This window comes from Streptomyces sp. NPDC003247 (genome assembly GCF_042888135.1).
Lineage (GTDB): Bacteria > Actinomycetota > Actinomycetes > Streptomycetales > Streptomycetaceae > Streptomyces.
The window spans coordinates 72,789-188,131 of the sequence record NZ_JBIAPF010000001.1 but is presented as its reverse complement, the minus strand read 5'-3'; the positions used below and the strand labels follow the sequence as shown (position 1 = coordinate 188,131).

Here is a 115,343-nt window from a genome sequence, read left to right as displayed (position 1 = left end):
TCGTCCGCCGGTTCGTCGCGGGAGCCGCGGGTGGCGACCGTGACGGCTCCCTCGGGAGCCTCACCGCAGACCGCGACCACCGTCGTGCCGGCCTCGGTGAGGGACGCGAACAGCGCGTGGACGTCGGCCCGTTCGGCCTCGGACAGCTTCAGGTCGGCGTCGTCGACACCGAGCAGCCGCGGCCGGCCGACGAGCGCCAGCGCCACGGAGAGCCGCAGGGCCTCCAGCCGCTCCAGATCGCGTACGGCGGTCCGGGAACCCTTGGGCAGCGCCTCCGGGTCGAGCCCGGCCGCGGCCAGCGCGGCGTCCACGCACCGCCTCGTCCCGGCCGCCTTCTCCGCGCGCGGCCGCAACAGCTCCCGTACGGACCCGGCGAACCGCCGTTCCAGCAGCGCCCGTTCGCGCAGGTGCTCGCCGACGGTCAGGGCCGGGTCGAGGTCGGTGACTCCGGCGACGTGGGCCAGGGCGCTGATCCGGCGCACCGCCGCCAGGTTCTTCGGCAGCCGTGCCGTGCCCACGGTCGCGGTGCCGTCCGTCGCCCTCATCCGGCCGGTGAGCGCCAGCAGCAGGCTGGTCCGGCCGGAGCCGGACGCGCCCTCGATCACGATCAGCGAGCCGGGCGCCGCGTCGAGACCGACGTCCCGGAACGCCCACCCGCGCGGGCCGCGCAGTCCGAAGCCCTCGGCCGTGACACCGACCCCGTCTCCGTCCCCGGTCACGCTTCCCCCTGCCCGACTCTTTTGAACTGACTGGTCAGTGCAAAAACTAGCCCGAACCTTCGGGTGAAGCAAAAGCCCAGGTCAGAACGGATTGTCAGTGGCATACCGCACGATGGGCACATACGGCACCCGTAGTAGGTGTGCCGTCACCCAGACGACAGGAGGTTCGTCATGGCCAGCCACCACGCAGCAGCCGCCCGTCGGCACCGCGGTACCGGCCCTGCCCCCTCACTGACCGGCCCGGCGAGCGATGTGCACCCCGTGCTGCGCCGGACCACGGCCCCGCCCGCCGCCCTCGACCTGCTCGCCCAGGCCCGCGCCGGACTGGACGAGGCGACCGTCCTCGAGACTCCCAACGAGCGGTACGCCACGGCCCACCTCGCGGCCCTGCGCACCGCCGCCGCCGTGCTCGCCGCGCGCGGACGGCCCGAGACCACACCCAAGCGCCGCGCCCGCATCCGGAGCGCCTGGGAAGTGCTCCCCGAGATCGCGCCCGAACTCACCGAGTGGAGCGCCCTGTTCGCCTCCGGCGCCGGGCGCCGCGCCCGGGCCGAGGCCGGCATCCGCGGCGCGGCCAGCCGCCGCGACGCCGACGACCTGATACGCGACGTGGCGATGTTCGTCCGCCTGGTGGAGCGCCTGCTGGTCCTCCAGCCGGTCCTGCCCCCGCCCCGCCAGGAGGGCGGGGAACCGGACACGCCGGGCGCCGGGGGCGGGCCGGGCGGACCGGAGCCGGGCCGGGGCATGCCGGACGCGGGGTGAGGAGGTCGTCACCAGTGCCGTGCGTACGGCCCGCTCCCCGCGCCGGTGAACCGGGCGCCGGACCACCGCCCGCCGGGGGCGCGCCCGCTCCCCGCGACCCGTGCGCACCGCAGTGACCAGGCGCGGTACGGAAGGCAATAGGGTGGAAGACGCCTGAGACCTTCCCTCCTCCCGCAGCCCGGGGCCGGGGAGGTACCCCGTTCGCTCCGCCGCGCAAGAGGCGGTGCCGCGCCGAGGAGTCAACTGCCGTGCCGGACCCGATGCGCCCCCGCGCCTCTCTCCGTACCGCCGTGGTCTGGGAGGTCCTCCGCGACGCCCTCGACCGCCGGGTCAAGGCCACGGGGCGTGAGTCGCTGGACGTCCTCGACACGGGAGGCGGCAGCGGCAACTTCGCCGTGCCCGCCGCCCGCCTCGGGCACCGGGTCACCGTCGTCGACCCCAGCCCCAACGCGCTGTTCGCCCTGGAGCGCCGCGCCGCCGAGGCCGGCGTCGCCGACCGGGTGCGCGGTGTGCAGGGCGACGCCCACGGCCTCTTCGACGTCGCCGAGCGCGGCGGCTACGACGCCGTCCTGTGCCACGGCGTCCTGGAGTACGTCGACGACCCGGCCGAGGGCGTCCGCAACGCGGTGGCCGCGCTGCGCTCCGAGGGCGTCCTCAGCCTGCTCGCCGCCGGCCTCGGCGGAGCCGTCCTCGCCCGGGCCCTCGCCGGCCACTTCAAGGAGGCCCGCCAGGCCCTCGCCGACCCGGACGGCCGCTGGGGCGAGGGCGACCCCGTGCCCCACCGCTTCACCGCCGAGCAGCTCACCGGACTGGTCGAGGGCGCCGGACTCAGGGTCGCCGCCGTGCACGGCGTGCGCGTCTTCGCCGACCTCGTCCCCGGCGTCCTCGTGGACACCGAGCCCGGCGCCCTGGAAGCCCTGCTGAAGCTGGAGGAGGCGGCGGCCGAGCTGCCCGCCTTCCACTCCGTGGCCACGCAGCTCCATGTGCTCGGTGAGACGCGGGCGGCGGACGGTACCTGAGCGCACTCCCGGGACGCGCCGCTGATCAGCGGCGCGGCCGCACATGGAGTACGCCACAGGCCCCCCGTTCGAGCGCTGTGCGCCGTATGATCGAGGGAGACCGCCCGGCATGACGGGTCGGCCGCTGGGGAATGGAGTTGTCAGCGGACCGGGACGTCCATGGCGGGCTCCGGTTGGCCAATTGGCGCAGAGGGGCGGGTTTCACGGGGGCGATTCCCTGCCTATCCTGAAGGGACCCCCCGGGTCGCCCCGGCGACTGCACGATGAGGAGGACTCCGTGCCGCTCTCGGAGCACGAGCAGCGCATGCTCGAGCAGATGGAGCGAGCGCTGTACGCCGAAGATCCCAAGTTCGCGTCGGCGCTCGAGGGAAGCGGGCTGCGTACGTACACCCGGCGGCGGGTCTACCAGGCAGTCGCGGGCTTCCTGGTGGGTATCGCGCTCCTCATGGCCGGTATGGTCGCCAAGCAGGTCTGGCTCAGCGTGGTGGGATTCCTCGTCATGCTGGGGTGCGCGGTTCTCGCCGTGACCGGCTGGCGCAAGGCGCCCAAACCCGGTGAACAGCCGACGGGAGCCGCCCCGCACGCTCGCGGTCAGGGACGGGCGAAACGCTCCATGATGGACCGGATCGAGCAGCGCTGGCAGCGCCGCCGTGACGAGCAGGGTGGCCACGGCCACTGAGTTCCGCCCCGGCGACCGGCAGGGCCGTACGGTCCGTGCCACGACTTCGGTGAGGGGGTGACCACCCGGTCGGGTGGTCACCCCCTCACGCATGCGCCCACCCCGCCGCCACGGCCCGGCCCAGTTGCTCGTCCAGCCTTGTGCGGCCCTCGTCGCCCGCCTGGCGGCCCCGACAGGGCACCCCGCCCCGCAGCGAACGGCCTCCGGGAGCATCGCATCCCCTGCATTCGGCCCCCGCCCGCGGATCACTCCCGGGACGGGGGCCGAACGCAGCGCTTCCCGGTGGCCCCGCACCGCGAGGCCACCACCGCTCCCACCGGCCGACCGCTCGGGCCGGCCCGTGGGGCTCTAACTCACCGCCTCCGATCGGCCGACCGCTCGGACCGGCCCGTGGGGCTCGAACTCACCGACTCCGATCGGCCGACCGCTCGGGCCGGCCCGTGGGGCTCAGGAAGCTCACGGCCTCCCACCGGCTTGCCGGGCTCGGAGCACGCGCCGCCCGCCGTTCCTTCTGGCCCGCTGGGCCAGAGCGCGCCCGCCGCCCACCGGGCCTCCGGGCTCAGAGCGCGCCCGCCGCCCGCCGCCCACCGGGCCTCCGGGCCCTCCTGGCCTCCGGGCCCACCGGGCCTCCGGGCCCTCCGGGCTCAGAGCCCGCCCGCCGCCCGCCGTCCCCCCGGCCCGCGCCCGGCCCGGTCAGCCGCCCTCGTGGCCGGACGGTGACGTGCGGCGGGTCAGGGACGCCCACCGGGCCGACCCGGCCGCCCGCAGGGCCGTCCACCGGTCCATGAGGTCCCAGACCGCACGGACGGCCGAACGCGGTGCCAGCACCGCACGCAGCCGCGCGCGCCGGCCGGCCCGCGCGCGCAGGGCCGCCCACACCCCGCGCACCTCGTCGGCCAGACCCGCCTCGGCCCGTGGCTCCGGCGCGTACAGCACCTGCTCCACGGCGCCCGCGACCCGGTGCACCGAGCGGGCCGCCGCCTCGTCCAGCTCACCGAGCCGGACGATCCGCTCGGCCGCCCGGCGGGGCGTCAGCGCCTCGTCGGGGGCGATGCCGTAGTCCCAGGCCGTGTCGGTGAGCTCCCGCCACACCGCCAGCACATGCCCGGCGGCCGCCTCCGCGGCCTCGTGCGACGGCACCTCCGGCAGCACCGCCGGACCGGCGCCGACGCCCGGACCGTGCCCGCCGCCGGTCCTGCGGGCACCCGGTCCCGGGCCGGTTCCGGCGGACCCGGTGTGCCGGGCCGACGCCAGCCGCACCGCGCGGCGTCTGCGCCGCCACAGCATCGGCAGCAGCGGAACCATCAGGGCCGCCGCCCCCAGCAGGGTCCAGCCGGCGGTCCGGTACCAGGGGGTGCCCCCGCCGCCCTGCTCCGCCGGGTCCTGCGGCAGCGCGCCGGCGCAGTCGTCGACCTGCCGGTCGACCGCCGAACAGCTCGTGCTCTCCGACGGCTCCGCCGACGGGGACGCGTCCGCCGGGGCCGACGTCCGCGGCAGCTCCGGGACGGCGTCGCCCGACACCTCCGGGACGGTGTACGAGGGCGTCGTGCCCCGCGTCGGCGTCGGCTCGAAGCGGGTCCAGCCCACCCCCTCGAAGTACAGTTCCGGCCAGGCGTGCGCGTCCTTCAGACCCACCACCACCGAACCGTCCGCCTGCGGCGAGCCGGGCGCGAAGCCCACCGCGACCCGGGCCGGGATGCCCAGCGTGCGCGCCATCGCCGCCATCGCGAACGAGAAGTGCACGCAGAAGCCCTGCTTGTCGCGGAGGAACCGGGCGATCGCGTTCGTGCCGCCGCCGACCTCCACCTCGGTGTCGTACTCGAACCCGCCCGTCACCGCGAACCAGTCCTGCAACGCCACCGCGCGCTCGTAGTCGTTCGCCGCCCCCTCGGTCACCGCGCGGGCCGTGCGCTCCACCACCGCCGGAAGCGAGTCCGGCACCTCGGTGTACTCGCCGCGGATCGCCCCGGGGGCCTCCGGCGCCGAGGCCAGCTGCTGTGCCGTCGGCCGCACGTCGAGGCTGTCGACCTGGTACGTCTTGCCGCGCGTGGTCTCGCCGTGGTCGCCGACGAGGGCCATGCCGACCGGTTCGTACCGCCAGTTGCCGTCGATCCGGACACCGCTCGGCGGGTACGGCATCGGCAGCCAGTCCTGGGCGTACCAGCCGGCGGCCGAGACCCGGGTGGTGATCTGCGAGCGCCGGACGTCCGGGCCCAGGCCGGTGGGCGTGGGCAGCTCGTCCGGCACGGCGACGATGGTCCGCTTCGACGGCTTCCACGTGGTGCCGTCGAAGTCGTCCAGGGAGACGATCCGCAGGTACAGCTCCGAGACGTCGGCGGAGTCGGTGCGCAGGGTCAGGACCGTGCGGTCCTCGTCCACGTTCAGGCTGTCGCGCAGGGACACCAGCGGGTTGACCGCGGAGATCGTGCCCCCGCCGCCGCTGCCCGCCCCCACTCCGGCGCCGGCGCCGTCCAGCAGGCCGCCGTCGATCGCGGGCAGCGGCAGCAGCGGCACCACCAGGGCCACGCCCAGGGCGGCCGCACCGATCCGCCGCCCGGTGCGCACCGGGGCCACGGGGGCGGACGGTCCCCCCGCGGCGCGCGCGCCGCCGCCGAAGACCCGGCCCCACTGCGAGAGCCGCTCCCGGCCCTCGGCCAGCAGCAGCATCAGATATCCCGCGGCGGCGACCAGGAACCACACCCAGTCGGCCGCTCCGTCGGACAGGCCCGCGGCGATCGAGTACAGCGCGAGCAGCGGCAGGCCGGCCGGCGCCGCGTTGCGGTAGGTCACCGCGAGGGTGTCCACCGCCAGACCGATCACCAGCACCCCGCCGACCAGCATCAGCCGGATGCCGTCGGACAGCGGGGCCGGGATCGCGTACCGCCCCACGTCGTCCGCGCCGGCCCGCAGCAGGTCGGCGAAGTGCTGGAACGCCTCCGGGCCGGGGACCAGCCCGGCGAGGGCGTACTCCCGGGCGAAGACCACGGTGAGCAGTACCAGCGTGACCAGCGCCTGGGCCAGGACGGTCAGCGGCCGGGCCGACGGGACCCGCCGCGCCGCCGCGCCCACCAGGGACTGGACGGCCAGCAGGAACGCGGCCTGCACGACCCAGACCAGCCGGTCGACCAGGGGCAGCAGGGCGCTCGACGCCGCCAGCGTGGCCGCCGCCGAACACAGGGTGAGCCGCGCCCGCCCGCTCATGATCCCGCCCCCCTTCCGCTCGTCCCGCCGCCCGCCGTCACCGCACCGGAGCGCTCGCCGTCCGCCCGGCGCCACAGCTCGTCCAGCGCGGCGCCCCGCGGCACGCCCAGGGCCGTCCACCCCGCCTCGCGCAGCAGGCGCAGCCGCTCCTGTGTCCTGTTCATCGGATCGGGCCCGGCATTCGGTTCACGCCCCCAGCCGTCGCCGTCCAGCAGGAAGGCGACGGCACCCCCGCTGCGCCGGCGCATCCTCGCGGCCACCGCGGCCTGCTCCTCGTCGAGCTCCCCGAGGAACGCCACCAGCAGCCCCTCGTCGCCGCCGCGCAGCACGTCGTAGGCCGGCGACAGACCGGTGCCGTCGGAGTGGTCGATCACGGCGAGGGTGTCCATCATCAGCCCGGCCGAGTCCGCCGACCCTTGGCTCGCCCCGGCGAACCCGTCGGCGCCCTCGCCGGGCACCGAGCTGCCCGTGTCGGTCAGCAGCCGCACGGAGAAGCCCCGCTCCAGCATGTGCACCAGCACGGACGCGGCGGCCGAGACCGCCCACTCGAAGGCCGAGTCGGGGCCCGCGCCCCGGAAGGCGAGCGCGCGGGTGTCGAGGAGCACGGTGCAGCGCGCGCGCCGGGGCTGCTCCTCCCGGCGCACCATCAGCTCGCCGTAGCGGGCCGTGGAACGCCAGTGCACACGCCGCAGGTCGTCGCCGTAGCGGTAGCCGCGCGGGATCACGTCGTCCTCGCCGGCCAGCGCCAGGGAGCGCTGCCGCCCGTCGCCGTACCCCTTGGCCTCGCCGCCGAGCCGGACCGGCGGCAGCGGCTCCACGCGCGGGATCACCGTCAGGGTGTCGTACGTCGAGAAGGAGCGGGTCAGCTCGCACATGCCGAACGGGTCGTTCAGCCGCAGCTGGAGGGGGCCCAGCGGGTAGCGGCCGCGCAGGTCGGAGCGGACCCGGTAGGACACCTCGCGGCGGCCGCCCGGCTCCACCCGGTCCAGCACGAAGCGGGGGCGCGGCCCGAGCACGTAGGGCACCCGGTCCTGGAGCATCAGCAGGCCCGTGGGCAGGCGGGAGACGTTGTCCATGCGCAGGTGGACCCGCGCCTCGCCGCCGGCGGGCACCCGCGCGGGCGACAGCCGGCGGCTGCCGGAGACCCGGTAGCGGGTGCGGTAGACCACGGCCGTGCAGACCAGGGGCAGTGCGGCCAGCAGCAGTCCCACCCGCAGCAGGTCCGGCTGCCCGAGCACGTACGCGCAGACGGCGGCCGCGACGCCGGCGGCCAGGAAGGAGCGGCCGCGGGTGGTGAGGCCGGCCAGCGCGGTGCGGGCACCGCCCCGCTCGTCGCGCCCGTCCTCGTCCCGCCCGGTCCCGCCGGAGGCCATCACAGCCTCCGCGGCGGCTGCTGGTCGAAGGCCTGCGCGCCGGCCCCGAAGCCGTGCCCGCGCTGCTGCCCGGGGGCCGCGGGCACCGGGGTGCGCTGGAGGATCTCCTCGACGACCTGCTCGGCCGTACGGCGGTTGAGCTGGGCCTGCGCGGTGGGCAGCAGACGGTGGGCCAGGACGGCCACGGCGAGCTGCTGCACGTCGTCCGGCAGCGCGTAGTCCCGGCCGCCGAGCGCGGCGGACGCCTTCGCCGCGCGCAGCAGGTGCAGCGTCGCGCGCGGCGAGGCGCCGAGTCTGAGGTCGGGGTGGGTGCGGGTGGCGGCGACCAGGTCGACGGCGTACCTGCGCACCGCCTCGGCGACGTGCACCCCGCGGACGGCGTCGATCAGCTTGACGATCTCGTGCGCGTGCGCCACCGGCTGGAGGTCGTCCAGCGGGTTCACCCCGCCGTGCACGTCGAGCATCTGCAACTCGGCCTCGGGGCTCGGGTAGCCGATGGAGACGCGCGCCATGAAACGGTCGCGCTGGGCCTCGGGCAGCGGGTAGGTGCCCTCCATCTCGATCGGGTTCTGCGTGGCCACCACCATGAACGGGCTGGGCAGTTCGTAGGACTGCCCGTCGATGGTGACCTGGCGCTCCTCCAGCGACTCCAGCAGCGCGGACTGGGTCTTGGGCGAGGCGCGGTTGATCTCGTCGCCGATCACGATCTGCGCGAAGATCGCGCCCGGCTTGAACTCGAAGTCGCGGCGCTGCTGGTCCCAGATCGACACGCCGGTGATGTCCGACGGCAGCAGGTCGGGCGTGAACTGGATGCGCCGCACCGAACAGTCGATGGAACGGGCCAGCGCCTTCGCGAGCATCGTCTTGCCCACGCCGGGGACGTCCTCGATCAGAAGATGGCCCTCGGCGAGCAGCACGGTCAGCGAAAGCCGTACGACCTCGGGCTTGCCCTCGATCACTCCCTCCACCGAACTGCGGACACGCTCCACAGTCGCGGTCAGATCAGTGAGGCTCGCTCGATCGTCATAGGTCGTCACCCGGCCCTCCTCGGCCCGTTCCTCCGGGCCGACGCTGTGCGGACCGGCCCACCCCGAAACACGGGCACCACGCGGGGAGACCCCCGCGTGACACCACTCCCGCATTCTTGCCGCCGTTACCGATTCGTGTCACTCGCCTGTGGACAACTGACAGCGATATGTCAGGTCTCAGGACGGTTGTCCCGGGTCGATCTCGCGCAGCAGGCCGGTCTTCACGTCGAAGACAAAACCGCGCACGTCGTCGGTGTGCTGCAGGAACGGTGAGGTGCGCACCCGCTGCATCGACTGCCGTACGTCCTGGTCGACGTCCCGGAACGCCTCCACGGCCCAGGCGGGACGCTGACCGACCTCCATCTCCAGTTCGTTACGGAAATCCTCGGTGATCGACTCAAGGCCGCAGCCGGTGTGGTGGATGAGCACGACGCTGCGCGTGCCCAGCTTGCGCTGGCTGATGGTGAGGGAGCGGATCACGTCGTCGGTGACGACGCCGCCCGCGTTGCGGATGGTGTGACAGTCGCCGAGTTCCAGGCCGAGGGCGGCGTGCAGGTCGAGACGGGCGTCCATGCAGGCCACGACGGCCACCCGCAGCACGGGGCGGGCGTCCATGCCGGGGTCGGAGAACTGGGCGGCGTACCGCTCGTTCGCCTCGACCAGGCGGTCGGTGACGGTGCCGCCGCCTATGGCGCCTTCGGACTCGACGGGTACGGATGCAGAAGTCGTCATAGCCATGACGTTACTGGTCACCGGCGTTCCGGGCCTGTCGTGAGAAGGGAAAAAGCCGTCATCACCCGTCGCCTGTGAGGTAAGCCACAGGAGGGAGCGTGCCGCGGCCGACCGGGTGAAATCCGCCCGCACACCGCTTGGCGCCCGGGCGGGCCCGCGACGCGCAGGCCGGTTGATTGACCGCGAGACAGGGTGGACTAAAGTGGCGCGAAGCGGGAGGCGACGATCTTCCCGCTGGTGAATTCCCTGTGAGACCCCGGCGCGGCAGCCGGAGATCTCCCCGCGTGCGCGGCGCGTACGTACGGCTCGGCCTCCTCCCGCTCCCGGCCGGCTGACGCCTGAGGCGCCGGCGGGCCTCCCGTCACCGGGGGTACCCCCGCGTCCGCCGGGGAGCGAGGGGACCCGGCGGTGCGGACGGGCCCGCCGGATCTGAGAGGGCCCAAGAGGTGGAGGGGCGCGAAGCGCATGCGAACGACGGCGAGGGCGCACGACCGGAGGGACGGACCCGGCACGTCCCGGTGATGCTCCGGCGGTGCCTGGACCTGCTGGCCCCCGCCCTGGAGCGGCCCGGAGCCGTCGTCGTCGACTGCACCCTCGGGCTCGGCGGGCACAGCGAGGCCCTGCTCACCCGGTTCCCCGACGTCCGGCTCGTCGCCCTCGACCGCGACACCGAGGCGCTGCGCCTGTCCGGCGAGCGGCTGGCGCCCTACGGCGACCGCGCCACCCTCGTGCACGCCGTGTACGACGAACTGCCCGAGGTGCTGGAGCGCCTCGGCAGCCCGCGCGTGCAGGGCGTGCTGTTCGACCTCGGGGTGTCCTCCATGCAACTCGACGAGGCCGAGCGGGGGTTCGCCTACGCCCAGGACGCCCCGCTCGACATGCGCATGGACCAGACGACCGGCATCAGCGCCGCCGAGGTCCTCAACACCTACCCGCCCGGTGAACTGGTGCGCATCCTGCGGGCGTACGGCGAGGAGAAGCAGGCCAAGCGGATCGTCTCCGCGATCGTGCGGGAACGGGAGAAGGAGCCGTTCACGTACAGCGCCCGGCTCGTCGAGCTGATCCGGGGCGCGCTGCCGCAGGCCGCCAAGCGGACCGGCGGCAACCCCGCCAAGCGCACCTTCCAGGCCCTGCGCATCGAGGTCAACGGTGAGCTCGCCGTGCTGGAGCGCGCGATCCCGGCCGCGGTCGACGCCCTCGCCGTCGGCGGGCGGATCGCCGTACTGTCGTACCACTCGCTGGAGGACCGGCTGGTCAAGCAGGTGTTCGCGGCCGGAGCCGCCTCCACCGCGCCGCCCGGACTGCCGGTCGTGCCCGAGCGCTACCAGCCGCGGCTCAAGCTGCTCACGCGCGGTGCCGAACTTCCCACCGAGGAAGAGATCGCCGAGAACCGGCGGGCGGCTCCGGCCCGGCTGCGCGGGGCCGAGCGCATCAGGGAGGCCGTTGAGTGACGGGTGTGAGGCGGGCACGCCGGGGGACACCCCGGCCCGAGTGGGTTCGTGACTCCGACCCAGGGGAGGGCGAGTGAGCGGGAAACCCGAACTGAGGGGGAGGGCCGCCCGGCTCGCGCGTCTCTTCCCGGCGGGCCCGCGCCAGGCCGCCCGCACCCCCTTCGTGCTGCTCGTCGTGCTGCTCCTCGGCGGCGGCCTCATCGGTCTGCTGGTGCTGAACTCCGCGCTCAGCGAGGGGTCGTTCCGGAAGGACGACCTGGAGAAGGAGACCAAGGCCCTCACCGACGAGGAACAGGCGCTCCAGCGGGACATCGACTCCTACTCGGCCCCGGACGCGCTCCAGCGCCGCGCCCGTGAACTCGGCATGGTGCCCGGCGGCGACCCCGCCTTCCTCGACCCGGACGGCACCGTGAAGGGCGTGCCCTCCGCCGCCCCGCGGTCCTCGGCCGACACCGCCAGGGCCGTACGGCCCCCCGAGGTGATCGCCTCCGGCCTGGCCGCGGTGACCTCCGCCTCCGACGCCCCGTCCCCGGCGGCCGCGGCCGACCCCTACCCCGCGGCCCCCGCCCCGACGGCGGTGCCCACCCCAGTCCTTCCCCCGACCCCCGGCAGGTGACGGAAGTGTCCGACAGGCAACCGCCGCGCCGGCGCGTTCCCGGCCCCGCCCGGCCCGCCCGGCCCTCGCGGCCCGCCGCGGCCCGGCGCCGCCCCGGGCCCGGTGCCCGCCCGGCCCGCCGGCCGGCCGCGCCGCGGCCCGGGGCTCCCCGTGTCATCCGGCTCGGCAGCCCGCGGCCGCGCCTGCGGATGGTGGGCCTCGCGCTGACGCTGGTGCTGGTCGCCTTCGTCGTGCGGCTGCTCCAGGTGCAGGCCGTCGACGCGAGCACGTACGCCGCCGCGGCCGAGCAGAACCGGTACGTCGGACAGGTGCTGGCCGCCGAGCGCGGTGAGATCACCGACCGCTCCGGCGTGGCCCTGGCGACCAGCGAGGACGCCTACGACATCACCGCCGACCCGACGATGTTCGCGCGCGAGCAGCTGAAGATCGACGACGGTCCCGAGCAGGCGGCCGCGCTCCTCGCGCCGATCCTCGGCCAGGAGCAGTCCGACCTCGTCGCGAAGCTGCGGCCGGAGAACGAGGACGCCCGCTACGCCAAGCTGGCCAGCCGGCAGACCCCGCAGGTCTGGAAGCAGATCAAGGACCTGAAGTCCGCGCTCGCCACCAAGGCGGAGACGGACGGCTCCACGGTCAACGTCCTCGCCGGCGTCTTCTCCGTCCCCAGCAGCAAGCGCGTGTACCCCAACGGCGACATCGCCGCCGGGATACTGGGCTGGGTCAACGCCGACGGCAAGGGCGGCGGAGGCGTCGAGCAGCAGCTGAACACGGTCCTGACCGGCAAGGACGGCAAGATCCGCTACGCCCAGTCCGGCGGCCGCCAGGTACCCACCGCGGGCTCCACCGAGACGCCCGCCGTGCCCGGTTCCGACGTCGAGCTGACGATCGACCGGGACATCCAGTGGGCCGCGCAGAACGCCATCACCGAGCAGGTGGAGGAGTCGAAGGCGGACCGCGGCTACGTCGTCGTCCAGGACACCCGCACCGGCGAGATCCTCGCCATGGCCAACTCGCCCGGCTTCGACCCCAACGACCTGTCCGACGCCGACCCCGCGGCGCTCGGCAACGCGGCCCTCCAGGACGCCTACGAGCCCGGCTCCACCGCCAAGGTCATGTCGATGGCCGCGGTGCTGGAGGAGAACGCCGCCACCCCCCTGACGCACGTCACCGTGCCCAACCGGCTGCACCGCGGCGACCGGCTCTTCCAGGACGACATCGACCACCCGACCTGGTACCTCACGCTCAACGGCGTGCTCGCGAAGTCCAGCAACATCGGCACCATCCTGGCGACCGGCCAGCTGGGCGAGACGCAGTCCGAGGCGAACGAGGTCCTCTACTCCTACCTGCGCAAGTTCGGCATCGGCAGCTACACCGGGCTCGGCTTCCCCGGCGAGACCAAGGGCATCCTCGCGGCGCCCGACGACTGGTCCACCTCGCAGCAGTACACGATTCCTTTCGGCCAGGGCGTGTCCATCAACGCCGTCCAGGCGGCCTCCGTCTACTCGACGATCGCCAACGGCGGGGTCCGCGTCGAGCCCACCCTGGTGCGCGGCACCAAGGGGCCCGACGGACGCTTCACCGCGGCCGAGGCCCCGCAGAAGACCCGGGTGGTCAGCGAGAAGACGGCCAAGACCCTCGCCCAGATGCTGGAGTCGGTCGTGGACGACGAGGAGGGAACCGGCGCCAAGGCCCGCATCCCCGGCTACCGCGTGGCGGGCAAGACCGGCACCGCCAACCGTGTGGATCCGGCCACCGGCAAGTACAACGGCTACACCTCGTCCTTCGCCGGGTTCGCGCCCGCCGACAACCCCCGCGTCACCGTCTACTGCGCGATCCAGAACGCCACCGAGGGCAGCTACTTCGGCGGCCAGATCTGCGGTCCCGTCTTCAAGCAGGTCATGGAGTTCACCCTGAAGTCCCTCCAGGTGCCCCCGACCGGGGCGAAGGCCGCGAACCTCCCGGTCTCCTTCACCCCCTGAGCCCTCCCGGGCGTCCCCGCCCCGCCCCCGACCCGTGAGCCCCTCAGCCCGTCCGCCCGCCCGTGTTCAGCGCCGAACCAGCCAGGAAAACAGCCCGTGACCATGATCACCCCCGATCCCGGGAACCACGCCCCGACCGGGACCCCGCCGCGGCCCTCACTTCGCCCGCAGGCGGGTACGCCCGGTACGCTCACCGCCGTGCCACACGCTGATCAGTCCCAAACCACCCAGAAGGGCGCTTCCGTGACGTATCCGGGGCCGCCGCGACCGGTTCAGGTCTCCGCCACACCCCTCGCGGAGCTCGCCGATCAGCTGGGTGCCGCCACGCCGCAGGGCGCCGCCGAGGTCACGGGCATCACCCACGACTCCCGCGCCGTCCGTCCCGGCGACCTGTACGCCGCCCTCCCGGGCGCCCGCCTGCACGGCGCCGACTTCGTCACCCAGGCCGCGGGCCTTGGCGCGGTCGCCGTCCTGACCGACCCGACCGGCGCCGAGCGCGCCGCCGCGACCGGTCTGCCGGTGCTGGTCGTCGACGACCCGCGCGGACGCATGGGCGAACTGGCGGCCACGATCTACGGCCACCCCGGCCGCGACCTGCTCCAGATCGGCATCACCGGCACCTCCGGCAAGACCACGACGGCGTACCTCGTCGAGGGCGGCCTGAAGGCCACCCGCACCACGGAGCAGGCAGACCGGCGCGGAGCGCCGCCGGCCGAGGGCGGTGACGGGCGACGGGTGGGACTCATCGGCACCGTCGAGATGCGCGTCGGCGACGAGCGGATCAAGTCCGAGCGCACCACCCCCGAGGCCACCGACCTCCAGGCCCTCTTCGCGGTCATGCGCGAACGCGGCGTCGACGCCGTGGCGATGGAGGTCTCCAGTCACGCCCTGGTCCTCGGCCGGGTCGACGGCTGCGTCTTCGACATCGCCGTGTTCAACAACCTCAGCCCGGAGCACATGGAGTTCCACTCCGACATGGAGGACTACTTCCGGGCCAAGGCACAGCTGTTCACACGTGAACGCAGCAAACTCGGCGTGGTCAACCTCGACGACGAGTACGGCCGCAGGCTCGCCGCCGGGGAGGCCGAGGTCCCGGTCGTCACCTTCTCCGCCGAGGGGCACCCCGACGCCGACTGGCGCGCCGAGGACGTCCGGATCGGCCCCATGGACTCGACGTTCACCGCCGTCGGCCCCCGCGGCGAGCGCGTCGCCGCCAGGTCGCCGCTGCCCGGCCCCTTCAACGTGGCCAACACCCTCGCCGCGATCGTCGCCCTCTCCGTGGCCGGCCTCGACCCGCAGGCCGCCGCCGACGGCGTCGCCGCCGTACCGGGCGTGCCGGGCCGGCTGGAGCGGGTGGACGCCGGGCAGCCCTACCTCGCGGTCGTCGACTACGCGCACAAGACGGACGCGGTCGAATCCGTCCTCCGGGCGCTGCGCAAGGTCACCAAGGGCCGGCTGCACATCGTGCTCGGCTGCGGCGGCGACCGCGACACCACCAAGCGCGCGCCGATGGGCGCCGCCGCGGCCCGGCTCGCCGACACCGCCGTACTCACCTCCGACAACCCCCGCTCCGAGGACCCCCTCGCGATCCTCGCGGCCATGCTCCAGGGCGCCGCCTCCGTGCCGGCCCACGAGCGCGGCGAGGTCCAGCTCTTCGAGGACCGGGCCGCCGCGATCGCCGCCGCCGTCGGCCGCGCACGGCCCGGCGACACCGTGCTGGTCGCGGGCAAGGGCCATGAGCAGGGCCAGGACATCGCCGGTGTGGTCCGTCCCTTCGACGACCGCCAGGTGCTTCGCGAAGCTATCCAGAAGACCCAGGGATGAACTTGTGATCGCCCTCTCCCTCGCCGAGATCGCAGCAGTCGTCGGCGGGCAGACGCACGACATACCGGATCCGACCGCGCGCGTCACCGGGCCGGTCGTCCGGGACTCCCGCGAGGTGGAGCCCGGCAGCCTCTTCGTCGCCTTCGTCGGCGAACGCGTGGACGGCCACGACTTCGCCCGCGCGGTCGTGGAGGCGGGCGCGGCGGCCGTCCTGGCGTCGCGCCCCGTCGGCGTGCCCGCGATCGTGGTGGACGACGTCCAGGCGGCGCTCGGCGCCCTCGCCCGGCACGTCGTGCGCACGCTCGGCACGACGCTCGTCGCCCTCACCGGCTCGGCCGGCAAGACCAGCACCAAGGACCTCATCGCGCAGGTGCTCCAGCACAAGGCGCCGACGGTGTGGACGCCCGGCTCGCTCAACAACGAGATCGGGCTGCCGCTGACCGCCCTGTCCGCCACCGAGGAGACGAAGTTCCTCGTGCTGGAGATGGGCGCCCGCGGCATCGGCCACATCCGCTACCTCACCGGCCTGACGCCCCCGCGGATCGGGCTCGTGCTCAACGTCGGCAGCGCCCACATCGGCGAGTTCGGCGGCCGCGAGCAGATCGCGCAGGCGAAGGGCGAACTGGTCGAGTCCCTGCCCGCGGCGGACGACGGCGGCATCGCCGTCCTCAACGCGGACGACCCCTTGGTCCGGGCCATGTCCTCCCGGACGGCCGCACGGGTGGTCCTGTTCGGGGAGTCGGGCGAAGCGGACGTACGCGCCGAGAACGTACGACTCACGGACAACGGACAGCCCTGCTTCAGGCTTCACACACCCTCCGGTGCAAGCGATGTGACCATGCGCCTGTACGGTGAGCACCACGTGTCGAACGCGCTCGCCGCGGCCGCCGTCGCCCATGAGCTGGGCATGTCCGCGGAAGAGATCGCCACCGCGCTCTCCGAGGCGGGCTCCCTCTCCCGCTGGCGGATGGAGGTCACCGAGCGCCCGGACGGCGTGACGATCGTCAACGACGCCTACAACGCGAACCCCGAGTCCATGAAGGCCGCCCTGCGTGCGCTGGCCGCCATGGGCACCGGGCGCCGTACGTGGGCGGTGCTCGGCAAGATGGCCGAGCTGGGGGACGAGGCGCTCGCCGAGCACGACGCGGTCGGACGGCTCGCCGTCCGGCTCAACGTCAGCAAGCTCGTCGCGGTCGGGGGCAGGGAAGCCGCCTGGCTGCAACTGGGCGCATATAACGAGGGTTCGTGGGGTGAGGAGTCGGTGCACGTGTCCGACGCACAGGCGGCGGTCGACCTGTTGCGCAGCGAGTTGCGCCCGGGAGACGTCGTACTCGTGAAGGCGTCCCGTTCGGTCGGCCTCGAGAGCGTCGCGCAGGCGCTGCTCGCGACCGGTGCCGAGGGTGAGGTCGCTGCCCGATGATGAAGCAGATCCTGTTCTCGGGTGTCATCGGTCTCTTCCTGACCTTGGTCGGCACGCCACTGCTGATCAAGCTGCTCGCGCGCAAGGGATACGGCCAGTACATCCGTGACGACGGCCCGCGCGAGCACGCCAGCAAGCGCGGTACGCCGACCATGGGCGGTATCGCCTTCATCCTGGCGACCGTGGCCGCGTACTTCCTGTCCAAGGTCATCACCGGCCAGACGCCGACCTACTCGGGTCTGCTGGTGCTCGGCCTGATGGTCGGCATGGGCCTGGTCGGCTTCCTCGACGACTACATCAAGATCGTCAAGCGGCGGTCGCTGGGTCTGCGGGCCAAGGCGAAGATGGCCGGCCAGCTGATCGTCGGCATCGCCTTCGCGGTGCTCTCGCTCCAGTTCGCCGACGCCCGCGACATCACCCCCGCCTCCACCAAGCTGTCGTTCATCACGGACTTCGGCTGGACGATCGGCCCGGTGCTGTTCGTCGTCTGGGCGCTGTTCATGATCCTCGCCATGTCGAACGGCGTGAACCTCACCGACGGTCTGGACGGCCTCGCCACCGGCGCCTCCGTGCTCGTCTTCGGCGCCTACACGTTCATCGGCGTCTGGCAGTTCCAGGAGTCCTGCGCCAACGGCGAGACCCTGACCAACCCCAACGCGTGCTTCGAGGTGCGCGACCCGCTGGACCTCGCGGTCGTCTCCTCCGCGCTGATGGGCGCCTGCCTGGGCTTCCTGTGGTGGAACACCTCGCCGGCCAAGATCTTCATGGGCGACACCGGTTCGCTGGCGCTCGGCGGTGTCCTCGCGGGTCTGGCGATCTGCTCCCGCACCGAGCTGCTGCTCGCCATCCTGGGCGGTCTGTTCGTCCTCATCACCATGTCGGTGGTCATCCAGGTCGGCTCCTTCCGCCTGACCGGCAAGCGCGTCTTCCGCATGGCACCGCTCCAGCACCACTTCGAACTCAAGGGCTGGTCCGAAGTCCTTGTCGTGGTCCGCTTCTGGATCATCCAGGGCATCTGCGTCATCGTCGGACTGGGTCTCTTCTACGCGGGATGGGCAGCAGAAAAGTGACCGACTGGCAGGGCAAGCACGTCACCGTCGCCGGACTGGGCGTCTCCGGCGTCCCGGCGGCCAAGGTGCTGCACGGGCTCGGCGCGCGGGTCACCGTCGTCAACGACGGCGACGACGCACGCGCGCGTGCCCAGGCGGCCGAACTGGAGTCGCTCGGCATCACCGTGCGCCTCGGTGACGGGGCCACCCTGCCCGAGGGCACCGAGCTGATCGTCACCGCCCCCGGCTGGCAGCCGGACAAGCCGCTCTTCGCGGCGGCGCACGAGGCCGGGGTGCCGGTCTGGGGCGACGTCGAGCTCGCCTGGCGCCTGCGCGGCCCGGACGCGGCCCCCTGGCTCGCCGTCACCGGCACCAACGGCAAGACCACCACCGTCCAGATGCTCGCCTCCATCCTCCGGGCGGCGGGCCTGCGCACGGCGGCCGTCGGCAACATCGGCGTCTCGCTGCTGGAGGCGGTCCTCGGCGAGGAGGAGTACGACGTCCTCGCCGTGGAGCTCTCCAGCTACCAGCTGCACTGGGCGCCCTCGCTGCGCGCCCACTCGGCGGCCGTCCTCAACCTGGCCCCCGACCACCTCGACTGGCACGGCTCCATGGAGGCGTACGCCAGGGACAAGGGCCGGATCTACGAGGGCAACCGGATCGCCTGCGTCTACAACGTCGCCGACAAGGCCACCGAGGACCTGGTGCGCGAGGCGGACGTCGAGGAGGGCTGCCGCGCCGTCGGGTTCACGCTCGGCACGCCCGGCCCCTCCCAACTCGGCGTCGTGGAGGGCATCCTGGTCGACCGCGCCTTCGTCGAGAACCGGCAGCAGAACGCCCAGGAGCTCGCCGAGGTCTCCGACGTGAACCCGCCGGCCCCGCACAACATCGCCAACGCCCTTGCGGCGGCGGCCCTCGCGCGCGCCTTCGGGGTGCCCGCCAGGGCCGTACGGGACGGCCTGCGGGCCTTCACCCCCGACGCCCACCGCATCGCCCACGTGGCGGACGTGGACGGCGTCGCCTACGTCGACGACTCCAAGGCCACCAACACCCACGCGGCGGAAGCCTCGTTGGCGGCGTACGGGTCGATCGTGTGGATCGCGGGCGGACTCGCCAAGGGCGCCGCCTTCGACGAGCTGGTCGCCCGGTCCGCCGGGCGGCTGCGCGGGGTCGTCCTCATCGGTGCCGATCGTGCGCTGATCCGCGACGCCCTCGCGCGACACGCCCCGGAAGTACCCGTCGTCGACCTCGACCGGACCGACACTGGGGCGATGCTCGCGGCTGTCCAGGAGGCCCGGCGCCTCGCCGCCGAAGGCGACACGGTGCTGCTCGCCCCGGCCTGCGCCTCCATGGACATGTTCGCCAACTACAACCAGCGCGGTGACGCGTTCGCGGAAGCGGTCCGCGGACTCGGCGCGGGCGCCTGACGGCGGGTTCCGGCCGCGGCGGTTGCTCCGGGACCCTTGGAGGGACGCGTGACTCGGATGTGGCTGGGCTCTCGTCGGCGGTTCACCGCCGGTCACGGCGCCGTGCCGGACGGCGGGGCGGTGAGCGCCGATGCCCGGTAGCCGAACCGGCGGCCGGCCGCCCGTGCAGCGGGCCGCGCGGCGGCCCGCCGCCCGGTCGCCGCGCGACAACCCCGTGCTGCGGTTCACCACCCGGGCGCGCAAGGCCTGGGACCGGCCGCTGACCGCGTACTACCTGATCCTCGGCGGCAGTCTGCTGATCACCGTGCTGGGCCTGGTGATGGTCTACTCCGCCTCCCAGATCACCGCCTTGCAGATGTCGCTGCCGGGCTCGTTCTTCTTCCGCAAGCAGTTCCTGGCGGCCGCCATCGGCGGGGCGCTGCTGCTGGTCGCCTCCCGGATGCCGGCGAAACTGCTCCGGGCGCTGGCCTACCCGATCCTCGCCGGGGCCGTCTGCCTGATGGCCCTGGTGCAGGTGCCGGGGATAGGGATGGCGGTCAACGGCAACCAGAACTGGATCTCGCTCGGCGGCTCCTTCCAGATCCAGCCCAGCGAGTTCGGCAAGCTCGCGCTGGTCCTGTGGGGCGCCGACCTGCTCGCCCGCAAGCACGACAAGAGGCTGCTGGCGCAGTGGAAGCACATGCTGGTGCCGCTCGTGCCGGTCGCGTTCATGCTGCTGGGACTGATCATGCTCGGCGGCGACATGGGCACGGCGATCATCCTGACGGCGATCCTGTTCGGCCTGCTGTGGCTGGCGGGCGCCCCCACCCGGCTCTTCGTGGGCGTGCTGTCGATCGCCGCCACGATCGGTGTGATCCTCATCAAGACCAGCCCGAACCGCATGGCCCGGCTCCAGTGCATCGGCGCGACCGACCCCGGCCCGGGCGACGCCTGCTGGCAGGCCGTGCACGGCATCTACGCCCTCGCCTCCGGCGGGATCTTCGGTTCCGGGCTCGGTGCGAGCGTGGAGAAATGGGGCCAACTCCCCGAAGCCCACACCGACTTCATCTTCGCCGTCACCGGTGAGGAACTGGGCCTCGCGGGGACGCTGTCGGTACTCGCCCTGTTCGCGGCTCTAGGCTATGCGGGTATCCGCGTGGCCGGACGCACGGAGGACCCCTTCGTGAGGTATGCCGCGGGAGGTGTGACCACCTGGATCACGGCCCAGGCCGTGATCAACATCGGTGCGGTGCTCGGTCTGCTGCCGATCGCCGGTGTCCCCCTCCCGCTGTTCTCCTACGGGGGCTCCGCCCTGCTGCCGACCATGTTCGCCATCGGGCTGCTGATCGCCTTCGCACGCGACGAGCCCGCTGCGCGGGCGGCGCTTGCGATGCGGCATCCCCGCTTTGGTAGAAAGCGGGGGGCCGGGGGTCTCACGGGGCCCCGGAGATGGAACACGATGCGACGGCGCGCCTCGGCGGCGCGCTCGTCCGGAGAGCGGTGAATTTCGGTGCATGTCGTACTCGCTGGTGGGGGGACCGCCGGCCACATCGAGCCCGCGCTCGCCCTCGCGGACGCCCTGCGCAGGCAGGACCCGACCGTGGGCATCACGGCCCTGGGCACCGAGCGCGGCCTGGAGACCACGCTCGTTCCCCAGCGGGGCTACGAGCTCGCGCTGATCCCCGCGGTGCCGCTGCCGCGCAAGCCCACACCGGAGCTGATCACCGTCCCGGGCCGGCTGCGCGGCACGATCAAGGCGACCGAGCAGATCCTGGAGCGCACCAAGGCGGACGCCGTCGTCGGCTTCGGCGGCTACGTGGCCCTGCCCGGCTACCTCGCCGCCAAGCGCCTGGGGGTGCCGATCGTCATCCACGAGGCCAACGCCCGCCCCGGCCTGGCCAACAAGATCGGCTCCCGGTACGCCGCCCAGGTCGCCGTCTCCACCCCGGACAGCAAGCTCCGCAACGCGCGCTACATCGGCATCCCGCTGCGCCGCTCCATCGCCACCCTGGACCGCGCCGCCGTGCGCCCCGAGGCCCGCGCGGCGTTCGGCCTCGACCCGAACCTGCCGACGCTGCTCGTCTCCGGCGGCTCCCAGGGCGCCCGCCGCCTCAACGAGGTCGTGCAGCAGGTCGCCCCGTGGCTCCAGCAGGCCGGGATCCAGATCCTGCACGCGGTCGGCCCGAAGAACGAACTGCCGCAGGTCCAGCAGATGCCGGGAATGCCTCCCTACATCCCGGTAAGTTATGTGGACCGGATGGATCTCGCGTACGCCGCGGCCGACATGATGCTCTGCCGCGCGGGCGCGATGACCGTCGCCGAACTCTCCGCCGTCGGACTCCCGGCCGTCTACGTCCCGCTGCCCATCGGCAACGGCGAACAGCGGCTGAACGCCCAGCCGGTGGTCAAGGCCGGCGGCGGTCTGCTGGTCGACGACGCGGAACTGACCCCGGAGTGGGTGCGGGAGAACGTCCTGCCGGTGCTCGCCGACCCGCACCGGCTGTACGAAATGTCCCGCGCCGCAGGCGAGTTCGGCCGCCGGGACGCGGACGACCTGCTCGTCCGCATGGTCTACGAGGCGATCGCCGCGCGCCGTTAGGCGCGGCGGGCAAGGCTCTGGGAGCGAAGGGCAGGGAGCGTGGCCGGACCCACCACCGCCGAGCGCGGTGCACGCCAGCAGGAGACGTCCGGCCCGCCCCTGGCCCGCAGGCTGGGCCCGCGCCGGCTTCGTACGATCATCATCCTCGCGGTGGCCTTCGTGCTCGTCGGGGCGGGCGTCGTCTGGGTGTTGTACGGCTCGCGGTGGCTGCGGGTGGACCACGTCTCCGTCTCGGGGACGAGCGTGCTGACCCCGCAGCAGGTGCGCGAGGCCGCCGACGTCCCCGTCGGGGACCCCCTGGTCTCCGTCGACACCGGCGCGATCGAGGCGCGGCTGCGCGCGGCGCTGCCCCGGATCGACTCGGTCGAGGCGGAGCGTGACTGGCCGCATGGAATCGACCTGAAAGTGACCGAACGCAAGCCGGTCCTGCTGGTTCGAAAAGGGCAGAAGTTCGTGGAAGTGGACAAGGAAGGCGTCCGCTTCGCCACCGTTTCCCAAGCCCCTCGGGGGGTGCCGCTGCTCGACGTGGAAACCTCGACGTCGGGTTCGGCCGCCGCGAGTCTGCGCCGCTTCGGGGCGGACCGGCTGGTGCGTGAGGCGGTGAAGGTCGCCGGCGCCCTTCCGGCCGCCGTCGCGCGGGACACCCGGGTCGTCAAGGTGCGTTCCTACGACGACATCTCGCTGGAGCTGAGCGGTGACCGCACGGTGGTGTGGGGCAGTGCCGAGAAGGGTGCCGCGAAGGCCCGTACCCTCACCGCCCTGATGAAAGCCTCCCCGGACGCCGGGCAGTTCGACGTCAGCGTGCCCACGGCCCCCGCGTCAGCGGGGAGTTGACGCACATCAGAGCAGGCCAGCACCCTGGTTGGGCAGCGACTTGGCTGATCACATAGGGTGAAAAGAAAAACGGGAGGTTCGGCGTGTTCGTTGAACGGGCGCCACTTGTCGACTTAGTGTCCTGTTCAGAAGACTCCAAGGAACAGACACACTGGTAACCCTAAACTTCAGGGTTAGGGTTCGGGTCGGCGAAACGGACCGTCCCATTCGGCATCAGTCACCGGAGCGCGGAGCACCGCGAGACGGCGACCCGTAACTCGAGGCGAGAGGCCTTCGACGTGGCAGCACCGCAGAACTACCTCGCAGTCATCAAAGTCATCGGTGTCGGCGGCGGTGGTGTCAATGCCATCAACCGGATGATCGAGGTCGGTCTCAAGGGCGTCGAGTTCATCGCCATCAACACCGACGCGCAGGCGCTGTTGATGAGCGACGCCGACGTCAAGCTCGACGTCGGCCGCGAACTCACCCGCGGACTCGGCGCCGGAGCCAACCCGGCCGTCGGCCGCAAGGCCGCCGAGGACCACCGCGAGGAGATCGAGGAGGTCCTCAAGGGGGCCGACATGGTCTTCGTGACGGCCGGTGAAGGCGGCGGCACCGGCACCGGCGGCGCGCCCGTCGTGGCCAACATCGCACGCTCCCTGGGCGCCCTCACCATCGGCGTGGTCACCCGCCCGTTCACCTTCGAGGGACGGCGCCGCGCGAACCAGGCCGAGGACGGCATCGCCGAGCTCCGCGAAGAGGTCGACACCCTCATCGTCATCCCGAACGACCGGCTGCTGTCCATCTCGGACCGCCAGGTCTCGGTCCTCGACGCCTTCAAGTCGGCCGACCAGGTCCTGCTCTCCGGTGTCCAGGGCATCACCGACCTGATCACCACCCCGGGTCTCATCAACCTCGACTTCGCCGACGTCAAGTCGGTCATGTCCGAGGCCGGCTCGGCCCTCATGGGCATCGGCTCGGCCCGTGGCGACGACCGCGCGGTGGCCGCCGCCGAGATGGCGATCTCCTCGCCGCTCCTGGAGGCCTCCATCGACGGCGCCCGCGGCGTGCTGCTCTCCATCTCCGGCGGTTCCGACCTCGGCCTGTTCGAGATCAACGAGGCCGCCCAGCTGGTCAGCGAGGCCGCCCACCCCGAGGCCAACATCATCTTCGGCGCGGTCATCGACGACGCCCTCGGCGACGAGGTCCGGGTCACCGTGATCGCGGCCGGCTTCGACGGCGGCCAGCCCCCGGCCCGCCGGGACAACGTCCTCGGCGCGGCCTCCTCCCCGGCCCGCCGCGAGGAGCCGGCCCCGGTACGGCAGCCGGAGAGCCGCCCGACCTTCGGCTCGCTCGGCAGCGTCACGCCGAAGGAGGAGCCGGAGCCGGCGCCCGAGCCGGTGGCCGAGCTCCCGGTCTCCCCGCCGGTCCCGCCGTCGCGGACCTACTCGGACAGCGCGGCCGAGGAACTGGACGTGCCGGACTTCCTGAAGTGATAGGACGGCGCGGACACGTGAGCGGCGCGCACTTCGCCTTCACCGACCGGTGGGGCGGGGTGAGCGCCGCTCCGTATGAGCAGCTCAACCTGGGCGGGGCGGTCGGCGACGACCCCGGCGCCGTCCGGACCAACCGCGAACTGGCCGCGAAGACCCTCGGCCTGGACCCCGCCTCGGTCGTCTGGATGAACCAGGTGCACGGCACGGACGTGGCCGAGGCCGACGGGCCGTGGGGCGAGCGCCCCGTGCCCGACGCCGACGCGCTCGTCACGGCCCGGCGGGGTCTCGCCCTCGCCGTCCTGACCGCCGACTGCACCCCCGTCCTGCTCGCCGACCCGGTCGCGGGCGTCGCCGCCGCGGCCCACGCGGGCCGGCCCGGCATGGTCGCCGGGGTCGTCCCCGCCGCCGTACGGGCCATGGTGGAGCTCGGCGCCGAACCGGCGCGGATCGTCGCCCGCACCGGGCCCGCCGTCTGCGGCCGGTGCTACGAGGTGCCGGAGGCGATGCGCGCCGAGGTGGCCGCCGTCGAACCGGCGGCGTACGCCGAGACGAGCTGGGGTACGCCGGCGGTCGACGTGACCGCCGGGGTGCACGCGCAGCTCGAGCGGCTCGGTGTGCGCGACCGGGAGCGGTCGCCGGTGTGCACGCGGGAGTCGCAGGACCACTTCTCGTACCGCCGCGATCGCGCCACAGGGCGACTCGCGGGATATGTCTGGTTGGACTGATGAGGGATGACGGACCGTAAGACCGAACTCGCCGCCAACCTGGCGAAGGTGGAGGAGCGCATCGCCGCCGCGTGCGCGGCCGCCGGCCGTGAGCGGGAGGAGGTGACCCTGATCGTGGTCACCAAGACCTACCCGGCGCAGGACGTGCGGCTGCTGTCGGAACTCGGCGTGCGCCACGTCGCCGAGAACCGTGACCAGGACGCGGCGCCGAAGGCCGCGGCCTGCTCGGATCTGCCTCTTTCCTGGCACTTCGTGGGCCAGTTGCAGACCAACAAGGTCCGCTCGGTGGTCGATTACGCCGCTGTCGTGCAGTCCGTCGACCGGCCCCGGCTGGTGACCGCCCTGTCGAAGGAGGCCGTACGGGCCGGGCGCGAGCTCGGCTGCCTCATCCAGGTCGCGCTCGACGCCGGCGAGAGCGCGCGCGGCGAGCGGGGCGGCGTCGCCCCGGCGGGCATCGAGGAGTTGGCCGGACTCGTCGCCGCCTCCCCGGGGCTTCGGCTCGACGGACTGATGACCGTCGCACCCCTGACCGGGGAGTACGCCGGACGGCAACGGGCGGCGTTCGGGCGGTTGATGGATTTGTCGACCGACCTGCGCAGAGCCCATCCGGCTGCGAACATGGTCTCGGCAGGGATGAGTGCGGACCTCGAGGAGGCCGTGGCGGCCGGGGCGACACATGTGCGCGTCGGCACCGCGGTACTCGGAGTCCGCCCCAGGCTCGGGTAACGTCGCCAAGAAGTCGGACCACAGCAGAAAATATGGTCATTACCGCCGAAAGGCGGTCACAAGGGCCACGTGGATCGCGGGACTTGGCAGTCGGAAGCCGATCCACCACAGAGCGGAGGACTCAGAGCATGGCCGGCGCGATGCGCAAGATGGCGGTCTACCTCGGCCTCGTGGAGGACGATGGGTACGACGGCCGGGGTTTCGACCCCGATGACGACTTCGAACCCGAGCTCGACCCGGAGCCCGAGCGTGACCACCGGCGGCACGAGCCGTCGCATCCGTCACACGGCGCACATCAGTCCCAAAGGGATGAAGAGGTGCGTATCGTGCAACCGCCCGCGCCGCGCGAACCGGTCGCCCGGGTCGCTTCGCCGGCCGCGGAATCCGGACGCCCGGCGCGCATCGCGCCCGTGGCATCCATCACACAAGAACGTCAGTCCCTGGAGAAGAACGCACCGGTGATCATGCCCAAGGTCGTGTCGGAACGAGAGCCGTACCGGATCACCACGCTCCACCCCCGGACCTACAACGAGGCCCGTACCATCGGGGAACACTTCCGTGAGGGAACCCCGGTGATCATGAATCTGACCGAGATGGACGACACGGACGCGAAGCGACTTGTCGACTTCGCGGCCGGTCTGGTGTTCGGCCTCCACGGCAGCATCGAGCGGGTGACGCAGAAGGTGTTCCTGTTGTCTCCTGCTAACGTCGATGTCACGGCGGAGGACAAGGCCCGCATCGCAGAGGGCGGGTTCTTCAACCAGAGCTGAGACGCACCACCGGAAAACAGCGGTACACGAAGAGCGCGCAAGCAGGGGAGAGGGAAGCACCGAACATGAGCGTGGTCCTTGATGTCGTCTACATCGCGCTGATGGTCTTCCTCATCGTGCTCATCTTCCGGTTGGTCATGGACTACGTCTTCCAGTTCGCCCGCTCATGGCAGCCCGGCAAGGCGATGGTGGTCGTTCTGGAGGCCACCTACACTGTCACCGATCCACCGCTCAAGCTTCTGCGGCGGGTGATCCCGCCGCTGCGTCTCGGGGGCGTGGCGCTCGACCTGTCCTTCTTCGTACTGATGATCATCGTCTACATCCTGATCTCGATCGTGAGCCGGCTGTGAGCGATGTGAACTACCGTCTTGCCGAATGCCGACGACTACGTTGAGGTGAAGAGATGCCGTTGACCCCCGAGGACGTGCGGAACAAGCAGTTCACGACCGTCCGCCTCCGAGAAGGCTATGACGAGGACGAGGTCGATGCCTTCCTCGACGAGGTCGAAGCCGAGCTGACCCGTCTGCTGCGCGAGAACGAGGACCTGCGCGCCAAACTGGCCGCGGCCACGCGCGCCGCTGCCCAGAACCAGCAGAACATGCGCAAGCCCCCGGAGCAGCAGGACCAGCAGCAGGGCGGTATGCCCCCGCAGCAGCAGGGGATGCCGCAGCAGCAGGGAATGCCGCAGCAGGGGATGCCGCCGCAGCAGCAGGGGATGCCCCAGCAGCAGGGAATGCCCCAGCAGCAGGGGATGCCGCAGCAGGGCATGCGAGGTCCGGGCGCACCGGTGCCCGCCGGGATATCGGGCCCGCCGCAGCAGCAGATGGGTGGCCCCATGGGTGGTCCGCCCCAGCTGCCGAGCGGTGCCCCGCAGCTGCCTGCCGGTCCCGGCGGCCAGGGTCCGCAGGGCCCCGGTCCGATGGGCCAGGGTCCCATGGGGCAGGGACCGATGGGTGGTCAGCCTCCCATGCAGCAGCAGATGGGCGGTCCGATGGGCGGCCCCATGGGCGGTCCGATGGGCGGCCCCGGTCAGGGCCCCGGTGGCGACAGTGCCGCCCGTGTCCTCTCGCTGGCCCAGCAGACCGCCGACCAGGCGATCGCGGAGGCCCGTTCCGAGGCCAACAAGATCGTCGGCGAGGCGCGTTCGCGGGCCGAGGGTCTCGAGCGTGACGCCCGTGCCAAGGCCGACGCCCTGGAGCGGGACGCGCAGGAGAAGCACCGTGTCGCGATGGGCTCCCTGGAGTCCGCCCGCGCCACGCTGGAGCGCAAGGTCGAGGACCTGCGCGGCTTCGAGCGCGAGTACCGCACGCGTCTGAAGTCGTACCTGGAGTCGCAGCTGCGTCAGCTGGAGACCCAGGCCGACGACTCCCTCGCCCCGCCGCGTACCCCGGCCGCAGCCTCCCTCCCGCCGTCCCCGGCGCCTTCCATGGCTCCGGCCGGCGCGAGCGCCCCGGCCTACGGGGGCAACCAGGGCATGGGCGCGCCGAGCCCGGCTGCTCCGTCCTACGGCGGCCAGCAGCAGATGTCCCCGGCGATGACCCAGCCGATGGCTCCGGTCCGGCCGCAGGGCCCGTCGCCGATGGGCCAGGCTCCCTCGCCGATGCGTGGCTTCCTGATCGACGAGGACGACAACTGACGGCCAGTAGTACGCCTTAGGCGTCGGCAGCGTTCAACAGGGCGGGGCCCCGGATTTCCGATCCGGGGCCCCGCCCTGTTCTTGCTGTTCTTGCTCCCCGGTCGACGAGGGAACCGACGCCGGCGGTGCCGACCCCCAGGGGCGCGGGGAACCGCGCGCCCAGCCGTCGGCGGCTCGCGGCCGGGCGAAGACCTGGTGGTGGCACGGCGGTGGCCCGCCGGGGCGGTACGGCGACCGCCTGCCGGGGCGGTACGGCGACCGCCCGCCGGGGCGGAGCGGCGGCTGTCCGCCGGGCGGATCCCGGGGACAGCCGCCGATGTCCGGGAGGGCTTACGCCTTGCGGAGCCGGAACGTCAGGGTCAGGCCCTCGTCCGTGAACGGGGTGCCGTAGGTGTCGTCCGCCTCGCCCTGGGCGAAGTCCGTGGCGAGGACCTCGTCGGCGATCAGTCCGGTGTGACCGGTCAGGGCGTCGACGGTGGCCGGGTCGGTCGCGGTCCAGCGGAGCGCGATGCGGTCGGCGACGTCGAGGCCGCTGTTCTTGCGGGCCTCCTGGATCAGGCGGATCGCGTCACGGGCCAGGCCGGCGCGGCGCAGCTCCTCCGTGATCTCCAGGTCGAGGGCGACCGTCGCGCCGGAGTCGGACGCCACCGACCAGCCCTCGCGCGGGGTCTCCGTGATGATCACCTCGTCCGGGGCGAGGGTGATCGTCTCGCCGTCGACCTCGACCGACGCCGTGCCGTCGCGCAGGGCGAGGGAGAGCGCGGCCGCGTCGGCGTTCGCGACGGCCTTCGCCACGTCCTGGACCCGCTTGCCGAACCGCTTGCCCAGGGCCCGGAAGTTGGCCTTGGCGGTGGTGTCGACCAGGCTGCCGCCGACCTCGGAGAGGGAGGCCAGGGACTCGACGTTCAGCTCCTCCGTGATCTGCGTGTGCAGTTCGGGGGAGAGGGCGTCGAACCCGGTCGCCGCGATCAGGGCGCGCCGCAGCGGCTGGCGGGTCTTCACGCCCGACTCCGCGCGGGTGGCGCGGCCCAGCTCGACCAGGCGGCGGACCAGGACCATCTGCCGCGACAGCTCGGGGTCGATGGCGGAGAGGTCCGCCTCCGGCCAGGCGGCCAGGTGGACGGAGTCCGGGGCGCCCGGGGTGACCGGGACCACCAGGTCCTGCCAGACCCGCTCGGTGATGAACGGGGTCAGCGGGGCCATCAGCTTGGTGACCGTCTCCACGACCTCGTGCAGGGTGCGCAGCGCGGCCTTGTCGCCCTGCCAGAAGCGGCGGCGGGAACGGCGCACGTACCAGTTGGACAGGTCGTCGACGAACGCCGAGAGCAGCTTGCCGGCGCGCTGGGTGTCGTAGGCCTCCAGGGACTGGGTCACCTGGTCGGTGAGCGCGTGGAGTTCGGACAGCAGCCACCGGTCCAGGACCGGGCGGTCGGCGGGGGCCGGGTCGGCCGCGGACGGCGCCCAGCCGGCCGTACGGGCGTACAGGGCCTGGAAGGCGACCGTGTTCCAGTACGTGAGGAGCGTCTTGCGGACGACTTCCTGGATGGTGCCGTGGCCGACGCGGCGGGCCGCCCACGGGGAGCCGCCGGCCGCCATGAACCAGCGGACCGCGTCCGCGCCGTGCTGGTCCATGAGCGGGATCGGCTGGAGGATGTTGCCGAGGTGCTTGGACATCTTGCGGCCGTCCTCGGCGAGGATGTGGCCGAGGCAGACGACGTTCTCGTACGACGACTTGTCGAAGACCAGCGTGCCGACCGCCATCAGCGTGTAGAACCAGCCGCGGGTCTGGTCGATGGCCTCGCTGATGAACTGCGCCGGGTAGCGGGACTCGAACAGTTCCTTGTTCTTGTACGGGTAGCCCCACTGCGCGAACGGCATCGACCCCGAGTCGTACCAGGCGTCGATGACCTCCGGCACGCGCGTGGCCGTCTTCTCGCACTGGGGGCAGGCGAAGGTGACGGCGTCGATGTACGGGCGGTGCGGGTCCAGCCCGGACTGGTCGGTGCCGGTGAGCTCGGTGAGCTCGGCGCGGGAGCCGACGACGGTGAGGTGGTCGTCCTCGCAGCGCCAGATCGGCAGCGGGGTGCCCCAGTAGCGGCTGCGGGACAGGGCCCAGTCGATGTTGTTGTTCAGCCAGTCGCCGAAGCGGCCGTGCTTGACCGTCTCGGGGAACCAGTTGGTCTTCTCGTTCTCCTGGAGGAGGCGGTCCTTGACGGCCGTGGTGCGGATGTACCAGGACGGCTGCGCGTAGTAGAGGAGCGCGGTGTGGCAGCGCCAGCAGTGCGGGTAGCTGTGCTCGTACGGGATGTGCCGGAAGAGGAGGCCGCGCTGCTGGAGGTCCTCGGTGAGCTTTTCGTCCGCCTTCTTGAAGAAGACGCCGCCGACCAGGGGGACGTCCTCGGCGAAGGTGCCGTCCTGGCGGACCGGGTTCACCAGCGGCAGGCCGTAGGAGCGGCAGACCTTGAGGTCGTCCTCACCGAAGGCGGGGGACTGGTGGACCAGGCCCGTGCCGTCCTCGGTGGTGACGTAGTCGGCGTTGACGACGAAGTGGGCCTCGGCGGGGAACTCCACCAGCTCGAACGGCCGCTGGTAGGTCCAGCGCTCCATGTCCGCGCCGGTGAAGGTCTCGCCGGTGGTCTCCCAGCCCTCGCCGAGCGCCTTGGCGACGAGCGGCTCGGCGACGACGAGCCGCTCCTCGCCGTCGGTGGCGACGACGTAGGTGACCTCGGGGTGGGCGGCGACGGCCGTGTTGGAGACGAGCGTCCAGGGGGTCGTCGTCCACACCAGGAGCGCGGCCCGGCCGGCGAGCGGACCGGAGGTGAGCGGGAAGCGGACGTACACGGACGGGTCGACGACCGTCTCGTAGCCCTGGGCCAGCTCGTGGTCGGAGAGGCCGGTGCCGCAGCGCGGGCACCAGGGGGCGACCCGGTGGTCCTGGACCAGCAGGCCCTTGGCGAAGATCTCCTTCAGCGACCACCAGACCGAGTCGACGTACTCCGGGTCCATGGTCCGGTAGGCGTCGTCGAGGTCGACCCAGTAGCCCATGCGGGTCGTCAGCTCGGTGAAGGCGTCGGTGTGGCGGGTCACGGACTCGCGGCACTTGGCGTTGAACTCGGCGATGCCGTACGCCTCGATGTCCTGCTTGCCGCTGAAGCCGAGCTCCTTCTCGACCGCCAGCTCCACCGGCAGGCCGTGGCAGTCCCAGCCCGCCTTGCGGGCCACGTGGTAGCCGCGCATGGTGCGGAAGCGGGGGAAGACGTCCTTGAAGACGCGCGCCTCGATGTGGTGGGCGCCCGGCATGCCGTTGGCGGTGGGCGGGCCCTCGTAGAACACCCATTCGGGGCGGCCCTCGGACTGCTCCAGGCTCTTGGCAAAGATCTTCTGCTCGCGCCAGAAGTCGAGCACCGCGTGCTCGAGGGCGGGCAGGTCGACCTGGGCGGGCACCTGGCGGTACGTCGTCATCGATCTTCCTCCGGCGGACTTTCTGCCTTCCGTCGGAGGGACGAGAGCTTTCTTTCCTGTCTACGCCGTGTGCGGCGCGCTCCCGCGGTACCACCCTCCTTGGCCCTCCGGTGCGCCGTCCGCTCCGGTGAGCCCCCTCATTGGGGTCGCGATGCCGGGTCTACTCGCCTGTGCCTCTCGGCCGGGGCTTTCTTCCGGCGGCTCCGGGGTGATCTTCACGTCGCGCTCGCCCCCGGGCTTCCACCGTCCCCGGGTCGCTCTGGGCTGCGTACGCCGCTACTCGTCCCCATCCACGCTTTTCGCTGCGCCCAGTGTACGGCGCCGCGACGACAGCGGCCGACCGGTTTTCGGGGCGGGCGGGCGGGCGCGGGGCACGGGCGGATCGGGGATGACCCGAACGGTGAGGTGCGCGGGCCCGGGTTCCGGGACGGCCGGCTCGGCGGATTACCCGCCGGGGAGCTGGGCACAACGGTTGCAGGCTTGCCGCACTGCGTGCGCGAGGCGGGCGAATCGGGCGGTGTGCCCCGTTGCCGCGGGACCCAAGTCGATTTATCGTCCCAGCACGATTTGCGCGCAAAGCACCATATGTGAAGGGGCCGCGGCCATGGTGGCGAAGAAGACCGCCGTACAGCAGTCGGCGTCCGGCAGGCCCACGGGTGCCCCTGGCGGTGCGGCAAGGCGTGTCGGCAAGAGCCTCGGCGAGGACCTCGGCAAGGAGGGCAAGGACAGCAAGGACGGCAAGGAGGTCGTCGGCAAAGGCGCCGGCAAGGCGGTGGGGGCGGTGGGAGCGCCTGCCGGTGAGGGGACTTCCACGTCGGGGGTTGGCCGGGCGCCGGCGGGGAAGAAGTCGGTCGCCGAGGAGGGGGAGGGGAAGAGGGCGGTGGCCAGGAGGAGCACTGCCACGAGGACGGCCGGCGGGAAGGCCGCCACGCCGAAGGCGTCCGGGACGCGGGCGTCCGGCAAGCGGGCGTCCGGCGGGCGGGGCGCGGCTGCTTCGGAGGAAGCGGCGGAGCGTGCGGAGAAGAAGGTGCCCGCCAAGAAGGTGCCTGCGAGGAAGGCGCCTCCCGAGAAGGAAGCCGTGAGGACGGCACCCGCCGGGCACGCGGCAGTGGAGGACACTGCGGCGGCGGCGGACACCGCGGCGTCGGAGGAGACCGCCGGACCGGCCGGGAAGGCGGCCGGGTCGGCAGGACGGACGGTCGCGGGGGCGGGCGCCGGGAGGAGGACGGGGGCGAGGAAGGCCGTGGCCCCGGAGGAGGCCGCGGTGGCGGAGAGCGTCGGCAGCGAGGTGACCGCCGGTTCGGAGGGGGCCGGCGGCAAGGGCGGTGCGGTGGCCGGAGAGCCCTCGGAGGGCCCGGGCACGGCCGGGAAGCGCACCGCCGGGAAGAGCACGGCCAAGAAGGTGGGCGCGGCCTCGGCCGCGGAGCAGACGGGAGCCACGACGGTGGTTGCGAAGAAGACTCCTGGCACGGCCACGGCGGCGAAGACGGCCGTTCCCAAGGCGCGGTTCGCCGCCGCGGAGCCGGGCGAGCTGGCGGTGCGCCCCGGTGAGGAACCCTGGACCCCGGAGGAGGCCGACGAGGCCCGCACCGAACTTCAGTCCGAGAAGGAACGGCTGCGCACGGAGCTCGCCGCGTCCGAGGCGGCCCTGGCGGGTCTGATGCGCGACTCGGGGGACGGCGCCGGAGACGACCAGGCGGACACCGGGACCAAGAACATCACGCGGGAGCACGAACTGGCGCTGGCCGCCAACGCGCGCGAGATGCTGATCCAGACGGAGCACGCCCTGGAGCGGCTGGACGCCGGCACCTACGGCCTGTGCGAGAACTGCGGCAACCCCATCGGCAAGGCGCGCATGCAGGCCTTCCCCCGGGCCACGCTGTGCGTCGAGTGCAAGCAGAAGCAGGAGCGCCGGTACTGATCACCCGGCCGCCGGGGGGTGTGCCGTACCCTCGTCCTCAGTCAGGTACCTAGGTTGAGGGACTCACGTGGCAGAGGCGGAGCGCATCATCGGTACGCCGGACACCCCCGAGGCGGCGGGAGCCGCGCCGGAGCCGTCCGACGGGACCGCCGGGAAGGCGGCGCCGGACGGGTCGTCCGGAGCGCACGAGCCGGTGGCGGGAGCCGAGGACGGAGCCGAGCGGCCGCGTGGCAAGCGCCGGGTCGCCGTGCTGTTCGCGGTCGCCACGTTCGCGTACGCCCTCGACCTGGTCAGCAAGATGATCGTGGTCGAGAAGCTGGAGCACCAGCCGCCGATCGAGATCGTCGGCGACTGGCTGAGGTTCGAGGCGATCCGCAACGCGGGCGCCGCCTTCGGCTTCGGCGAGGCCTTCACGGTGATCTTCACGGTCATCGCGGCGGCGGTGATCGTGGTGATCGCCCGCCTCGCGCGCAAACTGCGCAGCCTGCCCTGGGCGATCGCGCTCGGTCTGCTGCTCGGTGGCGCGCTCGGCAACCTCACCGACCGGATCTTCCGCTCGCCGGGCGTCTTCGAGGGCGCGGTGGTCGACTTCATCGCGCCGAAGCACTTCGCGGTCTTCAACCTCGCCGACTCGGCCATCGTGTGCGGCGGCATCCTGATCGTGCTGCTGTCGTTCAAGGGACTCGACCCGGACGGCACCGTCCACCGGGACTGACTCCGCGAGCGCGGACCGGGTCCCAGGGGCCCGGGTCCCCGGTGCAGGGGTCCGCGGGCGGTGGGTCCGCGGGCGGTGGGCCACGGTCGTCCACAGGCTCCGTACGGGCCTGTCGCACCCGTCCGGCATACTCGACGGGTGAGCACCCTTCCCGAGATCCGTACCCTGCCCGTGCCCGACGGCCTGGAGGGCGAGCGCGTCGACGCCGCCATCTCCCGCATGTTCGGCTTCTCCCGCACCAAGGCGGCCGAACTCGCCGCCGCGGGGAAGGTCGCGGTCGACGGGTCGGTCGTCGGGAAGTCCGAGCGGGTGCGCGGCGGCGCCTGGCTCGAGGTCGAGATGCCGCAGGCGCCCGCACCCGTGCAGGTGGTGGCCGAGCCGGTCGAGGGCATGGAGATCGTCCACGACGACGACGACGTGGTCGTCATCGTCAAGCCGGTCGGGGTGGCCGCCCACCCGTCGCCCGGCTGGACCGGGCCGACCGTCATCGGCGGTCTCGCCGCCGCCGGCTACCGCATCTCCACGTCCGGCGCCGCCGAGCGCCAGGGCATCGTGCACCGGCTCGACGTGGGCACCTCCGGCCTGATGGTGGTCGCCAAGTCCGAGTACGCGTACACGTCGCTGAAGCGCCAGTTCAAGGAGCGCACGGTCGACAAGCGCTACCACACGCTCGTCCAGGGCCACCCCGACCCGACCAGCGGCACCATCGACGCCCCCATCGGGCGGCACCCCCAGCACGACTACAAGTGGGCGGTCACCGCCGACGGCAAGCCGTCCGTCACCCACTACGACCTCATCGAGGCGTTCCGCGCGGCCTCGCTCCTCGACGTCAAGCTGGAGACCGGCCGCACGCACCAGATCCGCGTCCACATGTCCGCCCACCGCCACCCCTGCGTCGGCGACCTGACGTACGGCGCCGACCCGACGCTCGCCAAGCGGCTGCGCCTGACCCGGCAGTGGCTGCACGCGGTGCGGCTGGGCTTCGAGCACCCCGGCGACGGCCGGTGGGCCGAGTTCGCCTGCGACTACCCGGACGACCTCCAGAGCGCCCTGGACCAGGTCCGCGAGGAGACCTACGGATGAGCACGCGCGCGTACGGGGTGCGTGTCGTGCAGGACCCCGCCTACCGCGAGGCCTGCTTCGCGCTCCGCAAGGAGGTCTTCGTCGGCGAGCAGGGAGTCCCCGAGGACATCGAGTACGACACCTACGACGCCGACGCGGTGCACGTGCTGGCGGTCCGCGAGGACGGCGTCCCCCTGGGGACCGGGCGGCTGCTGTACGGCGAGGCGGCCGCGGCGAAGACCGGCGGCGATCCCTCGGTCGGGTCGCTGGGCAGGCTCGCGGTCGCGAAGGAGGCGCGCGGGCTGGGCGTCGGGGCCGCGCTCGTGCGCGCCCTGGAGGAGGCGGCACGCGCGCGGGGACTGGCCGCCGTCGACCTGCACGCGCAGACCCACGCGCTGGGCTTCTACGAACGGCTCGGCTACGCGGCCTACGGGCCGGAGTTCCCGGACGCCGGCATCCCGCACCGGGCGATGCGGCGGGCGCTGCGGCCGTAGGCCCCGGGCGCGGACCCGCGCCCGCCCGGCGACAGGACGTGGCCCGGGGTGCCGCCCGGCGACAGGGCGTGGCCCGGGGTGCCGCCCGGGGAGCGGAAGCCGTGCTCCCGGTGCCCAACGGGGACCGCAGGCCGTGCCCCCGGTGCCGAACGGGCTGGTGACGGGCGTGGCGTGGCAGGCTGGAAGGCAGCCCTGTGACGTCGCGACCCCCCGGAGCACTGACCGTGGATCAGTTGGCCCTGCTGTTCGTCCTGTTGCTCGGGGCCGTGGTGAGCGTCCCGCTCGGGGACCGGTGGGGGCTGCCCGCACCGGTCCTGATGACGCTGCTGGGGATCGTGCTCGCGCTCGCGGACTTCGTGCCCGACGTAAACGTCCCGCCCGACCTGATCCTGCCGCTGCTGCTGCCGCCCCTGCTGTACGCGGCGGTCCGGCGGACCTCCTGGCGGCAGTTCGCGGCGAACAAACGGCCGATCTTCCTGCTGGCCGTGGCACTGGTGTTCGTCACGACGATGTGCGTGGCCGCCGTCGCCCACTCGATCGTGCCGGGGCTGCCGATCGCCGCGGCCGTCGCGCTCGGGGCGCTCGTCGCGCCGCCCGACCCGGTCGCCGCCACCGCCGTGGCCGGGCAGCTCGGGCTGCCCCGCAGGCTGGTGTCCATCCTGGAGGGCGAGGGGCTGTTCAACGACGTCACGGCCATCGTCCTCTACCACGTGGCGATCACCGCCGCCGTGAGCGGCACCTTCTCGCCGTGGCGGGCCGGGCTGGACCTGGTGCTCTCCGCGGTGGTGGCGGTGGCGGTCGGACTCGCGCTCGGGTGGGGCGCCAACAAACTGATGGACCTGCTCGGGGACGCGACGCTCCAGATCGGGCTGACGCTGCTGGTGCCGTACGCGTCGTACGTGCTGGCGGAGGAGTTCCACGGGTCCGGGGTGCTCGCCGTGCTCACCACCGCGCTGTTCCTCGCCGAGTACGCCACCGATCCCGACGACGTGATGACCCGGCTCGCCGGGCACACCTTCTGGGACATCGTCGACACGCTGGTCACGGGCGTCGCGTTCGGGCTGATCGGGCTGGAACTGCACAACGCCGTGCGGACCGCGTCCGGACGGTGGGGGGAGATGCTCGGCTGGGCGGGCGCGGTGGTCGGGGTCGTGGTGCTGGTACGGCTGCTGTGGCTGCTGCCGGCCACCTGGCTCACCCAGCGCCTGCACCGCCGGCGGGACCGCGACGAGGAGATCCCGATGAGCTGGCGGGAGACCGTCGTCATGTGGTGGGCGGGGATGCGCGGGGTGGCCTCGGTGGCGCTGGCGCTCGCGGTCCCGTTGCAGACCGAGGCGGGGGAGGCCTTCCCCGACCGGGACGAGATCGTGTTCATCGCGTTCGGGGTGATCATGGGCACGCTGGTGTTGCAGGGGCTGACCCTGCCGTGGCTCGTCAAACGGCTCGGGGTGCGGGCGGACACCGACCGGGAGAAGGAGTTCGAGAGGGAACTGGCCGTGCGGGCGGCGCGGGCGGCCAAGCGCAGGCTGAAGGAGATCGAGGCCGAGGAGGAGCTGCCGGAGGAGCTGTCCGAGCAGATGGTGCGGCGGGCGTTCGACATCGGCCTGCGGATCAGCCCGGACCTGGGGGAGGACGAGCGGCGGGAGGCGCACCGGCAGCGGGCGCGCCGGCTGAAGCGGGTACGGCGCATCCAGGGGGAGATGCTGAGCGCCGCGCGGCACGAGGTGGTGGCGGCGCGGAGCGAGCCGGGCGCGGACCCGGAGATCGTGGACCGGGTGCTGCGCCACCTCGACGTGCGCAGTCTTCGGTGAGGGGGCGTCTGCGGTGGGGGCGCGGGGACGGCCTCCCGGTCCCGATCTCCCCACCCGCCCCTTCCTAGCCTCCGGAGGGCCGGGCGGATGGGACGGGCGGGGAGACCGCGCCGGTCAGCGGTCCACGCGCGGCGACTCGTGGACGCGGCGCTGGCGGGGGGCGACCGCGCCGTCGGGGAACGCCAGCCCGTTCGAACGGCCCGGCGGCAGCGTCGCGTCCGCGGTGTTGACGCGGGGCAGCGCGTAGGGGTGCTCCTCGCACAGCCAGCGGACCATCCGCTCCCGGACGGTGACCCGCACCGTCCAGATGTCGTCGGCGTCCTTGGCCGTCACCAGGGCCCTGACCTGCAAGGTGTTCGGGGTGGTGTCCGTGACGTCGAGGCCGTAGGCGCGGCCGTCCCAGGCCGGGCACTCGCGCAGCACGTCCCGCAGCTTCTCCCGCATGGCGTCCAGCGGGGCCGAGTGGTCCACGTGCCAGTACACGGTGCCGGTCATCTGGGGAGTGCCCCGCGACCAGTTCTCGAACGGCTTGGACGTGAAGTACGAGACGGGCATCGTGATCCGGCGCTCGTCCCAGGTCCGCACGGTCAGGAAGGTCAGGGTGATCTCCTCGACCGTGCCCCACTCCCCGTCGACGACGACCGTGTCGCCGATGCGCACCATGTCGCCGAAGGCGATCTGGAAGCCGGCGAACATGTTGCTCAGCGTCGACTGGGCGGCGACACCGGCGACGATGCCGAGGATGCCGGCGGAGGCCAGCAGCGAGGCGCCCGCGGCGCGGAACGCCGGGAACGTCAGCAGCATCGCCGCCACCGCCACCACGCCGACGACCGCCGAGACGACCCGCATGATCAGCGACACCTGGGTGCGGACGCGCCGAACCCGGGCCGCGTCGCGGTGGACGCGCGCGTAACGGCTGTACGACGTCTCCACGACCGCGGCGGCCATACGGATCGCCAGCCACGCCGCGGCCCCGATCAGGACCAGGGTGAGCGTCCGGCCGACCGCGACCCGGTGCTCCTGGAGCAGCTCGGCCTCGTCGTAGGACCCTCTCAGCAGCGCGGCGCACAGCACGAGCTGGTAGGGGATGCGGCCCCGGCGCAGCAGCCCCCACAGGGGCGTCTCGGGATGGCGTCGGTCGGCCTTGGACAGCAGCAGGTCGGTGGCCCAGCCGATGAACAGCGTCACCAGGACCGAGCCGCCGACCACGATCAGTGGGCGGAGCAGGTTCTCCATGCCTTCGAACGTAACCGGCAGGGCGGGGTCGTGAACATGCGGTTCGTGTGAAGAGGCCCACGGACCGTGTGACGGTACGCGGCCCGTGCGGTGCTGTCGGTGCCGGCTGGCACCATGGCCCCATGAACATCATGCTCTTCCATTCGACCTATGGACTGCGCCCCGCGGTGCGGGCGGCGGCGGACCGGCTGCGCGCCGCCGGCCACGAGGTGTGGACGCCGGACCTCTTCGCGGGCAGCACGTTCGACACGGTCGAGGAGGGCATGGCCCACAAGGAGGGGACCGGCAAGGACGAGCTGCTGAGGCGAGCCGTCCTGGCCGCGGCGCCCTACTCGGAGCGGGGACTGGTCTACGCCGGGTTCTCGCTGGGCGCGTCGATCGCCCAGACCCTCGCCCTCGGTGACGACAAGGCCCGCGGACTGCTCCTCCTGCACGGCACGTCCGACCTCGCGCCGAACGTCTCGGTGGACGAGCTGCCGGTCCAGCTGCACGTGGCCGAACCGGACCCGTTCGAGACGGACGACTGGCTGAGCGCCTGGTACCTCCAGATGCGCAGAGCGGGCGCCGACGTGGAGGTCTACCGGTACGCCGGGGCCGGCCACCTGTACACCGACCCCGGCCTGCCCGACTACGACGAGGAGGCGGCCGAGGCCACCTGGCGGGTGGCCCTCGGGTTCCTCGACAGCCTGTAGCCGGCGGCTACACCGGGTCGTACGTCCGCTCGACCTGCTGCGTGCCGCTGCGGGTGCGGTAGGAGCGGGACCAGGACGAGCCGGCGTCCGCCCGCGTGCGGCCGGCGACCACGTAGTAGTCCATCTGCGCGCGCTCGGCGGTGACGTCCAGGACGCCGTAGCCGTGCCGGTCGGTGTCGACCCAGTGGACGTGGCGGTTGGCGGCCTTGATGACCGGCGCGGCGATCGCGGAGACGGTGCCCTCGGGGACGTTCACCAGGTCGTCGAGGTTGTCGGAGGTCACCGAGGTGACGACGAACTCGGTGGCGGCCGAGGCGGACAGCGGGTAGGTCCCGGCGTCCACGGGCACGTCGTTGGCCCACGCCATGTGGATGTCGCCGGTCAGGAAGACCGTGTTGCGGACGGCGTTCGCGCGCAGGTGGGCGAGGAGCTCCCGGCGGTCGGCGGTGTAGCCGTCCCACTGGTCGGTGTTGAGGGCCAGGCCCTCCCGGGGCAGGCCGAGCAGCTCGGCGAGCGGCGCGAGCAGGTCGGCGGAGAGCGAGCCGACGGCGAACGGCGAGATCATCACCGAGTTGCCGACCAGCCGCCAGGTGGTGTCGGAGGCCGTCAGCCCGGCCTTGAGCCAGTCCAGTTGGGCGCGGCCGGTGAGCGTGCGGTCCGGGTCGTCGACGCCGCCGTCGCCGGCGGAGACCTGCTGGGAGCGGAAGGAGCGCAGGTCCAGCAGGGACAGGTCGGCGAGCCTGCCGAAGCGCAGGCGGCGGTAGGTGGTGCCCGCCAGCGCCGGCCGGACCGGCATCCACTCGAAGTAGGCCTGCTTGGCGGCCGCCTGACGGGCCGACCAGGTGCCCTCGGTGCCCTCGGTGTGGTTCTCGGCGCCGCCCGACCAGGCGTCGTTGGCGATCTCGTGGTCGTCCCAGATCGCCACGACGGGGGCCGCGGCGTGCAGGGCCTGGAGGTCGGGGTCGGTCTTGTACCTGCCGTGCCGGGTCCGGTAGTCGGCGAGGGTGAGGATCTCGTGCGCCGGCGCGTGCTGCCGTACGACCGTGCCGCGCGTGCCGTACTCGCCGGTGCCGTACTCGTAGATGTAGTCGCCGAGGTGCAGCCAGGCGTCGAGGTCGCCGCGGGCGGCGAGGTGGCGGTAGGGGGAGAAGTAGCCGGCCTCCCAGTTGGCGCAGGAGACCACGCCGAAGCGGAGACCCGCCACGGACGCGTCCGCCGCCGGCGCGGTGCGGGTGCGCGCCACCGGGGAGTCGGTCCCGCCGGCCGAGAAGCGGAACCAGTAGTCGGTGGCCGGTTCCAGGCCGCGTACGTCGGCCTTGACGGTGTGGTCGGAGGCGGCGGTCGCGGTGACGGAACCCTTCGCCACGACGGTGGTCAGCGCCTTGTCCCGCGCGACGATCCACTCGACCTCGGTGTCCGGGCCGAGCCCGGAGCCGGGTATCGCCTCCGCGGTGGGCGTCACCCGGGTCCACAGCAGGACGCCGTCGGGCAGCGGGTCGCCGGAGGCGAGGCCGTGCAGGAAGACGGGGGCCTCGGCGGCGCGGGCCGGCGGCGCGGCGGCGAACGGGCCGGCCAGGGCCGCGGTGGCGGCGGCGGCCTTGACGACCGAACGGCGGCGCGGCGCGGGCGGTTCGGCGCGTCCGGGCAGTGCCTCGGAACCCTCTGTCGATCTGTGTCGTCTGGTCACGGGCGATGAGATTACTGACCAGTACAACGGAAGAGCGGGCGAACCGGCAAGAGTTCGCCCGCTCTTCGGCCGCGCGTCGGATCAGGCCGTGAGGGCCGCCTCGATCGCGGTGGTGAAGTCGGCCACCGTCATCGGCGCGTTCTGGCCGTCGGAGCCGGTCAGCGTCTTGCCGTCCATCTTCAGCGTCGGGGTGCCCGACACGCCGCTGTCGTCGAACGTCGCGGACATCTCCAGGGCCCACTTGTCGTAGGTGCCGTTCTTCACGGCGTTCTGGAACTTGGTGTTGCCCTTCAGCGCGGAGACCGTGTTCGCCACCTTGATCAGGTAGCTGTCGTCCTTGAACTTGTCGTCGGTCTCCTCGGGGTGGTACTTCGCCGAGTACAGCGCGGTCTTGTACTCGAGGAACGCCTCGGGGCTGACGTTCAGCGCGGCGCCCAGGGCGCTCAGCGCGTTCTTGGAGCCCTCGCCGGTCAGGCTGTTGTCGAGGAAGGTGGCCCCGACGTACTGGATCTTGTACTTGCCGGCGTCGTAGTCCGACTTCACCGTCGCGCCGACGGTCTGCTCGAACTGGGCGCAGATCGGGCAGCGCGGGTCCTCGTACATCGTGAGCGTCTTCTCGGCGGTGCTCTTGCCGATGACGACCGTGGTGCCGTTCTTGCCGCTGGTGTTGGCCGGCTTGACCAGCTTGTCGTTCTTGGCCTCTTCCCAGTAGGTGGGCTTGTTGGCCTGGACGACGGCGTAACCTATGCCGCCCGCGATCGCCAGCACGCCGACGACCGAGCAGGCCACGACGACCTGCCGCTTGACCTTGGCCCGCTTGGCCTGGCGCTCACGTTCGAGGCGCAGCCGCTCGCGGGCCGCCGTCTTCGCCGCCTGGGTGTTCCGCTTGCTCATGTGGGTGTTCTCCCTGTGGGACGCGCACGGGAGGTGCGCGGGAAACGTGTGAGGGGACTGTCGTGCTCGGCTGCCGCGGCCACGGGCGTGGCGGCGGGCAGCGGGGTCGTTCAGACGAAGGCGACCGAGCGCGGCGGTCCGCGCCGTCCCAGGGAGTGCACGAGGATCAGGGCGCGGGAGGTGGCGGTACGGGGCGTGGGCCGCGGCGGACGGCGGGCCGCCGGGGCACGCCGTACGGTCACGGCGGAGACGGCCAGCAGCAGCGGACGGAACGTGGTCGCCGCCGCAGCCTCCAGAAGCCGGCCCAGCGCCCGCTCGCCCCGGCGCAGCCAGGCGGCCGCGGTCAGGCCGATGGCGATGTGCGCGGCGAGCAGCAGCCAGGAGGTGGCGGGGTCGGCGTGCGCGAGCACCCCGACCAGCCGGTCCGGGTCGGTGCCGGCGACCTGCGCCAACGGGGTCCCGACCGGGGTGCCGTCACCGCACAGCACGTCCCAGCCGACCGAGGCCAGCGGCCCGGCGACCGGGCCGCCCGCACGGCCGTAGCAGACGTGCTGCCCGGTGGTGAAGACGGTGTCGGCGGCCAGTTCCAGCGGGACCAGCAGGCCGGCGATCCGCCCGAAGCCGCGCTCGCGGCCCGCGAGGGCGTACGCGAGGACGAACACGGCGGCCGCGACGGCGGCCACCGTGTTGAGGGGCAGCGGGGCTCGGGACAGCAGGACGTGCGACGCGGTGCTGAGCGTCACGACGAAGGCCGTGAACAGCGCCGCGCGTACGGCTCTGAGTCGGGTCCCGGATATGTCCATGGCGGAGGAGAGTGTGTCACGCGCTCCTGTAAGGGACCGCTAAAGGGTCCCTGTGAGAGCCCTTTCCGTCACAGACCCGGAATCCGGCCGTTGCGGAACAGGTCGACGAAGATCTGGTGGTCCGCACGGGCACGTGCGCCGTAGGAGTGCGCGAAGTCCACCAGCAGGGGCGCGAAGCCGTCCTCGTCGGCGGCGATGGCCGCGTCGATGGCCCGCTCGGTGGAGAACGGCACCAGGGACTCGCCGGAGGTGTCGTCGGCCGCCGCGTGCATCGCGGCCGTGGCCCGCCCCAGGTCGGCGACGACCGCCGCGATCTCCTCGGGGTCGTCGATGTCGCCCCAGTCCAGGTCGACGGCGTACGGCGAGACCTCGGCGACCAGCTGGCCCGCGCCGTCCAGCTCGGTCCAGCCCAGCCACGGGTCGGCGTGTGCCTGGAGGGCGCGCTGGGAGATCACCGTGCGGTGGCCCTCGTGCCGGAAGTAGTCGCGGATCGCCGGATCGGTGACGTGCCGGGAGACGGCCGGGGTCTGGGCCTGCTTGATGTAGATCACCACGTCGTTCTCCAGGGCGTCGCTGTGGCCCTCCAGGAGGATGTTGTACGACGGCAGGCCGGCCGAGCCGATGCCGATGCCGCGCCGCCCGACGACGTCCTTCACCCGGTAGGAGTCCGGGCGGGCCAGCGACGTCTCCGGCAGCGTCTCCAGGTAGCCGTCGAAGGCGGCCAGGACCTTGTAGCGCGTGGCCGCGTCCAGCTCGATGGAGCCGCCCCCGGGCGCGAAGCGGCGCTCGAAGTCGCGGATCTCGGTCATGGAGTCCAGCAGCCCGAACCGGGTCAGGGAACGGGCGTCGCGCAGGGCGTCCAGCAGCGGGCCCTGGGCGGTGTCCAGGGTGAACGGCGGCACCTCGTCGTCCTTGGCGCCGGTGGCCAGCGCGCGGATCCGCTCGCGGTACGCGCCCGCGTACACCTCCACCAGGTCGGTGATCTGGTCGTCGCCGAGCGCCTTGGCGTACCCGATGAGGGCGATCGAGGCGGCGAAGCGCTTCAGGTCCCAGGTGAAGGGGCCGACGTACGCCTCGTCGAAGTCGTTGACGTTGAAGATCAGGCGGCCGGTGGCGTCCATGTAGGTGCCGAAGTTCTCCGCGTGCAGGTCGCCGTGGATCCACACGCGCGAGGTGCGCTCGTCGAGGTACGGGCCGCCCCTCTTCTCCTCGTCTAGGTCGTGGTAGAACAGCGCCGCCGTACCCCGGTAGAACGCGAACGCCGAGGCCGCCATCTTCCGGAACTTCACGCGGAACGCGGCCGGGTCGGCGGCCAGGAGCGCGCCGAAGGCGGTGTCGAAGACGGCGAGGATCTCCTCGCCGCGAGGCTCGTCGTTGAGCTGCGGGACCGACATCGCGGGGTGCCTCCTGGTGCATGACATGTACGACAGCGTTTCTGTCGTATCCAACGGGCCGGGGTGTGTGAAAGTGCCCACGGCCCTCGCTGAAGGTACGCGGGGGAACCCTCGGGGTGTCAGTGGCGAGGCATAGACTTCGACGCTGACCCCCGGACTGTCCGCCGGTCCGTCGTCGTCTGTTTCCCTGGGAGGCCCCGCCGTGTCGAAGCCGCCGTTCACGCACCTGCACGTCCACACCCAGTACTCGCTGCTGGACGGTGCCGCGCGGCTGAAGGACATGTTCAACGCGTGCAACGAGATGGGCATGACCCACATCGCCATGTCCGACCACGGCAACCTCCACGGGGCGTACGACTTCTTCCACACCGCGAAGAAGGCCGGAGTCACCCCGATCATCGGGATCGAGGCGTACGTCGCCCCCGAGTCGCGGCGGAACAAGCGCAAGATCCAGTGGGGCCAGCCGCACCAGAAGCGGGACGACGTCTCCGGTTCGGGCGGCTACACCCACAAGACGATCTGGGCGGCGAACGCCACCGGTCTGCACAACCTCTTCCGGCTCTCCTCCGACGCCTACGCCGAGGGCTGGCTCCAGAAGTGGCCCCGGATGGACAAGGAGACCATCTCCCAGTGGTCCGAGGGGCTCATCGCCTCCACCGGCTGCCCCTCCGGCGAGCTCCAGACCCGGCTGCGCCTCGGCCAGTACGACGAGGCCCTGAAGGCGGCCGCCGACTACCAGGACATCTTCGGCAAGGACCGCTACTTCCTGGAGCTGATGGACCACGGCATCGAGATCGAGCGCCGGGTCCGCGACGGTCTGCTGGAGATCGGCAAGAAGCTCGGCATCCCGCCGCTGGTGACCAACGACTCGCACTACACCTACGCGCACGAGGCGACCGCGCACGACGCGCTGCTGTGCATCCAGACCGGCAAGAACCTCTCCGACCCCGACCGCTTCAAGTTCGACGGCACCGGCTACTACCTGAAGTCCACGGACGAGATGTACGCCATCGACTCCTCGGACGCCTGGCAGGAGGGCTGCCGCAACACCCTCCTGGTGGCCGAACAGATCGACACCACCGGCATGTTCGAGGCCAGGAACCTCATGCCGAAGTTCGACATCCCCGAGGGCTACACCGAGGTCACCTGGTTCAAGGAGGAGGTCCGCCGGGGCATGGAGCGCCGCTTCCCGGGCGGCATCCCCGAGGACCGGCAGAAGCAGGTCGAGTACGAGATGGACGTCATCATCCAGATGGGGTTCCCGGGGTACTTCCTCGTCGTCGCCGACTTCATCATGTGGGCCAAGAACAACGGCATCGCCGTCGGCCCCGGCCGAGGCTCCGCGGCCGGCTCGATCGTCGCCTACGCCATGGGCATCACCGACCTCGACCCGATCCCGCACGGCCTGATCTTCGAGCGGTTCCTCAACCCCGAGCGCGTCTCCATGCCCGACGTCGACATCGACTTCGACGAGCGCAGGCGCGTCGAGGTGATCAGGTACGTGACGGAGAAGTACGGCGCCGACAAGGTCGCCATGATCGGCACCTACGGCAAGATCAAGGCCAAGAACGCGATCAAGGACTCCGCGCGCGTGCTGGGCTACCCGTACGCGATGGGCGACCGCATCACCAAGGCCATGCCCGCCGACGTCCTCGGCAAGGGCATCGACCTCAACGGCATCACGGACCCCTCCCACCCCCGCTACTCGGAGGCGGGCGAGGTCCGGGGGATGTACGAGAACGAGCCGGACGTGAAGAAGGTCATCGACACCGCCAAGGGCGTCGAGGGCCTGGTCCGGCAGATGGGCGTGCACGCCGCCGGCGTGATCATGTCCAGCGAGACCATCACCGAGCACGTGCCCGTGTGGGTGAGGCACACCGACGGCGTGACCATCACCCAGTGGGACTACCCGAGCTGCGAGTCGCTCGGCCTGCTGAAGATGGACTTCCTCGGCCTGCGCAACCTCACGATCATGGACGACGCCGTCAAGATGGTGAAGTCCAACAAGGGCATCGACATCGATCTGCTGAGCCTGCCGCTCGACGATCCGACGACCTTCGAACTGCTCCAGCGCGGCGACACCCTCGGCGTCTTCCAGTTCGACGGCGGTCCCATGCGCTCGCTGCTGCGCCTGATGAAGCCCGACAACTTCGAAGACATCTCCGCCGTCTCCGCGCTCTACCGTCCCGGCCCGATGGGCATGGACTCGCACACCAACTACGCGCTCCGCAAGAACAAGCTCCAGGAGATCACCCCGATCCACAAGGAGCTGGAGGAACCCCTCGAAGAGGTCCTGGCCGTCACCTACGGCCTGATCGTCTACCAGGAGCAGGTGCAGAAGGCCGCCCAGATCATCGCCGGCTACTCGCTCGGCGAGGCCGACATCCTGCGCCGCGTGATGGGCAAGAAGAAGCCCGACGAACTGGCGAAGAACTTCACCATCTTCCAGGCCGGTGCCCAGAAGAACGGCTACAGCGACGAAGCGATCCAGGCCCTGTGGGACGTGCTGGTGCCGTTCGCCGGCTACGCCTTCAACAAGGCGCACTCGGCCGCGTACGGCCTGGTCTCGTACTGGACCGCCTACCTCAAGGCGAACCACCCCGCCGAGTACATGGCCGCGCTGCTCACCTCGGTCAAGGACGACAAGGACAAGTCGGCCGTCTACCTCAACGAGTGCCGCCGCATGGGCATCAAGGTGCTCCCGCCGAACGTCAACGAGTCGGTGCACAACTTCGCCGCGCAGGGCGACGACGTGATCCTCTTCGGCCTCGAAGCCGTGCGCAACGTCGGCACGAACGTGGTCGAGTCGATCATCAAGAGCCGCAAGGCCAAGGGCAAGTACGCCTCCTTCCCCGACTACCTCGACAAGGTGGAGGCGGTCGCCTGCAACAAGCGCACCACGGAGTCGCTGATCAAGGCGGGGGCGTTCGACACCCTGGGGCACACCCGCAAGGGGCTCACCGCGCACTTCGAGCCGATGATCGACAACGTGGTGGCGGTCAAGCGCAAGGAGGCCGAGGGCCAGTTCGACCTCTTCGGCGGCATGGGCGAGGAGGAGAGCAGCGAGCCCGGCTTCGGCCTCGACGTCGAGTTCACCACCGAGGAGTGGGAGAAGACGTACCTCCTCGCGCAGGAGCGCGAGATGCTCGGCCTGTACGTCTCCGACCACCCGCTGTTCGGCCTGGAGCACGTGCTGTCCGACAAGGCCGACGCGGGCATCGCCCAGCTCACCGGGGGCGAGCACGCCGACGGCGCGGTCGTCACCATCGGCGGCATCATCTCCGGCCTCCAGCGCAAGATGACCAAGCAGGGCAACGCCTGGGCGATCGCCACCGTCGAGGACCTCGCCGGCTCCATCGAGTGCATGTTCTTCCCGGCGACCTACCAGTTGGTGTCCACCCAACTCGTCGAGGACGCCGTGGTGTTCGTCAAGGGCCGCCTCGACAAGCGCGAGGACGTGCCACGGCTCGTCGCCATGGAGCTGATGGTCCCGGACCTGTCCACCGCGGGCACCAACGCGCCGGTGATCCTCACCATCCCGGCCGTCAAGGTCACCCCGCCGATGGTCAGCCGCCTCGGCGAGATCCTCACCCACCACAAGGGCGACAGCGAGGTCCGGATCAAGCTCCAGGGCCCGACCAGGACGACCGTGCTGCGCCTGGACCGGCACCGGGTCAAGCCCGACCCGGCACTCTTCGGCGACCTGAAGGTACTGCTCGGCCCGTCCTGCCTGGCGGGCTGAGCGGACGACACGCGCGAGGGGCGCACCCGGACCCGGGTGCGCCCCTCGGTATCTGCAAGGGCCGCAAAGCCCGTCACCCGGACGCTAGTTGTGACCGAAGCGCTTGCCGCGCCCCTTGCCGTGGGTGACGTCACCGGAGGTCACCTGGGTGGTGCGCTGCTCGTCCTGCGGCTCCAGCGTGGTCTGCTGGGTGCTCTGGCCGGTGCGCTCGGGCTGCGGCTGCTTACGGTCACGGTTCTTGTTCTTGGCCATGGGGATCTGCCTCCTGTTGGGGGTCTAGGGGCCAGGGCCGGATTCAGATTCACATAGCCCGACTTGCCGCGCATGTCGGATAATTACCGTGTGTGACAGGGGTGGTCGGGGTGAACGACGCCGAAACGCCACGCCGAAGATCGAGTTCGGACCGTTAACCTCCGCGCCGTCGGGCAGACTCGAAGCAGGCCCTGAGCAAACCTCCCAGGAAGAGGGTGAGTCGTGTGGACCGCTGCATCGTCCTGGTGGACGCCGGGTATCTGCTGGGGGCCGCCGCGAGTCTCCTCGCCGGAGAGCCGTCGCGGTCCCGGATCACCGTCGACCACGCCGCCCTCGTCCAGGGACTGCGCGAACAGGCCGAGTCCGAGACACAACGGCCGCTGCTGCGCATCTACTGGTTCGACGGCGCCCCCGACCGCGTCCCCCAGCCCGAGCACCGCAGGCTGCGCGTGATGCCCCGGGTGACCGTCCGGCTGGGCGCCCTGACCCGCAGCGACGGCCGCTGGGCGCAGAAGGGCGTCGACGCCGCCATGCACGCCGAACTGACCGAGCTGGCCCGCAACCGCGCCTGCTCCGACGTCGTCCTCGTCACCGGCGACGGCGATCTGCTGCCCGGCATGATGGCCGCCAAGGAACACGGCGTCGCCGTCCACCTGTGGGCCGTCCAGGCCGCCGACGGCGACTACAACCAGTCCGAGGACCTCGTCGCCGAGGCCGACGAGCGGCGCGTCCTGGACCGGACGTGGATCACCAAGGCCGTTCGCGCCAAGGACCTCGGCGGGATCTGCGCGCCGCCGCCCGTGCCCCGCCCCGAGATCGCCGCGATCCTCTCCGCGCCGCTGCCCGACTCCGGGCTCGGCCACGCCGACGGACGGCCGTCCGAGGAGGGCGACCACGCACCCGCGGCCCCCGCCGAAGCACCGCAGGAACGCGTCCCCGCCCCCAAGGGCGTCCCCACCCCCAAGGACCTCGCCGCGCTGCGCGCCCCCGGCCCGCAGGCCGTCCAGCACCCCACGACCGCCACCCTGCGCTGGTCCTCCGACAAGGGCTGGGTCGACCGGCCCGGCGTCGCCGCCGAACCCTCCGAGGCCGCCTCGATGCCCACCCTCGCCCAGCTCACCACCGCCGAGCAGCGTTGGGCCGACCGGGAGGAGGACATCACCACCGTCGGCGGCGACCCGTACGAGGTGGGGCAGGTCTTCGCCCGGCGGTGGATGGAGCGGCTGGGCGACCAGAGCCACCTCCAGAAGCTCTCCGGGATGTATCCGCGCATCCCCCACCGCATCGACGGCGAGCTGCTGCGGTACGCGGCCCGCTTCGGCCTGCTCGCCCACAAGGACGACCAGATCGACGAGCACGACCGCTACGCCATCCGGGCGGGTTTCTGGCGGGAGGTCGACGTGCGCACGGCCGCCGAGCACGCGCCCGCCGGGGACTGAACGGGGCACTCGGGACGCCCCCCCGACGCGAGCGGCGGTCGCCGACCCCTTAGTCTCGTCCTTTGTGAGTACGCGCGCGGCACCGGCAGTCCGCCCCAGGGGCGAGGTCGTGTGTGCCGTGCGCGGCCTGACCAAGACCTACCCGGCGGTGCGGGCCCGGCGCGGCACCCCCGCCACCCCCGAGGTACGCGCCACCGACGACGTACGGCTGGAGGTCCGGCGAGCTGAGATCTTCGGGCTGCTCGGGCCGAACGGGGCCGGCAAGTCCACCCTGGTCCGGCAGATGACCGGGCTGATGCGGCCCGACACGGGCAGTGTGGAGATCCTCGGGCACGACATCGTGCGCCACCCCGAGCGGGCCGCGCGCATCCTCGCCTACCTCGGCCAGGAGTCCACCGCCCTCGACGAGCTCACCGTCTCCCTCGCCGCCGAGACCACCGCACGTCTGCGCGGCCTCGGCGTACGGCAGGCGCGCCGGGAGCGGGACGCGGTGCTCGACGAGCTCGGGCTGACCCCGATCGCCGGGCGGCCGCTGCGCAAGCTGTCCGGCGGGCAGCGGCGGCTCGCCTGCTTCGCGACCGCCCTGGTCGGGGAACGGCCGCTGCTGGTACTGGACGAGCCGACCACGGGCATGGACCCCGTCGCCCGGCGGGCCGTGTGGTCCGCCGTGGACCGGCGGCGCGCCGAGCGCGGCACGACCGTCCTGCTCGTCACCCACAACGTCATCGAGGCCGAGACCGTGCTCGACCGGGTCGCCGTCCTCGACCGGGGCCGGGTCATCGCCTGCGACACGCCCGCCGGGCTCAAGGAGCAGGTCGCGGGCGAGGTACGGGTGGAGCTGGTGTGGCGGGAGCGGGCACCGCTGGACGTGCCCGAGGTCGCCGCGCTGCGCGAACGCGCCGTGGAGTCCGGGCGGCGCTGGACGCTGCGGCTGGCTCCCGAGGAGGCCCGCGCGGTCGTCGCCACCGTCACCGGCGGCGCCGCCTTCGCCGCGCTGGACGACTTCACCCTGGCCACGCCGAGCCTGGAGGACGTCTATCTGGCGCTGGGCGGCGCCGCGGGACAGGGACTGGTGAGGGCTTGAGCGCGACGGCCATCGCATCCGTACCGAACAGGACGACTGACGGAGTGAACTCCGAGAGGGAGAGCAACGCCACGTGAGTGTCGTACCCGCAGGGGTTCTGCCGGGCGGCGTCCGGGCCGTGGACGAGCCGCCGGTCCGGGAGGCGGCCGAGCTCGGGCCGCGTGCCCGGCTGTGGCCGTCGCTGGTCGCCGTGTACCGGGCGCAGCTGTCCCGCGCGCGTGTGGCACGCATCCCGCTGCTGTTCGTCGCGACGTTCCAGTCGGTCGGCATCCTGATCATGATGCGGGGGGTCGTGGACGGCGGGCGCGAGGCGGAGGCCGTGGTGGCCGGCTCGGCGGTCCTCGTCGTCGCCTTCGTCGCGCTGAACCTGCTCGCGCAGTACTTCGGGCAGCTCCGGGCGAGCGGCGGGCTGGACCACTACGCGACGCTCCCCGTGCCGCCCGCGGCCGTGGTGCTGGGCGCGGCCGGCGCGTACGCCTCCTTCACCGTGCCGGGGACGCTGGTGACGGCCGTGTTCGGGTGCGTGCTGTTCGGGCTGCCGCTGACCCATCTGTGGGTGCTCGCGGCGGTGATCCCGCTGGCGGGCGCCGCGCTGTCCGGGCTCGGCGCGGCCTTCGGGCTGCTCGCGCCCCGTCCGGAGCTGGCCACCGTGCTGGGGCAGCTGGGCATGTCGGCGGCGCTGCTCCTCGGCGTGCTGCCGCCCGACCGGATGCCGGAGCCGGTGCGCTTCACCCGTGACCTGCTGCCGTCGACGTACGGCGTCGAGGCCTTCGCGCGGACCTTCCGGCCGAGCCCCGACTGGGCGTTCGTCCTCGGCGACCTCGCGGTCTGCGCGGGTGTCGGCGTCGTCTCGCTGGCCGTCGCCACCTGGGCCTACCGCCGGGCCGCCGTCCGGTGACGCGCCGCCGGGGCGGGCCTGGCACGATGTCAGGGTGACCGCACCGCTGACCCCGCCGCCGCCCCCGCACGAACCCTCCCCGCACCAGGCCTGGCCGCCGGCGCCGGGCGGCCACCCGGGCCCGGCCGGGCCGCCCGCCGCGTACGGCCAGGACGGGCCCGGGATGAAGACCGAGCTGCGGGAAGCCGCCGTGGTCACGGTGCTGGTCGCGCTCGCCGGTGTGCTGCTCGGCCTGCTGTGGGTGTGGCTCGCGCCGCGGGTGCCGCTGGTGGGGGACGTGGCGGACGGCGACTGGGTCGTCTACCTCAAGGACAGCGAGGGTGAGCAGGCTGTCGGCGTGGACGGTACGTTCACGCTGCTGGCGCTGGCCTGCGGCGCCGTGAGCGCGCTGGCCGTGTTCGCCTGGCGGCGGCGCGGCGGCGTGCCGCTGGTGGTGGGGCTGGCCCTGGGCGGTCTGCTCGGCTCGCTCCTGGCCTGGCGCCTGGGCGTCTGGCTGGGCCCCGCCGACGACGTCCTCGCCCAGGCGAAGGAGGCGGGCAAGGGCGTCACGTTCTCGGCCCCCCTCGAACTGGGAGCGAAGAGCGCGCTCCTGACCTGGTCGGTCGCCGCACTGCTGGTCCACCTCGGCCTCCTGGCCCTGTTCGGACCGCGCGACCCGGAGCCCCCCTATGCCGGACAGGGACCGCACCCGAAGCCGCACCAGGGACCGTCCGCGTAAGGACTGGACGCCGGCCGGACGCCCACGGGGACCTTCGTCGGCGCGACGCGCTGTGCGGACGCCCCGGGGGACGCTGGCGCCCGCGGATGGACCGGCGGGCGGACCGTCCCGGCCGGCGGCCGAGCCGGCTGCCACGCCCGGCAGCCACGCCCGGCCGCCACGCCCGGCCGGGACGCCTGGCGGCGCGGCCGCCCGGTCGGACGCCTGGGGCACGCGTGCCCGGTCGGACGCCTGGGCGCGGGACCGGTCGGCGGTACCGCGGGCCGTCGTGGCCGCTGCGGCGGGTCATGGATGGGCTCGGGATCGGGCCGGCAGCCGCTGTCGGCCACCAGCCGAGTGACGACCGGGCCGAGCCCGCTCGGTCGGCCTGTCCGGCAGCACACCTGCCGGACGCCCGTCCGGCGGTGCGCCGGGCCGTGACCTGCGCCGGCTCGGCGCCGGCGACCGCGCCACGGTCGAACTGCTGCGGCTGCGTCGGCTCGACCCACTGCTCTTCCTCGATGACCCGCGCGGCGGCCGCTGCCGCGGTGCACGGGCGAACCCGGAGCCTCGTCGGCGGCCACCGTCCGGCAGCCCTGCCGAGCCGGGCCCGTGCGGGCACCGAGCCGACGCCGAGCCGAGCCCGTGCCGGGTCGGCGCGCCGAGCCCGCTCGGACAGTGCTCTGCGGGCGTTCGCAGGGCCCGGCCCGTGCGGGCGCGGAGCCGGGCCCGAGCCGCCGGGCCCGAGCCGTCGGGCCCGAGCCAGAGACGCCCCGGGCGCGAGCCAGGGCCGCTGGGCCCGTGCCAGAGTCGCTGGGCCCGCGCCAGGGCCGCTGGGCCCGCGCCAGAGTCGCTGGGCCCGCGCCAGAGTCGCTGGGCCCGCGCCAGGGCCGCTGGGCCCGCGCCAGGGCCGCTGGGCCCGCGCCAGGGCCGCCGGGCCCGAGCCAGGGCCGCCGGGCGCGAGCCAGAGACGCCCTGGGCGCGAGCCAGGGCCGCCGGGCGCGAGCCAGGGCCGCCGGGCGCGCGCCAGAGCCGCTGGGCCCGCGCCAGAGTCGCGGGCGCGAGCCAGGGCCGCCGGGCCCGAGCCGGGCCGGGCGGTCCAGGGCAGGGCCGGGTGGCGGGCGTCGGTGGGGGTCAGGGGCGGCCGACGGGGGCCAGGATCGCTGTGGTGAGGGTGGCCAGGTCGGTGGGGGACAGTTCGACCTCCAGGCCGCGCCGGCCCGCCGAGACGCAGATGGTGGCGTGCGCGCTCGCGGAGTCGTCCAGGACCGTGGGCAGCTTCTTGCGCTGGCCCAGCGGTGAGATGCCGCCGCGGACGTAGCCGGTGGTGCGCTCCGCGAGGGTCGGGTCGGCCATGGCCGCCCGCTTGCCGCCGACCGCCGACGCGAGGGCCTTCAGGTCCAGGGAACCGGCGACCGGGACCACCGCCACGGTCAGGGTGCCGTCGACGTCCGCGACGAGGGTCTTGAACACCCGGTCGGGGGAGACGCCCATCGCCTCGGCCGCCTCCTCGCCGTAGGAGGGGTGGCTAGGGTCGTGGTCGTAGGCGTGGACCGTGAAGTCCACCCCCGCGGCCGTCAGGGCCACCGTGGCGGGCGTGCCGCCGGACTGCTGCTGCTTCTTCGACTTCTTCGCCATGCGGGCCTTCTGGTGGTGACGTCAGTTGAGACTGGTGGGCCCGCGCGTGAGGTCGGCCGCGGGCAGCGAGGGCAGGCTACGGAGGATGGCCGTCTCCGTGCGCAGGAGTTTCAGCTCGTCGCGCAGCCGGGAGGCGGTGTCCGGGGCCTGGAGCAGCCGCTGCTTGGTCGGCGTGTCCAGCATCATCGCGGCCGCCACCAGGTACGAGACCACCGACGGCTCGTTGGGGAGGTCCGCCCCCGTCGACAGCGACCGCTCCCGCGCGCCCGCCAGCCGTTTCTGGTACTTGCGGAAAGCCCGCAGCACCCCCTCCGCGAGCGCGCCCGCCTCGTCGCCGGGCTCCTCCGGGAGCTCCTCCAGCTCCGCCGTCAGATACGGCCCGGAGGCGTCCACCGACAGCAGCCGCACCCGGGTCGTGCCCGTCGCCAGCACCTCGAAGGTGCCGTCGGACCGCTCGCGGATCGTCGCCGCGTCGGCGACGCACCCGAACCCGTGGAACGCCTTGGCCGGGTCGTCGCCGAAGCCGGCCGCCGGCCCCCGCCGGGGCAGCGCCGTCGGATCGGGCATGCCCGGTGCGCTGGGCGCCACCTCGTGGCCGTCGCGGATCGCCACGACGGCGAACCGGCGGGGTTCCTCCTCGGGGGACTTGAGCAGATCGCGCATCAGGGCGCGATAACGCTCCTCGAAGACGCTGAGCGGGAGCACGAGCCCCGGGAACAGCACCGTGTTCAGGGGGAAGAGCGGCAGCCGGACGGTGGTCACGGCGCAGAAGCCTAGTGGTCCCCGGGGCGGGCCCGTTCCCCGTGCCCGTTCCGTGGATGCCCCAGGGCCTGCCAGGCCACCCCCGAGCACACGCCCTCGCGCACCGCCAGGAAGTGTCCCAGCGGGTCGTCGGACAGCCGTCCCCAGGGGAAGGACGTGGCGTACGGGCCGATCAGCCGCAGCTGGGCGAGGGCGTCGTCGCGCCGGTCGAGACGGACCAGGACGTACGTCAGCAGGTTGCGGATCTCCGCCGGCCAGGGGTCGGCGGCCGGGAAGCGGGCGGAGAGGTCGACGGCCCGGTCGGCGGCCGCCTCCAGGCGCTCGCGCGGCACCTGGGGCCCGCAGCCGTCGGTGAGGTAGGCGAAGGCGGCCCGCACCGGCAGCGCCTGCACCAGGGAGCCCGCGGGCGCGTCCTGCGCGGCGCGGTCGGCGAAGTCGAAGCACTCGCGGTGGGAGCCGTGCCAGGACTCGGCCAGATAGCGCTTGGCGGCGACATGGCAGCCGTAGTGGTGCGGGGCGCGGCGCACCGCGGCCGCCCACAGCTCCTCGAAGTACTTGTGCCCGGCGTTCGCCCCGCGCGCGTGGTCCAGGGCGATCCGCCACGGCACCGGGTCGCCGATGTCGCTCTGCGCGGCCGCCGTGATCAGCGGGCTGACCTCGCGCAGCAGCTCCGCCCGGGCGGGCGAGCGCCAGGCGCGGTCCACCGCGAGCTGGGCGGCGACCAGCAGCACGTCCGGGTCGCGCGGGGCGGCGGCGCGCCACAGCTCGAACCACTCGGGGCGGGCGTCGGCGAAGGCGGCCAGGCGGGTGGCGTACCGGTCGCGGTACTCCCACTCGGCCCGCTCGCGGGTGCCGGCGAGCAGGGCGGCGGCGGCCTGGTACCCGCCCCGAGCGGCCTCGACCAGCGCGGGTCCGAGCCGGTCGTCGGGCACGTCGAGGAGCACCTCGTCGTCGGCCGGGAGCCCCGCGACGGGGTGGGGGGCGGCGGACCGCGCCGTCCGGGACGCGGCCGTCCGGGAGGCGCGGTGGAAGGGGGGCAGCAGAGCCATGGTTTCGCCATTGAAAAGCCGCTGGTGGGCAGAGCGCCAGGGGGTAAGGCGAACCTGTGGAAAGTTGTGCATCCCCAGGTCAAGGACAGGTAAAAGGTAACTGTTCGGCAACTGTTCACCGGCTGGTGTTCCCCGCCGTCCACCGGCCGTGGCTCCGCTACCGGCGGGTAGGGTGCGCTGCCCGCTGCCCGCTGCCCGCTGCCCGCTGCCCGCTGCCCGGTGTTCGCTGCCCGGTGTTCGCGGCGGGGTTATGGCATCCGCCGCCTGCGAAGTCGGCCGGAAGCGAGGGCAGCCCGCGATGCCCCCGCGGTCAGCCCCGCCGCAGCATCCGCGTCGCCCCCGCCGCCACCGTCGTCGCCAGGGTCCAGCCCAGCAGGATCATCGCCGCCTGCACCCACTGCCAGCCGCCGTACAGCCGCCACTGGCCGGCCTGCCCCAGGTCGATGACGGGCAGCAGCAGGTCGAGGGCGAAGAGCGCCGGGTTCCAGGGCGGATGGCCCTCGCGGTCGACGGGGGGATGGTCGGCGTGCGCGAAGGCCAGCGAACTCACCGCCCACAGCACCGCCATCCACACCGCGGCCCGGCCGGGCCGGTACCCGTAGGCCACCGTCCAGTCCTGCGCGTACCCCCAGAGCTTCGCGGCCGGCGGCAGGGTCTCGCGGCGGCGGCGCTGCTTGGCGAGCAGCACCTCGCGGGCGTCCTCGTCCTCCCCGCCCGTCCGCAGCACCGCCGCCAGCCGCTCGTACGGCTCCGGGTTGTACTCGGCGGTCGCGGCGGCCACCCACTCCAGCCGCTCCGCCAGCGGGAACGGGCCCTGCGGCACCAGGTTCTCGTAGCCGAAGCCGCCCATGTGCAGGTTGCCGGGCCCCGGCCAGGCGCTCGCCCGGTCCACCAGGTTGACCACTCGCGCACCCGACAGCACCACCTTGCCGCGCCGCGGCCCCTCCCCGAGGAAGCGCAGCTCGGGGGTCTGCACCCGGCGCAGCGACAGCTCCTGCTCGTCGGTGAGGTCGAACCGGGCCCGCTCCAGGTCGACGGCGTCCCCGAACCGCCCGTCGTCCAGCCGGATCCCGCCCCGGCACTCGAAGCGCTGGACGCGTGTCCCGCGCGCGGGTGTCGTGCCGCTCAGCGCGTGGCCGCCGAGGCCCGCCGGGGTGAGGTACAGGGAGCGCTCGACGGTCAGCTGGGGCGCGTTGAGCGCGAACCGGGTGTACGGGTTGGCCAGCCGCGCCCCGCGCAGGCTCAGCGACACGCCGATCTTGGCGCTGCGCAGCCGCAGCTCGCCGTGCGATTCGAGCAGCTCGGCCTGGAGGTCCTGGCCGACGGTCAGGCCGTCGGCGGAGACCGAGCGGCCGGTGCGGTCGCGGTAGACGATCGCCTGGTTGAGCAGCAGGTCCGTGCCGATGTGCGCGTCGGTGAGCCGGACGCCGTTGTGGAAGCGGCAGCGGGGCAGGTGCAGGTCGCCCTCCGTCTGGAGCCGGGCCGCCTCCAGCCGCGGGACCGAGCAGTCCACCATGCGCAGGGTCGTCACCCGCGCCTCCGGCAGCAGCACGTCCTGCTCGAACCGGCAGCGCTTCATCTCGACGTACGGCACCACCGTGCCGCCCGCCACGTCGAGCGTGCCGCTGATCTGCACGCCGACCAGCTTCAGCGAGGAGACCCGGCCCGCGAGCGCGGGCGGTCCGTCCAGCAGCAGCCAGGCCACGATCCGCGCCCGCACGGTCCGCGCCGCGCCCCAGGGATGTCCGCCGTGCGGGTCGTCGACGACCGTGTCCCCGCTGCTCAGGTCGTACACGCTGCCGTTGCGGAAGGCCTGCCACATGCCGGCCTCGGCGGCGGTCAGATCCTCCGGCACGTCCCCGGTGCGGATGCCGGCCCCCTCGGTCACGCTGTTCCGTCCCTCCTGCCGCCCGTCGGCTCACGGGTTTCGCACGACCGTTCATGCCCGCTGGGTGACGTCACGAACGCTAACCGTGAAGGGGATCTTCCGAATCCGGCCACGGTGTGTATCAGCCACTGATACGCGCGACCGACCTCCGATGCCGGTCTGAGAGAATTGACGACGTGATCTCCCGAATCGATCTGCGCGGCGACGCCCTTCCCGAGGGACCCGCCCTGCGCGACCTGCTGCCCCGAGCCGACTTCGACGTCTCGGCCGCCCTCGAGAAGGTGCGTCCGATCTGCGAGGCCGTGCATCATCGGGGCGACGCGGCGCTGATCGACTTCGCGGAGAAGTTCGACGGCGTCCGCCTCGACCAGGTCCGGGTGCCCGCCGCGGCCCTCACCCGCGCCCTGGAGGAACTCGACCCGGCCGTGCGCGCCGCCCTGGAGGAGTCCATCCGCCGCGCCCGCCTCGTCCACCGCGCGCAGCGCCGTACCACCCACACGACCCAGGTCGTGCCCGGTGGCTCGGTCACCGAGAAGTGGGTGCCCGTCGAGCGCGTCGGCCTGTACGCGCCGGGCGGCCGGTCGGTCTACCCGTCCTCCGTCGTCATGAACGTCGTGCCCGCGCAGGAGGCCGGCGTCGAGTCCATCGCCCTCGCCTCCCCGGCGCAGGCCGAGTTCGGGGGCCTCCCGCACCCGACGATCCTCGCCGCCTGCGCCCTGCTCGGCGTCGACGAGGTCTACGCGGCCGGCGGCGCCACCGCCGTCGCGATGTTCGCGTACGGCACCGAGTCCTGCCCGCCCGCCGACATGGTCACCGGGCCCGGCAACATCTGGGTCGCCGCCGCCAAGCGCTACTTCACCGGCAAGATCGGCATCGACGCCGAGGCCGGCCCCACCGAGATCGCGGTCCTCGCGGACTCCACGGCCGACCCGGTGCACGTCGCCTCCGACCTCATCAGCCAGGCCGAGCACGACCCGCTGGCCGCCGCCGTCCTGGTCACCGACTCCGCCGAGCTCGCGGACGCGGTCGAGAAGGAGCTGGAGCCGCAGGTCGCGGCCACCAAGCACATCGACGACCGGATCGTGCCGGCGCTCAAGGGCCGGCAGTCCGCGATCGTGCTCGTCGACGGCGTCGACGAGGGCCTGCGCGTGGTCGACGCCTACGGCGCCGAGCACCTGGAGATCCAGACGGCCGACGCCGCGGCCGTGGCCGACCGGGTGAAGAACGCGGGCGCGATCTTCATCGGACCCTGGGCGCCGGTGTCGCTGGGCGACTACGCGGCCGGGTCCAACCACGTCCTGCCCACCGGCGGCTGCGCCTGCCACTCCTCCGGCCTGTCCGTCCAGTCCTTCCTGCGCGGCATCCACATCGTGGACTACACGCGGGAGGCGCTGGCCGAGGTCGCGCACCACGTGGTGACCCTGGCGGAGGCGGAGGACCTGCCCGCGCACGGCGCGGCGATCAAGGCACGGTTCGGGTGGAAGGTACCGACGAGCAAGTGAGCTTCGGAATCGACGAGCAAGTGAGCGCCGGAAGCGACGAGCAAGTGAGCTTCGGAATCGACGATCTCCCCGTACGGGACGAGCTGCGCGGCAAGTCCCCCTACGGCGCGCCCCAGCTGGACGTCCCCGTACGGCTGAACACCAACGAGAACCCCTACCCGCTGCCCGAGCCGCTGGTCGAGCGGATCGCGGAGCGGGTGCGCGAGGCGGCCCGCAACCTCAACCGCTACCCGGACCGGGACGCGGTGGAGCTGCGCACCCAGCTCGCCCGCTACCTGACGGACACGTCCGGCCACCAGGTCGGCCTGGCCAATGTCTGGGCGGCCAACGGCTCCAACGAGGTCATCCAGCAGCTGTTGCAGACCTTCGGCGGACCGGGCCGCACGGCCATCGGCTTCGAGCCCTCCTACTCGATGCACGGGCTCATCGCCCGCGGCACCGGCACCGGATGGATCTCCGGGCCGCGCCACGAGGACTTCACCATCGACCTCGCGGCGGCCGAGAAGGCGATCACGGAGCACCGCCCGGACGTCGTCTTCATCACCACCCCCAACAACCCCACCGGCACCGCCGTCCCCGGCGAGACCGTCGTCGCGCTGTACGAGGCGGCCCAGGCCGCCAAGCCGTCGATGGTGATCGTGGACGAGGCGTACATCGAGTTCAGCCACGGCGACTCGCTGCTGCCGCTGCTCGAAGGTCGGCCGAATCTCGTCGTCTCGCGGACGATGTCGAAGGCCTTCGGCGCGGCCGGCCTGCGCCTCGGCTACCTCGCCGCGCACCCGGCCGTGGTGGACGCCGTCCAGCTGGTCCGGCTGCCGTACCACCTGTCGGCCGTCACCCAGGCGACCGCGCTGGCCGCCCTGGAACACACCGACACGCTGCTGAAGTACGTCGAGCAGCTGAAGGCCGAGCGCGACCGGCTGGTCGCCGAACTGCTCGCGCTCGGCTACGAGGTGACCGCCTCGGACGCCAACTTCGTGCAGTTCGGCCGGTTCGCCGACGCGCACACCGTCTGGCGGAAGATCCTCGACCGGGGCGTGCTGGTCCGGGACAACGGCGTGCCCGGGTGGCTGCGGGTCACCGCCGGAACCCCCGAAGAGAACGACGCGTTCCTCGACGCGGTCCGTGAACTGACGAGCTTTGTGGGGGCCACCCCCACACCCCTGAAGGAGCAGAGCGCATGAACCGCGTGGGACGCGTGGAGCGAGTGACCAAGGAGACCTCGGTCCTCGTCGAGATCGACCTCGACGGCACCGGCAAGGTCGACGTGGCGACCGGGGTCGGCTTCTACGACCACATGCTCGACCAGCTCGGCCGGCACGGCCTGTTCGACCTCACCGTGAAGACCGAGGGCGACCTGCACATCGACTCGCACCACACCATCGAGGACACCGCCCTCGCCCTGGGCGCCGCCTTCAAGCAGGCCCTCGGCGACAAGGTGGGCATCTACCGCTTCGGCAACTGCACGGTCCCGCTGGACGAGTCCCTCGCCCAGGTCACCGTCGACCTCTCCGGCCGCCCGTACCTCGTGCACACCGAGCCCGAGAACATGGCGCCGATGATCGGCGAGTACGACACCACGATGACCCGGCACATCCTGGAGTCCTTCGTCGCCCAGGCCCAGATCGCGCTGCACGTGCACGTGCCCTACGGGCGCAACGCGCACCACATCGTGGAGTGCCAGTTCAAGGCGCTGGCCCGGGCCCTGCGCTACGCCTCGGAGCGCGACCCGCGCGCGGCGGGCATCCTGCCCTCCACGAAGGGCGCCCTGTGAACGGTCTGTCGACCATCCTGATCGTCGTCGGCCTCTTCCTGGTCGGCGGCATCATCTCCTTCGTCAAGCAGGAGATGCCCAAGAGCCTGATCGTGCTGCTCTCGATCGCCGCCGCGATGTGTCTCGTGGCGGGCGTCATGCGGCTGGAGGTGTGGAATTGAGCGCCGTGAACAAGAAGGTCGTCGTCTTCGACTACGGCTTCGGCAACGTCCGCTCCGCCGAGCGCGCCCTCGCGCGGACCGGCGCCGAGGTCGAGATCACCCGTGACTTCGACCGGGCCATGAACGCCGACGGCCTGCTGGTGCCGGGCGTCGGCGCCTTCGCCGCCTGCATGAAGGGCCTGCGCGACGCGCGCGGCGACTGGATCATCGACCGGCGGCTGTCCGGCGGCCGCCCGGTGATGGGCATCTGCGTCGGCATGCAGATCCTCTTCGCGCGCGGCATCGAGCACGGCGTGGAGACCGAGGGCCTCGACGAGTGGCCCGGCGCGGTCGAGCCGCTCCAGGCCGAGATCGTCCCGCACATGGGCTGGAACACCGTGGAGGCCCCGGCCGACACCGAGCTGTTCGCCGGCCTGGACGCGGACGCGCGCTTCTACTTCGTGCACTCCTACGCCGTCCACGACTGGTCCCTGGAGTCGCACAACCCGGCGATCCGGGCCCCCAAGGTGACCTGGTCGACGCACGGCAAGCCGTTCGTGGCCGCCGTGGAGAACGGCGCCCTGTGGGCCACGCAGTTCCACCCCGAGAAGTCCGGCGACGCCGGAGCCCAGCTCCTCACCAACTGGATCGGAACCCTGTGAGCAAGCTCGAACTCCTCCCCGCCGTCGACGTCCGCGACGGCCAGGCCGTCCGCCTCGTGCACGGCGAGTCCGGCACCGAGACCTCCTACGGCTCCCCGCTGGAGGCCGCCCTCGCCTGGCAGCGGTCCGGCGCCGAATGGCTGCACCTGGTCGACCTGGACGCCGCCTTCGGCACCGGCGACAACCGGCAGCTGATCGCCGAGGTCGCCGGGGCGATGGACATCAAGGTCGAACTGTCCGGCGGCATCCGCGACGACGACACCCTCGCCGCGGCCCTGGCCACCGGCTGCACCCGGGTCAACCTCGGCACGGCCGCCCTGGAGACCCCGGAGTGGGTCGCCAAGGTCATCGCCGAGCACGGCGACAAGATCGCCGTCGGCCTCGACGTACGCGGCACCACCCTGCGCGGCCGCGGCTGGACCCGCGACGGCGGCGACCTCTACGAGACGCTGGAGCGCCTCAACAAGGAGGGCTGCGCCCGCTACGTGGTGACCGACATCGCCAAGGACGGCACCCTCCAGGGCCCCAACCTGGAGCTGCTGCGCACCGTCTGCGCGGCGACCGACCGCCCGGTCGTGGCCTCCGGCGGCGTGTCGTCCCTCGACGACCTGCGCGCCATCGCCGCGCTGGTGCCCCTCGGTGTCGAGGGCTCCATCGTCGGGAAGGCGCTGTACGCGAAGGCGTTCACCCTGGAAGAGGCCCTGGAGGCTGTGTCGTCATGACGTCCGAAGCCGTGCGGCGTGTGCAGAGCGGAAATCCCTGGGAAGAGACTTTCGGTTTCGCACGCGCCGTCGCGGCGGGCGACCGGGTGCTGGTGGCGGGCACGACGGCCTTCCGGGGCGAGGTGCTGTACGGGGAGGGCGACCCGTACGAACAGGCCAGGGTGGCCTTCACCGGCGCGCTCGAGGCGATCGCCGAGTTCGGTCTGGGGCCCGGGTCCGTGATCAGGACCCGGATGCACCTGGCGCATTCGCGGGACGTCGACGCGGTGGGCCGGGCCCACAAGGAGTTCTTCGACGCCGTACGCCCGGCCGCGACCCTGCTGGTCGTGGAGGGGTTCATCGATCCGCGCGTCCTGGTCTCGGTGGAACTCGAAGCTTACAGAGGACATTCAGAAGGAGCCGCGCAGTCATGAGCCTGGCAGTCCGAGTCATCCCCTGCCTGGACGTGGACAACGGCCGGGTCGTCAAGGGCGTCAACTTCCAGAACCTGCGGGACGCGGGCGACCCCGTCGAGATGGCCAAGGTGTACGACGCCGAGGGCGCCGACGAACTGACGTTCCTGGACATCACCGCCTCGTCGGGCAACCGCGAGACCACCTACGACGTGGTCCGCCGCACCGCCGAACAGGTGTTCATCCCGCTCACCGTCGGTGGCGGGGTGCGCACCCCCGAGGACGTCGACAAGCTGCTGCGGGCCGGCGCCGACAAGGTGGGCGTCAACACGGCCGCCATCGCCCGCCCGGAACTGATCAAGGAGATCGCCGAGCGGTTCGGCAGCCAGGTGCTGGTGCTCTCGGTGGACGCACGGCGCACGGAGTCCGGCTCCTTCGAGGTGACCACCCACGGCGGCCGGCGCGGCACCGGCATCGACGCCGTCGAGTGGGCGCACCGGGCGGCCGAACTGGGCGCCGGCGAGATCCTCCTCAACTCGATGGACGCCGACGGCACCAAGGACGGCTACGACCTGGAGATGATCACCGCCGTCCGCAAGCACGTGACGGTCCCGGTGATCGCCTCCGGCGGCGCCGGTCGGCTCGCGGACTTCCCGCCGGCCGTCGAGGCGGGCGCCGACGCCGTCCTGGCCGCCTCCGTCTTCCACTTCGGGGACCTGCGGATCGCCGAGGTCAAGCAGACCCTGCGGGAGGCGGGCCGCCCGGTGCGGTGACGCCCCGCCGTCGCGACGAGGACCCGGGCCGGGCCCCGGTCACCAGGTGACCGGGGCCCGGCCCCGTCGTCCGTCCGCCCCGCGCGGGAGGCCCGTACGTCCCCGCGCCGGCCGCCCGGCCCCCTCAGATCCCGAGCTGCTTGCCGCTGCTCAGCTTCTCGATGGCGTCCGCGTCGCCGGCCAGGTCCACCTGGGCGGCGCTCTGCCGGCCGTACAGGAACAGCAGCAGCTCCGACGGCTCGCCCGTCGCGGTGACCACCGGCGTGCCGCGGTTGGCGACCGCCGTACGCCCGTCCGGGCGGCGCAGGACCAGACCGGTCGGCGTGCTGCGGCCCATCAGCCGGGCCGTGCGCTCCAGCCGGGACCACAGGGCGTCCTGGAAGACCGGATCCAGCTCGCGGGCCGTCCACCCCGGCTGGGCACGGCGGACGTCCTCGGTGTGGACGTAGAACTCGACCGTGTTCGACACCTCGTCGATCTGCTTGACCTGGAACGGCGAGAACCGCGGCGGGCCGGTACGGATCAGCTGGATCAGCTCCTCGTACGGCTTGGCGGTGAACTCCTCCATCGCCCTGTCCAGCCGGGACGCGAGCTGCTTGATCAGCAGGCCCCCGGCGGCGTCCGGCCGGCGCTCGCGCACCACCACGTGCGCGGCGAGGTCACGGGTCCGCCAGCCCTCGCAGAGGGTCGGGGCGTAGGGGCCCAGCGCCTCCAAGAGGTCGGCGAGCAGGAGCCGTTCACGCTTGGCGAAAGTCGACATGCGGTCAGCCTACGACCACGTAGGAGGTCCGGACAGTGGACACGGCCCGGGCGCTGTCGGTGCCGCGCGGCACAATGGCACACATGACCAGCACGCCTCTGCCCAGCAACCTGGCCCCGGAGATCGCCGCGCGCCTCAAGCGCAGCCCCGACGGGCTCGTCCCCGCCATCGCCCAGCAGTACGACACCGGTGAGGTGCTCATGCTCGGCTGGATGGACGACGAGGCGCTGCACCGCACCCTGACGACCGGCCGCTGCACCTACTGGTCGCGCAGCCGCGGCGAGTACTGGGTCAAGGGCGACACCTCCGGCCACTTCCAGTGGGTCAGGTCCGTCGCCCTCGACTGCGACGCCGACACCGTGCTGGTCAAGGTCGACCAGGTCGGCGCCGCCTGCCACACCGGCGCCCGCACCTGCTTCGACGCCGACGTACTGCTCGGCGAGGGCGAGGGCCGGGGTGAGGGCCAGGGCCCGGGCCCGGGCGACGCCGCCGGTTCCGGCGCAGCGGCCTCGGATCAGTAAGGTCAGCCGCCATGGACCTCGAGACGTTCCGCAAGCTGGCCGGCGACCGCCGTGTCATCCCCGTCACCCGCAAGCTGCTCGCCGACGGCGACACCCCGGTCGCGCTCTACCGCAAGCTCGCCGCCGAGCGCCCCGGCACCTTCCTGCTGGAGTCCGCGGAGAACGGCCGCACCTGGTCCCGCTACTCCTTCGTGGGCGTCCGCAGCGCGGCCACCCTCACCGCCCGCGACGGCCGGGCCCACTGGCTCGGCGCCCCGCCCGTCGGCGTCCCCACGGACGGCGACCCCCTCGCCGCCCTGCGCGCCACCCTCGAGGCCCTGCACACCCCCCACCAGGAGGGGCTGCCGCCCTTCACCGGCGGCATGGTCGGCTACCTCGGCTACGACATCGTGCGCCGCCTGGAGAAGATCGGCCCCGGAGAACGGGACGACCTGCGGCTGCCCGAGCTCACCATGCTCCTCACCAGCGACCTCGCCGTCATGGACCACTGGGAGGGCTCCGTCCTGCTGATCGCCAACGCGATCAACCACAACGACCTCGACACCGGCGTCGACGAGGCGTACGCGGACGCGGTCGCCCGCCTCGACGCCATGGAGGCCGACCTCGGCCGCGCGGTCGTCCAGCCCCCCGCCGTCCTGCCGCCCTCCGAACTCCCCGAGTACACCGCCCTGTGGGGCGGCCCCGACTACCAGGAGGCCGTCGAGGACATCAAGGAGCGCATCCGCGCGGGCGAGGCCTTCCAGGTGGTCCCCTCCCAGCGGTTCGAGACACCGTGCGCGGCGAGCGCCCTGGACGTCTACCGGGTCCTCCGGGCCACCAACCCCTCCCCGTACATGTACCTCTTCCGCTTCGACGGCTTCGACGTCGTCGGCTCCTCCCCGGAGGCCCTGGTCAAGGTCGAGGACGGGCGGGCCATGGTCCACCCCATCGCCGGGACCCGGCACCGCGGGGCGACCCCGCAGGAGGACCAGGCCCTCGCCGACGAACTGCTCGCCGACCCCAAGGAGCGCGCCGAGCACCTCATGCTCGTCGACCTCGGCCGCAACGACCTCGGACGGGTCTGCGAACCCGGCTCGGTCGAGGTCGTCGACTTCATGTCCATCGAGCGGTACTCCCACGTCATGCACATCGTCTCCACGGTGACCGGCCGGGTCGCACGGGGCCGCACCGCCTTCGACGTCCTCACCGCCTGCTTCCCCGCGGGCACCCTCTCCGGTGCCCCGAAGCCGCGCGCCATGCAGATCATCGACGAGCTGGAGCCGTCCCGGCGCGGCCTCTACGGCGGCTGCGTGGGCTACCTGGACTTCGCCGGCGACTCCGACACCGCCATCGCCATCCGCACCGCCCTGCTGCGCGACGGCACCGCCTACGTCCAGGCCGGCGCGGGCGTCGTCGCCGACTCCGACCCGGCCGCCGAGGACCAGGAGTGCCGCAACAAGGCGGCGGCGGTCCTGCGCGCGGTGCACACCGCCAACCGGCTGGGACGGTAGGACGCTTCGGGGACGCCGGCGGGCGGGGCGTCCCGGGGCGATGGGGCGCGCGTCACGCGAACCCCGGGTGACGGTTCGCCCGGGGTTCAGGCGATAGTGGAGTACGTGACTGCTGTACCTCACCCCCGTGCCCAAGCCGCCGCCCCCGCCCGGTCCGGCCGCCGGAGCCTCGCCCTCGCCCTGCTGTGCGGTGCGCTGGGCGCGGCCGTGGCCCTGCTCTCCACCCGGCAGCGCTGGTCGGCGGGCACCGCGACGGTGGCCGGCGGCGCCTTCCCCCTCACCGCCAACGGCAGCGACGTCACCGGCGTCCCCGCCGCGCTCGCCATAGTGGGCCTCGCCGCGCTCGTCGCCGTCTTCGCCGTCCGCAGGGCCGGCCGCCTCGCCGTCTCCGGCCTGCTGGCGCTCTCCGGCGCGGGCATCGTCGCCGCCGCCGTGCTCGGCGCGTCCGACAGCTCCGCGCTCGACGAGAAGGCGGCCCAGGCCTCCGGCGACACCTCCGCCACCGTCGCCTCGCTCACCCACACCGCATGGCCGTACGCCGCGGCCGTGGGCGGCGTCCTGATCCTCCTGGCCGGCCTGCTCGCCCTGCGCTACGGCCGGCTGTGGCCCGCCATGTCCGGCCGGTACGAGCGCGGCGGCACCCCCCGCCCCCGGCGCCGGGCCCGGCCCGTCGACCCCGACCGGCCCGAGGAGATGTGGAAGGCACTGGACCGGGGCGAGGACCCCACGGGCACGGACCCGGCCTGACCGGCCTGGCCCTCCGCCGGCCGGTCCCGCTCCCGAAGCGGTGCATCGGACGGTGTGGTGCATCGGACGGTGTGGTGAATCAGACGGTGTGGTGAATCAGACGTCCCCGGGACACCACCCCCGGGCACGGCACGCCCCCCACGTACGGGACAATGGACCACGAGCCTCCGGCTCGCGCACGTACACCACGTACGCAACACAGACAGCAACGAGGAGCAAAGTCATGGCGGGCAGCAGCCACGGACACACCCCGGCCGCCTGGACCGGTGTCATCATCGCCTTCATCGGTTTCTGCGTCGCGGGCGCGTTCATGGTCATGGCCGAGCCGCTCGGCTTCTGGGCCGGCATGGTGATCGTGCTGCTCGGCGGTGTCGTCGGTGGTGTGATGCGCACCATGGGCCTGGGCCAGCCGAAGCAGGAGCAGTCGGCGCACCGGGTGACGGCCACGCGCGAGCCGGCGACCGCCGAGGGCTGAGCCCCCCGTACGACCACGCCCGTGGGGCGGCCGGTTCGCACCTCGCACGGTGCGCCGGCCGCCCCACGCGCGCGTGCGACCCCGGGCGGGGCACAATGCGAGACGTGCACCCCGACCGCCAGAGCGTGACACCGCCCGCCCCGGGGACCGTCCTGGGACGGCTCGCCGTGCCCGCCGGCCTCCTCGCGGCCGTCGCCGGGGCCTTCGCGTACGTCGGAGCCGTCGACCCCAACGAGCCCGGCCACTACCCGGTCTGCCCGCTGCTGAGCGTCACGGGCCTGTACTGCCCCGGCTGCGGCGGTCTGCGCAGCGCGCACGCCTTCGCGCACGGCGACCTCGTGACCGCCCTGCACGCCAACGCGCCGGCCGTCGCCGCCTACGTGGCCTTCGCCGTGCTGTGGACCGTCTGGGTGGTCCGCGCGGCCCGCGGACGCCCGCCGCGCCTCGACCCGCGGCCGGTGCACCTGTGGTCGCTGGGCGCGTTGCTGCTGGTCTTCACGGTGGTCCGGAACCTTCCGTTCGGCGGCTGGCTGCACCCGTGACCCGCCGGGCGCCGCGTCCACGTGGTGGGACCGGCGTCAACCGGATGCGAGGCCTTCGCCCTCCTCCGGATACCATCGCAGTGACCACGGTTTCCACTGGTCGCCGCAACTGTCCACCGTCTGGAAGGGGGCCGCTCGCGTGAGTGTGCTCGACGAGATCATCGACGGAGTCCGTGCCGACCTCGCGGAGCGGCAGGCGCGCGTGAGCCTCGACGAGCTCAAGGAGCGCGCGGCGAAGGCCCGCCCCGGCAAGGACGGTGTCGCCGCGCTGAAGGGCGACGGCGTCAAGGTGATCTGCGAGGTCAAGCGCTCCAGTCCCTCCAAGGGCGCGCTGGCCGCGATCGCCGACCCGGCCGGGCTGGCCGCGGACTACGAGGCGGGCGGCGCGGCCGTCATCTCCGTCCTCACCGAACAGCGCCGCTTCGGCGGCTCCCTCGCCGACCTCGAGGCGGTCCGCGCGCGTGTGGACATCCCCGTCCTGCGCAAGGACTTCATCGTCACCTCGTACCAGCTGTGGGAGGCCCGCGCCTACGGCGCCGACCTCGCGCTGCTGATCGTGGCGGCCCTGGAGCAGCCGGCCCTCGAGTCGCTGATCGAGCGCGCCGTCTCCATCGGCCTCACCCCGCTCGTCGAGGTCCACGACGAGGACGAGGTCGAGCGGGCGGTGGACGCCGGCGCGAAGATCATCGGCGTCAACGCGCGCAACCTGAAGACGCTGGAGGTCGACCGGGGCACGTTCGAGCGCGTCGCCCCCGAGATCCCGGACCACATCGTCAAGGTCGCCGAGTCCGGCGTGCGCGGCCCGCACGACCTCATCGCCTACGCCAACGCCGGCGCCGACGCGGTCCTGGTCGGCGAGTCCCTCGTCACCGGCCGCGACCCGAAGACCGCGGTCGCCGACCTGGTCGCGGCGGGGGAGCACCCCGCACTCCGGCACGGCCGCGGCTGATCTCCCGCTAGGCTTGGCCCGATGACCCCGACGCCCCCCTCCCCGGCCACGGACCGGTACGCCCGCCTCGCGCGCGGCTGCCGCCCCCGTGGCTGCCGGGCGCCCGCGCGGCGGGTGCACGGCCGGCGGGTCCGCTACGTCATCGGGGACGAACCCGGGCAGGTCAACGGGCGTCGATGGCAGCGCCCCGTAAGGGGCGCGGGGAACTGCGCGATCGACCACGGACGGCCTGCGGCCGTCTGACGAGCCCCGCCCCCACGGCGAAGGTGTCATTTTCCGCACTCACCGTGAGGTTTCCGCATGCCCAGCGAGTTCTTCATCCCCGACCCCGAGGGTCAGGTCCCCAACCCCGAAGGCTACTTCGGCGCCTTCGGCGGCAAGTTCATCCCGGAGGCCCTCGTCGCCGCCGTGGACGAGGTCGCCGTCGAGTACGACAAGGCGAAGCACGACCCCGAGTTCGCCCGCGAGCTCGACGACCTGCTGGTGCACTACACCGGCCGGCCCAGCTCCCTCACCGAGGTGCCCCGGTTCGCCGAGCACGCCGGCGGCGCCCGGGTCTTCCTCAAGCGCGAGGACCTCAACCACACCGGCTCCCACAAGATCAACAACGTGCTCGGCCAGGCGCTGCTCACCCAGCGCATGGGCAAGACGCGCGTGATCGCCGAGACCGGCGCCGGCCAGCACGGCGTCGCCACCGCCACCGCCTGCGCCCTCTTCGGGCTCGAGTGCACCATCTACATGGGCGAGATCGACACGCAGCGCCAGGCGCTGAACGTGGCCCGCATGCGCATGCTCGGCGCCGAGGTCGTCGCGGTGAAGTCCGGCAGCCGCACGCTCAAGGACGCCATCAACGAGGCCTTCCGCGACTGGGTCGCCAACGTCGACCGCACCCACTACCTGTTCGGCACCGTCGCCGGGCCGCACCCCTTCCCGGCCATGGTCCGCGACTTCCACCGCGTGATCGGCGTCGAGGCCCGCCGCCAGATCCTGGAGCGCGCCGGACGCCTGCCCGACGCGGCCGTCGCCTGCGTCGGCGGCGGCTCCAACGCCATCGGCCTCTTCCACGCCTTCATCCCCGACACCGGCGTACGCCTCATCGGCTGCGAACCGGCCGGGCACGGCGTCGAGACCGGCGAGCACGCGGCGACCCTCACCGCCGGCGAGCCCGGCATCCTGCACGGCTCCCGCTCCTACGTCCTCCAGGACGACGAGGGCCAGATCACCGAGCCGTACTCCATCTCCGCCGGTCTGGACTACCCGGGCATCGGCCCGGAGCACTCCTACCTGAAGGACTCCGGCCGCGGCGAGTACCGCGCCGTCACCGACGACGCGGCCATGCAGGCCCTGCGCCTGCTGTCGCGCACCGAGGGCATCATCCCGGCCATCGAGAGCGCCCACGCGCTGGCCGGCGCCCTGGAGGTCGGCCGGGAGCTGGGCGAGGACGGGCTGATCGTGGTCAACCTGTCCGGCCGCGGCGACAAGGACATGGACACGGCCGCCCGCTACTTCGGCCTGTACGACACCGACGCCGAGGTCGCCGAGGACGCCACCGGCACCGCCGAGATCGAGGGGGACGCCAAGTGAGCGGCACCATCCACCTGCTGTCCGACACCCTCGCCGCGGCCAAGGCCGAGGGCCGCTCCGCCCTCATCGCCTACCTCCCGGCCGGGTTCCCGACCGTCGACGGCGGCATCGAGGCGATCAAGGCCGTCCTGGACGGCGGCGCCGACATCGTCGAGGTGGGTCTGCCGCACAGCGACCCCGTCCTCGACGGCCCGGTCATCCAGACCGCCGACGACATCGCCCTGCGCGGCGGAGTGCGGATCGCCGACGTCATGCGCACGGTCCGCGAGGCCCACCGGGCCACCGGGAAGCCGGTGCTCGTCATGACGTACTGGAACCCCATCGACCGCTACGGCGTCGAGCGCTTCACCGCCGAGCTGGCCGAGGCGGGCGGCGCGGGCTGCATCCTGCCCGACCTGCCCGTGCAGGAGTCGGCGCTGTGGAGGGAACACGCCGAGAAGCACGACCTCGCGACGGTCTTCGTCGTGGCCCCCAGCAGCAAGGACGAGCGGCTCGCGCAGATCACCGCGGCGGGCAGCGGTTTCGTCTACGCCGCCTCGCTGATGGGCGTCACCGGCACCCGCGAGTCCGTCGGAGCGCAGGCCCAGGACCTGGTCGGACGCACCCGCGCCACCGGCACCGAACTGCCGGTCTGCGTCGGCCTCGGCGTCTCCAACGCCGCGCAGGCGGCCGAGGTCGCCGGCTTCGCCGACGGCGTGATCGTCGGTTCCGCCTTCGTCAAGCGGATGCTGGACGCGCCGGACCACGCGGCCGGCCTGGACGCCGTCCGCGCGCTCGCGGGCGATCTCGCCAAGGGCGTGCGCGGCCAGGCGTAGCCGACGGCCGCCGCGGCGGTCAGTTCCGTACGCACCGTACGGCTCACCCGAACGGGTGGACATGGGACCGGGGAGGCGCGCTGCGCCTCCCCGGTTCGTTCTGGGGGTGTGAGCGAGAAGAATCGTGAAGGGAAGCGCACCGCCAGGGAGCGGCTGGCGGTCGAGCGCGAGAAGCAGAAGGCCGCGGAGCGGCGGCGCCGGACGCTGATCGTCGCCGCGAGCGTCGTGTGCGTGCTGGGCCTGGCGGCGGTCGTCGGCGTCCTCGCGGCGAACGCCGGCAAGGACGAGGTCAGCGACAGCGCGGGCCCGGTCGTCGCGCCCTCCGGCGCGCAGGGCGAGGACGCCCTCGCCCTCCCGGTCGGCGAGGACGGCGCCGGCTCGACGCTCACGGTCTGGGAGGACTTCCGCTGCCCGGCCTGCAAGTCCTTCGAGGACAGATACCGCTCGACGATCCACGAGCTGACCGACGCCGGGAAGCTGAAGGTGGAGTACCACCTGGCCACCCTCATCGACGGCAACATGGGCGGCACCGGCTCGCGCAACGCGGCCAACGCCGCGGCCTGCGCCCAGGACGCCGGCAAGTTCGCCGCCTACCACGACGTTCTCTACCAGAACCAGCCCGCCGAGACCGACGACGCCTTCGCGAAGAACAGCAGACTCATCGCACTGGCCGGCAAGGTCGACGGCCTCGACACCCCCGCCTTCCGCACCTGCGTGGAGAAGGGCACCCACAACAGCTGGGTCGCCAAGTCCAACGAGGCCTTCCAGAAGGGCGGTTTCACCGGCACGCCGTCCGTGATGCTCAACGGCAAGAACATCTACCAGGACCAGACGATGACGCCGGAGAAGTTCCGGCAGATGGTGGAGGAGGCAGACCAGGGGTGAGCCCAGCTCCCCGGCCCGTTATGGAGCCGTAGCCGGGCTGCCCGTCGTGGGCCCGGCGCGGCAGGGTAGCGTCGACCTTGCCATGGAACTTGCCTACATTCCGAGCCCGTCGCGCGGGGTGCTGTACCTCGGCCCCGTTCCGCTGCGCGGCTACGCGTTCTGCATCATCATCGGCGTCTTCGTCGCGGTCTGGCTCGGCAACAAGCGCTGGGTCGCCCGGGGCGGGCGGGCCGGCACGGTGGCCGACATCGCCGTCTGGGCCGTGCCCTTCGGCCTGCTCGGCGGCCGCCTCTACCACGTCATCACGGACTACGAGCTGTACTTCAGCGAGGGCCGTGACTGGGTGGACGCCTTCAAGGTCTGGGAGGGCGGACTCGGCATCTGGGGTGCGATCGCGCTCGGTGCGCTGGGCGCGTGGATCGGCTGCCGCCGCCGTGGCATCCCGATGCCCGCGTACGCCGACGCCGTCGCCCCCGGCATCGCCCTCGCCCAGGCCATCGGCCGCTGGGGCAACTGGTTCAACCAGGAGCTGTACGGCAAGCCGACCGACCTTCCCTGGGCGCTGCACATCACGTCCGCCGCGGACGGCCGGGTGCCGGGTTACTACCACCCGACCTTCCTGTACGAGTCGCTGTGGTGCATCGGTGTCGCGCTGCTGGTGATCTGGGCCGACCGCCACTTCCGGCTGGGCCATGGCCGGGCGTTCGCCCTGTACGTCGCCGCGTACTGCGCGGGGCGCTTCTGGACCGAGTACCTCCGTGTCGACGACGCCCACCACATCCTGGGCCTGCGGCTGAACAACTGGACCGCGGTGGTCGTGTTCCTGCTCGCCGTGGTGTACATCGTGGTGTCGGCGAAGAAGCGGCCGGGCCGTGAAACGGTCGTGGAGCCGGACGCCGTGTCCGCCGACGGGGAGTCCCCGGCCGACGCCGAGGACGGCTCGAAGACCGACGCGAAGGACGACGCGAAGGACGACGGCTCGAAGTCCGGTGCGGAGGACGACGGCGACACCGGCATCGCGAAGGCCGGGGCCGACGCCGGCGAGGGCCCGCGGGACGGTGCCGGGCCGGACAGCGAGGACGACGGCGCGAAGGACGCGGCCGAGTCCGAGTCGGAGGCGGCGGGCAGGAAGAGCTGACGCACACGCCGGGCCGAACACCGTCGGCCGACGACGGCCGTCGGCGACCGCCGCGACCGCACGACGGCGAGGGCGCCCGGGAGACCTTCCCGGGCGCCCTCGCCGTGTTGCGGGTCGTACGGCGGTGGTGTGCGGGCCGGGGACTAGATCCGGCGGGCCAGTGACAGTGTCCGCCGGGCCGTCGCCACCACCGCCGCGTCGATGAAGCGGCCGTCCGGCAGGGCCTGGGCGCCCTGTTGGTGTGCCGCGGCCTTGACGATCGTCTCCGCCTCCTCGATCTCCCGCTGGGTGGGCAGGTAGGCCCGTTCGATGAGCGGGAGCTGACGGGGGTGGATGGCGGCGCGGCCCAGGAAGCCGAGGGTGCGGCCGTGGGCGCAGGTGGCCGCCAGACCCTCCAGGTCGCGGGTGTCGGGGTGCACCGACTGCGCGGGCGGTGCCAGGCCCGCCGCCCGCGCGGCGACGATCACCCGGGAGCGGGACCAGTCCAGGCCCGCGTCCTCCCGGATGCCCAGGTCGGCGCGGAGATCCGCCTCGCCCAGGGAGACACCGCGCAGGGCCGGGTGCGCGGCGGCGATGGCGTAGGCGCGCTCGACGCCCAGGGCCGTCTCCAGCAGGGCGTGGAACGGGCCCGGGGTGTGCTCGGCGATACCGGTGATCTGGGCGGGCGAGGTCACCTTCGGCAGACGCAGCCCGCGGACGCCGGGCAGGGCTGCCACGGCCCGCAGGTCGGCGGCGGCCCAGGGACCGTCCAGGGCGTTGATCCGGACGTGCACCGGCACCGGGGGCTGTTCGGACAGGAGTTCGGCGGTGGCCGTGCGGGCGTACTCCTTGCGGTCGGGGGCGACCGCGTCCTCCAGGTCGATCACGACGACGTCCGCCCCGCAGACCAGGGCCTTGGCGACGATGTGCGGGCGGTCGCCGGGGGCGTACAGCCAGGTCAGCGGATGGATCACAGGGCGCCCTCCGCGCGCAGGGCGGACAGGTCGGCGGCGGTCAGCCCGAGTTCGGTGAGGACCGCCTCGGTGTCCGCGCCGTGCGGCCGGCCCGCCCAGCGGATCGCGCCGGGTGTCGAGGAGAGACGGAAGAGGACGTTCTGCATACGGATCGGGCCCAGTTCGGGATCGTCGACGGTGGTGACCGTGTCGAGCGCCTGGTACTGAGGGTCCGTCATCACGTCGCGCACGTCCTGCACGGGGGCGACCGCCGCCTCCGCCTTCTCGAAGGCGGCGAGGACGTCGGTGCGGGTGTTCGCGGCGATCCACCGGCCGACGGCCTCGTCGAGGACGTCGGCGTGGGCGGCCCGGCCCGCGCCCGTCGTGAACCACGGCTCGTCGATCAGGTCGGGGCGGCCGACCAGCCGCATGACGCGCTCCGCCACCGACTGGGCGGACGTCGACACGGCGACCCACCGGCCGTCCGCCGTGCGGTAGGTGTTGCGCGGGGCGTTGTTGGCGGACCGGTTGCCGGTGCGTTCCTGCACGTAGCCCAGTTGGTCGTACCAGAGGGGCTGGGGGCCGAGGACCGTCAGGATGGGTTCGATGATCGCCATGTCGACGACCTGTCCCTCACCCGTGCGGTCGCGGGCGGCGAGGGCCGTCATCACCGCGTACGCCGTGGCCAGGCCCGCGATGGAGTCGGCGAGGCCGAAGGGCGGGAGGGTCGGGGGCGCGTCGGGTTCGCCGGTGATCGCGGCGAAGCCGCTCATCGCCTCGGCGAGGGTGCCGAACCCGGGGCGGTGGGCGTAGGGGCCGAACTGGCCGAAGCCGGTGACGCGGGTGAGGACCAGGCGGGGGTTGACCGCGGAGAGTTCCTCCCAGCCGAGGTCCCACTTCTCCAGGGTGCCGGGGCGGAAGTTCTCGATGATCACGTCGGCGGTGGCGGCGAGGCGCAGGAGGGTGGCGCGCCCGCCGGGCCGGGAGAGGTTCAGGGTGACGGTCCGCTTGTTGCGGGCGAGGATCTTCCACCACAGGCCGACGCCGTCCTTGGACGGGCCGTGGCCGCGGGACGGGTCGGGCCGCTCCGGGTGCTCGATCTTGACGACCTCCGCTCCGAAGTCGCCGAGCATGGTGGCGGCCAGGGGGCCGGCGAAGAGGGTGGCCAGGTCGAGGACGCGCAGTCCGCGCAGGGGCGCGGTGCCGGTGCCGGAGCCGGTGCCGGTGCTGGTGCCGGTGCGGGTGCCGGTCACGACGCGTACTGCCGGTCGATCTCGGAGCGGTACGGCATCGACGCCGACGCGCCCGCCCGCTGGACCGACAGCGCGGCCGCCGCGGCCGCCCAGGCCAGGGCCTCGGGCACGGGACGCTCCTCGCCGAGGGCCACGGCGAGGGCGCCGGCGAAGGTGTCGCCCGCGCCCGTGGAGTCCACGGCGGTGACGTGCGGCGCGGGGACGGTCAGCGGCTCGGTGCCGCGGGCCGCGTACAGGCTGCCCGCCGCACCGAGGGTGACGACGACCTCGGGGACGCTGTCGAGGAGGGCGAGGGCGGCCTCGCGCGGATCGGTGCGGCCCGTGAGCGCGGCGGCCTCGTGCTCGTTGGGCACCAACAGGTCGGTGCCGGCGAGGAGTTCGGCGGGCAGTGGTTGGGCGGGGGCGGGGGTGAGGAGGGTGCGGACGCCATGGGCGCGGGCCGCACGGGCGCCCGCCACGACCGCCGCGAGGGGGATCTCCAACTGGAGCAGCAGTGTGTCGGCGGAGGCGATGAGACCCTCGTCGCCGGGGACGAGGTGGTCGACGGTGCCGTTCGCGCCGGGGACGACGACGATCGCGTTGCCGCCCTCGTCGTCCACGACGATGTGGGCGGTGCCGGAGGGGCCCTCCACCGTGCGCAGGTGGTCGGTGTTGACGCCGGAGTGTTCGAGGGTGGAGCGCAGCCGGCTGCCGAAGGCGTCGTTGCCGACGGCGCCGATCATCGAGACGGTGGCGCCGGCGTGGGCCGCGGCGACCGCCTGGTTGGCGCCCTTGCCGCCGGGGATCGTGCGGAACTGCCGTCCGGTCACGGTCTCCCCGCGCTGCGGGGCCTTCTCGACGTAGGCGACGAGATCCATGTTCGTGCTGCCGAGCACGACGATGTCGGTCATGGGCGGGATGCCTCCCGGTGGGTCAGGTGGGCGAGGGTGTCGAAACCGGTGCCGTCGAAGTCGGCTACGGAGGTGGCCAGACGGTTCTTCAGGGGGGCCGTCCAGTGGTCGGGGAGCGCGTCGGGCGCGCCGGCCAGGAGCGCGGCGACGCCGCCGGCGAAGGCGCCGTTGGAGTCGGTGTCCCAGCCTCCCGACACGGCACGGCGGACGGATCCGGTGAAGTCGCCGCCGGCGTGGGTGAGGGCGGCGGCGACGAGCGCCGTGTTGGGGATCGCGTGCACCCAGTGGTGGGTCGCCGCGTGGGTGACGTGGAGTTCGTCCACGACCGTGTCGAAGTCCTCGTGCGCGTGGGCCAGCCGGACGGCGTGGGTGACCGCTCGGGCCAGGCGGGAGCGGGGCGGGACCACGGCGAGGCCGGTGCGCAGACAGGCGTGCACGTCGTGGGTGCCGCCGGCCGCGGTCGCGATGACGGCCGCCGCGAACATCGCCGCGTAGACGCCGTTGGCGGTGTGGGTGAGGGTGGCGTCGCGGTGGGCCTGGGCCGCGGCGGCGGCCGGGTCGCCGGGGTTGGTCCAGCCGTGGACGTCGGCCCGGATGAGGGCGCCGATCCACTCCCGGAACGGGTTGCGCCGGCGGGCGGTGAGCGGGGGTTCGACGCCGGCGAGGAGGTTGCGGTAGGCGAGGCGTTCGGCGGTGAAGGTGCGGCCGGCGGGGAGTTCGTCGAGCCAGACCCGGGCCACGTCGGTGGTGGTGAAGTGCCTGCCGTGGCGTTGCAGCACGAGGAGGTTGAGGAGGGGGTAGTTGAGGTCGTCGTCCTCGGGCATGCCGTCGATGTTCTCGGCGAGGGAGGTGCCCGCCGAGCGGCGGTTCCAGGGGTGTGCCGCGAGGACGTCCGGGGGGACCCCCCGAGCGGTGAAGTAGTCGGCGAGGGGCCAGTTCCCGGTGGCCCGGGCGAGGGCGCGGATGCCGTCGAGGGGGAGTTTCTCCACCGGCTTGCCGAGGAGGCAGCCGACGGCCCGGCCCAGCCAGGCCGCCTCCAGGGCGGCCACGGGGACGGTGCGTCGGGCGCCGGGCGCCTGCGGCCACTCGGGGCAGAGCGACCGGATGCGCTCCAGGTCCGTCGGCTCCTCCTCCGCCAGGCGGCTGGGCAGGTCGGCCAGTTCGTCCAGCAGGTCCTCGGCCAGCAGACGCAGGTAGGGGGAGGCCCGGCGGGGGGAGGCGCCCGCCCGCAGCGGGGCCTCCCGGCCGCCCGCCGCCGCCCAGCGGGCCGCGATCGCCGACGGTTCGCGGCCGTCCTGGACGGCCTGCCGCAGTTCGTGGCCGACGAGGTCCTCCGGCTGGACCCAGGTCAGTCGGAGCATCCCCGTCCCCCGATCGCGGTGAACGCCCGCTCGTGGGCCCGACGGCGTTCGAGGTCCTTGCCGAAGATCTCCCGGGCCACCTCGGTGAGGGTCCTCGCCGGTTCCCACAGGTCCAGGCGGCTGGCCTCCGCCACCCGCTTCGACCAGTCGTCGGGGACGGGGGAGCCGAGGGCGCCGGCCAGCGCGCCGGCCATCGTCGCGATCGAGTCGCAGTCCCGGCCGTAGTTCACCGCGCCCAGCACGGCGTGCCGGTAGTCGCCGCCGGCGACCAGCACCATCCCCAGGGCGACGGGGAGTTCCTCGATCGCGTGCAGCCGGGACGGGCGGCGGGCGGCCAGGGACGGGGCCCGGTAGTCGGGGCCCACCGTGTCGTAGGGGGCCACGGCCTCGCGCAGCGGTGTCAGGGCCGACTCGAAGTCCCCGTGGCGCGACGCCGCTTCGCACACCTTCTCGATCGCCGTGCGCGTGCCGTCCTTGGCCAGGGACAGACACGCCGTCACCACCGAGTCCGCCGTCGCCCCGGGCGCGCAGGCCGCCGCCACCGCCGCCGCGAAGACACCCGCCGCCTCCCGGCCGTACGACGACTGGTGGGCGCCCGCCACATCGATCGCCTCCGCGTAGGCGGCCCGCGGGTTGGCCGCGTTGACCAGGCCGACCGGCGCCATGTACATCGCCGCACCGCAGTTGACGATGTTGCCGACGCCCGCCTCGCGGGGGTCCACATGGCCGTAGTGGAGCCTTGTCACCAGCCACTTCTCGGCCAGGAAGACACGGTGCAGGGGGAGCGCCTCGGCCTCCAGCTCGGGGATCCAGCGGGGGTTCGTGATCAGGTCCGGCACCAGGTGCTCGGCGAGCGCGTAGGCGTCCAGGTGGTCGCGGACCGTGGCGTAGACCCTGATCAGCGCGTGCGTCAGCAAGGTGTCGTCGGTGACGTGGCCATCGCCCTTGTGGTACGGGGCGAGGGGGCGGGCGGTGCGCCAGTCGTCGCCGTTCCAGGGGCCGACGATGCCGTGGACGCGGCCGCCGTGGCGCTGGACGATCTGGTCGGGGGAGTAGCCCTCGACGGGGCCGCCGAGGGCGTCGCCGACGGCCGCGCCGACCAGGGCGGCCGTGACACGGGCTTCCAGGGACTCCCCCGGACTTTGGTGACGTTCTTCTGTTTTGGGTGTCATGCCCCGAATCATCCTCCGGGTGGGGCCGGTTGCGCGGCTTCCAGGAGCCCGGCGAGTTCCACCAGGTCGGTGCCGGTGAGGCGGGGCAGGGCACAGCCGGAGAGGGTGCGGCAGGCGTCGCGCCAGGTGGCGGGGATCGCCTCGCCGCCGCCCAGCGCGCCGGTCAGGGCGCCCGCGAGGGCGGGGGCGGAGTCCGCCACCCGGGACAGACACGCCGCCGCCGGTACGGCCTCGGCGATACGGCCGTCCGAGGCCAGGGCGAGGGCGAGGGCCACCGGCACGGTCTCGGCGGCGGCGATGCCGTAGCTGTAGACGTGGTCGACGATCTGGTGTTCCAGCAGGGGGACCAGCGCGAAGGCGCTCTCGGCGGCGTGGGCGAGGGCCACGGCGTGGCGGGCGTTGCGGCCGATCTCCGTCCCTTCGGGGAGCTCGGCGAGCGCCGCCGCCACACAGGTGGGGGCGTCCGCGCCGGCCAGGGCCAGCGAGAGGGCCGCCGCCATCGCCCGCGCGCCGTGCACGCCGTCGCCGTCCTGGGTGTAGCGGGCGTCGAACTCGGCGAGTTCCGCGGCGCGTCCGGGGTCGCCGGGGTGGGCCACGGCGAGCACGCAGGCGCGGACGCAGGCCGCGTCGTCGAAGTAGTGCGGGTTGTCGTGGCCGGTGGCGGGCGGGCGCAGACCGGTGGCGAGGTTGCCGAGACCGGCCCGCACGGAGATGCGGGCGCGCAGGGGGAGGACGGCCGACTCGACCTCGGGCGCGCGGTCGGCCGCCGCGGCGACCTCGCCGGCGATCGCGTTCCAGGTGAGGTCGATGGCGGCGCGGGTACGGCGTTCGCGGCTCAGGTCGCCGAGGACGGTGTCGTCGCCGGCGAGCAGCAGGGCCTCCGCCGCGAAGGCCGCCCACTCCGCGTCGTCGGAGGGGCCGAGGCGGAGGGGTTCGGGGGGCTGGTTGAGGGCGATGGGGACGGGGAGGGTGGTGGTCGCGTTCTGTTCGGCGAAGGTGTCCAGTTCGCGGGTGAGGCGGCGGGTCCAGTCCGGCATACGGGCGGCCCGGTGGCGGGCGGCGGGCCATCCGGCGGCGTCGCCCGCGGCGAGGCCCAGCAGGAGGCCCTCGGTGCGGGATGCCTGCCGGCGGCGGGGGCGGGCGGGGGCGGCCTCGGCTTCGCCGTCGGCCGGACGGTGTCTCCCACCCGCACCGCCCGTGCGGCTCTCGTCGCCGGGTGCGGGTGGCCCCGGTGGGGGCTCCTCGCCGTCGGCGGCCGCGGGTCCGCCCGGCTGCGCCGTGGTGGGCGGGGGCGGCGTGGTCGGCGGTGCCGTGATCGTGATCGTCGGGCCGTCCGGCTTCGCGGTGTCCTTGGGACCGTCCGGCTTCGCCGGTGGGGGAGGGGGTGCCGGGGGCGGATCCGCCGGGACTGTCTGACCTGCCGTGCCGGTCAGGCCCGGCGTGGCGCCGGGGGCCTCCGGGGCCGTGGTGGCCGTCGGGTCTGCCGGGATCCCTGTGGCCGTCGGGTTCGTCGGGTCGGCCGGGACCGTGGTGGCCGTCGGGTCTGCCGGGACCCCAGTGGTCGTCGGGTTCGTCGAGTCGGCCGGGACCCCAGTGGCCGGCCGGTCCGTCGAGTCGGCCGGGACCGCCGGGGTCGTCGGGTCCGTCGGAGCCGTGGTGGTCGTCGGTTCCGTCAGAGCTGTGAGGGTCGTCGGTTCCGTCGGGGCCGTGGTGGTCGTCGGGTCCGTCAGGGCCGTGTCGGTCGTCGGGTCCGTGTCCGTCGTGGGGGGTGGGTCCGTGGTGAGCAGGGCGTCGGTCGTGCCTGCCGTCATGCCCTCCTCCCACGGGCCCGGTGGCCTCATGAGCGCACCTCCGCCGGGTGGCGCGCGGGGGCGGTGGTCCGGGCCGGGGGCTCCCCGGGCGCGCGGCCGCCCGTCCCCCAGCGTCCGGCCTCCACCGGCGTCAGGAGTTCCGCCACGTCCAGGACGTGGTGTCCGGCCATGGAGGGCAGGCAGCTGCCGCGTGCCGGGCCGATGGCGGCCGCCCAGTCGGCCGGGACGGCCGGCTCGCCCCGGGTCGCGCCGGCCAGGGCGCCGGCCACCGCCGCCGTGGTGTCGGCGTCGCGGCCCATGTTCACGGCCGTGAGGACGGCCTGGGTGAAGTCGCCGTCGGCCGACGCGTACGCGCCGAAGGCGAGCGCCACGGCCTCGGGGGCCAGGTCGGTCCACGGGTAGCCGCCGATGACGACCGCCGAGCGGACGGCGCGTTCACCGCGGTGGGCCACGGCGACCGCGCGGCGCAGGGAGCGGGCCGTCCAGGAGTCGTCGGGGACGACGGCGAGCGCGGCGGCCACGACCGCGACCGTCGGTGCGCCCGCCATCGCCGCGGCCACGCCCGCCGCGACGGCCTGGCCGCCGTAGATGCCCTCGCCGTCGTGGCTGACCGAGCCGTCGATCGCGACCAGGCGGGCCGCTTCGGCGGGCCGGCCCGCGGCGAAGACGCCGAAGGGGGCCGCGCGCATGGCGAGGCCGTCGCTCCAGGCGTGCCGGTGCTGGGCGGAGATGGGGGCGGCCAGTCCCCGGCGGAGGTTCTCCAGCGTGCCGCGTTCGCTGAAGCCCGCGCCGCGGAAGGGGCCCTCGTCGCGGTCGGCGATCCACTCGTGCCAGGCCGCTTCCACATGGGCGGGAGTGAGCGCCGAGCCGTGGCGGGCCAGCAGCAGGCCGGAGAAGATCGCGTACTCGGTGTCGTCCGTGCCGGCCGGCTTGTCCTCGACGTACCCGGTGATGCGGCCCCAGCGGGCGCGGATCTCGGACGGTTTCAGGTTCTCGGCCGGCGCTCCGAGGGCGTCTCCGACGGCGAGGCCGAGCAGTGCGCCGCGGGCCCGTTCGCGGAGTTCGGCGGCGTCCCCCGGCGCCGGGATCGTGGGGATGCGGGCGGTCGATGCCATACGGGGCCTTCCCTCGGGGGGTTCCGCACGGGCGCGGAGCCCTTTGCGGATGTGTCCCACCGTCGGCGGTTGACCTGAGCCTGTGAGGCCCCCATGTCACCCGGTCGACATTTGTGCATGCCCTTGATCGGATGAGCGTTTCCCGGCAAAACCGCAGGTTAGCGCAGCCTTTCCTTCCTGGCGGCAGGGGAATGGCAAGCGTACTCTGGGCGTTGTAAAAAAGTGGATTCAGTCCAAACTTAGCCTTACCTTAGCTTCTGGGGGACGAGTATGGCCGTCATCGACACCGAGGCCGCGCTGCACGTGGCGCACCGCGACAACCACACGCACCGGGACGTGAACGGCGGCTGGCTGCGTCCCGCCGTCTTCGGCGCCATGGACGGGCTGGTCTCCAACCTCGCCCTGATGACCGGTGTCGCGGGCGGGTCGGCCGGTCAGCAGACCATCGTGCTGAGCGGGCTCGCCGGTCTCGCCGCCGGGGCCTTCTCCATGGCCGCCGGCGAGTACACCTCCGTCGCCTCCCAGCGTGAGCTGGTCGAGGCCGAGCTCGACGTCGAGCGGCGCGAGCTGAGGAAGCACCCCAAGGACGAGGAGGCCGAGCTGGCCGCGCTCTACGAGGCGCGGGGCGTCGAGCCGCACCTCGCCCGGCAGGTCGCCCACCAGCTGTCGCGCGATCCCGAGCAGGCACTGGAGATCCACGCCCGCGAGGAGCTGGGCATCGACCCCGGCGACCTGCCCTCGCCGCTGGTCGCCGCCGTGTCCAGCTTCGGCTCCTTCGCGCTGGGCGCCCTGCTGCCCGTCCTGCCGTACCTGCTGGGGGCCACGGCCCTGTGGCCCGCCGTGCTGCTCGCGCTGCTGGGGCTCTTCCTGTGCGGTGCCGTGGTGGCCAGGGTGACCGCGCGGACCTGGTGGTACAGCGGACTGCGGCAGCTCGTCCTGGGAGGCGCGGCGGCCGGTGTGACGTACGCCCTGGGCAGCTGGTTCGGAACGGCCGTAGGATAGGCGGACCGGTACTTATGCGATGGGCCGCATAAATACCCGTTACTCCCGGGTTTCGGCCGCTTGACCACCGGGCATGAGCCGTAAGCGCTGTGGGCAATGACGCCTGTGGCGCACTCGCGGGGTGAACGACCATGCTCACTCCGCCTCCCCGGGCCGACGGACACCGATCTGACCGATCTCGTCCGGTTCGGACCCCCCATTTCAAGCCGCCTCGCGCGGCACCCGTCGCGACCCCGCGGCGTCCGCATGATGGGACGGAATATCCGGTTCCCGAGAACCGTTCCATCATGTAACCTGCACGAAATTTTGCAGCCACGCAGAGGGCCAACGTCGTCCCTCGGCACTATGCATATGCCACTTGACGACGACGGGAGAGCCGATGCGTACGCCGCGCCAGCCGTCCCAGCACTCCACGAATGGCCAGAACTGGTCCTTCATGGATGCTCGCCCTGCTGCGCAGGGTATGTACGACCCCCGCAACGAGCACGACGCGTGCGGCGTGGGCTTCGTGGCCACCCTCACCGGCGAGGCGAGCCACACGCTGGTGGAGCAGGCGCTCACGGTACTGCGCAACCTCGAGCACCGCGGCGCCACCGGCTCCGAGCCGGACTCCGGCGACGGCGCGGGCATCCTCACCCAGGTCCCCGACGCCTTCTTCCGCGAGGTGGCCGGATTCGAGCTGCCCGAGGCCGGTTCCTACGCCGTCGGCATCGCCTTCCTCCCCGAGGACGGCACGGCCGAAGCCGTCTCGCAGATCGAGACGATCGCCGCCGAAGAGGGCCTGACCGTCCTCGGCTGGCGCGAGGTCCCGGTCGCCCCCGAACTCCTCGGCGCCACCGCCCGCTCGACGATGCCCGCCTTCCGCGAGATCTTCGTGACCGACGGCGAGAACAAGGACATCGCCCTCGACCGCAAGGCGTTCGTGCTGCGCAAGCGCGCCGAGCGCGAGGCCGGCGTCTACTTCCCGTCGCTGTCCGCGCGGACCATCGTCTACAAGGGCATGCTGACCACCGGCCAGCTGGAGCCGTTCTTCCCCGACCTGTCCGACCGCCGCTTCGCCTCGGCCGTCGCCCTGGTCCACTCGCGCTTCTCCACGAACACCTTCCCGTCGTGGCCGCTCGCGCACCCGTACCGCTTCGTCGCGCACAACGGTGAGATCAACACCGTCAAGGGCAACCGCAACTGGATGCGCGCCCGCGAGTCCCAGCTCGTCTCCGAGCTGTTCGCCTCGGACGAGAAGACCATCGAGCGCATCTTCCCGGTGTGTACGCCGGACGCCTCCGACTCGGCGTCCTTCGACGAGGTGCTCGAGCTGCTCCACCTCGGTGGCCGCTCGCTGCCGCACTCCGTGCTGATGATGATCCCGGAGGCGTGGGAGAACCACGACTCCATGGACCCGGCCCGGCGCGCCTTCTACCAGTTCCACTCCACGATGATGGAGCCCTGGGACGGCCCCGCCTGCGTCACCTTCACCGACGGCACCCAGGTCGGCGCCGTCCTCGACCGCAACGGTCTGCGCCCCGGCCGCTACTGGGTCACCGACGACGGCCTCGTCGTCCTCGGCTCCGAGGTCGGCGTCCTCGACATCGACCCCGCCAAGGTCGTCCGCAAGGGCCGCCTCCAGCCCGGCAAGATGTTCCTCGTCGACACCGCCGAGCACCGCATCATCGAGGACGACGAGATCAAGGCGCAGCTCGCCGCCGAGGCGCCCTACGCCGAGTGGCTCGAGGCCGGCGAGATCGAGCTGGGCGACCTGCCCGAGCGCGAGCACATCGTCCACACCCACGCCTCGGTCACCCGCCGCCAGCAGACCTTCGGCTACACCGAGGAAGAGCTCCGCGTCCTCCTCGCGCCGATGGCCAAGGCCGCCGCCGAGCCGATCGGCTCGATGGGCACCGACTCGCCGATCGCCGCGCTCTCCGCGCGCCCGCGGCTGCTCTTCGACTACTTCACCCAGCTGTTCGCGCAGGTCACCAACCCGCCGCTGGACGCCATCCGCGAGGAACTGGTCACCTCCCTGCGCTCCTCGCTGGGCCCGCAGGGCAACCTGCTGGAGCCGAGCGCGGCCTCCTGCCGCTCCGTCGTGCTGCCCTTCCCGGTCATCGACAACGACGAGCTGGCCAAGCTCATCCACATCAACGCCGACGGCGACATGCCCGGCTTCAAGGCCGCCACCCTCTCCGGCCTGTACCGCGTGCACGGCGGCGGCGACGCCCTCGCCGCCCGCATCGAGGAGATCTGCGCCGAGGCCGACGCCGCCATCGACAACGGCGCCCGCCTGATCGTCCTGTCGGACCGCCACTCCGACGCCGAGCACGCGCCGATCCCGTCGCTGCTGCTCACCGCGGCCGTCCACCACCACCTCATCCGCACCAAGCAGCGCACCCAGGTGGGCCTGCTGGTCGAGGCCGGCGACGTCCGCGAAGTCCACCACGTCGCCCTGCTCATCGGCTTCGGCGCCGCCGCCGTCAACCCGTACCTGGCGATGGAGTCCGTCGAGGACCTGCTGCGCGCCGGCACCTTCCTCAACGGCCTGGAGCCCGAGAAGGCGATCCGCAACCTGATCTACGCCCTCGGCAAGGGCGTCCTGAAGGTCATGTCCAAGATGGGCATCTCGACCGTCGCCTCCTACCGCGGCGCCCAGGTCTTCGAGGCCGTCGGCCTCGACGACGCCTTCGTCGAGAAGTACTTCAACGGCACCGCCACCAAGATCGGCGGCGTCGGCATCGACGTCATCGCCCAGGAGGTCGCCGCCCGCCACGCCAAGGCGTACCCGGCGTCCGGCATCGCGCCGGCCCACCGCGCCCTGGAGATCGGCGGCGAGTACCAGTGGCGCCGCGAGGGCGAGCCGCACCTGTTCGACCCCGAGACGGTCTTCCGCCTCCAGCACTCCACGCGCACCGGCCGCTACGACATCTTCAAGAAGTACACCGACCGGGTGAACGAGCAGTCCGAGCGCCTGATGACGCTGCGCGGCCTGTTCGGCTTCAAGGCCGGGGACCGGCAGCCGATCTCCGTCGACGAGGTCGAGCCGGTCAGCGAGATCGTCAAGCGCTTCTCCACCGGCGCCATGTCGTACGGCTCCATCTCCAAGGAGGCGCACGAGACCCTCGCCATCGCCATGAACCAGCTGGGCGGCAAGTCCAACACCGGTGAGGGCGGCGAGGACCCGGAGCGCCTGTACGACCCGGCGCGCCGCTCCAGCATCAAGCAGGTCGCCTCCGGCCGCTTCGGCGTCACCTCCGAGTACCTGGTCAACGCGGACGACATCCAGATCAAGATGGCCCAGGGCGCCAAGCCCGGCGAGGGCGGCCAGCTGCCCGGCCACAAGGTCTACCCGTGGGTCGCCAAGACCCGGCACTCGACCCCGGGCGTCGGTCTCATCTCCCCGCCGCCGCACCACGACATCTACTCCATCGAGGACCTCGCCCAGCTGATCCACGACCTGAAGAACGCCAACCCCAAGGCGCGCATTCACGTCAAGCTGGTCTCCGAGGTCGGCGTCGGCACGGTCGCCGCCGGTGTGTCCAAGGCCCACGCGGACGTCGTGCTCATCTCCGGCCACGACGGCGGCACCGGCGCCTCGCCTCTGACGAGCCTCAAGCACGCGGGCGGCCCCTGGGAGCTCGGCCTCGCCGAGACCCAGCAGACCCTGCTGCTCAACGGCCTGCGCGACCGCATCGTCGTCCAGACCGACGGCCAGCTGAAGACCGGCCGCGACGTCGTCATCGCCGCGCTGCTCGGCGCCGAGGAGTTCGGTTTCGCGACCGCCCCCCTCGTCGTCTCCGGCTGCGTCATGATGCGCGTCTGCCACCTCGACACCTGCCCGGTCGGCATCGCCACCCAGAACCCGACGCTGCGCGACCGGTTCTCCGGCAAGGCCGAGTACGTGGTGAACTTCTTCGAGTTCATCGCGCAGGAGGTCCGCGAGCTCCTCGCCGAGCTGGGCTTCCGCTCGATCGAGGAGGCCGTCGGCCACGCCGAGTACCTCGACGTCGAGCGCGCCGTCGACCACTGGAAGGCCCAGGGCCTCAACCTGGAGCCGCTGTTCCACGTCCCGGCACTGCCCGAGGGCGCGGTGCGCCACCAGATCGTCGAGCAGGACCACGGCTTGGAGAAGGCGCTCGACAACGAGCTGATCAAGCTCGCCGCCGACGCGCTGGCCGCCGACTTGGCGACCGACGCCCAGCCGGTGCGCGCCCAGGTCTCCATCCGCAACATCAACCGCACGGTCGGCACCATGCTCGGCCACGAGGTGACGAAGAAGTTCGGTGGCGCGGGCCTGCCCGAGGACACCATCGACATCACCTTCACCGGCTCGGCGGGCCAGTCCTTCGGCGCCTTCCTCCCGCGCGGTGTCACGCTGCGCCTGGAGGGCGACGCCAACGACTACGTCGGCAAGGGCCTCTCCGGCGGCCGGGTGATCGTCCGTCCCGACCGGGGCGCCGACCACCTCGCCGAGTACTCCACGATCGCGGGCAACACCATCGCCTACGGCGCGACCGGCGGCGAGCTGTTCCTGCGCGGCCGCACCGGCGAGCGGTTCTGCGTCCGCAACTCCGGCGCGACCGTCGTCTCCGAGGGCGTGGGCGACCACGGCTGCGAGTACATGACCGGCGGTCACGCGGTGGTCCTCGGCGAGACGGGCCGCAACTTCGCGGCCGGCATGTCCGGCGGCGTCGCCTACGTGATCGACCTCAACCGCGACAACGTCAACGCCGGCAACCTCGACGCGGTCGAGGCCCTCGACGACACGGACAAGCAGTGGCTGCACGACGTGGTGCGCCGCCACGCCGAGGAGACCGGTTCGACGGTCGCGGAGAAGCTCCTCGTGGACTGGGACGCGTCCGCGGAGCGCTTCAGCAAGATCATCCCCAGCACGTACAAGGCAGTGCTCGCCGCCAAGGACGCCGCCGAGCGAGCCGGTCTCTCCGAGACCGAGATCACCGAGAAGATGATGGAGGCGGCGACCAATGGCTGATCCCAAGGGCTTTCTCAACCACGGCCGCGAGGTCGCCAGGTCCCGTCCGGTCGACGTGCGGCTGAAGGACTGGAACGAGGTCTACGTCCCCGGCTCGCTGCTGCCGATCATCAGCAAGCAGGCCAGCCGGTGCATGGACTGCGGCATCCCCTTCTGCCACAACGGCTGTCCGCTGGGGAACCTGATCCCCGAGTGGAACGACTACGCCTACCGCGAGGACTGGGGCGCCGCCTCCGAGCGCCTGCACGCCACCAACAACTTCCCGGAGTTCACCGGGCGGCTGTGCCCGGCGCCCTGCGAGTCGGCGTGCGTGCTCGGCATCAACCAGCCGCCGGTCACCATCAAGAACGTCGAGGTCTCGATCATCGACAAGGCGTGGGAGACCGGGGACGTCGCCCCGCAGATCCCCGAGCGCCTGTCCGGCAAGACCGTCGCGGTCATCGGCTCGGGCCCGGCGGGACTCGCCGCCGCCCAGCAGCTGACCCGGGCCGGCCACACCGTCGCCGTCTACGAGCGCGCGGACCGCGTCGGAGGCCTCCTCCGCTACGGCATCCCCGAGTTCAAGATGGAGAAGCGGCACATCAACCGCCGCATCGAGCAGATGCGCGCGGAGGGTACCCGCTTCCGCACCGGCGTCGAGATCGGCCGCGACCTCAAGGCGACCGACCTGAAGAAGCGCTACGACGCCGTCGTCATCGCCGCCGGCGCCACCACCGCCCGCGACCTGCCGGTCCCCGGCCGCGAGCTCAAGGGCGTCTACCAGGCCATGGAGTACCTGCCGCTCGCCAACAAGGTCCAGGAGGGCGACTTCGTGGCGCCCCCGATCTCGGCCGAGGGCAAGCACGTCGTGGTCATCGGCGGCGGCGACACCGGCGCGGACTGCGTGGGCACCGCCCACCGCCAGGGCGCGGCCTCCGTCACCCAGCTGGAGATCATGCCCCGCCCGAACGACGAGCGGAACGCGGCCTCCCAGCCGTGGCCGACCTTCCCCATGCTGTACAAGGTCACCTCGGCCCACGAGGAGGGCGGCGAGCGGGTCTACTCCGTCTCCACCACCCACTTCGAGGGCGACGAGGACGGCAACGTCCAGTGGCTGCACCTCACCGAGGTGGAGTTCGTCGACGGCAAGCTGACCCAGAAGCCGGGCACGGAGCGCAAGATCCCCGCCCAGCTGGTCACCCTCGCCATGGGCTTCACCGGCACCGACCGGGAGAACGGCCTGGTCGAGCAGTTCGGCCTGGACCTCGACGAGCGCGGCAACATCGCCCGCGACGCCGACTTCCAGACCAACGTGCCGGGCGTCTTCGTCGCCGGTGACGCCGGCCGCGGCCAGTCGCTCATCGTGTGGGCGATCGCGGAGGGCCGCTCGGCCGCCCGCGGCTGCGACCGCTTCCTGACCGGCGCCAGCGAACTGCCGGCCCCGATCCGCCCGACGGACCGCGCCCTGATGGTCTGACGGCCCCCGGCGGCCGCCCCACCCGGCGGCCGCCCCCCTCACGTCCCGTACAACGGCGTACGGAACACAGACGGCGCCTGCCCACAGTCCCCGACCGGACGACTGGGCGGGCGCCGTCGCACGTCCGGGTGTGGGAAGGTGACGCCATGGTCGCGATCAGTCTCAGCAAGGTCCAGGAGACGGCGCCCGCGCTGGTCAGCCTGTACAAGAGCGCCGGGGTGTCCCTCACGAAGCACGGCCTGGACGGGCTGCGTGCCGCCGTCTACCTGGTCGTCGACCACTCGGGGTCGATGAAGCCGTACTACCGGGACGGCAGCGTGCAGGCGCTCGCCGACCGGGTGCTGGGGCTGTCGGTGCACCTCGACGACGACGGGCGGGTGCCCGTGGTGTTCTTCTCCACCGACGTGGACGCCGTCACCGACATCGCGCTCGCCGACCACCGGGGGAGCATCGAGCGGATCGTCGCCGGGCTCGGGCACATGGGCAAGACCAGCTACCACCTGGCGATGGACGCCGTCATCGACCACTACCTCGACAGCGGCTCCCGGGAACCCGCCCTGGTCGTCTTCCAGACCGACGGCGGTCCGATCAACAAGCTCGCCGCCGAACGCTACCTGTGCAAGGCGGCCGAACTGCCGCTGTTCTGGCAGTTCATCGGCTTCGGCGACCCGGACAGCCGGCAGTTCGACTTCCTGCGCAAGCTCGACGAGCTGGCCGTACCGGCCCGCAGGGCCGTCGACAACGCCGGTTTCTTCCACGCCGGTTCCGACCCGGGCCAGGTCTCCGACGCGGACCTCTACGACCGGCTGGTGGGGGAGTTCCCGAAGTGGCTGGTGGCCGCACGCGGCCTGGGCATCGTCCGGCTGGGCCGCTGAGCCGGGCACGCCGGGTCCCACGAGGGCCGGCGGTCGCTCCGGCCCGCCTACGTGTCGCACTCCAGCACCGTCCGGCACAGCCCGCACCGCGCCCGCACCCGCCCGCGCACCGGCACCCTGATCCGCTGGTGGCAGGTCGGGCACGCGAACGTCACCCGCAGCGGCCCCGGCCCGTCCGGCCCGAACGCGTACGGGGCGTCCCCGACCGGCCGGGCGTCCCCGACGGGCCGGCCGTCCTGCGCATGACGCCGGTCCCGGGCGTAACGCCGCCGGCCGGCCCATCCCGCCGCCGTCAGCGGCGGCTGCCGCTCGTCGAGCCGGGCCCGCTCCCGCCCCCGCGCGTACGCCGTGTACGCCTGCGGACTGGTGAACCACACCGACGGGTCCTCACCGAACAGCACCGCCCGCTTGGCCAGCACGTACCCGAACTCCTCCGGGGTCAGATAGCCCAGCTTCTGCGAGGAGTCCGCATCCTCCCGGTAGGCGTCGAGCAGCAGCCACCCCGCACCCAGATAGGTCGTGGCCGTGTCCGTCAGGATCTCGTTGTCGCGCGTCCCCGGGAACGACAGACCCAGCCGGTGCAGGAACACATGCGTGATCTCGTGCGCCAACGCGGCACCGATGTCCCGCCGGTGCCCGCGGAACCGGTCGTTGAGCTCCACGAAGTACTCCGGCCCCGCCGCCAGTTCGACGTTCGCCGCGAACTCCATCTCCCGGAAGCCGACGACCATCCGGGCGTCCGGCAACCGGAAGTGCCGCACCAGCTCGCGCGCCACCCGCTGCGCCCCCAGATGGAGGTCGTCGGTGTCGCAGAACGCCACATCGGCCGGCGCCACACTCGTATCGAACAGATGGACGGTGTCGTAGGACAGCCGCTTGTACAGCGCCGTGATGGCGTCCCGCACCGTCTCCAGATGCGGATACCCGTGCTCGACCGTTCCGCCGTTGCCCACGTCCGCACCCCCAAGACGCCGTGAACCCGTTCTCCACTGTACGAGGGCCGGGCGGAAGCGGGGACGGCCCCGGCACCGCCCCGCACCCGCCGCAGACCCCCGCCCGGCCCGTCCCGCCCCTGGGCGCCGTCGCCGCGCCCCTGTCCGTCCCCTTCCCGGCCCCCGTCCCAGAGCCCCTCCGCCCGCCGCTTCCCCCACCCTCCGTCCCAGAGGCCCTCCGCCCGCCGCTTCCCCCCGCCCCCGCCGTCACCTGCCCGAACGGCCCGGGCGGCGGCAGAGCGCACCCGGCGACGCACTAGGGTGAACGCCCATGACCACCAGCCACACCGGAACCGGCGCCGTCGACCCCGCGGTCCTCGAAGAGCTCGCCCGCCTGCGCGACAGCATCGACAACATCGACGCCGCCGTCGTCCACATGCTCGCCGAACGCTTCAAGGCCACCCAGCAGGTCGGCCACCTCAAGGCCCGCCACCAGCTCCCCCCGGCCGACCCGGCCCGCGAGGCCCGTCAGATCGCCCGCCTGCGCACCCTCGCCGAGAACGCCAAACTGGACCCGGCCTTCGCCGAGAAGTTCCTGAACTTCATCATCGCCGAGGTGATCCGCCACCACGAGCGCATCGCCGAGGACGCCGTCCACGGAACCACCTCCTGACCCCGCACCCCTCAGCCCCCCCCGGCGCCCCCGCCCCGGCGCCCCCCGGCGCGGCGCGGAACAAAAGGCGCGTACCGATCCGCCCCTGTGCCCCGCCTGCGCCATCAGGCAGCATGTCCTGCATGTCCGTACTGACGCGCGACGAAGCGCAGACCCGTGCCGAGCTCCTCGACGTCCACCGCTACACGATCACCCTCGATCTGACCGCCGGGGACGAGACCTTCGACTCCCACACCGAGATCAGGTTCACCGCCCGCACGGGCGCGGACACCTTCGTAGAGCTCAAGCCGGCCGAGCTGCGCTCCGTCACCCTCGACGGCGAACCCCTCGACCCGGGTCTCCTCGACGGCAACCGGCTCCCGCTGAAGAACCTCACCGCCGGCGAGCACGAACTGCGTGTCGACGCGAGCATGCGCTACTCCCGCACCGGCGAGGGAATGCACCGCTTCACCGACCCCGCCGACGGCGAGACCTACCTCTACACGCAGCTGTTCATGGACGACGTCCAGCGCGTCTTCGCCGCGTTCGACCAGCCCGACCTCAAGGCCGTCTTCGAGCTGACCGTGACCGCGCCCGAAGACTGGACCGTCCTCGCCAACGGCATCACCGAACACCTCGGCGCCGGCCGCTGGCAGGCCGCACCCACCCCCCTGATCTCCACCTACCTCGTCGCCGTCGCCGCCGGCCCCTGGCACTCCGTCCGCACCGAACACCGCGGCCTGCCCTTCGGCATCCACTGCCGCCGCTCACTCGCCCCCCACCTGGACGCCGACGCCGACGAGATCCTCGACGTCACCCGGCAGTGCTACGACCGCTACCACGAGAAGTTCGAGGAGCCCTACCCCTTCGACTCCTACGACCAGGCGTTCGTCCCCGAGTTCAACGCCGGCGCCATGGAGAACCCCGGCCTCGTCACCTTCCGCGACGACTTCGTCTACCGCTCCGCCGTCACCGACACCGAACGCCAGACCCGCGCCATGGTCATCGCCCACGAGATGGCCCACATGTGGTTCGGCGACCTCGTCACCCTCAAGTGGTGGGACGACATCTGGCTCAACGAGTCCTTCGCCGAGTACATGGGCTACCAGACCACCGCCGAAGCCACCCGCTTCACCGACACCTGGACCGAGTTCGGCGTCGTCCGCAAGGCCTGGGGGTACGACGCCGACCAGCGCCCCTCCACCCACCCCGTCGCCCCCGAACACGTCGAGGACACCGCCTCCGCCCTCCTCAACTTCGACGGCATCTCCTACGCCAAGGGCGCCTCCGCCCTCAGGCAGCTGGTGACCTGGCTCGGCGAGAAGGACTTCCTGGCCGGCATCAACGCCCACTTCGCCCGCCACCGGTTCGGCAACGCCACCCTCGCCGACTTCATCGACTCCCTCGCCGGAGCCACCGAACGCGACGTCCACGCCTGGGCCGACGCCTGGCTGCGGACCACGGGAGTCGACACGCTCACCGCGTCCGTCGACGCCCGCCCCGGTGAATGGACGCTCGCCCTCCACCGCGACGGAGGCCGCCCCCACCGCGCCACCGTCGGCGTGTACGACCGCGACCTCAACGACGGCCGCACCCTGGTCCTGCGCGAGCGCTACGAGACGGACGTCCCCCAGGGCACCCCCGAAGCCCGCCCCGGCATCCGCCCCGCCCTCGTCGTCCCCAACGACCTGGACGTCACCTACGCCAAGATCCGCCTGGACGACACCTCCCTGGAGAGCGCACTGCGCGGGATCTCCGAGATCCCGGACGCGATCACCCGCGCCGTCGTGTGGAACACCCTGCGCGACATGGTCCGCGACGGCGACCTCGCCCCCGACGACTACCTGACCACCGTCGGCGCCCACCTCCCCCAGGAGACCGACCTCGCCCTCGCCCAGGGCGTCCTCGCCTTCGCCGGCACCCAGATCGCCGACCGCTACCTCGCCCCCGAGCGGCGGCCCGCCGCCCTGGCCACCCTCACCTCCGTGTGCCGCGACCTCATCCGCCGCACCGAGGACGGCGACCACCCCGGCCTGCGCCTGATCGCCGTACGCCACCGCATCGCCACCGCCGCCCACCCCGACACCATCGCCGCCTGGCTCGCCGACGGCACCGTCCCCGGCGGCCCCGAACTCGACCCCGAACTGCGCTGGCGCGTCCTCACCCGCCTCGCCGTCCTCGGCGCCACCGACGAGGCCGCCATCGCCGCCGAACTCGACCGCGACCCCTCCGCCACCGGCCGGGAAGGCGCCGCCCGCTGCCGCGCCGCCCTCCCCGACCCGGAGGCCAAGCGCACCGCCTGGGCCGCCATGTTCAAGACCGACGGCCTCTCCAACTACCTCTTCACCGCCACCGCCCAGGGCTTCTGGCAACCCGAACAGGCCGACCTGGTCGCTGAGTACGTACCCCGCTTCTACCAGGACGCGCCCGCCGTAGCCGCCCGCAGGGGCCCCGCCATCGCCGACGCCGTCGGCCGCTGGGCCTTCCCCGTCCACACCGTCGACGCCGCACACCTCACCCTGGGCGAGACCTGCCTGAACGACGCCGACCTGACCCCGACACTGCGCCGCAAGCTCATCGACCAACTCGACGACCTGCGACGAGCGTTGCACGTCCGCCAGGCGTAGCGCCCCGGACCGGCGACGGACGCCGGGCCTGCCGATGGATGCCGGACCGGGCGACGCCGGGCGGGCCGTACCCGCCCGCCCGGCGTCCCCCCCACCACACCGCGCACCCGGCGGCACCACCTACCACCGCACGTCCAGCCGACGGCCTCGTCACGACCCCGGCGCCACCCCGCCCGCACCCCAGCGCGTGCACCCCCCACGCCAGCCCCGGCACCACCCGGCACCACCCGCACCACCACCCCCCACGCTCCCACTTTCGGGTCCAATTCCCGCAGCCCACACCGCGTTTCACCGTGCCCGGCGACACACTGGGACTCCCCGCCCCCGGAGGAGCCCCATGAGCCTTCCGCCCCTCGCCTCGGGCCCCCAAGGCCCCACCGGCGACCTGCGGCCCCTGCTCGACACGGTCCTCGACGCCCTGCGCACCGGCACCCGAGCCCGCGGCGGCCCCCTGCCCGCCGGCGGCCCCACCGCGGTCGCCGCACGCATCGACCACGCCCTCGGCGACGTCCTGCCCGCCGAAGGCGACCCCCACGCCCTGCGTGACCTCGTCCACGCCCTCGCCGAAGGCGCCGCCGACCCCGCCCACCCGCTGTGCGCGGCCCACCTGCACTGCCCGCCCCTCGCCGTCGCCACCGCCGCCGACCTCGCCGCCTCCGCCCTCAACCCCTCCCTCGACTCCTGGGACCAAGCCCCCGCCGCCTCCGCACTCGAAGCCCGGGTCACCCGCGCCCTCGCCCGGGAAGCCGGCCTCACCGACGCCCTCGTCACCACCGGCGGCACCGAATCCAACCAGCTCGCCCTCCTCCTCGCCCGCGAACGCCACGGCCCCCGCCTCCGCCTCGTCCACGGCGCCAACGCCCACCACTCCCTGCCCCGCGCCGCCTGGCTCCTCGGCCTCCCCGACCCCCTCGCCCTCCCCACCCCCACCGGCACCCTCGACCCCACCGCCCTCCACCACGCCCTCACCGACCTCACCGGCCCCGTCCTCGTCGCCGCCACCGCCGGCACCACCGACGCCGGCCTCATCGACCCCCTCCCCGACATCGCCGGCCTCGCCGGCACCCACCGCGCCCGCCTCCACATCGACGCCGCCTACGGCGGACCCCTCCTCTTCAGCGACCGCCACCGCCACCGCCTCACCGGCCTCGACACCGCCCACACCGTCACCCTCGACCTGCACAAACTCGGCTGGCAACCCGCCGCCGCCGGCCTCCTCGCCGTCCGCGACCCCACCGACCTCACCGCCCTCCACCACGCCACCGACTACCTCAACGCCGACGACGACACCCACGCGGGCCTCCCCGACCTCCTCGCCCGCTCCCCCCGCACCACCCGCCGGCCCGACATCCTCAAGATCGCCGTCACCCTCAAAACCCTCGGCCGCACCGGCCTCGCCGCCCTCGTCGACCAGGTCTGCGCCCACGCCCAGACCCTCGCCGACCTCATCCACGACCACCCCGCCCTCGACCTCTACGACCGCCCCACCCTCACCACCGTCCTCTTCCGGCCCACCGGCGCCACCGACGACACCGTCGCCGCGCTCCGCCGACGGCTCCTCACCGCAGGCCACGCCGTCCTCGGCCGCGCCCACCTCGACGGCCGCCTCTGGCTCAAGACCACCCTCCTCAACCCCCACACCCACCCCCGCGACCTCACCACCCTCCTCACCCTCGCGAGCGAAGGACCCACCCCCGCGTGAACACCGTCCCCCACCACCCCACCGACACCCCCCGCGACCTCGTCGGCATCGGCATCGGCCCCTGCAACCTCTCCCTCGCCGCCCTCGCCCACCCCCTCACCACACTCGACACCGTCTTCTACGACCAACGCCCCGCCTTCACCTGGCACCCCGGCCTCCTCATCGACGGCGCCCGCACCCAGGTCCCCTTCCTCGCCGACCTCGTCACCCTCGCCGACCCCACCAGCCCCTGGACCTTCCTCAACTACCTCAGAGCCCACCACCGCCTCTACCCCTTCTACTTCGCCGAGCGCTTCCACACCCCCCGCGCCGAATACGACGCCTACTGCCGCTGGGTCGCCGACCACCTCCCCGCACTCCGCTTCCACCACCGGGTCGACGCCGTCCACTGGAACCCCGACCGCGACCTCTTCGAAATCGACCACACCCACCTCGCCCCCGACGGAGAAGCCCGAGCCCACGGCCGCACCCACACCAAGAACGTCGTCCTCGGCATCGGCACCGAACCCCACGTCCCCGACCCCCTGCGCCCCCTCACCGACGACCCCCACGTCCCCGTCCTCCACGCCTCCGACTACCTCCGCCACCGCACCACCCTCCTCGCCGCCGACCACGTCACCGTCGTCGGCTCAGGACAGTCCGGCGCCGAGATCTTCCTCGACCTCCTCCGCCACCGCCCCACCGGCCGCGAACGACTCCACTGGATCGGCCGCACCGCCGCGTTCGCCCCCATGGAGTACTCCAGACTCGGCCTCGAACACTTCACCCCCGACTACACCCGCTACTTCCACGCCCTCCCCGAAACCGTCCGCGACCGCCTCGTCGACAGCCAATGGCAACTCCACAAGGGCATCGACGCCACCACCCTCGCCGCCATCCACGACGAGCTCTACCGGCGCACCCTCCACGGCGCCTGGCCCGACACCGTCCTCACCCCCGGAGTCCGCGTCCGCACCGCCGGCCGCATCGCCACCACCAAGATCGAACTCCACCTCGAACACATCCACCAGAACACCCGCAGCCGCCTCACCACCGACGCCGTCGTCCTCGCCACCGGCCACCGCGAACGCTCCCTCGACCGCCTCCTCGCCGGCCTCGACCCCTACCTCCGCCGCGACAACAGCGAACGCCCCCGCATCGACGAACACTTCCGCCTCGTCCTCGACCCCGCCATCGCCGCCACCGGCAGCACCCTCCACGTCCAGAACGCCGAACGCCACACCCACGGCGTCGGCGCCCCCGACCTCGGCCTCGCCGCCTGGCGCAGCGCCACCATCCTCAACACCCTCACCGGCAAGGAGCTCTACCCCCTGCCCCCACGCACCGCCTTCACCACCTTCGGCCTCGCACCACGACAGCCCCAGATCCCGCCCGCACGCCGGCCGGAAACCCTGACCCCCCTACGGGACGGGACCTGAGACCACCACCTCACCCCGACACGCCCACTAGAACACCGGCGTCCCGTTCCGCGTCAGCTTCCAGTCCACCGACGCGAAATCCGCCGGATCCAGCACCCCCTTCGCCGTCACCCACTCCGCGATCCGCGTCCGGATCTCCGTCGACTCCGCCCACACCTCGGTCGCGGACGCCACGTGCGGGAACGCGCCACCGCCGTTCGCCCGGTAGTTGTTCACCGCGAGCACGAACTCCTGGGCATCGTCCAGAGCCGCACCCCCGTACGTCAGGTTCTTGATCCGCGACCCCGGCGCCTGCGCGATGTCGATCTCGTACGCCAGCCCCGACACATAGTCGTAGTTGTAGTCCGGACGGCTGTTCGCGTTCGTCAGCTTCTCCACGTCGACCACCGCGTCCGCCGCCGTCTGCACGAAATACTCCGCCGAGTACTCCAGGTACGCCCGCACCTGCGCACCCGTCATCACCTTCGCCACCAACGTGTTGTCGTACACGTACAGACTCGACAGATCCCGGATCGTCACCTCACCCGCGGGGATCTCGGACGTCCGCGAGAACGGCGACGCCTGCGCGATCACCGGCAGCGACGCGTACGACGTCCCCACCAGCGCCGCCTTCACCACGTCCTCCTGCACCTTCGTGATCAGGTCGATGATCGGGGCGTCCTTGTACCGCGCCTCCACCGTCGTCAACGTCTCCGTCGCCGAACCGACCACCTGATTGACGTACGCCACGACCTGCGCGTGCTCGTCCGACAACAGCCTGGTGATCCTCGGGTCGTCCGCCACCGTGTTCGCGTTCCGCACCGACGCCGCCACCGACTCGACCGTCCAACGCCCCTTCGCGAACACCAGCTCGATGTCGAACAACGACAACCGCTCCGCATACGCCAACGGCTCCGACAGCACCACCGTCTTCCCCGTCCGCTCGTTGGTGACCTTCAGCTCCGCGATCTCCACATGCGCGTGACCCACGAGAACCGCGTCGATCCCCGGCACCTGCTGCGCCATCAACGCCGCCGAATTCTCCACGTACGGCAACTGGTCACCGTACGACGACGTACCCGACGCACCCGAATGCGCCGACACCACCACCACGTCCGCACCCATCGACCGCAGCTTCGGCACCCACTTCGCCGCCTGCTCCTCCAGGCCCGGGAACGTCAGCTTCCCCTGCACATACGCCTTGTCCCAGATCGCGATCCCCGGATTCGTCAGCCCCAGCACCGCCACCTTCACCGGCGGAGCACCCTTCACCGCGAACTTCTTGATGAAGTACGGAGGAAACGCCGGCTTCAGCGTCTTGGCGTCCAGCGCGTTCGCGCCCAGCAACGGGAAATCGCACTGCTCCTCGAACTTCCGGAGCGTCTCGATCCCGTAATTGAACTCGTGATTGCCCAGCGCCACCGCGTCATACCCGATCGCGTTCATCGCCTGCGCCATCGGATGCACCGGACCACCCTTCGCGGTGATCGGATCCACCTTCGCGTAGTAGTACGTCAGCGGCGTCCCCTGGATCGTGTCCCCTGCGTCCAGCAGCAGCGTGTTCTCCCGGCCCCTCTCCTCGCGGATCTGGTTCACCAGCGTCGAGACACGCGCCAGACCCTGCGCGTTGCCCTGCGCGTCCGTGTACTCCGCGTCCTTGAAGTAGTCCCAGTTGAAGACGTGCCCGTGCAGATCCGTCGTCCCCATCACCGTCAGCGAGTACCGCTTCGCCGACTTCCCCGACCTCCCCTGCCCACCGGACTCCGCCGCTTGGGCCGCCGGAGCCGCGGCCGCCCCCGCGACCGCCACCCCCGCCCCGGTCGCGGCGGACTTCTGAAGGAACGTACGACGGTTCAACGGCATGCTGTGCTCCTCGAGGAACGGTCAATGACGCGCGTAGACAAACGCGCGTAGATTCTGACCCGCCCACGACGAACGACAACAGACCCCGCAGGTTTCGATCTGGTGACCCCACCTGTGAGCCACCCACTCCCCGAAGCAGGCCAAACCAGGGGAACCATCACCAGAGCCGGACGTATGGCCACCCCGCTCCGACCGGAGCCCACCCCACCCGCGAATTCACCCCAACAGCCGCACCGAAAAGCCCCCCGGCGTGCTCATCGGAGCACTCGGCCGCACAATGCACCATCCGTCAACAATCCTTCACCCAAAGGACGTTGAGCGGACACACCCCACCAATTCCCTACCCGGCGGTAAGCCCTACGCTCGACCCATGCGCCGAGCGAAAATCGTCTGCACACTGGGCCCCGCCACCCACCGCTACGATCAGATAAAGGCCCTGGTCGAAGCCGGAATGGACGTCGCCCGCTTCAACCTCAGCCACGGCACCCACGCCGAACACGAGGAGCGCTACCGGCACGTCCGCAAGGCCTCCGACGAAACCGGCCGCAGCGTCGGCCTGCTCGCCGACCTCCAGGGCCCCAAGATCCGCCTCGGCCGCTTCACCGAAGGACCCGTGCTCCTCGAACGCGGGGACACCTTCACCATCACCGTCGAAGAAGGCGTCCAGGGCGACCGCCACACCTGCGGCACCACCCACGCCGGCCTCGCCGCCGACGTCACCCCGGGCGAACGCATCCTCGTCGACGACGGCAGAGTCGGCCTCGAAGTCACCGCCGTCGACGGCCCCCGCGTCCACACCCGCGTCATCGAAGGCGGCGTCATCTCCGACCACAAGGGACTCAACCTCCCCGGAGTGGCCGTATCCGTCCCCGCCCTCTCCAAGAAGGACGAGGACGACCTCCGCTGGGCCCTGCGCACCGGCTTCGACGTCGTCGCCCTCTCCTTCGTCAGGAGCGGCAAGGACATCGTCGACGTCCACCGCATCATGGACGAAGAGGGCCGCCGCCTCCCCGTCATCGCCAAAGTCGAAAAACCGCAGGCGGTCGAGAACATCGACGACATCGTCGCCGCCTTCGACGGCATCATGGTCGCCCGCGGCGACCTCGGCGTCGAAATGCCCCTCGAACAAGTCCCCATCGTCCAGAAACGAGCCATCAAACTCGCCCGGCGCAACGCCAAACCCGTCATCGTCGCCACCCAGATGCTCGACTCCATGATCGAGAACTCCCGCCCCACCCGCGCCGAGGCCAGCGACGTCGCCAACGCCGTCATCGACGGCACCGACGCGGTGATGCTCTCCGGCGAGACCAGCGTCGGCAAGTACGCCGTCCAGACCGTCCGCACCATGGCCAAGATCGTCGAAGCCGCCGAGGAGGACATCCTCGCCAAGGGCCTCCCGCCGCTCACCGAACACAACAAACCCCGCACCCAGGGCGGCGCCGTCGCCCGCGCCGCGGCCGAGATCGGCGACTTCCTCGGCGCCCGGTTCCTCGTCGCCTTCACCCAGTCGGGCGACACCGCCCGCCGCCTCTCCCGCTACCGCTCACCCATCCCCCTCCTCGCCTTCACCCCGGAACCCGCGACCCGCTCCGAACTCAGCGCCACCTGGGGCGTGGAGACCTTCCTGGGCCCCCACGCCGACTCCACCGACGCCATGGTCGACCAGGTGGACGAGCTCCTGCTGAGGTACGGACGGTGCCGCAAGGGCGACGTGGTGGTCATCACCGCTGGCTCACCCCCCGGAGTCTCCGGCTCGACGAACCTGGTCCGCGTCCACCACATCGGGGAGGACGACGCGTAGGGGACGGGGCCGGGTGGGCGTAGGCCGAGGTGCGATCACTGTGCGTGGGTGATCGTGGCGACGCGCAGCAAAAAGCGGATGTTCACGAGAACGGGAACATCCGCTTTTCGGTCAATTCCTTGGAATCCAAGGAAAAGTACCCCGGGTCGGATTCGAACCGACGCTGTATGGTGTTTGAGACCATTGCCTCTACCGCTGGGCTACCGGGGCTCCCTTTGAAAGAAAGGTCAACGGCCACCCGCCGTGCCCCCACCTTACCGTAGCTGGGTAGGCTCTTGTCAGCAGTACCCCTGCCCTGACAAGGAGCCCCCGTGACCGCCCCCGAGTCGCCCCAGCCCGTAGACGCGCCCGACGACGACAAGTCGCACGTGCCTCCGCTGACGACCCGTGTCGTCATCGCCGAGGACGAGGCCCTGATCCGGCTCGACCTCAAAGAGATGCTGGAGGAGGAGGGCTACAGCGTCGTCGGTGAGGCCGGTGACGGCGAGCAGGCGGTCGAGCTCGCCCGTGAGCACCAGCCGGATCTGGTCATCCTGGACGTGAAGATGCCGAAGATGGACGGTATCTCCGCGGCGGAGAAGATCGCGGAGGAGCGGATCGCGCCGGTGCTGATGCTGACCGCGTTCTCGCAGCGTGACCTGGTGGAGCGGGCGCGGGACGCGGGTGCGATGGCGTACCTGGTGAAGCCGTTCAGCAAGAGCGACGTGGTTCCGGCGATCGAGATGGCCGTCTCGCGGTTCACGGAGCTGAAGGAGCTGGAGAAGGAGGTCGCGGACCTCACCCAGCGGCTGGAGACGCGGAAGCTGGTGGACCGGGCGAAGTCGGTCCTTCAGACGGAGTACGGGCTGTCGGAGCCGGCTGCGTTCCGGTGGATCCAGAAGACGTCGATGGATCGGCGGATGTCGATGCAGCAGGTGGCGGAGGCGGTCATCCAGGACGCGGAGGAGAAGAAGGCGTCCAAGGGCTGAGCGAGGCGTCCGCCAGGACTGTGACGAGGCCCGCGCCCCTCTCCGGGGGGCGCGGGCCTCGTCGTGCCGGTGCGGGGGGCGGGTCAGTCTTCGCCGAGGTAGGCCTTGCGGACGGATTCGTCGTGGAGGAGGTCCTGTCCGGTGCCGGAGAGGACGATCTTGCCGACTTCCATGACGTGGCCGTGGTCGGCGAGGGAGAGGGCGGCTTGGGCGTTCTGTTCGATGAGCAGGATGGTGGTGCCCTGGGACTTCAGTTCCTGGATGGTCGCCATGATCTTCTGCATCATGATCGGTGAGAGGCCCATGGAGGGTTCGTCGAGCATCAGCAGCTTCGGCCGGGACATCAGCGCCCGTCCCATGGCGAGCATCTGCTGTTCGCCGCCGGAGAGGGTGCCCGCGGCTTGCCTGTGGCGCTCTCCGAGGATGGGGAAGAGGTCGTAGGCGCGTTGGATGTCCTTCTCGATGCCCTCTTTGTCGGTGCGCAGGTAGGCGCCGAGGCGGAGGTTGTCCTCGATGGTCATCCGGGGGAAGATGTGCCGGCCCTCGGGGGAGTGGGCGAGGCCCAGGGAGACGACCTTGTGCGCGGGGATCTTCTTCAGCGACGTGCCGTCGAACCTGATCTCGCCGGAGACCGGCTGGAGCAGTCCGGACAGTGTCCGCAGGGTCGTGGTCTTGCCGGCGCCGTTGGTGCCGATGAGGGTGACGACCTCGCCGGCGTTCACGCTGAACGAGATGCCCTTGACGGCTTCGATCTTGCCGTAGGCGACCCTGAGGTTCTCGACCTCCAGCAGTGCGGTCACTTGTCGTCCCCTTCTGTGGTGCTGTGCGCCTCGGCCGCCTCGACCTCGGCGGCTTCCTCCGTGCCGGGTGCGCCCTCGAAGGGGGTGCCGAGGTAGGCGGCGATGACGCGTTCGTCGGCCTGGACGACCTCGGCGGGGCCTTCGACGATCTTCTCGCCCTGGACGAGCACGGCGACGCGGTCGCAGAGGTTCATGATGAACCGGATGTCGTGCTCGATGACGAGGACGGCGATGCCCTTGTCGCGGATCGCGAAGATGAGTTCCTCGGCGGCGCGGGTCTCCTGCGGGTTCATGCCGGCGGTCGGCTCGTCGAGGAGGAGCAGTCCGGGTTCGCTGGCCAGGGCGCGGGCGATCTCCAGCTTGCGCTGCTCGCCGTAGGGGAGGTTGCGGGCGAGGTGGTCGGCCTTGGCGGCGAGGCCGGTGAACTCCAGGAGTTCCATGGCGCGTTCGCGGGATTCCTGTTCGGCCTTCCGGAAGCCGGGCAGTCTCAGCAGCGCGGACCACAGGCCTTCCCTGGTCCGGGTGTGCCGTCCGACCAGGACGTTCTCCAGAACGGTCATGTTGGCGAAGAGGCGGATGTTCTGGAAGGTGCGGGCGATGCCGGCCTGGGTGACCAGGTGGGGCTTGGGGGGCAGGACGGTGCCCTTGTAGGAGACGGTGCCCTCGGTCGGTACGTACAGGCCGGTGAGGCAGTTGAAGAAGGTCGTCTTGCCGGCGCCGTTGGGGCCGATGAGTCCGACGATCTCGCCGGTGTTGACGGTGAGGTCGACGCCGCGGACGGCGGTGAGGCCGCCGAAGCGCATGGTGACGCCGCCGGCGTCGAGGACCGTGGTGCTGGTGGGTGCGGTCGTGGTGGTGGTCATGGCGGTCACGCCCCTGCCTTGGTGACGCCGGTCGCGCTCTCGGGCAGCGACGTGTCCTCCGGTACGTCGAGTTGTCCGGTCTCGTGGAATTCGAGCTGTTTCCTGCGGTCGGCGACCAGGCCTTCGGGGCGGAAGCGCATCAGGAGCATCAGCGCGATGCCGAAGAGGAGCAGCTGGTATTCGGCCATGAACTGGAGCTTGGCCGGGATGAGGTAGAGCAGGGCGGCGCCGATCAGCGGTCCGCTGATGGTGCCCATGCCGCCGAGGATGACGGCGGCGAGCAGGAAGGCCGAGTTCGGCGGGACCGAGCCGGCGAACTGGTACTGCTCGGGGGTGACGCTGTAGGAGACGTGTGCCTGGACGGTGCCGGCGAGGCCGGCGAGGGAGGCGCCGAGGGCGAAGGCGAGGAGCTTGAGGCGGAAGCTGTTGATGCCCATGGCGGTGGCGGCGGTCTCGTCCTCGCGGATGGCGACCCAGGCGCGGCCGATGCGGGATTCGGCGGAGCGGCGGAAGACCAGCACGACGATGGCGGTGAACAGCAGCATCAGCAGGTAGTAGTTGCCGGAGCGGGTCAGTTCGTGGCCGAGGACGTCGTGGGGCAGGCCCAGGTTGAATCCGAGGATTTCCAGGTCGGGGATGTTGGGGATGCCGTTGGAGCCGTTGGTGACGTCGGGTCCGCTGTTGCCGTTCAGGTTGTTCATGGTGATGCGGAAGATCTCACCGAAGCCGAGGGTGACGATGGCGAGGTAGTCGCCGCGCAGTCGGAGGGTGGGGGCGCCGATCACCACGCCGAAGACGAGGGAGGCGAGGGCGCCGGTGAGGACGGCGGCCCAGAAGGGGAAGTGGACGCCGATGGTCGACTGGGGGGAGCCGGAGACGAGGGCGGCCGCGTAGGCGCCGACGCCGAGGAAGGCGACGTAGCCGAGGTCGAGGAGGCCGGCGAGGCCGACGACGACGTTGAGGCCCAGGGCGACCGTGGCGAAGATGAGGATGTTGGCGCCGATGAGGGCGAACTGGTCGTTGGTCTGGGTGAAGGGGAAGCAGATCGCGGCGACGAAGGCTGCGGTGAGGGTGACGTTGCGGTGTTTGGCGGTGAGTGCGGAGAGCCGTTTGAGGAGGCCGGCGCGGTTGAGCGCGGTGAAGGCGAAGGCGGTGGTGATGAGGAAGCCGATGAACAGTTCGGAGTACTCGGTGCCGATGCCGTAGGCGAAGACGTAGAGGCCGGTGCCGAAACCCGCGGCGATGACGAGGATCTCCGTCCAGGCGGGGAGCGGCTTCGCGCGGCCGGGCTCGGGGGCGGTGAGGGAGTGCCGGAGGCGGGCCCACGGGGTGGGCCGGGTGTCGGAGGCGTCGTGGGGCTGGTCGGCGGGGAGGCCGAGGGCGCCCGTGACGGCGATGAGGGCGCCGATGCCGGAGACCCAGGCGCCGGGTTCGAGGTTGACGAGGCCGCCGAGTTCCTGGCTGATGGCGCCCATGGCGTAGCCGGTGGTGCCGAGGACACCGAGGGCGAGGAGGCGGACGGGGCTGTTGGTGCCGCCGGGGGTGAGCCAGCGCAGGCCCTTGATGCCGGTGGGTCCCCATCCGGCGAGGGTGAAGAGGAGGGTGAGGAGGGCGCCGGTGAGGGTGAGGACCTGGAGGCCGCCGGGGTAGCCGGTGACGGTGAGGTTGCCGGGGAACTCCTCGGTCCAGGTCCAGGCGAGGAAGGTGCCGGCGAGGGCGACGGCGGAGCCGGCCAGGGTGAGGGCGCGGGCCGCGGTCGGCGGGAGGGGGATGAGGGGGGTCGCCTCGGTGGTGGGCGGGGTGGTGGTGCCGGTGGTCTTCTGGGTGGGGATGTTGGTCGTCATGGGTATCACGCCCGATCCGCGACGCGTTCGCCGAGGAGGCCTTGGGGTCGGAGGAGGAGGACGAGGATGAGCAGGCTGAAGGCCCATACGTCCTTCCAGGCGCCGCCGCCGAAGAGGTCCATGCCGGGGATGTCGCCGATGTAGCCGGTGGCGAGGGATTCGGCGACGCCGAGGACGATGCCGCCGAGCATGGCGCCGTAGATGTTGCCGATGCCGCCGAGGACGGCCGCGGTGAAGGCTTTGAGGCCCATGAGGAAGCCCATGCGGAAGCCGACCTGGCCGTTCTTGAGGCCGTAGGCGACGGCGGCGACGGCGGCGAAGGCGGCGCCGATGGCGAAGGCCATGACGATGATGCGGTCGGTGTTGATGCCCATGAGTTTGGCGGTGTCGGGGTCCTGGGCGGTGGCCTGCATGCCGCGTCCGGAGCGGGTCTTGGTGACGAAGAGGCCGAGGGCGGTCATGCAGAGGGGGGCGGCGATGAGGACGAAGAGGTCGCCGCGTTGGATGTGGGCGCCGAGGACGTCGATGGGGCCGCCGTCGAACTGGGGGAAGGGGTGGTCCTTCTTGGCGTCGGGGTACCACATCCAGACGACCTGCTGGAGGACGATGGACAGGCCGATGGCGGTGATGAGGGGGGCCAGGCGGGGCGCGGTGCGCAGGGGCCGGTAGGCGAAGCGTTCGGCGGCGGTGGCGACGGCGACGGAGACGAGGATGCCGCCGAGGATCATGAGGGGTACCGCGGCGCCGAGGGCGAAGCCGTCGGGGAGGACGAGCCAGACGGTGAGGGCGCCGAAGCCCCCGACCATGAAGATCTCGCCGTGGGCGAAGTTGATGAGCTGAACGATGCCGTAGACCATCGTGTAGCCGATCGCGATGAGACCGTACATCGCGCCGAGGATGAGTCCATTGGCCAGCTGTTGCGGCAGTTCGTGCACCGCAGGGCCTCCGTGGAGTGGTTCGGATACGGCGCCGCGGGGGGGGGGGGGGGGGGGGGCCCGCCGCGGGGGGGGTGTTTTTGGGGGGGGGGGGGGGGGGGGTGGGGGTTTGGGGGGCGGGGGGGGGGGGGGGGGGGGGGCGCCCCCCCGCGGCCTGGATCAATGTGTGGGTCGGTGAGTGTGTGGTGTCCGGCCTCGCTCAGCCGACCGTGGGGGAGGCGCTGTATTCGGGGGTCCAGGCGTTGCTCTTGACCTTGTAGGCGGTCATGAGGGTGTTGGTGGTGTCGCCGAACTCGTCGAAGGAGATGGTGCCGGTGACGCCGTCGAACTTGACCTTGGACATGGCGTCGAGGACCGCCTTGCGGCCGTCGGAGGGGAGTTTGCCGTCGTTGCCCTCGACGGCGAGCTTGACGGCTTCGATGATGGCCCAGGTGGCGTCGTAGGTGAGGCCGCCGTAGGCCTCGTAGGCGTCCTTGTAGCCGGCGTTCTTGTAGTTGGCGATGAATTCCTTGGCCGAGGGGAGTTGTTCGACGGGCTTGCCGACGGAGGTGGCGAGGTCGCCTTCGGCCTTCTTGTTGAGCTTGGGGAATTCGCCGGAGTAGATGCCGTCGCCGCCCATGAGGGGGATGTTCTGGCCGCTGTCCTTGAGTTGCTGGCTCAGCGGGGCGGCGGCGGGGTATTCGCCGCCGTAGTAGAGGGCTTGGGCGCCGGTCTTCTTGATCTTGGCGACGACGGCGTTGAAGTCGCGGTCGTCGGGGTTGATGTGGTCGGTGCCGACGATCTGGCCGCCGAGTTTGGTGTAGTTGGTCTTGAAGGAGGCGGCGAGTCCGGCGCCGTAGGTCTTCTGGTCGTCGATGAGATAGACCTTCTTGATGCCGGCCTTCGAGTAGAGGTACTCGGCGGCGAAGGCGCCCTGGATCTCGTCGGTGGTGGCGGTGCGGAAGAAGGTGTCGAACTGGCGGACGGAGTTGCCGGTCTTCCAGCCGTCGCCCTGGGTGAGTTCGGTGCCGGTGTTGGCGGGGGAGATCTGGGTGAGGCCGGCGTCGTTGAACGGTTTCTGCATCTGCTGGGAGACGCTGGAGTTCAGGGGGCCGACGACGCCGAGGACGTCCTTGTCGCTGATGAACTTCTGGGCGTTCTGCTGGCCGACGGAGGGCTGGGCCTGGTCATCGAGGGGTTCGAGCTTGAACTCGATGCCGTCGACGTACTCTTCCTTGTTGGCGGTCTTGACGGCGAGGTCGGCGGAGTTCTGGATGCCGAGGCCGAGGGCCGAGAGGTCACCGGTGAGCGGGGCGTCGACGCCGATCACCACAGTGGTCTTGTCGCCGTTGCTGCTGTTGCTGTCGTCCCGCGACCCACAGGCTGTGAGTGTCAGCGATCCCGCCGCGAGTGCGGCGGTGATGGCGATGATCGAACGTTGACGCACGAATCAGGTCCTTTCCCTAACACGGCGGTCCCCCCTGGAACGCGCCGAGTCGAGCGCTGGGCCGAATGACTTCGAATCCGATGGCGCGGTGACTGGCGGTGACTCTAGGCGTGCGCGGGGAAGGTGGAGGAGGGTCTGGCTCATGCTGTGACTCTCTTGTTATGACACGACGTAATGCAGAGCGGTACTCGGTGGGTGGATGCGTGGAATTCCGACTGGTTCGCCCTGTCCGCATGGTGAGAACCCGCAGATGGCCCGCTTGAGATTTCAGCAGTGTCCGGCGATTTGGTGATGACGTGATGGTGTTGCCGCAGGCGACTCGAGTGACGTGGGAAGGGGGCCGGGGGAGTGGCGTGCGCACACCCTTCGCGCGGTTTCCGGCCGTCGTCTTGTATTGCGTCGGTATTACGTAGAGTTACGCCACGGAAAGCGAGTCGGGCCTTTTTCGGCACATTCCGCTTTCCCGGACATGCCGGTACGGTTCGCCGTCCGGAACGTGCGCGACGGCGGGTGTGCGGCGGCGCGCGGACGCGGTTTCCCGGGGGGTGCGGCCGGATGGGGCGGCGGGGAGGGGAGGGGCGTTCCGTGGCCCGAGTGCCCTTCCGCTTCCGGGAGATCGACCGCCCGGCATGCCTCGACGCCCGTGCGCCCGCTCCCGGTGGGCAACGCCCGCCGAGCACGCTGGCGGCACGGAACGCGGCTCGGGGGGAGGGGGGAGCGGGCGGCTGCGGAGGGGCGGGTGGCCGTACGGCGCCGGCGGCGGGTGGCCGTACGGCGTGGGTGGCGCGGTGCGGGTGCGGGCCGGTGGTGCGGGTGCGGGCCGGCGGTGCGTCAGCCCGCCGCGCCCGTGGGTGCGTCGCCGGGGTTCACGTCGCGCAGCAGGCACGTCAGCCGTGCCGTGCACACCCGGCGCCCCGCCTCGTCGCTGATCACGATCTCGTACGTCGCCGTGGAGCGGCCCCGGTGGACGGGGGTGGCGACGCCGGTGACCAGGCCGGAGCGGACCCCGCGGTGGTGGGTGCAGTTGAGGTCGACACCGACGGCGATCTTGGAGCTGCCGCCGTGCAGCATCGACCCGACCGAGCCGAGCGTCTCGGCGAGGACGGCGGAGGCGCCGCCGTGCAGCAGTCCGTAGGGCTGGGTGTTGCCCTCCACCGGCATCGTGCCCACGACCCGGTCCGCGGAGGCCTCGGCGATCTGCACGCCCATGCGGGTGCCCAGGTGGCCGGCGGAGAAGAGGGCGGGGAGGTCGACGCCGAGCGCCGCGTACTCGTCGATGACCGCTTGCGGGAACTTCACGTGCTGCTGCTCGCCCATGGGGTCCTGCTCCGTTCGTCGTGACCGGTACGGCGGGGCGGCCGCCACCGCCGTACTGGCTGAGCAAACGCTCAGTCGGTCGCCGATTGTTCCAGACGTACGACGACGGACTTGCTGGCCGGGGTGTTGCTGGTGTCCGCCGTGGCGTCCAGCGGCACCAGGACGTTGGTCTCCGGGTAGTAGGCGGCCGCGCAGCCCCGGGCCGTCGGGTAGTGCACCACCCGGAAGCCGGGGGCCCGCCGCTCCACGCCGTCCTTCCACTCGCCGACCAGGTCGACGTACGAGCCGTCCGCGAGCTTCAGCTCCCGCGCGTCCTCGGGGTTGACGAGGACCACCCGGCGGCCGTTCCTGATGCCCCGGTAGCGGTCGTCGAGGCCGTAGATCGTGGTGTTGTACTGGTCGTGCGAGCGCAGCGTCTGGAGCAGCAGGCGGCCCTCGGGGAGCGTCGGGTACTCCACCGGCGCCGCGGTGAAGTTGGCCTTGCCGGTGGCCGTCGGGAAACGGCGCTCGTCGCGCGGCGCGTGCGGCAGCGCGAAGCCGCCGGGGCGGGCCACACGCGCGTTGAAGTCCTCGAAGCCGGGGATCACGCGCGCGATGCGGTCCCGGACGGTGGCGTAGTCCTTCTCGAACTCCTCCCACGGGACCTTGCTGTCCGCGCCGAGCACACGCCGCGCCAGACGGCATACGATCGCCGGTTCGGACAGCAGGTGCGGGCTCGCCGGCTCCAGGCGGCCGCGGGAGGCGTGCACCATGCCCATGGAGTCCTCGACGGTGACGAACTGTTCGCCGCTGCCCTGGAGGTCGCGCTCGGTGCGGCCCAGCGTCGGCAGGATCAGCGCACGCGCGCCCGTCACGACGTGCGAGCGGTTGAGCTTCGTCGACACGTGCACCGTCAGCCGGGCGCGCCGCATGGCCGCCTCGGTGACGTCGGTGTCGGGAGAGGCGGAGACGAAGTTGCCGCCCATCGCGAAGAACACCTTCGCCTCGCCGTCGCGCAGGGCGCGGATCGCCCGGACGACGTCGAAGCCGTGCTCGCGCGGCGGCGCGAAGCCGAACTCCCGCTCCAGGGCGTCCAGGAAGGCCGGTGCGGGGCGCTCGAAGATGCCCATCGTGCGGTCGCCCTGCACGTTCGAGTGGCCGCGCACCGGGCAGACGCCCGCGCCCGGCCGGCCGATGTCGCCGCGCAGCAGCAGGAAGTTGACCACCTCGCGGATGGTCGGCACGGAGTGCTTGTGCTGGGTCAGGCCCATCGCCCAGCAGACGATGGTGCGCCGCGAGGCGAGCACCATGCGCAGGGCTTCCTCGATCTGCGCGCGCGTGAGGCCCGTCGCCGTGAGCGTGTCGTCCCAGTCGGCGGCGCGGGCGGCCTCCGCGAACTCCTCGAAGCCGTGCGTGTGTTCCTCGACGAACGCCCGGTCGACCGCGCCGTCCGTCTCGAGGATCAGTTTGTTCAGAAGGCGGAAGAGGGCCTGGTCGCCGCCGATGCGGATCTGAAGGAACAGGTCGGTGAGCGCGGCGCCCGCGGTGAGGCCCTTGGGGGTCTGCGGGTTCTTGAAGCGCTCCAGGCCCGCCTCGGGCAGCGGGTTCACGCTGATGACCTTCGCGCCGTTCGCCTTCGCCTTCTCCAGGGCGGACAGCATGCGCGGATGGTTCGTGCCGGGGTTCTGGCCGGCGACGATGATCAGGTCGGCCTTGTAGAGGTCCTCCAGCAGGACGCTGCCCTTGCCGATGCCGATCGTCTCCACCAGGGCCGAGCCGGACGACTCGTGGCACATGTTGGAGCAGTCCGGCAGGTTGTTGGTGCCGAGTTCGCGCGCGAAGAGCTGGTAGAGGAACGCCGCCTCGTTGCCCGTGCGGCCCGAGGTGTAGAAGACCGCCTCGTCGGGGGAGGCCAGGGCGGCCGTCTCCTCGGCGATGATGTCGAAGGCGCGGTCCCAGGAGACCGGCTCGTAGTGTTCCGCCCCCTCGGGGAGGTACATGGGGTGCGTCAGGCGGCCCTGCTGGCCCAGCCAGTAGCCGCTGCGGGTGGCGAGGTCGGCGACCGGGTGCGCGGCGAAGAACTCCGGGGTGACGCGGCGCAGCGTCGCCTCCTCCGCCACCGCCTTCGCGCCGTTCTCGCAGAACTCCGCCGCGTGCCGGTGGTCCGGCTCCGGCCAGGCGCAGCCGGGGCAGTCGAAGCCGTTCTTCTGGTTCACGCGCAGCAGGGTCAGCGCGGTGCGCTTCACGCCCATCTGCTGCTGGGCGATCCGCAGGGAGTGCCCGATGGCCGGGAGGCCCGCCGCCGCGTGCTGCGGCTCGGCGACCTGCGGCGCGTCCTGGACCGGGTCGGTCTTGGGCGGCTTCGTTGCCATCGCGGGGCTCTCCTTCGCTTGGCGCGGGCATGCTGGGTGTCCGTGGCGTGCGGTCCGTGCGGCGGGGGGCTGTGGAGGTGGGGCGGCGGACGTGGGCGTCCGTGGCCTCGTGTCCATGACCTCCGTGCCTGCGGGACCTGCGGGCCCGATCCTCGCACGTGGTGCCGACAGCGGGGGCGGCTGGGAGCGCGGGGGGCGGGAGCATTGGTTGCGCGAGGGGCGGAGGGGCTTCCGGGCCGGCGTCTGGGGGCGGTGCAGGGGGCGGCTTCATGGGGCTGGTGGGGCTGGAGGGACTGGAGGGGCTGATCGGGGCTGGGGTGGTGCCGCCCGTTCCCGGGTGACGGACATCCGGGGCGCGGTGACGGATATCCGGGACATGGTGACGGACCTCCGGGGCATGGTGACGGTGACGGACATCCGGGGCGTATTGACGTGCATCCGGGGCGTGGTGGCGCAGGGCTGGGGCCTGGTCGCGCGGTGCCGGGGGGTGGTCGGCGTGTGGGGGGAGGCGTGCGGGTGGGTGGGAGTGTCAGTGGGGCGTGGCAGGATCGGGGGCGTGGCAGAAACAGCATCGAAGAAGACCGAGACGACCTCCGGCGAGCGGCCCCGCCTGATGCTCATGGACGGGCACTCGCTGGCCTACCGCGCGTTCTTCGCGCTGCCCGCGGAGAACTTCACCACCGCGACGGGCCAGCCGACGAACGCGATCTACGGCTTCGCGTCGATGCTGGCCAACACGCTGCGTGACGAGGCGCCCACGCATTTCGCGGTCGCCTTCGACGTCTCCCGCAAGACCTGGCGGTCCGAGGAGTTCACGGAGTACAAGGCGAACCGTTCGAAGACCCCGGACGAGTTCAAGGGGCAGGTCGAGCTGATCGGCGAACTGCTCGACGCGATGCACGTCTCACGCTTCGCGGTCGACGGCTTCGAGGCGGACGACGTGATCGCCACGCTCGCCACCCAGGCCGAGGCCGAGGGCTTCGAGGTGCTGATCGTCACCGGTGACCGGGACTCCTTCCAGCTGGTCAGCGAGCACACCACCGTGCTGTACCCGACGAAGGGCGTCTCCGAGCTGACCCGCTTCACCCCGGAGAAGGTGATCGAGAAGTACGGCCTGACGCCCGCCCAGTACCCCGACTTCGCGGCCCTGCGGGGCGACCCGTCCGACAACCTCCCGGGCATTCCCGGCGTCGGTGAGAAGACGGCCGCGAAGTGGATCAACCAGTTCGGTTCGTTCGCGGAGCTGGTCGAGCGGGTCGAGGAGGTCAAGGGCAAGGCCGGGCAGAACCTCCGGGACCACCTGGAAGCCGTCAAGCTCAACCGCCGCCTGACGGAGATGGTCCGCACCGTCGAGCTGCCGAAGACCGTCCCCGACCTCGAGCGCCTGCCCTACGACCGCACGGCCGTCGCGATGGTCCTGGACACCCTGGAGATCAGGAACCCGTCGCTGCGCGAGCGGCTCCTCGCCGTCGACCCGGGGGGCGAGGAGGCCGAGTCGACCCCGGTGGTGACCGGTGGTGTGGCGGTGGACGGCTCGGTGCTGGGCACGGGCGAGCTGGCCGGCTGGCTCGCCGAGCACGGCACACAGACCCTCGGCGTGGCCACCGTCGACACGTGGGCGCTGGGCGCCGGCTCGGTCGCCGAGGTCGCGCTCGCCGCGGGCGGGGGAGCGGCCGCCTGGTTCGACCCGGCCGAGCTGGACGAGGCCGACGAGAACGCGTGGACGGCCTGGCTGGCCGCCGAGGACCGCCCCAAGGTGCTGCACAACGCCAAGGGCGCCATGCGCGTCCTCGCCGAGCACGGCTGGAGCGTCGGCGGCGTCTTCATGGACACCGCCCTCGCCGCCTACCTGGTCAAGCCGGGCCGCCGCTCCTTCGACCTCGACGCGCTGTCCCTGGAGTACCTGGGCCGCGAGCTGGCCCCGCCCGCGGCGGCCGACGGCCAGCTCGCCTTCGGCGCGGACGACGGCGCCGAGGCCGAGGCCCTCATGGTGCAGGCCCGCGCGATCCTCGACCTCGGCGAGGCGTTCCGGGGCCGTCTGGAGGAGGTCGGCGCCGCCGAACTGCTGGGGGACATGGAACTGCCCACCTCCGCCCTGCTGGCCCGGATGGAGCGGCACGGCATCGCGGCCGACCGGTCCCATTTGGAGGCCATGGAGCAGATGTTCGCGGGCGCCGTCCAGCAGGCGGTGAAAGAGGCGCACGCCGCCGCCGGGCACGAGTTCAACCTGGGCTCGCCCAAGCAGCTCCAGGAAGTCCTCTTCGGTGAACTGGGCCTGCCGAAGACGAAGAAGACCAAGACGGGGTACACGACCGACGCCGACGCCCTGGCCTGGCTCGCGACCCAGACGGACAACGAACTGCCGGTCATCATGCTCCGCCACCGCGAGCAGGCGAAGCTGCGCGTCACCGTCGAGGGCCTGATCAAGTCGATCGCCGCGGACGGACGCATCCACACCACCTTCAACCAGACGGTCGCCGCGACCGGCCGTCTGTCGTCGACCGACCCGAACCTGCAGAACATCCCCGTCCGCACGGACGAGGGCCGGGCCATCCGCCGCGGCTTCGTCGTCGGCGAGGGCTTCGAGTCGCTGATGACGGCCGACTACAGCCAGATCGAGCTGCGGGTGATGGCGCACCTCTCCGAGGACGAGGGCCTGATCCAGGCGTTCACCTCCGGCGAGGACCTGCACACCACGGCCGCCTCCCAGGTGTTCGGCGTCGAGCCCGCAGCCGTGGACGCCGAGATGCGCCGCAAGATCAAGGCCATGTCGTACGGCCTGGCCTACGGCCTGTCGGCGTTCGGGCTGTCCCAGCAGCTGAACATCGAGGCGGGGGAGGCCCGCGCCCTGATGGATGCCTACTTCGAGCGCTTCGGCGGCGTCCGGGACTACCTGCGCAGGGCGGTCGACGAAGCCCGGGCGACGGGCTACACGGCCACGCTCTTCGGGCGGCGCCGCTACCTCCCCGACCTCAACAGCGACAACCGCCAGCGCCGTGAGGCGGCTGAGCGGATGGCCCTCAACGCTCCCATCCAGGGCACCGCGGCCGACATCGTCAAGATCGCCATGCTCAAGGTGGACCACGCGCTGCGGGAGAGCGGGCTCACGTCCCGCATGCTCCTCCAGGTCCACGACGAAGTCGTCCTGGAGATCGCCCCCGGCGAGCGCGCGGCCGCGGAGGAACTCGTCCGCCGCGAGATGTCCGACGCCGTCCACCTCAGGGCCCCGCTGGACGTGTCCGTCGGCTCGGGCCCGGACTGGGAGTCGGCGGCGCACTAGCCAGCGGCGGCGCGCTGGCCTGCGGCGGCGCACTGGCCCTGCGGCGGTGCGCTGGCCTGCGGCGGTGCACTGGCCCTGCGGCGGTGCGCTGGCCCGGGGCGGGGATCGACTGGGGCGGGGATCGGTCTGCGGCGGGGGGGGGGGGGGGGGGGGGGGGGGGGGGGGGGGGGGGGGGCCGCGGGCCGGGGCGGGCGGCCGCGCCCCCCCCCCCGCCCCGCCCCCCCCC

General features: G+C 72.4%; 93 protein-coding genes and 1 tRNA gene (1 of these 94 only partly in view). 60 read left to right on the top strand and 34 right to left on the bottom strand.

From position 1 onward, the window contains the following. Positions 1-719, bottom strand: the 5' portion of a protein-coding gene (locus tag ACFYWQ_RS00785) for an ATP-binding cassette domain-containing protein (protein ID WP_389511596.1). It extends 145 nt beyond the left edge of the window; the window shows 719 of its 864 coding nt (coding positions 1-719); it begins with the start codon at positions 717-719; its stop codon lies off the left edge, out of view. A 171-nt stretch (positions 720-890) separates the two neighbouring features. Here ACFYWQ_RS00785 and ACFYWQ_RS00780 point away from each other — a divergent pair, with 171 nt between their 5' ends. The 3 genes from ACFYWQ_RS00780 (at position 891) to ACFYWQ_RS00770 (ending at position 3,179) form a co-directional block, all read left to right on the top strand. After that, complete coding sequence (locus tag ACFYWQ_RS00780) at positions 891-1,481, top strand: SAV_6107 family HEPN domain-containing protein (protein ID WP_389511595.1); 591 nt, start codon at positions 891-893, stop codon at positions 1,479-1,481. 248 nt (positions 1,482-1,729) lie between these two features. Then, on the top strand, positions 1,730-2,500 hold the full coding sequence (locus ACFYWQ_RS00775; protein ID WP_389511594.1) for a methyltransferase: 771 nt from the start codon (positions 1,730-1,732) through the stop codon (positions 2,498-2,500). 277 nt (positions 2,501-2,777) lie between these two features. After that, positions 2,778-3,179, top strand: coding sequence for a DUF3040 domain-containing protein (locus tag ACFYWQ_RS00770; RefSeq protein WP_389511593.1), 402 nt, complete (start codon positions 2,778-2,780; stop codon positions 3,177-3,179). Positions 3,180-3,872: 693 nt separating this feature from the next. Here the strand turns inward: ACFYWQ_RS00770 and ACFYWQ_RS00765 are convergent. From ACFYWQ_RS00765 to ACFYWQ_RS00750, 4 genes are all read right to left on the bottom strand, one after another. After that, positions 3,873-6,380 carry a DUF3488 and DUF4129 domain-containing transglutaminase family protein gene (locus tag ACFYWQ_RS00765; protein WP_389511592.1) on the bottom strand — a complete coding sequence of 836 codons (2,508 nt, stop codon included), beginning with the start codon at positions 6,378-6,380 and terminating at the stop codon, positions 3,873-3,875. Then, positions 6,377-7,753, bottom strand: coding sequence for a DUF58 domain-containing protein (locus ACFYWQ_RS00760; RefSeq protein ID WP_389511591.1), 1,377 nt, complete (start codon positions 7,751-7,753; stop codon positions 6,377-6,379). The genes ACFYWQ_RS00765 and ACFYWQ_RS00760 overlap by 4 nt, the downstream gene beginning before the upstream one ends. After that, complete coding sequence (locus ACFYWQ_RS00755) at positions 7,753-8,790, bottom strand: AAA family ATPase (protein WP_389511590.1); 1,038 nt, start codon at positions 8,788-8,790, stop codon at positions 7,753-7,755. Before ACFYWQ_RS00755 ends, ACFYWQ_RS00760 begins: the two co-directional genes overlap by 1 nt. A 168-nt stretch (positions 8,791-8,958) precedes the next feature. Then, positions 8,959-9,513, bottom strand: coding sequence for a beta-class carbonic anhydrase (locus tag ACFYWQ_RS00750; protein WP_389511589.1), 555 nt, complete (start codon positions 9,511-9,513; stop codon positions 8,959-8,961). Positions 9,514-9,959: 446 nt separating this feature from the next. Between ACFYWQ_RS00750 and rsmH the strand changes: the two genes are divergently transcribed. The 16 genes from rsmH to ACFYWQ_RS00670 all read left to right on the top strand — a co-directional run bounded on the left by rsmH (position 9,960) and on the right by ACFYWQ_RS00670 (position 28,020). Beyond that, positions 9,960-10,964 carry a 16S rRNA (cytosine(1402)-N(4))-methyltransferase RsmH gene (gene rsmH, locus ACFYWQ_RS00745; RefSeq protein WP_389511588.1) on the top strand — a complete coding sequence of 335 codons (1,005 nt, stop codon included), beginning with the start codon at positions 9,960-9,962 and terminating at the stop codon, positions 10,962-10,964. 73 nt (positions 10,965-11,037) lie between these two features. Next, positions 11,038-11,580, top strand: coding sequence for a septum formation initiator family protein (locus tag ACFYWQ_RS00740; protein ID WP_389511587.1), 543 nt, complete (start codon positions 11,038-11,040; stop codon positions 11,578-11,580). A 5-nt stretch (positions 11,581-11,585) separates the two neighbouring features. After that, positions 11,586-13,556: a peptidoglycan D,D-transpeptidase FtsI family protein gene (locus ACFYWQ_RS00735; protein WP_389511586.1), complete on the top strand. Its 1,971-nt coding sequence runs from the start codon at positions 11,586-11,588 to the stop codon at positions 13,554-13,556. A gap of 96 nt (positions 13,557-13,652) precedes the next feature. Next, positions 13,653-15,380 (top strand): UDP-N-acetylmuramoyl-L-alanyl-D-glutamate--2,6-diaminopimelate ligase, encoded by a 1,728-nt coding sequence (locus ACFYWQ_RS00730; RefSeq protein WP_389511585.1) that lies wholly within the window; start codon positions 13,653-13,655, stop codon positions 15,378-15,380. Positions 15,381-15,384: 4 nt separating this feature from the next. Continuing rightward, positions 15,385-16,800, top strand: a complete 1,416-nt coding sequence (murF, locus tag ACFYWQ_RS00725) for a UDP-N-acetylmuramoyl-tripeptide--D-alanyl-D-alanine ligase (RefSeq protein WP_389511584.1) — start codon at positions 15,385-15,387, stop codon at positions 16,798-16,800. Then, on the top strand, positions 16,797-17,870 hold the full coding sequence (gene mraY / locus ACFYWQ_RS00720) for a phospho-N-acetylmuramoyl-pentapeptide-transferase (protein WP_385078426.1): 1,074 nt from the start codon (positions 16,797-16,799) through the stop codon (positions 17,868-17,870). Before murF ends, mraY begins: the two co-directional genes overlap by 4 nt. Next, a complete protein-coding gene (gene murD / locus ACFYWQ_RS00715) occupies positions 17,852-19,276 on the top strand; it encodes a UDP-N-acetylmuramoyl-L-alanine--D-glutamate ligase (protein ID WP_389511583.1) in 1,425 nt (474 codons plus the stop codon). The genes mraY and murD overlap by 19 nt, the downstream gene beginning before the upstream one ends. 130 nt (positions 19,277-19,406) lie before the next feature. After that, on the top strand, positions 19,407-20,759 hold the full coding sequence (gene ftsW, locus ACFYWQ_RS00710; protein WP_389511582.1) for a putative lipid II flippase FtsW: 1,353 nt from the start codon (positions 19,407-19,409) through the stop codon (positions 20,757-20,759). A gap of 6 nt (positions 20,760-20,765) precedes the next feature. Next, positions 20,766-21,854, top strand: a complete 1,089-nt coding sequence (murG, locus tag ACFYWQ_RS00705; protein ID WP_389511581.1) for an undecaprenyldiphospho-muramoylpentapeptide beta-N-acetylglucosaminyltransferase — start codon at positions 20,766-20,768, stop codon at positions 21,852-21,854. Between the two features lie 39 nt (positions 21,855-21,893). After that, positions 21,894-22,688 (top strand): cell division protein FtsQ/DivIB, encoded by a 795-nt coding sequence (locus ACFYWQ_RS00700; RefSeq protein ID WP_389511580.1) that lies wholly within the window; start codon positions 21,894-21,896, stop codon positions 22,686-22,688. A 278-nt stretch (positions 22,689-22,966) separates the two neighbouring features. Then, the gene (gene ftsZ, locus ACFYWQ_RS00695; protein WP_389511579.1) at positions 22,967-24,163 is read left to right on the top strand and encodes a cell division protein FtsZ; all 1,197 of its coding nucleotides are present in this window, start codon (positions 22,967-22,969) and stop codon (positions 24,161-24,163) included. Next, positions 24,160-24,888 (top strand): peptidoglycan editing factor PgeF, encoded by a 729-nt coding sequence (gene pgeF / locus ACFYWQ_RS00690; protein WP_389511578.1) that lies wholly within the window; start codon positions 24,160-24,162, stop codon positions 24,886-24,888. Before ftsZ ends, pgeF begins: the two co-directional genes overlap by 4 nt. Before the next feature lie 6 nt (positions 24,889-24,894). After that, positions 24,895-25,614, top strand: coding sequence for a YggS family pyridoxal phosphate-dependent enzyme (locus ACFYWQ_RS00685; RefSeq protein ID WP_389511577.1), 720 nt, complete (start codon positions 24,895-24,897; stop codon positions 25,612-25,614). A 128-nt stretch (positions 25,615-25,742) separates the two neighbouring features. Continuing rightward, positions 25,743-26,384, top strand: coding sequence for a cell division protein SepF (locus ACFYWQ_RS00680; protein ID WP_389511576.1), 642 nt, complete (start codon positions 25,743-25,745; stop codon positions 26,382-26,384). A 65-nt stretch (positions 26,385-26,449) separates the two neighbouring features. Beyond that, entirely contained in the window at positions 26,450-26,734 is a 285-nt protein-coding gene (locus tag ACFYWQ_RS00675) for a YggT family protein (protein ID WP_020129925.1), read from the top strand. A 53-nt stretch (positions 26,735-26,787) separates the two neighbouring features. Then, positions 26,788-28,020 (top strand): DivIVA domain-containing protein, encoded by a 1,233-nt coding sequence (locus ACFYWQ_RS00670; protein ID WP_389511575.1) that lies wholly within the window; start codon positions 26,788-26,790, stop codon positions 28,018-28,020. Between the two features lie 330 nt (positions 28,021-28,350). Here ACFYWQ_RS00670 and ileS read toward each other — a convergent pair whose 3' ends face one another. Continuing rightward, on the bottom strand, positions 28,351-31,482 hold the full coding sequence (gene ileS / locus ACFYWQ_RS00665; RefSeq protein ID WP_389511574.1) for an isoleucine--tRNA ligase: 3,132 nt from the start codon (positions 31,480-31,482) through the stop codon (positions 28,351-28,353). Positions 31,483-32,086: 604 nt separating this feature from the next. Between ileS and ACFYWQ_RS00660 the strand changes: the two genes are divergently transcribed. From ACFYWQ_RS00660 to ACFYWQ_RS00640, 5 genes are all read left to right on the top strand, one after another. Further along, complete coding sequence (locus ACFYWQ_RS00660) at positions 32,087-33,403, top strand: TraR/DksA C4-type zinc finger protein (protein ID WP_389511573.1); 1,317 nt, start codon at positions 32,087-32,089, stop codon at positions 33,401-33,403. 67 nt (positions 33,404-33,470) lie between these two features. After that, positions 33,471-34,118: a signal peptidase II gene (lspA, locus tag ACFYWQ_RS00655; RefSeq protein WP_389511572.1), complete on the top strand. Its 648-nt coding sequence runs from the start codon at positions 33,471-33,473 to the stop codon at positions 34,116-34,118. Between the two features lie 138 nt (positions 34,119-34,256). After that, complete coding sequence (locus tag ACFYWQ_RS00650) at positions 34,257-35,201, top strand: RluA family pseudouridine synthase (RefSeq protein ID WP_389511571.1); 945 nt, start codon at positions 34,257-34,259, stop codon at positions 35,199-35,201. Then, entirely contained in the window at positions 35,198-35,674 is a 477-nt protein-coding gene (locus ACFYWQ_RS00645; RefSeq protein WP_389511570.1) for a GNAT family N-acetyltransferase, read from the top strand. The genes ACFYWQ_RS00650 and ACFYWQ_RS00645 overlap by 4 nt, the downstream gene beginning before the upstream one ends. A gap of 224 nt (positions 35,675-35,898) precedes the next feature. Further along, positions 35,899-37,485, top strand: coding sequence for a Na+/H+ antiporter (locus ACFYWQ_RS00640; RefSeq protein ID WP_389511569.1), 1,587 nt, complete (start codon positions 35,899-35,901; stop codon positions 37,483-37,485). 114 nt (positions 37,486-37,599) lie between these two features. Here ACFYWQ_RS00640 and ACFYWQ_RS00635 read toward each other — a convergent pair whose 3' ends face one another. Next, positions 37,600-38,721 (bottom strand): mechanosensitive ion channel family protein, encoded by a 1,122-nt coding sequence (locus tag ACFYWQ_RS00635; RefSeq protein WP_389511568.1) that lies wholly within the window; start codon positions 38,719-38,721, stop codon positions 37,600-37,602. A 122-nt stretch (positions 38,722-38,843) separates the two neighbouring features. On the opposite strand from ACFYWQ_RS00635, the gene ACFYWQ_RS00630 reads away from it, so the two are divergent. After that, positions 38,844-39,413 carry a dienelactone hydrolase family protein gene (locus ACFYWQ_RS00630; RefSeq protein WP_389511567.1) on the top strand — a complete coding sequence of 190 codons (570 nt, stop codon included), beginning with the start codon at positions 38,844-38,846 and terminating at the stop codon, positions 39,411-39,413. Positions 39,414-39,420: 7 nt separating this feature from the next. Here the strand turns inward: ACFYWQ_RS00630 and ACFYWQ_RS00625 are convergent, their stop codons facing one another. The 4 genes from ACFYWQ_RS00625 to ACFYWQ_RS00610 all read right to left on the bottom strand — a co-directional run bounded on the left by ACFYWQ_RS00625 (position 39,421) and on the right by ACFYWQ_RS00610 (position 44,191). Then, positions 39,421-41,100, bottom strand: a complete 1,680-nt coding sequence (locus ACFYWQ_RS00625) for an alkaline phosphatase D family protein (protein WP_389511566.1) — start codon at positions 41,098-41,100, stop codon at positions 39,421-39,423. An 81-nt stretch (positions 41,101-41,181) separates the two neighbouring features. Next, positions 41,182-41,994, bottom strand: a complete 813-nt coding sequence (locus ACFYWQ_RS00620; protein WP_389511565.1) for a thioredoxin domain-containing protein — start codon at positions 41,992-41,994, stop codon at positions 41,182-41,184. A 110-nt stretch (positions 41,995-42,104) separates the two neighbouring features. Then, the gene (locus ACFYWQ_RS00615) at positions 42,105-42,797 is read right to left on the bottom strand and encodes a hypothetical protein (RefSeq protein WP_389511564.1); all 693 of its coding nucleotides are present in this window, start codon (positions 42,795-42,797) and stop codon (positions 42,105-42,107) included. Between the two features lie 68 nt (positions 42,798-42,865). Beyond that, entirely contained in the window at positions 42,866-44,191 is a 1,326-nt protein-coding gene (locus tag ACFYWQ_RS00610) for a DUF2252 domain-containing protein (RefSeq protein WP_389511563.1), read from the bottom strand. A 202-nt stretch (positions 44,192-44,393) separates the two neighbouring features. Between ACFYWQ_RS00610 and dnaE the strand changes: the two genes are divergently transcribed. After that, positions 44,394-47,933: a DNA polymerase III subunit alpha gene (gene dnaE / locus ACFYWQ_RS00605; protein ID WP_389511562.1), complete on the top strand. Its 3,540-nt coding sequence runs from the start codon at positions 44,394-44,396 to the stop codon at positions 47,931-47,933. An 84-nt stretch (positions 47,934-48,017) separates the two neighbouring features. Here the strand turns inward: dnaE and ACFYWQ_RS00600 are convergent, their stop codons facing one another. Next, positions 48,018-48,185 (bottom strand): hypothetical protein, encoded by a 168-nt coding sequence (locus ACFYWQ_RS00600; protein ID WP_389511561.1) that lies wholly within the window; start codon positions 48,183-48,185, stop codon positions 48,018-48,020. Between the two features lie 224 nt (positions 48,186-48,409). Here ACFYWQ_RS00600 and ACFYWQ_RS00595 point away from each other — a divergent pair, with 224 nt between their 5' ends. The 4 genes from ACFYWQ_RS00595 to ACFYWQ_RS00580 all read left to right on the top strand — a co-directional run bounded on the left by ACFYWQ_RS00595 (position 48,410) and on the right by ACFYWQ_RS00580 (position 52,324). Further along, positions 48,410-49,624, top strand: coding sequence for an NYN domain-containing protein (locus ACFYWQ_RS00595; protein WP_389511560.1), 1,215 nt, complete (start codon positions 48,410-48,412; stop codon positions 49,622-49,624). Between the two features lie 109 nt (positions 49,625-49,733). Next, on the top strand, positions 49,734-50,708 hold the full coding sequence (locus tag ACFYWQ_RS00590; RefSeq protein WP_389512838.1) for an ABC transporter ATP-binding protein: 975 nt from the start codon (positions 49,734-49,736) through the stop codon (positions 50,706-50,708). 73 nt (positions 50,709-50,781) lie between these two features. Beyond that, positions 50,782-51,606 carry an ABC transporter permease gene (locus tag ACFYWQ_RS00585; protein ID WP_389511559.1) on the top strand — a complete coding sequence of 275 codons (825 nt, stop codon included), beginning with the start codon at positions 50,782-50,784 and terminating at the stop codon, positions 51,604-51,606. A gap of 34 nt (positions 51,607-51,640) precedes the next feature. Beyond that, the gene (locus ACFYWQ_RS00580; protein WP_389511558.1) at positions 51,641-52,324 is read left to right on the top strand and encodes an AAA family ATPase; all 684 of its coding nucleotides are present in this window, start codon (positions 51,641-51,643) and stop codon (positions 52,322-52,324) included. Positions 52,325-53,437: 1,113 nt separating this feature from the next. Here ACFYWQ_RS00580 and ybaK read toward each other — a convergent pair. The 4 genes from ybaK to ACFYWQ_RS00560 form a co-directional block, all read right to left on the bottom strand. After that, entirely contained in the window at positions 53,438-53,941 is a 504-nt protein-coding gene (gene ybaK, locus ACFYWQ_RS00575; protein ID WP_389511557.1) for a Cys-tRNA(Pro) deacylase, read from the bottom strand. Positions 53,942-53,962: 21 nt separating this feature from the next. Beyond that, positions 53,963-54,703 (bottom strand): LON peptidase substrate-binding domain-containing protein, encoded by a 741-nt coding sequence (locus ACFYWQ_RS00570; RefSeq protein WP_389511556.1) that lies wholly within the window; start codon positions 54,701-54,703, stop codon positions 53,963-53,965. 11 nt (positions 54,704-54,714) lie between these two features. Continuing rightward, complete coding sequence (locus ACFYWQ_RS00565) at positions 54,715-55,752, bottom strand: hypothetical protein (protein WP_389511555.1); 1,038 nt, start codon at positions 55,750-55,752, stop codon at positions 54,715-54,717. A gap of 310 nt (positions 55,753-56,062) precedes the next feature. Then, entirely contained in the window at positions 56,063-57,640 is a 1,578-nt protein-coding gene (locus tag ACFYWQ_RS00560) for an oxidoreductase (protein ID WP_389511554.1), read from the bottom strand. A gap of 176 nt (positions 57,641-57,816) precedes the next feature. Between ACFYWQ_RS00560 and hisD the strand changes: the two genes are divergently transcribed. From hisD to hisF, 8 genes are read left to right on the top strand one after another with little or no spacing between them, the layout of a single operon-like run. Beyond that, positions 57,817-59,142, top strand: a complete 1,326-nt coding sequence (gene hisD, locus ACFYWQ_RS00555) for a histidinol dehydrogenase (protein ID WP_389511553.1) — start codon at positions 57,817-57,819, stop codon at positions 59,140-59,142. Between the two features lie 44 nt (positions 59,143-59,186). Continuing rightward, entirely contained in the window at positions 59,187-60,326 is a 1,140-nt protein-coding gene (locus ACFYWQ_RS00550) for a histidinol-phosphate transaminase (RefSeq protein ID WP_389512836.1), read from the top strand. After that, positions 60,323-60,916 (top strand): imidazoleglycerol-phosphate dehydratase HisB, encoded by a 594-nt coding sequence (gene hisB / locus ACFYWQ_RS00545; protein WP_389511552.1) that lies wholly within the window; start codon positions 60,323-60,325, stop codon positions 60,914-60,916. The genes ACFYWQ_RS00550 and hisB overlap by 4 nt, the downstream gene beginning before the upstream one ends. Continuing rightward, the gene (locus ACFYWQ_RS00540; protein WP_389511551.1) at positions 60,913-61,077 is read left to right on the top strand and encodes a hypothetical protein; all 165 of its coding nucleotides are present in this window, start codon (positions 60,913-60,915) and stop codon (positions 61,075-61,077) included. Before hisB ends, ACFYWQ_RS00540 begins: the two co-directional genes overlap by 4 nt. Further along, on the top strand, positions 61,074-61,718 hold the full coding sequence (gene hisH / locus ACFYWQ_RS00535; protein ID WP_389511550.1) for an imidazole glycerol phosphate synthase subunit HisH: 645 nt from the start codon (positions 61,074-61,076) through the stop codon (positions 61,716-61,718). The genes ACFYWQ_RS00540 and hisH overlap by 4 nt, the downstream gene beginning before the upstream one ends. Beyond that, entirely contained in the window at positions 61,715-62,440 is a 726-nt protein-coding gene (gene priA / locus ACFYWQ_RS00530; RefSeq protein ID WP_389511549.1) for a bifunctional 1-(5-phosphoribosyl)-5-((5-phosphoribosylamino)methylideneamino)imidazole-4-carboxamide isomerase/phosphoribosylanthranilate isomerase PriA, read from the top strand. Before hisH ends, priA begins: the two co-directional genes overlap by 4 nt. Further along, positions 62,437-62,853, top strand: a complete 417-nt coding sequence (locus ACFYWQ_RS00525) for a RidA family protein (RefSeq protein ID WP_389511548.1) — start codon at positions 62,437-62,439, stop codon at positions 62,851-62,853. Before priA ends, ACFYWQ_RS00525 begins: the two co-directional genes overlap by 4 nt. Next, positions 62,850-63,605, top strand: coding sequence for an imidazole glycerol phosphate synthase subunit HisF (hisF, locus tag ACFYWQ_RS00520; protein ID WP_389511547.1), 756 nt, complete (start codon positions 62,850-62,852; stop codon positions 63,603-63,605). The genes ACFYWQ_RS00525 and hisF overlap by 4 nt, the downstream gene beginning before the upstream one ends. 124 nt (positions 63,606-63,729) lie before the next feature. Here hisF and ACFYWQ_RS00515 read toward each other — a convergent pair whose 3' ends face one another. Beyond that, positions 63,730-64,365, bottom strand: coding sequence for a TIGR03085 family metal-binding protein (locus ACFYWQ_RS00515; RefSeq protein ID WP_389511546.1), 636 nt, complete (start codon positions 64,363-64,365; stop codon positions 63,730-63,732). An 83-nt stretch (positions 64,366-64,448) separates the two neighbouring features. Between ACFYWQ_RS00515 and hisI the strand changes: the two genes are divergently transcribed. The 11 genes from hisI to lgt all read left to right on the top strand — a co-directional run bounded on the left by hisI (position 64,449) and on the right by lgt (position 73,511). Next, positions 64,449-64,886, top strand: coding sequence for a phosphoribosyl-AMP cyclohydrolase (hisI, locus tag ACFYWQ_RS00510; RefSeq protein ID WP_389511545.1), 438 nt, complete (start codon positions 64,449-64,451; stop codon positions 64,884-64,886). An 11-nt stretch (positions 64,887-64,897) separates the two neighbouring features. Beyond that, positions 64,898-66,376, top strand: coding sequence for an anthranilate synthase component I (locus ACFYWQ_RS00505; RefSeq protein WP_389511544.1), 1,479 nt, complete (start codon positions 64,898-64,900; stop codon positions 66,374-66,376). A gap of 96 nt (positions 66,377-66,472) precedes the next feature. Further along, complete coding sequence (locus ACFYWQ_RS00500; protein ID WP_389511543.1) at positions 66,473-67,123, top strand: TIGR02234 family membrane protein; 651 nt, start codon at positions 66,473-66,475, stop codon at positions 67,121-67,123. Positions 67,124-67,346: 223 nt separating this feature from the next. Then, positions 67,347-67,598 carry an HGxxPAAW family protein gene (locus ACFYWQ_RS00495; RefSeq protein WP_389511542.1) on the top strand — a complete coding sequence of 84 codons (252 nt, stop codon included), beginning with the start codon at positions 67,347-67,349 and terminating at the stop codon, positions 67,596-67,598. Positions 67,599-67,693: 95 nt separating this feature from the next. Continuing rightward, positions 67,694-68,140: a DUF2752 domain-containing protein gene (locus ACFYWQ_RS00490; protein ID WP_389511541.1), complete on the top strand. Its 447-nt coding sequence runs from the start codon at positions 67,694-67,696 to the stop codon at positions 68,138-68,140. A gap of 139 nt (positions 68,141-68,279) precedes the next feature. Then, positions 68,280-69,089, top strand: coding sequence for an indole-3-glycerol phosphate synthase TrpC (gene trpC / locus ACFYWQ_RS00485; RefSeq protein ID WP_389511540.1), 810 nt, complete (start codon positions 68,280-68,282; stop codon positions 69,087-69,089). Positions 69,090-69,110: 21 nt separating this feature from the next. Next, positions 69,111-69,332, top strand: a complete 222-nt coding sequence (gene trpM, locus ACFYWQ_RS00480) for a tryptophan biosynthesis modulator TrpM (protein WP_389511539.1) — start codon at positions 69,111-69,113, stop codon at positions 69,330-69,332. Between the two features lie 57 nt (positions 69,333-69,389). Beyond that, positions 69,390-70,673, top strand: a complete 1,284-nt coding sequence (gene trpB, locus ACFYWQ_RS00475; protein ID WP_389511538.1) for a tryptophan synthase subunit beta — start codon at positions 69,390-69,392, stop codon at positions 70,671-70,673. Next, the gene (gene trpA / locus ACFYWQ_RS00470; RefSeq protein WP_389511537.1) at positions 70,670-71,488 is read left to right on the top strand and encodes a tryptophan synthase subunit alpha; all 819 of its coding nucleotides are present in this window, start codon (positions 70,670-70,672) and stop codon (positions 71,486-71,488) included. The genes trpB and trpA overlap by 4 nt, the downstream gene beginning before the upstream one ends. Before the next feature lie 108 nt (positions 71,489-71,596). Further along, positions 71,597-72,373: a DsbA family protein gene (locus ACFYWQ_RS00465; protein WP_389511536.1), complete on the top strand. Its 777-nt coding sequence runs from the start codon at positions 71,597-71,599 to the stop codon at positions 72,371-72,373. 82 nt (positions 72,374-72,455) lie between these two features. Beyond that, entirely contained in the window at positions 72,456-73,511 is a 1,056-nt protein-coding gene (gene lgt / locus ACFYWQ_RS00460; protein ID WP_389511535.1) for a prolipoprotein diacylglyceryl transferase, read from the top strand. A gap of 143 nt (positions 73,512-73,654) precedes the next feature. Here lgt and ACFYWQ_RS00455 read toward each other — a convergent pair whose 3' ends face one another. From ACFYWQ_RS00455 to ACFYWQ_RS00425, 7 genes are all read right to left on the bottom strand, one after another. Next, positions 73,655-74,464, bottom strand: coding sequence for an HpcH/HpaI aldolase/citrate lyase family protein (locus tag ACFYWQ_RS00455; protein WP_389511534.1), 810 nt, complete (start codon positions 74,462-74,464; stop codon positions 73,655-73,657). Next, a complete protein-coding gene (locus tag ACFYWQ_RS00450) occupies positions 74,461-75,696 on the bottom strand; it encodes a CaiB/BaiF CoA transferase family protein (protein ID WP_389511533.1) in 1,236 nt (411 codons plus the stop codon). The genes ACFYWQ_RS00455 and ACFYWQ_RS00450 overlap by 4 nt, the downstream gene beginning before the upstream one ends. Further along, positions 75,693-76,586 carry a ribokinase gene (rbsK, locus tag ACFYWQ_RS00445; RefSeq protein ID WP_389511532.1) on the bottom strand — a complete coding sequence of 298 codons (894 nt, stop codon included), beginning with the start codon at positions 76,584-76,586 and terminating at the stop codon, positions 75,693-75,695. The genes ACFYWQ_RS00450 and rbsK overlap by 4 nt, the downstream gene beginning before the upstream one ends. Then, the gene (locus tag ACFYWQ_RS00440) at positions 76,583-77,947 is read right to left on the bottom strand and encodes an ADP-ribosylglycohydrolase family protein (RefSeq protein ID WP_389511531.1); all 1,365 of its coding nucleotides are present in this window, start codon (positions 77,945-77,947) and stop codon (positions 76,583-76,585) included. Before ACFYWQ_RS00440 ends, rbsK begins: the two co-directional genes overlap by 4 nt. After that, on the bottom strand, positions 77,935-79,119 hold the full coding sequence (locus ACFYWQ_RS00435) for an ADP-ribosylglycohydrolase family protein (RefSeq protein ID WP_389511530.1): 1,185 nt from the start codon (positions 79,117-79,119) through the stop codon (positions 77,935-77,937). The genes ACFYWQ_RS00440 and ACFYWQ_RS00435 overlap by 13 nt, the downstream gene beginning before the upstream one ends. Before the next feature lie 8 nt (positions 79,120-79,127). Continuing rightward, entirely contained in the window at positions 79,128-80,435 is a 1,308-nt protein-coding gene (locus ACFYWQ_RS00430) for an ADP-ribosylglycohydrolase family protein (protein WP_389512834.1), read from the bottom strand. Positions 80,436-80,956: 521 nt separating this feature from the next. Further along, positions 80,957-82,045, bottom strand: coding sequence for an ADP-ribosylglycohydrolase family protein (locus ACFYWQ_RS00425; protein WP_389511529.1), 1,089 nt, complete (start codon positions 82,043-82,045; stop codon positions 80,957-80,959). A 270-nt stretch (positions 82,046-82,315) separates the two neighbouring features. Between ACFYWQ_RS00425 and ACFYWQ_RS00420 the strand changes: the two genes are divergently transcribed. The 4 genes from ACFYWQ_RS00420 (at position 82,316) to ACFYWQ_RS00405 (ending at position 90,359) form a co-directional block, all read left to right on the top strand. Beyond that, positions 82,316-83,047, top strand: a complete 732-nt coding sequence (locus tag ACFYWQ_RS00420; RefSeq protein WP_389511528.1) for a VIT1/CCC1 transporter family protein — start codon at positions 82,316-82,318, stop codon at positions 83,045-83,047. A gap of 379 nt (positions 83,048-83,426) precedes the next feature. Continuing rightward, a complete protein-coding gene (gene gltB, locus ACFYWQ_RS00415) occupies positions 83,427-88,028 on the top strand; it encodes a glutamate synthase large subunit (protein WP_389511527.1) in 4,602 nt (1,533 codons plus the stop codon). Next, complete coding sequence (locus ACFYWQ_RS00410; RefSeq protein WP_389511526.1) at positions 88,021-89,484, top strand: glutamate synthase subunit beta; 1,464 nt, start codon at positions 88,021-88,023, stop codon at positions 89,482-89,484. The genes gltB and ACFYWQ_RS00410 overlap by 8 nt, the downstream gene beginning before the upstream one ends. A 146-nt stretch (positions 89,485-89,630) precedes the next feature. Beyond that, a complete protein-coding gene (locus tag ACFYWQ_RS00405) occupies positions 89,631-90,359 on the top strand; it encodes a vWA domain-containing protein (RefSeq protein ID WP_389511525.1) in 729 nt (242 codons plus the stop codon). A 47-nt stretch (positions 90,360-90,406) separates the two neighbouring features. On the opposite strand, the gene ACFYWQ_RS00400 is transcribed toward ACFYWQ_RS00405, so the two are convergent. Beyond that, positions 90,407-91,312 carry a hypothetical protein gene (locus ACFYWQ_RS00400; RefSeq protein WP_389511524.1) on the bottom strand — a complete coding sequence of 302 codons (906 nt, stop codon included), beginning with the start codon at positions 91,310-91,312 and terminating at the stop codon, positions 90,407-90,409. A gap of 310 nt (positions 91,313-91,622) precedes the next feature. Between ACFYWQ_RS00400 and ACFYWQ_RS00395 the strand changes: the two genes are divergently transcribed. The 4 genes from ACFYWQ_RS00395 (at position 91,623) to ACFYWQ_RS00380 (ending at position 97,690) form a co-directional block, all read left to right on the top strand. Continuing rightward, positions 91,623-91,964 (top strand): chorismate mutase, encoded by a 342-nt coding sequence (locus tag ACFYWQ_RS00395; RefSeq protein WP_389511523.1) that lies wholly within the window; start codon positions 91,623-91,625, stop codon positions 91,962-91,964. Positions 91,965-92,077: 113 nt separating this feature from the next. Continuing rightward, the gene (pepN, locus tag ACFYWQ_RS00390) at positions 92,078-94,570 is read left to right on the top strand and encodes an aminopeptidase N (RefSeq protein ID WP_389511522.1); all 2,493 of its coding nucleotides are present in this window, start codon (positions 92,078-92,080) and stop codon (positions 94,568-94,570) included. Between the two features lie 337 nt (positions 94,571-94,907). Beyond that, positions 94,908-96,272: a pyridoxal phosphate-dependent decarboxylase family protein gene (locus ACFYWQ_RS00385; RefSeq protein WP_389511521.1), complete on the top strand. Its 1,365-nt coding sequence runs from the start codon at positions 94,908-94,910 to the stop codon at positions 96,270-96,272. Next, complete coding sequence (locus tag ACFYWQ_RS00380; RefSeq protein ID WP_389511520.1) at positions 96,269-97,690, top strand: lysine N(6)-hydroxylase/L-ornithine N(5)-oxygenase family protein; 1,422 nt, start codon at positions 96,269-96,271, stop codon at positions 97,688-97,690. The genes ACFYWQ_RS00385 and ACFYWQ_RS00380 overlap by 4 nt, the downstream gene beginning before the upstream one ends. A gap of 27 nt (positions 97,691-97,717) precedes the next feature. Here ACFYWQ_RS00380 and ACFYWQ_RS00375 read toward each other — a convergent pair whose 3' ends face one another. Beyond that, the gene (locus tag ACFYWQ_RS00375; RefSeq protein WP_389511519.1) at positions 97,718-99,532 is read right to left on the bottom strand and encodes a bifunctional metallophosphatase/5'-nucleotidase; all 1,815 of its coding nucleotides are present in this window, start codon (positions 99,530-99,532) and stop codon (positions 97,718-97,720) included. Positions 99,533-99,902: 370 nt separating this feature from the next. Between ACFYWQ_RS00375 and pyk the strand changes: the two genes are divergently transcribed. After that, positions 99,903-101,333, top strand: a complete 1,431-nt coding sequence (gene pyk / locus ACFYWQ_RS00370; RefSeq protein ID WP_389511518.1) for a pyruvate kinase — start codon at positions 99,903-99,905, stop codon at positions 101,331-101,333. Positions 101,334-101,470: 137 nt separating this feature from the next. On the opposite strand, the gene ACFYWQ_RS00365 is transcribed toward pyk, so the two are convergent. Continuing rightward, positions 101,471-101,543 (bottom strand) — tRNA-Leu (locus ACFYWQ_RS00365). A gap of 101 nt (positions 101,544-101,644) precedes the next feature. Between ACFYWQ_RS00365 and ACFYWQ_RS00360 the strand changes: the two genes are divergently transcribed. Then, the gene (locus tag ACFYWQ_RS00360; protein WP_389511517.1) at positions 101,645-102,301 is read left to right on the top strand and encodes an ANTAR domain-containing response regulator; all 657 of its coding nucleotides are present in this window, start codon (positions 101,645-101,647) and stop codon (positions 102,299-102,301) included. 83 nt (positions 102,302-102,384) lie between these two features. On the opposite strand, the gene ACFYWQ_RS00355 is transcribed toward ACFYWQ_RS00360, so the two are convergent. From ACFYWQ_RS00355 to ACFYWQ_RS00325, 7 genes are all read right to left on the bottom strand, one after another. Beyond that, positions 102,385-103,101 carry an ABC transporter ATP-binding protein gene (locus ACFYWQ_RS00355; protein ID WP_389511516.1) on the bottom strand — a complete coding sequence of 239 codons (717 nt, stop codon included), beginning with the start codon at positions 103,099-103,101 and terminating at the stop codon, positions 102,385-102,387. Further along, complete coding sequence (locus ACFYWQ_RS00350; protein WP_389511515.1) at positions 103,098-103,964, bottom strand: ABC transporter ATP-binding protein; 867 nt, start codon at positions 103,962-103,964, stop codon at positions 103,098-103,100. Before ACFYWQ_RS00350 ends, ACFYWQ_RS00355 begins: the two co-directional genes overlap by 4 nt. 5 nt (positions 103,965-103,969) lie before the next feature. Continuing rightward, positions 103,970-105,808: a branched-chain amino acid ABC transporter permease gene (locus ACFYWQ_RS00345; protein WP_389511514.1), complete on the bottom strand. Its 1,839-nt coding sequence runs from the start codon at positions 105,806-105,808 to the stop codon at positions 103,970-103,972. A 5-nt stretch (positions 105,809-105,813) separates the two neighbouring features. Beyond that, a complete protein-coding gene (locus ACFYWQ_RS00340) occupies positions 105,814-106,743 on the bottom strand; it encodes a branched-chain amino acid ABC transporter permease (protein ID WP_389511513.1) in 930 nt (309 codons plus the stop codon). Between the two features lie 199 nt (positions 106,744-106,942). Next, positions 106,943-108,169, bottom strand: coding sequence for a branched-chain amino acid ABC transporter substrate-binding protein (locus tag ACFYWQ_RS00335; protein ID WP_389511512.1), 1,227 nt, complete (start codon positions 108,167-108,169; stop codon positions 106,943-106,945). 831 nt (positions 108,170-109,000) lie between these two features. Then, positions 109,001-109,486 carry a hotdog fold thioesterase gene (locus ACFYWQ_RS00330; RefSeq protein ID WP_389511511.1) on the bottom strand — a complete coding sequence of 162 codons (486 nt, stop codon included), beginning with the start codon at positions 109,484-109,486 and terminating at the stop codon, positions 109,001-109,003. 71 nt (positions 109,487-109,557) lie between these two features. Beyond that, positions 109,558-111,837 carry an FdhF/YdeP family oxidoreductase gene (locus ACFYWQ_RS00325; protein ID WP_389511510.1) on the bottom strand — a complete coding sequence of 760 codons (2,280 nt, stop codon included), beginning with the start codon at positions 111,835-111,837 and terminating at the stop codon, positions 109,558-109,560. Between the two features lie 556 nt (positions 111,838-112,393). Here ACFYWQ_RS00325 and polA point away from each other — a divergent pair. Then, complete coding sequence (gene polA / locus ACFYWQ_RS00320; RefSeq protein WP_389511509.1) at positions 112,394-115,117, top strand: DNA polymerase I; 2,724 nt, start codon at positions 112,394-112,396, stop codon at positions 115,115-115,117. Positions 115,118-115,343 lie beyond the last annotated feature (226 nt).

Excerpts from the sequence above, each read along its gene's own strand:
- rbsK (WP_389511532.1), bottom strand. The coding sequence starts at position 76,586 with ATGACCGACATCGTCGTGCTCGGCAGCACGAACATGGATCTCGTCGCC.
- ACFYWQ_RS00425 (WP_389511529.1), bottom strand. The coding sequence starts at position 82,045 with ATGGCATCGACCGCCCGCATCCCCACGATCCCGGCGCCGGGGGACGCC.
- ACFYWQ_RS00600 (WP_389511561.1), bottom strand. The coding sequence starts at position 48,185 with ATGGCCAAGAACAAGAACCGTGACCGTAAGCAGCCGCAGCCCGAGCGC.
- ACFYWQ_RS00515 (WP_389511546.1), bottom strand. The coding sequence starts at position 64,365 with ATGTCGACTTTCGCCAAGCGTGAACGGCTCCTGCTCGCCGACCTCTTG.
- ACFYWQ_RS00325 (WP_389511510.1), bottom strand. The coding sequence starts at position 111,837 with ATGGCAACGAAGCCGCCCAAGACCGACCCGGTCCAGGACGCGCCGCAG.
- ACFYWQ_RS00635 (WP_389511568.1), bottom strand. The coding sequence starts at position 38,721 with ATGGAGAACCTGCTCCGCCCACTGATCGTGGTCGGCGGCTCGGTCCTG.
- ACFYWQ_RS00615 (WP_389511564.1), bottom strand. The coding sequence starts at position 42,797 with ATGGACATATCCGGGACCCGACTCAGAGCCGTACGCGCGGCGCTGTTC.
- gltB (WP_389511527.1), top strand. The coding sequence starts at position 83,427 with ATGCGTACGCCGCGCCAGCCGTCCCAGCACTCCACGAATGGCCAGAAC.
- ACFYWQ_RS00420 (WP_389511528.1), top strand. The coding sequence starts at position 82,316 with ATGGCCGTCATCGACACCGAGGCCGCGCTGCACGTGGCGCACCGCGAC.
- ACFYWQ_RS00610 (WP_389511563.1), bottom strand. The coding sequence starts at position 44,191 with ATGTCGGTCCCGCAGCTCAACGACGAGCCTCGCGGCGAGGAGATCCTC.
- ACFYWQ_RS00760 (WP_389511591.1), bottom strand. The coding sequence starts at position 7,753 with ATGGCCTCCGGCGGGACCGGGCGGGACGAGGACGGGCGCGACGAGCGG.
- lgt (WP_389511535.1), top strand. The coding sequence starts at position 72,456 with ATGGAACTTGCCTACATTCCGAGCCCGTCGCGCGGGGTGCTGTACCTC.
- pepN (WP_389511522.1), top strand. The coding sequence starts at position 92,078 with ATGTCCTGCATGTCCGTACTGACGCGCGACGAAGCGCAGACCCGTGCC.
- hisI (WP_389511545.1), top strand. The coding sequence starts at position 64,449 with ATGACCAGCACGCCTCTGCCCAGCAACCTGGCCCCGGAGATCGCCGCG.
- ACFYWQ_RS00435 (WP_389511530.1), bottom strand. The coding sequence starts at position 79,119 with ATGACACCCAAAACAGAAGAACGTCACCAAAGTCCGGGGGAGTCCCTG.
- ybaK (WP_389511557.1), bottom strand. The coding sequence starts at position 53,941 with ATGGCGAAGAAGTCGAAGAAGCAGCAGCAGTCCGGCGGCACGCCCGCC.
- ACFYWQ_RS00630 (WP_389511567.1), top strand. The coding sequence starts at position 38,844 with ATGAACATCATGCTCTTCCATTCGACCTATGGACTGCGCCCCGCGGTG.
- ACFYWQ_RS00765 (WP_389511592.1), bottom strand. The coding sequence starts at position 6,380 with ATGAGCGGGCGGGCGCGGCTCACCCTGTGTTCGGCGGCGGCCACGCTG.
- hisB (WP_389511552.1), top strand. The coding sequence starts at position 60,323 with ATGAACCGCGTGGGACGCGTGGAGCGAGTGACCAAGGAGACCTCGGTC.
- ACFYWQ_RS00750 (WP_389511589.1), bottom strand. The coding sequence starts at position 9,513 with ATGACGACTTCTGCATCCGTACCCGTCGAGTCCGAAGGCGCCATAGGC.
- ACFYWQ_RS00675 (WP_020129925.1), top strand. The coding sequence starts at position 26,450 with ATGAGCGTGGTCCTTGATGTCGTCTACATCGCGCTGATGGTCTTCCTC.
- ileS (WP_389511574.1), bottom strand. The coding sequence starts at position 31,482 with ATGACGACGTACCGCCAGGTGCCCGCCCAGGTCGACCTGCCCGCCCTC.
- trpM (WP_389511539.1), top strand. The coding sequence starts at position 69,111 with ATGACCCCGACGCCCCCCTCCCCGGCCACGGACCGGTACGCCCGCCTC.
- ACFYWQ_RS00645 (WP_389511570.1), top strand. The coding sequence starts at position 35,198 with ATGAGCACGCGCGCGTACGGGGTGCGTGTCGTGCAGGACCCCGCCTAC.
- ACFYWQ_RS00405 (WP_389511525.1), top strand. The coding sequence starts at position 89,631 with ATGGTCGCGATCAGTCTCAGCAAGGTCCAGGAGACGGCGCCCGCGCTG.
- hisF (WP_389511547.1), top strand. The coding sequence starts at position 62,850 with ATGAGCCTGGCAGTCCGAGTCATCCCCTGCCTGGACGTGGACAACGGC.
- ACFYWQ_RS00495 (WP_389511542.1), top strand. The coding sequence starts at position 67,347 with ATGGCGGGCAGCAGCCACGGACACACCCCGGCCGCCTGGACCGGTGTC.
- ACFYWQ_RS00375 (WP_389511519.1), bottom strand. The coding sequence starts at position 99,532 with ATGCCGTTGAACCGTCGTACGTTCCTTCAGAAGTCCGCCGCGACCGGG.
- ACFYWQ_RS00685 (WP_389511577.1), top strand. The coding sequence starts at position 24,895 with ATGACGGACCGTAAGACCGAACTCGCCGCCAACCTGGCGAAGGTGGAG.
- ACFYWQ_RS00780 (WP_389511595.1), top strand. The coding sequence starts at position 891 with ATGGCCAGCCACCACGCAGCAGCCGCCCGTCGGCACCGCGGTACCGGC.
- ACFYWQ_RS00490 (WP_389511541.1), top strand. The coding sequence starts at position 67,694 with ATGCGAGACGTGCACCCCGACCGCCAGAGCGTGACACCGCCCGCCCCG.
- ACFYWQ_RS00620 (WP_389511565.1), bottom strand. The coding sequence starts at position 41,994 with ATGAGCAAGCGGAACACCCAGGCGGCGAAGACGGCGGCCCGCGAGCGG.
- ACFYWQ_RS00410 (WP_389511526.1), top strand. The coding sequence starts at position 88,021 with ATGGCTGATCCCAAGGGCTTTCTCAACCACGGCCGCGAGGTCGCCAGG.
- ACFYWQ_RS00350 (WP_389511515.1), bottom strand. The coding sequence starts at position 103,964 with ATGACCACCACCACGACCGCACCCACCAGCACCACGGTCCTCGACGCC.
- ACFYWQ_RS00680 (WP_389511576.1), top strand. The coding sequence starts at position 25,743 with ATGGCCGGCGCGATGCGCAAGATGGCGGTCTACCTCGGCCTCGTGGAG.
- ACFYWQ_RS00660 (WP_389511573.1), top strand. The coding sequence starts at position 32,087 with ATGGTGGCGAAGAAGACCGCCGTACAGCAGTCGGCGTCCGGCAGGCCC.
- murD (WP_389511583.1), top strand. The coding sequence starts at position 17,852 with ATGGGCAGCAGAAAAGTGACCGACTGGCAGGGCAAGCACGTCACCGTC.
- ACFYWQ_RS00330 (WP_389511511.1), bottom strand. The coding sequence starts at position 109,486 with ATGGGCGAGCAGCAGCACGTGAAGTTCCCGCAAGCGGTCATCGACGAG.
- trpB (WP_389511538.1), top strand. The coding sequence starts at position 69,390 with ATGCCCAGCGAGTTCTTCATCCCCGACCCCGAGGGTCAGGTCCCCAAC.
- ACFYWQ_RS00670 (WP_389511575.1), top strand. The coding sequence starts at position 26,788 with ATGCCGTTGACCCCCGAGGACGTGCGGAACAAGCAGTTCACGACCGTC.
- pyk (WP_389511518.1), top strand. The coding sequence starts at position 99,903 with ATGCGCCGAGCGAAAATCGTCTGCACACTGGGCCCCGCCACCCACCGC.
- ACFYWQ_RS00345 (WP_389511514.1), bottom strand. The coding sequence starts at position 105,808 with ATGACGACCAACATCCCCACCCAGAAGACCACCGGCACCACCACCCCG.
- ftsW (WP_389511582.1), top strand. The coding sequence starts at position 19,407 with ATGCCCGGTAGCCGAACCGGCGGCCGGCCGCCCGTGCAGCGGGCCGCG.
- ACFYWQ_RS00440 (WP_389511531.1), bottom strand. The coding sequence starts at position 77,947 with ATGCTCCGACTGACCTGGGTCCAGCCGGAGGACCTCGTCGGCCACGAA.
- ACFYWQ_RS00385 (WP_389511521.1), top strand. The coding sequence starts at position 94,908 with ATGAGCCTTCCGCCCCTCGCCTCGGGCCCCCAAGGCCCCACCGGCGAC.
- ACFYWQ_RS00525 (WP_389511548.1), top strand. The coding sequence starts at position 62,437 with ATGACGTCCGAAGCCGTGCGGCGTGTGCAGAGCGGAAATCCCTGGGAA.
- ACFYWQ_RS00395 (WP_389511523.1), top strand. The coding sequence starts at position 91,623 with ATGACCACCAGCCACACCGGAACCGGCGCCGTCGACCCCGCGGTCCTC.
- mraY (WP_385078426.1), top strand. The coding sequence starts at position 16,797 with ATGATGAAGCAGATCCTGTTCTCGGGTGTCATCGGTCTCTTCCTGACC.
- ACFYWQ_RS00505 (WP_389511544.1), top strand. The coding sequence starts at position 64,898 with ATGGACCTCGAGACGTTCCGCAAGCTGGCCGGCGACCGCCGTGTCATC.
- ACFYWQ_RS00565 (WP_389511555.1), bottom strand. The coding sequence starts at position 55,752 with ATGGCTCTGCTGCCCCCCTTCCACCGCGCCTCCCGGACGGCCGCGTCC.